Here is a 115343-nt window from a genome sequence, read left to right on the forward strand (position 1 = left end):
GATTTGGTTTTGAACCGAATGCTTATGATTTTGCAAAAGAAATAGATTATCTTCATAAAACTGTAAATCGCCCTTACGCCCCGTTGGATTCTAATCAGATATTTATAGGACATTTAAAAAGCAGATTAAATCTAAGAATTGATAAATAAAAATTTGCTCAGGGGTAAGTAAGTAGTAATGAGATATTAGATTTACGAAATAAATCGGCACTTAGAGTCGGTTCCTCAATCCGTTCTCTTCAAGAGCTGATCATATAAAAAGAAAATGGGATACTCTCGAAAAGTATCTTGGATATCCTTATCCAGCTTTTGAAAGGCAAAAACCGCCTCCTGCTTGCTGCCTAACAACACATTTATGCTGAAATGAAGGCTAGTATATTCGTTGAATGAATACAAATATTTAAAGTTGATTAGACATTCTATATCGGAATCATCGATATATTCGTTTTTTCTTTTGATAATTTGAATTTCATTAACTTTTACAATAGCTGCTTCGAAAGAATTGGGATCGCATGCCGGGCTAATATAATATTTACCTATAATATATTCTGCTAAGTCTAAAAAAGAATCATTAATTGTAATATCATAAGCCCTTATACAATTTAAATAAAACTGATTTGAAAAAGCTCGTGTGGCCTCACTTATAAAAGGATCACAATTATCGAAGGAGTCCTTAATCATTTGAAAGTTAAGATTAATTGAATAGGCAAGTGAATCTAAGCCTAATAATATATATAGGCTATTTGGATAAGATTTATTTGCTGATTCATCTTTAATAAATATTAATCCTTTTCCATTGAACGCTTCATCTGAGAAGACGTTAACAATTTTCTTCTCATTTCCTGGATTATAAAACAAAACAACCAATTTGTTACCTAATCTATAGTTAAAAACAGTGATAGGCTTTTTGTTAGGTATGTTTAATCTTTCAAGATTGTTATATAAATAAAATTCCACTAAATAAGCCAACTGCATGAATATATCTTTTTTCGGATCGATTTGCTTTATATAAGCATCTGCTGAGATATTTAGTTCCGTAAAGACTTTTTGTAGGTCAAGGATCAAATGTTCTCTAGCCTTAATATTATTCATGAACCGTGTTTTTTTAGGTGCATCTTCAAATTCTAGAGTCTCTTCATTCCAGGGCACAATAAGATTTGTAAGGACAGATTTCATGAAGTCTATTATTTTCAACTGTGAATTAAGTGTTCTGAAATTTGATAAGTTGAAACTCATTTTGTTCGTTCCGCGTCGATGTGTAATTTTTAATACGTCTTCAAAATCACGATAAACAAATTTACTGTCTTCCGTAGTCTTTATCTTAAAGGAATATGACTTGTTACCTATTATCATAATTTCTTGTTTTTCCTCTGCCAATTCTGTAAAACGTCCTACCTGTAAAGGAACCAAAATATCATATGTCTCATCTTTCCCATATACAAAAAAATCATGTTCAAACATATTATTTGTTGCCGTATTAATTGGATCATAAGTTAAACTACTCAGAATGTATTGGGAATATATAGATCCAGTATTTCTATTACTTTCTATAAGTGCAAGTGGTTGTTGTTTTTGTTCATAGAGGAACTTTGCACAAACAGTTTTCAGATCACTCTCCTCTAAAGAACGTAACAGTATGGATTTTGATTTTTTATTTTTAGGATCGTTCTTAATAAGAGTAAACAATTCTTGAGGAAGCAATTGTTTATAATAAATTTTAGAAGTGCATTTACCATTCAAATCCGTTATTAATTCAACTACAAAAAGAAGAACGCCACTTTGTTTGTAAAAATTTTTGTAATGCTTGAGTGGCAAAGAGAATGTGCGAGTATTACCGGAAAAATTCGATACTTCTTTTCCTTTCACTTGAACAGGGACCTTACCTGAAAATGCTTCTACACGTTCAGTGTGGTCTAAGAACACAGTTATTTCTCCATCAAAAGAAACTCCTTTGTCCCCTTCTTTAAGATCTGGAACTAGTCCTGAAAAAGGAAGATTAGCTTCGTCATTAACCGCTTTAATTGCAAATCTTTCAATTTGATTTGAATTTAATTTTCTCATACTGATCTCCCAGAAAAAGTATAATAGATTACCTAACGGATAAAAGTCGAGACGTGAAATCCATAGGTAGTACCGCTGGTAAATGAAGGGTTGGATACTATAACGTTATCATGATAATATAAATAAGAAATAATAAATATTAAGATGATTTGGAATTGGAGAGATTATTTTGACAGATATAAATAAAAGAGTGATGCTTGTTGATGGAATGGCTCTGCTTTTTAGAGCGTTTTATGCAACTGCATCTTCAGGATATATAAGAAAAACTAAGGCAGGATTGCCTACAAATGCGGTGTATGGATTTCTGCAATATTTTTTCGATGCAGTTAATACTTTTAATCCTACGCATGTTATTTGTTGCTGGGATATGGGCAGCAGCACTTTTCGAACTGAAAACTATAGCCAGTACAAACAAAATCGTTCGGAAGCTCCGCTTGAATTAAGACCACAATTCGATATAGTTAAAGAAGTGGTCAAAGAAATGGGAGTTCCTAATATTGGTCTAGTTGGGTATGAAGCTGATGATTGCATAGGGACACTATCTAATATACTTCAGAACGATTCGGAAGTGTATATATTGACTGGTGACCACGACATGCTTCAGCTGATTACTGAACAAGTTAAAGTTGTAATTATGAATAAAGGAAGATCCAATTACACGTTATATGATTTAGATACCCTGTTTGCAACTAAGCAATTGACTCCGTTACAAATTATTGATTTGAAAGCATTTATGGGGGACACCTCGGATAATTATCCTGGAGTTAAGGGTATTGGTGAAAAAACGGCACTTAAATTAATTGGTGAGTTCAAAACCATTGAGGGATGTCTCGAATGTCTTGAAATGCTGCCTAAAAGTATTAAAAAGAAAATTGAAGATAATTTAGATATGTTACACCTCTCAAGAGACTTAGCGCGAATTCGTTTGGATGTACCTATAGAGTGTAGGTTAGAAGAGTGCCTATGGGATTTACGCCATGAGGCAGCTACAAGGAAATTCGAAGAGCTGGAATTTGGCGGTCTTGTTAAATTACTAGGTGAAGCAGAAATTAAAAATGCTTTAAAAGCATAAAGAGTAGACAGTGATTTTAAAGTAGAGGATAGAGACACCGTCAGTGTATCTCTATCCTCTCTTTTTATTTTTAGCTGATTCTGAATCTCAGTTGTTTCTGCTCTGATACTCAACAGCTTTAATCCGCTGAATTAATCGTTGTTCTAAGTCATCTGCATTACTCCAAACGATTGTATTGATTTGAGCTACATCAAAATGTTTATTTCCAAAATCCTCCTCATTACAAGATAATATAACAGGTTTTTTTAGTCCCATTGCATATCCTGCTTCAAGATAAACCCCTGTTTTTTGTTGAGTAATGTCTGCTATAACCATAGTACTCTTCTGTAATTCAATAAATATTTCAGGAACAATAAAGTTGTTATGTTCTTTTATATCGATAAGTACAGGAATGTATTTACATTTATTTATTGCTCTAATAATAGCTTCTCTTGCACTTCTCATATCTTTATTAAATGACATAGCAATGAAGATGCTCTTTTGAATCTTGTTTTCAAGAATAATTTCATGGATATCTAACTGATCAGTAATAATTTCATTTAGTATATTCATATTCTTTTGTGAGTAATAATTAGGATTACCTTTTTGACTAACAGTAGCCATTGCAACTAGAAATTCAAAAGGAGATTGTTGTTTGAGAAAATCCCATATCTCGATGAATCTGTATGCATAATATGGCTCCTGAGCTTCATAACTGAACTGTTCAATTCTATCAAACTTGCTTATTTCAAGCCCAAGAGCATTCATAATTAAAACCATACTATGAACAGAAAACTCAAGAAAATCCCACCTGAAATCTTCTTGAGACTCGTCATCCAAATAATGATTTGCGAATTGTTTGTCTGTATCATATTTTGTATCAAAAGCATTAATAGTACAGATTTTAAAACTGTGTAACAATTCATCTTTGTCTCTATATGATTCTAACTGGTGCCTTAAATTCATTTACTAGTTCCCCCTTTTGTTCTTCTACTCTTGCTCTTTTATTATATTATATAGATAGTTAATAACCCAGGGAGATAATATGAGTAGTTGGCAAGAAATGAAGTGCAAAACTTATCTACGTATAAAGCCGTGCCAGTTATGGGCGGCCTGGAAACCATGCAGGAATTAAAGAAGCAAGGCTCTACAATACCGGTAATTATCCTCACGACTTACAACGAAGATGATCTAATGATAAGTGGACTGGCTATAGGAGCGAAAGGTTAATTATTAAAAGATACCAGCCGGGAGAATCTGGTTCGGAAATATTGAATCGGCAGTCCGAGGGGAAACCCTGCTTTCGGCAGATCTTATGAAACGCGTAATTGCAGCCAGAGTTCAGGAGAAAAGGGGAGCCCTTGCTCCTAATGAAGCTTCTTCCTTAACCGAAAAAGAGACACTTATTCTGCAGGCTGTTGCCCAGGGTTACAAAAGTAAAGCGATTGCTTCCGATATGAGCATCTCCGAGCGCACGGTAAAGGCCCATTTAACGACCATCTTAAAAAACTTGGAGTGGAATCACGGTCTCAGGCGGTGCTGTTGCATTGGAGAGAGGCATTCTTGAGATTTAATGAAGAAATATAACATTCTATTATGTTTACATAGACCAGTCACTTGTCAATTGATTAAAACCAGATGACTTATATAATACTGATAAGATGTCTTATTGAAGTTTAGTAAATGTTCCTAGCAGCATTAGCTATGCCGACAATTTCAAACTAAACCTCGGTTGCTCAAGGCTTGATACGTATTCGACCTTTACAAGTCACTATGGTCTATAGTTCGAATACGGTATTGAGCATCTGATGATTTTTAAATGTTAGAACATGGGGATCTGGCGGCCACCGTGAATTTACTCTTACAACTGGTAAATAATATATGGTAATATAATGTAATGAATACTAATTATTAATATTGATTTAAGGAGATTAGATGGTGAAACAATTTTCAGCTAAACAACATGTTATTCCTGCAAGTTACATTGGGAATTTTTCTGAAAATATTTATACTCCAACCCGGAAGAGTGTTGTACTAGTAAAAAGAGATGAAAAAGAATTATATAGTACTCAGGCAGAAAACATAGGAATGAAGAAAAATATATATACAATTAATTCTGAAGGACTTGGTCCAAAAGATTATATAGATAAAACATGGGAATATGTTGAGACAAATCTTCCTAAGGCAATTAGTCTTCTCGCTAAGCACACAGACTCTTACTATTTTGATGCAATAATTTGGAGTACAGTTATAGTACCATTTATCTCACAATTATTTATTAGAGAAATGGAGTACTCTGTTTATCTGGAAGAAAGAGCTCCTTGGTTAAAGGATATTCTAGAATTTGATAAATCCAAATTAAAAGACAATTCCAATATTAATAGGCTAATTGATTATCAAATTAATTGTGGCTTGTTGGTGGATGCAGAATGGAAACTGATTCATAATAGTACTAATATTCCTTTAATTACAAATGACCGGGGATATGGTGTATTTGATGCAAGACATAGTGGTGGACCCATGGGATATATTATTCCAATTAATAAAAAAATGTTGATAATGATTGCTAAAAAACGATTGGAAATCGAAACAACGAGTGTTTATGGAACGAAAGATACTCCGGAGGTAGTTTTCCCACAGGGAAAAATATTCGACGAGAGAATTGTTAGAGGCTTTAATGGCAGCATGGCAAGCTGTGCGAGAAGTGAGATCTATGGCGCAGAGGAACAAGTTATAATGGATGCTTGGAGCTCTAGAGAATTGAAATTCAAAATTAATATAGGGGGACCCACTCTTATACAACAAAAGCATTTGAGTGATATGGATATGATTACTTATTTTGGTGAATTCCTTGATTTGCTTCCGTTATCAGCTGAAATGAGAAAAGGGGCTTTTGGAGGAAAAGAAGTATATATCTTAGAAGGAAAAGACGGAAAAAAGATAAAAGCATTAGGTTTTAAAGATTTATAAAATCCATCTTTCTGTGTACTATGTTTTTGAACTCTGCTCTCCAACTGTAAATGGACAAGAACATAGTCCGTAAGAGTCCGCGCCAAGCGCGGATTTTCTGTACTATGGGGTTAAATGATTAATAAAAAAGGTTTCGTCGATCCTCAGACGAAACCTTTCTTATTACATGATTTTGATTTTAAAGTAACTTACTCATTGTGGAAAGAGCATATTCATTACCCGTTGTTTACGGACCTAAACAGCTGTCTGCAGCAGGGCCCGTAACCGGTTGCTCCAATGAAGGAAAGCAATGAGGCTTGGTTTCAGTGCAGATGACAAATGATGCATAGTTACGCACTTAACTGATTCCGTTTCTGAAGTTGAAAAAGTTTAATAAGAAGATTATATTGGTATTTACTCATTTACTTAACGGTAATTTGCAAATAAAAAATAATGGCTAAAGCTTGTGTCTATGCAGTTTTGGGAGTCCATTTATACGCTTAGTCTTGAATTAGAGCTAACAATGACATATAATTGGTTCTTTTTTAATTGGCTTAATTAGACTTAATTTATCCATTCCAATGGTATTAATTTTTCATTCTCTCCACGCCATTCACAGACTTCATGAACTCCCTCTATGCCTCCATAGATACTCTTATCTGCATGCTCTAATACAATTACCTGAAAAGCATTCTTTGAGTCTGAGAGAGCCTGTGACAAGGTCTTGAAGATTTTTTTAACCGCTATTTGGTCCTCATCATTATTAAGTTTAGGATCTAAATCCTTTTCATTTTCTTTGGCAGCCAATTTTTGAGGGAAATATACTTGACTGGGTTGGTCATACACGATGAAATTTGGAACAGGTGAATGGTTTTGTTTATTAAAGAAAAGTTGAAACGCGAGAGTAACTGATATATGGTATGCTAGCCAGTTAGAGCCGCTACCAATTTCCCATAAGTAATCATCACGTCCATCTGTACCGGTTACAATCACAGTTAAGTTTTCGTAATCGATTTTTACGGGATCATTTGGTCTTTCTGAGTCTAGGAGAGGGAGTAATTTAATTGTATATCCCTCTATTGTTCTTAATGCAGCTTTCACTCTCTGAATTATTGCATTTTCATTTACTTGAGCTCTCAGAACCCCAAGACGTTCGTTCAAATTAGCAATCGCTAACGAAAGCTGGCTGTCAGAACCGAGTGTTTCAAATGTTTCACTAGCGTATTGAACTTGGCCGAGAAATCTCGATATGTTTTCCATGGTATATTTTTCATCGGCTGAAGAATTTCTTATGCTACTTTGTATTCTTATTCGCTTTTGAACTGCTGTAAGTTGTTCTGAAAGTTTATCTATTTCTGTTTTTACACTTTCATATTCACGTTCAAAAGCAGCAGGGATTTTATTCGTATAGCCAGATTCTTCTTCAAGTTGAGTTAGACTATTATAAAACTTGCTGATTTGATCCTTAGGATGATTTTCTGAAAATCCAAAAATAGGACAACTATCTTCATCTTCAGTCAAGCTTCTAAGCCATTTTGAAATATTAAGCCGTTCAATTTGTATTGTTAAGGATTCTCTGTAATCTTCTATACTATCCATTAATTGACTCATTTCAGTATACCTATTTTTGAAGGAAGACAGTTTGAGGGAAATCTCACTTTCTTCTCTTCGTAATGCAACAATTTCTCGTGAAGAAGCTTGTATATTTCTATTCAATATTGAAGAGTCTGAAGCTTTCTTTTCTGAAATTGAAGAAAGGATCTCAAGTTGTTCATCGAAGCTTAACACTCCCAAATTATTTCTAACTTCTACAAGTCCAAGTTCCTCTGCTGCCGATAGCCAACCGCTGATTTCAATTTTCCATTTTTCTGCAACATCCTTTAACTTACTGAGATCTTTTTCTTTACGTCGTAGCTCTCTTAAGAGAACATTGATTTCTTGACGTTTTGCTAAAAGATCTGGAGTTACAGCTCCTAATATGTATGGGAAGATATTAATTAGTTTTGTTCTGTGATCTGTAGTGTCTGCCTTATAAAATAAGGTATCAGCATTTGCAACAATATTTTGCGGCTGAAAACAGAAGGCCATTAAATCTCTAAAGGATGGGCGTCCAAAATAATTGTTAGTTGTATCTGACTCAATTTCAAGAAATGAAAGTGATGCTTGCTCATCCAGATATTTTTTCACAGAATCTCTTGTAGTATTTTTATGTGGGGTAGGCGGAACAGTAACTTGTTCACCTTCTAAAACAAACATTTCATCTGTTGATTTATTAAGACCTGGTTCGCGTCGGGCAAGTAGGATTTGTTTATCATTCGTTTGAATGATTATACCAAACCAACTGCAAGCATTTCTTATCGTTTTAACAGGAATATGACAAGAACCAGAGGCAAGACAATAATCGATGATTGGAACTATTGCAGATTTACCTGTACGAGAGGCGCCGGTAATAATATTGATTTTTCCTAATTCGAATTCAATTTCTTTTGGCTTGAGGTCACTTTTTTTAGGCCAAAGAATTAACTTTTTTATTTGGAAATTCATTTTTTAAAACCTCACTTTCATTATCTGAGAGACTTCATGTAAGGTTAGTTGAGAACACCAATAACCTAGTTTTTCAGAGGCTTTTCCTAGCTTGAGAATATTTTTAGGCTCGTTTTTGCGCTCGGTTGTTGAAATTGGAAAGACAAGAGCATTTTCGTAATCCAAGGATATTAAAGAGGCATAGATACTTACTCTAATAGAAGTCAAAGTGAGGTTTTTCATATTTGAACTACTAACATGCACCTGAGATATAACATCATTTTTTAGTATTTTTGTGGAAAGAAATTTATTGGAAAACTGTCTTAATCCAGATGCTTTTTGAGTTCCGTTAATTTGTTCAACCAAATCCTCCCGGAAAATTATTGGAAGCACAACGAATAATAAAGGAAAAGGCACAAATGAAGAATTATTACTATAATAACCTCGTACAAAATTCCAGATAATATAGGCTCCGAAAGCGGGATTTTGAACATATTGAATTTCTTTATTCAGCTGACTCATTATTTTCACTTCCAGTCTTGAGTAATTGATTGTAGGTGGGATGCCAACCAATCTTCAAAATATCAGAAAGTGAATGATAACATCCCGGTGTGAAAAAACTAGGTGCAGCAAGATTATCAATACTAATTGAATCATCTTTACACTGCAAATAAAGTAATTTACCTTGACCTTCAGCTGTGAGGTTAGTTGATGTTAAATTTATAATGTTTTTTTTAGTTTTCCATTTCTTTATTAAATCTTCTTGGAAATTCAAAATGCTAACTTCGCTAATGTCTCCTCGTTTAGCCCACAGTGTCCTATTTGTAGATGCTCTTAAATAATCACTAATTGCTTCTAATTTTTCATCATAATCGCATTCAACCAGATTAAGTTGATCAATATATCTTCGGAATGCATTATATTCATGTTGAATTTGTTGATCAGTAGGGCGAGGTGCTAGTTCTCTGAGACTCAAATTTTGATTGAAATGTCTTGTGATGGCTACAAGTTGCGCCTTATATTCTTTGTATGTAATTGCCATTGCTTTGCCTGCTTCTATTTGCTCTGCAGTTTTTCTATCTATCCAACCGAGCATAGAATCGAATACATTCTCCATAATGTCATCATGAATGGTGGCCTTTTGACAAAAAGAGTTGAAAATAAAGGCTGTATGGGTGGTTTCAATTGTCTGTACTTTGAATTTCTCGATAATTTTTGTGGCAAATGATTTATTTTCAGCACTAAAAAAATGTCGAACATATAGTGAGTATTTGCTTCCAAGTTCTAATTCATTACCTTGAGCATCGTAGAACTCCCGTCTTGATGTTTCCCAAATATCCTCAGCGTCTTCTAAAGTATTAGCATCATGATACAAACTTGAGATATTTCCTTTTCTATTTGCAGCAACGAATAGTTTAAAGGTAGTATTCTCAGTTTGAAGCTCTTTATCTTTAACCGCAATTAGCCAATTAAAAAGCGTTTTCCAAAAGTCAGCAGAGCGATCTGTCAAAGGATTGTTTTTTGAGAGGACACTTTTTAATTGAATTGCATCGGTTGTACCATCCTCTCTTTCAATGGCTACGTCCTCCAATACCTCAATACTTACAACATCATTACCAGAACAACTTAATAACTCATAGAGCACATGTCTTACCTGAAGCGAATAAGCATATACTTTGTCTGGGACATGGGTATTTGATAGATTTATTTCTTTTTCTTCATTATTATTTTGACTGTTACTCACGGCCTTCCACTCCTTAAATAGGTAAATCGTAGTAAAGTAACTTACTAAGACATATTAGAAAATAATTCTTATGAACCTTGATTTTACCAATATGATTATATGGTATCATCTGGAATACAAAATCTCAATCTACATATGGTGAACAAAATAATTTAAAGATAGTGGAGGAGGTAAGAAGGGGATGAGGCGTATTTGATATTGGTTTCTTACTGTTGTAGAAAATAGGATGATGTCGAAAAAATTAATCAGGAGAATAATTGTAGAAATCTGTTTAAGTTATTTAAACGGGTTTTGTTAGTATGCCTAGAGTGGAAGTTATCCATTGTGATAGTGCTGAAAGAGGCTGGAGAGCGCCTACTATTAGCAAAGGCCGACAACGATAACCTGAGCAACTGCAGGATATGCTGAAGCTATAGAGATTCGTTGTATGTATAGTAAGAATATAGTTATAATCGTTTATTCTCACATCATAGAAGGCTCAAACCGTTTCTTTATATAGTATTTTCTATTAACCTGACATCATTGGTGTCACGTTCCTCTTACTAGTACATTAAATATAATCAGTCCATCTTTTAATGCTTAGTAAAACTACCAATAAAAAAGGAACTAATAGGAAATTGTCGAAATGAATACGTAGGCTTAGAATATGTATTCCAAAAGACACGGGGTTATTTGGTATTTAGAAAGCTATAATTTTGATTTTAAAAGGGAGAGAGTGCTATGCAGATTTCAATGCTACATTTAAAAAACTTTAGAAGTTTTGGAAATGACAGTAAACCTATACTTTTCAATAAGCTTTCGGGTTTTATTGGGGAAAACTCCGCAGGAAAAACTGCTTTAATTCATGGCCTGGTCAAACTATTTGGTGTAACTTCAAATGAGCGTAAATTAGAAAAGTCGGATTTCCATATCCCTAAACAAGTCAACCTTGAAAGCATAAAAGAACTTAGTTTAACAATTGAGGCCAAAATCGAATTCCCAGAACTGGCGGACAATAATAATGATCCATTGATTCGAGCTACAATTCCTCAATTTATTAATCAATTGGTTATTCGAAATATGGGGGATGCGCCCTATCTACGAGCTAGATTAGTGGGGAAGTGGATTGCTGATAATACACCTGAAGGAGAAATTGAACAAAAATTATACTTCATTACTGTAGCAGAGGGAATTGAAGAGACTGATGAAAATTTCGTGCCAGTCACACCACACCAACGCTCTACCATTCAAGTTATTTACGTTCCCGCTGTAAGAGAACCTTCTGCTCAACTACGAAATGCCTCGGGAACAATCTTATGGCGGATTTTAAATAACGTCTCATGGCCAGATAATATGAATGATTCAATTAAAACAAAAATGGAGCCTGTAAATAAATTATTTGATGATGTGGATGGCGTTGCGCAAATTAGAAGTGTAATCGGAGAGGAGTGGAAGAAATACCATAAAGATGCTAGGTACCAAGATGCAAAACTGCAATTTAGCAGCTCCACACTTGCTTCGATTCTCAAGAAGATTGAAGTATCATTTTCACCAACTCAAGATCAAGGTGAATATAGTGTTGAGAAACTTGGAGACGGTCTTAGATCTTTGTTTTATCTATCAATGGTATCCTCTTTACTTGAAGCAGAAATTAAGATTAATGGGAAATCCAGTGCATCTCTTACCCTTCTCGCAGTAGAAGAACCAGAGAATCATATTTCGCCGCACCTTTTAGGAAGAGTAATGGAAAATTTAAAAGATATTTCTTCTAAGCCTAATGCACAAGTTGTATTAACTTCGCATAGTGCTTCAATCGTTAAACGAGTCGATCCAGAGAACTTAGCACACCTGAGAATAGATCAGGCAAGTTTTACTACAGTAGTGAAAAGTGTGACTTTACCTAAAAAAACTTCGGAAGCCTTTACATACATAAAAGAAGCAGTCAGAGCCTATCCTGAAATTTATTTTTCTCGATTGGTAATTTTAGGCGAAGGAGATACTGAAGAGATTATAATTCCTAAGGTTCTTTCAGTTTATGGTATACATCCTGACGATTATGGAATCGCGATTGTTCCTCTTGGCGGAAGACATGTTAACCATATGTGGAAACTACTCAATGAATTAGATATTCCTCATGTTACTTTATTGGATTTGGATCGAGAACGGGGCGGTGGTGGTTGGAGTCGAATAAAATATGCCATTAAGCAATTACTACTAAATGGTCGAGATCGTAATGAATTGCTTAAAGTGACTACAGGAGTTCTAACGGATGATCAGCTTGAAGAAATGGATGAATACCTAATGACCCCGGATATGTTGAAAAATAGTATGGAGCCATGGCTAAACAGATTAATGGAAGATAAATATAATGTATTTTATTCAGCACCTCTGGACTTAGATTTTCTCATGCTTGAAACATTTCCTGAAGCTTATAAAAAAACGGTACCACGAGGACCGAATATTCCTGATCCTAAATCTCATCCTGAAAAGTATAGAGAGAAAATCAGTGAAGGTATTACTGCATCTTTAAAGAGCAAAGAAGCCATAGGGTTTACTTATACCCCGGAACAGCATGAGTTCATGGTATGGTATAATACCTTGTTTCTTGGACGAAGTAAGCCGAGTACACATATTGAAGCTTTATTAAATATTAATGACTCGGACCTAATGAGTTCTATGCCTAAAACGTTTGAATTGCTCGTTACAAGGATAAAAGATTTATTGCAAAGGAATGAATAAGCTATGGTTTATGTTAACCAAGATAACTGGACTACTTCTGCAGGCATTATTTTGGAACCCACTGCAGCCTTAGCAGTTAAATCTGAAAATAACTGTCTTATATTAGCCGGGCCAGGTGCGGGGAAAACAGAATTATTAGCTCAACGAGCCTGTTATTTACTACAAACAAATCTGTGCCCAGATCCACAAAAAATTTTGGCTATCAGTTTTAAAACGGACGCTGCTGAAAATTTGAAAAAAAGAGTCGAACTTCGTTGTGGTAAAGATCTTGCTTCGAGATTTGAATCTAGAACCTTTGATTCATTTGCTAAGCAAATATTAGATCGTTATAGACTGGGGCTGCCAGAAACTTATCAACCCCAAAAAAACTATAAAATTGTAACTTCTCAACGAGAAGTAAGGGAAATAGCCGTTGGCTATATAAATGAGCGTCATCCTAACCAGCCAAATTGGCAGCACGAAATCAATTTTAATGTCTTATTCAGACGGCTATCAGAAGAGGATATACCCATTTTAGATCTTGATCAAAATATATACACATGGATTTTAGCTAGATTGTGGGATGTAATGGTTCATGGGCGGGGTAGTCTCAATAGCACTTTAACTTTTCCCATGATTTCGAAGCTTGCTAACTATTTACTGAAACAAAATCCGCTGGTCAAAAAAGCATTTCAAATGACATATAGTCATGTTTTTTTGGATGAATTTCAGGATACAACCTATTTACAATATGAATTATTAAAAACTATTTTCTTAGATTCTTCAACAATCATAACAAGTGTGGGAGACGATAAGCAAAGAATTATGGGCTGGGCCGGTGCGCTTTCTAACTCATTTGAACAGTTCCAGTTTGATTTCAGGGCTGATGAGATTAAATTAACTCGTAACCACAGGTCTGCTCCTAAATTGGTAGAAATACAGAACGTTCTAGCTAAAATAATTAACGAAAATGCAACGAATGCTACCGTTTCAGATCAACATAGTGATTTAGAAGGAGTATGTGAAGTTTGGAGTTTTCAAACTCATCTGAATGAGGCATCTTTTGTAGCATCCAGTATTGCAAATAGAATTCAACAAGAGAAGGTGAATCCAAGAGATATTTGTATACTCGTGAAGCAACAAGAACATATATACGCTAAAGCTGTAATGGAGGAACTAGGACAACTAGGTATTCATGCAAGAATCGAAAAAGAATACCAGGAGTTGTTATCAGAAGAGTGCGTTCAGCTCGTTCTTGATTTTTTCAAACTAGCTATAGAAGAAAGAAATCATGGTTCGTGGGTAAAGCTTTCGGAACTGCTATGTTATATTCAAGGGTTAGATCAGGACTTGGATCAGACTAAGATATTAAGAATAGAGGTTGATCTCAGCGCACAAATTAGTCAAATGAAGATTCAAATTAATCAGATCGTAAACGAAGAAAATTCTTGTAAGCAATGCATATCAAATGTTGTTAAAGGTGTCTATTCCTTTATTGGGGAGGAATTGTTTTTCCGTCTTTATCCAAAGTATGCAAGAGGTGATTACTTTAATCGATTAATCGATAGTACTATTGAAAAGCTCTCTTCAGCATATATGAAACATTTAGACTGGAATAATGCCATCTCGGATTTTTTGGGATTACTTAGTGTACCTATAATGACAATTCATAAGAGCAAAGGGTTAGAATATGATACTGTCATATTTTTGGGATTAGAGGATGATGCATTTTGGAGTTTTCAAAGCCAGAGGGCTGCCGATATTTGTGCATTTTTTGTAGCCTTATCAAGAGCAAAAAAGCAATGTTTCTTTACATTTAGTGCTTCAAGAGAAATCTTACATTATGGAAGCATTCAAACAAAACCCCAATTTAGTGCGAATATTTCGACTCTTTATCAGATATTACTTAACGCGAATGTAGAAATAAGAAACATAACAGCTTAAATGTCATTCTCTTCAAAATAGCAAAAATAAGAGCTGCCGCAACTTTGGCAGCTCTTATTTTATAGTATGACACTTAGAAAGGCTTTTTGAAATTACAAACGTTAATGAGGTTCTTGAGTGAATAGAGGTAATAATTAGTAAAGGAGGGGATTGTTAAAGTGTCACTAAAGTTTGTATTTAGAGGAGTAGATGCGAAGCTACAAAGAGCTTAGTATAGCATGCTTATACATTTAAAGTTACCATTCTGAAAGATCAAGTTACCGATTACATATATCACAGTGTACTTTAATTACTAAACCAAGTCCTGTCGGAATAAATGTATATTGGAACTTTGCCCCAGCAACATCATTGGCAATACATTTATCCCATTTGCGTATTTTTTGCTGCAGCTTTTTGTAATTTCAAATATCATTGATACTATTCCTCCTTAAAGAAGCATTAAATCAACAAGATCAATTGCCAGAGATTTGGACCCACTCATTCCTTTTAAATATTTTAATGGGCCATCTGAAGACCAATTTATTGTCTGCAGTTTTTTTATATGTTTATTCATCGTATTGTAATCGACTCTTCCGCGTTCATTAATGCTCTTTGTTAGAAGTTTAGATCCTGCAATAGAAAGAGCATCTAAACAAACGATATGAGTGATACGATATTCTCCATAATCTATCCATTCTTTAGAAAATAGATCTTTAATAGAACGGTAATAATTTAAAGCGATCTGATATTTTTCTTCATTTTTTATTCCAATCATTTTTTGTTCTTTAAATAGTAAATGTATCGTCCGATAGAGGTTTTGAAGGGTGATATGGCGTCCGCGGCTACGCTTGCCAACGATACTCCCGATATTATGAAATGGGCTTTCTGGCCTTGTTATAAGCTCTGTAGCGACCCAACTATACTCATCCGAGTCCCGTCGTAAATATTTGCTGAGAGAAGTTCCAATTCCTTTGGCTTTAGTATTAATTGTATCAAATAACTGTATTTCTTCATCTTCATCAAGATGATGGAAAGCCAGAAAAGGGATGTTTAACTCAGAATGTGTTTCTTGGACGTATCGTTCAACTCCACCAAGACGATGCTGGCCATCCATAAGGGAAGCTTTCCCGTTACAAACAATTCTTCCGTAGTTCGTTCTTACATTATCATATGCAGAGAACTCCCAGTTTCCTGCAGCATTTAATAATACAGGCGTAAATAAAGCATCATCACCTTTAGATAAATAAATCGCAAAATCAGTACTCCGCTTTGTATCTATTGGTCTCTGATAACCTTTTCCTGCTGGGTGATCATAGTGTTTAACATAAGTAACGTTTAAGGCAGTGCTAGATGGTAGATAACTTTGATAGGCGACCTTGCCACGCATTTTGTACTGCAGGACATTTTCAATAACTATTGGTCTTGGTAAGTTACTCATAGATGTTAACTCCTTATAGAAATTTCTAGGGTATAGCACTCAATATAGACCTTAAATTATATAATTTCAATTAGAAATATATAACATGAGTATCTTTAATCTGGTGATCAACTTACCTACTCTAATAGAGAGGTGGTTGTTTTGAGGATAAGTATTGCTGAATATGTTGGAGATAGGATAAGAGTGCTTCGGAAGAGTAAGAATTATACTCAGGAACAATTAGGTGAAAAAGTGGGCTTGCCTCAGCCTTATATTGGTGCTCTCGAACGAGCAGAGAGGAACATTTCTTTAGAAACTCTCGAAAGAGTATTAGAGGCTGTTGATTGTCCTGCTAATGAGTTTTTTAGGCCTTACACTGGAGAGAACCTGTCAAATGACAATTGGGAAAAAGAAGTAATTTTTGACAGTGTATATGAAATGCTGATTGATAGACCAGTGCATGATGTGCAGATGATTCAACAACTTGTTCAAAACATTTTAATTACTATAGATTCACATAACGAAAAATAATTTAATGAGAATTCAAAGGAATTATAATACAAGACCGTGCCTATTGATACATAAGCACGGTCTTGTTAGTTTACAGAATAATATGAAATACATCGTTATAAAAAATATTTTTTGTAATGTATAATGTTTTGATTAGACGTAATAGAAAAGAAAATCAACAAAGTTTTATGAGAGGTGACTACATCTTGATTGAAATTATAAATTTAGAAAGCATTAAAATAGTTTTGTCTCAAGGCGAACAAAATTATAAAGAGATTTTTACTTCAATTGATAGAACAAGTCATTTGTATATAACAACCTTTAACTACTCTATGCCCGAGGAGTTGGAAGAGTCTTTACAAAAATCTATTGAGTTTGTGAATGATGTTAAGGTGATTTTTAATGTTTACAATTTTGATGGAACAGAAGAGGGGAAGATATACAGGTTATTAGTTAAAGCTTTAAATAAAAATCCGTATGTCCAATTTTTTTATAACAATAATAATCATTCGAAAATAATAAGCAATGGTAAAAAGATGTATATTGGAAGCTCGAATCTAACTGAAAACTCAATAAATAACTTTGAAGCTGGTGTCATTATTAAGGATTATGATGCTATAAGAGAAATTGAAGAGAGTGTTTTTGAATATACCTACATAAAGTATAAACCAATTATTACTGATCCAATTGCTCCACTAATAATACCCTTTCAATTTTTTATTGTAGAAGCTAAAAAACAATATGACGTGCTAAAGAGTATGATTGAATCAGCAAAAATACATAGCTTTGTTTTATTAGATGAAGAGTTGCTTAAAGAGGAACGTTACATATTATCTGATTTTTTAAGAAAATACTATAAAACTTTTAAATTAGCAAAAGAAGAGTTCATTAACTATCTCACTGAACATGAAAATGGATATAAGATGGTGAATCTATTAGAGGACATTGATCACGAAATTAAGTTGATTTATGAACATGCCCCACTGGGCTCACCTACAGTTAGATTTTTTGATTTTATGGAAGATTATAGTAACATGGGGGAAAAATATAGGGATCAGTATTGGAAAACACAGACTTTTAAAGCTGATACAGTAGTTCTTGAAGAGAAGCTATATTTAACCCGGTTAACTTCTTTGTTAGATATGTTTTTTCATTTAAGAAAAATTTGGATTGATTTGTATGGGGTAAAGAGGCATTTCTTCTTAGACAAACAAATACCAATTATTTTTTGGTATGAGGAACCGTCAATGGCCGAACCATATTGGAGATACTTTCTAAGATAACTTATTAACTTTTTGTTTACCGCACTAAAATTACTACTATAAATTGTTTTTTCTTCAAAAAGAAGGGGTTGATTGTAAACCGAATTTAAAATTTTAAATTAGCTCATATTTATCATTACTGAAATCTTAATGCGCATATAAATAGAAAAAAATTGAAATGAAGGTAAAACGATCCTTGAAGTCGAATCTTATTTATTACATGGTGGATGGATTTATTCTAGAGGAGGAATTTGCTTGGATAATCTCAAAGTTGAGATTGAAAATTGTTATGGGATAAATAAGCTAGTACATGAATTTGACTTTAGTACTGGCTTAGCTTATGTGATTTATGCTCCGAATGGTGTAATGAAGTCTTCCTTTGCGAATGTCTTTGATGATTACAGTAAGGATAAGGATTCATGCGATTTAGTCTATAAAAATCGTTTATCAACGCGGAAGATAACGGGTTCATTAGGGGTGGAAATAGAAAGGGAGTCTATTTTCGTTATTAGACCATATGAAAGAAATTATAAATCTAAAAGGGTTTCAAATTTACTGGTAAAAGAAGATTTAAAAAGAAAGTATATAGAGCTTCATGAAAAAATAGATAATTCCAAAGAATTACTTATAAGTGAACTGAAAAAAGTCACAAAGCTAAACAAAATTGAAGAGGAGATACTTGGTGTTTTTGGGACACGAGATTCAAAAATAGTCGATATTATTTCTAATCTAGAAGGAGTTGTTTCAGGTGAAGATTTAACGCAAAGGTTTTCAAACATCGCATATAAAATAGTATTTGATGAGAAAGTAGTTGATTTTCTTACTAAGGGTGACATTAAGTATCAAATAAAAAACTACATAGAGAAGTATAACGATCTTATACAAAAATCAGCTTTTTTACGAAAAGAATTTAATCATTACCATGCTACTACGGTTCATAAGAATTTATTGGATAACGGCTTTTTTAAAGCAGAGCATACAATAAATATGAATATGAAGGGTGTAAAGAAAGAGATAGGTTCAGCTGAGGAATTGTCGGATTTGATTCTTGAAGAGAAAACTAAAATTCTAGCTGATTCGGAACTTCAAAAAATATTTGATACTATTGATAAAAAAATATCAAATGCGCAATTAAGAGACCTAAGAGAGTACTTATTTGAACACCAAGAGTTATTAGTTGAATTGGAAAATATACATAATTTAAAAAGATGTGTTTGGATAGCTTATTTTCAGAAATGCTCAGTGGCATATTTTAACTTAGTTAAAGAATTTAAAGAGGCACAAGATGATTTAAAAAAAATTATAGAACAAGCAAATAGAGAAAAAACAGATTGGGAGAACGTAATTGATATATTTAACAGAAGGTTTTATGTGCCCTATACTCTGAAAATGAGTAATAAATCAGACAGTGTGTTAGAAGATGTTGCACCAAGCATTGAATATATCTTCAATGATCGAGATGAAGTTTCCGAAAATGTTAGTGAGGAGTTACTTCTATCAGTATTAAGTCAGGGTGAGACAAGAGCTCTCTACTTATTGAATATTATTTTTGAGCTAGAATGCAGGAGGGTGCAAAATTTAAAAACAATATTAGTGGTGGATGATATTGCAGATTCTTTTGATTATAAAAATAAGTATGCCATCATTGAGTATTTGAAAGAGATATCAGATTCAGATAATTTCAATATAATTATCTTGACCCATAACTTTGATTTTTACCGAACCGTACAAGATAGAATAAACACTAACAAACACACTCACTCTTATATGGCAGTCAAAAGCATTGATTCTATAAACTTGGTAGAACCAGGGTATAGATATATTAGCAATCCATTTAAAAATTGGAAAAAGCACTTGGATGACAAGGCTAAATTAATTGCTTCTATTTCATTTGCTAGAAATATTACAGAGCATTTAGGAGATAAGGTTAATACTAATTTGTTAACCTCAATGCTGCATATAAAAAATAACTCTTGGTCGCTTCGAATAAGTGATATTGAATGTTGTTATAAAGATATTTTTAAAGACATGAACGGTTTGGTATTAAATGATCCGAATAAATTAGTATTGGATTTAATTATTGAAGTTGCTGAGGAACTTTATAAGGAGCGTACGGAGATTGGTTTAAATCTAGAGAACAAAATTGTTTTATCCATTGCAACTAGAATCAATGCTGAAGTATACATGATTTCTAAAATTAATGATCCTTCATTTTTGTCAACGATAAAAGATAATCAAACAGGTAGATTATTCGGTCGCTTTAAAACTGATTTTTCAAATGAGAGGGACACAATACAAATTCTCGAAAGAGTTAATTTAATGACACCTGAAAACATCCATTTAAACTCTTTTATGTTTGAGCCAATATTGGATTTATCTGAACATCATTTAAAGGACTTATATGCAAGTGTAAAAGAACTAATTTTATTAGAAGAACAGGGGGCAAAATACGTCGCAGCAACAGAAGAGGCTAATAGTGATTCGATTTAATGAGACTAATTTGAAACTAGTGATATGCAGCTATAATCTAAACTAGTGGCTTGACTAAGCCGAATTTAAAGTTTTGCTTGAGCCGGTTGCTCGAAGCTATGCTGTCCGGTTTACAGAATGGGACTTAAATTTGATGCGGTCAAGGTGCTAGATACTTAATAAAACAAGTTAAGTGGGGGGAGAAACCTGGAAAGGTTTGTTATCCCCCTGCTATTGTACAAAGCGAGTTATGTTTGAATTGCCTGGCGGATTAAAGGTAAAATAAGATGAGGCTGTTATTTAGTACTGATGAAAAATTATAAATGTCCCAAGACTTTAATTGGTAGATAATAATCGAAAAACCAGCTGCTTTCTATAATGCTTGTTAGTCCCGCATATTCCCAGGGGCGAGACATTGTGTTAAGTAACGATTTTCTTCGTCTGTTTAGACTTTCTCTAACATGGTCAGCGTTACTTTCTTCTTCATAAAGCATCTTTATTTCTTCGAATTTAACAACAAATTCTGCTTCAAAATCAGAACGATAAAGATCCTCAATTTTGAGTTTATCGAAGTGGAATCTTACCCGCTCATAAAATAAGCCATCCCAAGTAGATAATTTATCTATGTAAAATTCAAAACCGATGCTTATATTCTCAATAATCCTACATTTTAGGAAATCAAAAACGCCCTCAATATTATCATAGTATGGATGGATTAACATTCTTGAAAATTCGGTATCATAGTAGTCTTCCTTAATATCATTACAATCTTTGCATATTGGAACAAGATTATTAGAGGTTACAGCAAAAGTAGGGAATTGGGATTTAGGTAAATAATGATCCAATTCTTTTACAGATCTTGTTGGAAAGTTACAATATGGACAACTACGCTGAGTTGATCTGATCTTCTCATAGTATTGGTATGAAGGTGAATTTTTTCGAGAAAATCTGTTTTTATAGGTGTCTTTCATGTATTTACTATAATCTATATTTGTTGTCATAAAAGATTTCTCATCTGCAAAAAACAATTTTACGTTAGAAAAATCTTGGTCATATGCCTTTGATTTAACTATAACCCGGTCTTGATATTTGAAATCATCAAAACATTTACAAATATCCTCTTGTTTTATATCAGGTTTATTAATTTTTTTCATGATCATCTCTTCTTTTTATTTAGTAAACTCTGCATCAATATTTGACCTAAAAATCCTACATTCTCATCAAAATTGCTATAACTTTCTTCAAAGTTTCTTCCTAATTCTTGTTCTATTAACTGGTAAAAACCTGTTTTAATAACCTCCAGACCAAAAACCTCTCTGGTCAGAGTATCTACACTTGTAGCAAACGTTTCTGTTTTTACTTCAGTGAATTGCATGTGTTTATCGTTTCGTTCGATTTTAGTAACGCATTTTTTGGGTACTTCTTGCAAGACAATAGGAGAATGTGTTGCAATAATTCCAACTGCATTTTTTTTGATTAACAGGTAAGACAAGGTTCTAATATAAGTCGATAGTAATGGTGGGTGTAAATGAGTTTCTGGCTCATCTATCAACACAATTGTTTTTTCAAATATTGAATCTGAAAGTAATGTTAAAGATAGAATTATTATCATATGTCCGGAACTTAATTTCTCAAAATACCTCTTAACTAATTTGTCTTTTTTTGAAGCATTAGATGAACTTTTGGAAAATTTATCTTTTGAAAAGTATCTTCTAAGAACTTCAATAAATTTATTATCACTAAACATAGGATCAGTATTTAAATTTTCACAGGTTTCTAAATATGTATCAATTTTATTCTTGTTTTTTTTGATGTTTTTAAGGGAATTTAGAAACTCTTTCCAAAGATCCTCTACTGATTTGATTCGAATTTCTCCATTTTCTTGCTTATCTATTAAGCCTATGTATTTATATTTTTTTCTGAAATCCTCAACTTTTTCACGTGGAAGTTCTTTTTCGTTCTTTATATCGATAGATAATGCATCATCGAATACGCTGAAGGAAAGACCAATGATTCCGGCAAAACTATTTTTTTTGCAATCTATGTAGAAATCTTTGCTGATTTTGTACTTCTTTGATTGTTCGAGTTCTACGAATATAGAACTATTATCAAGTAAATTAATTATCATATTTCGTAAAAGCCACGTTTTCCCCACACCATTTCTTCCAATCAATACATGTATATTACTAGGTGGAAGAGATTTTCTAACTACGTCAATATTAATTTTTTCTTCGTTTAAATATTTAAATGAAAAGCTATAGTCTGTTAGTTCTGAGTAGCCCTTAGAAACACGATGATATTGTTCAACTACAGAAATATGTAAATTTCTCAATAGGGAATTGACTACACATGGTTCTCCATTTTCATATAACTCATTAAATAATTTGAAATTGTAAGCTAAATCATTGAGATTGTTATAATAATCGGTATTTTCATCTGGAAATAATGCATTAACATTCTTGTAATAGCTTAAATCTTGCCCTAAAGAAAAGAAGTTTTCTCCTAACTCATTTAAACTATTAAATTGTATACCTAATGGAATCAAGTTTTTTATTGAATAAGACGTGAAATTATTTACAGAAGATCCTCGGATTCCCCGGCTAGCTAATGCCTTGCAACCAATTTTAACTACACCAATGTCCTCAATGTCCTCATTATGATAATATGCTGTAAAAGTCGTACAGTACCCATAATCATCCCAAGGATCATACATTAAATAAATAACATCATTTTTATTCGCAAATATTATGTTTTCAATTCTTTCGAATTTCATCAATAATCACTCACAATATGATATTTTTAGCTAATAATTTCATGTTTTATGATACCAGCTATTACTAAAAAAGTCTTGGAACATGAAGGAAATAGTATTATTTTTTATTTTTCAGACCGAACATTTATTGGTTTGGAAAAATAAATATACCTTAATCAAGGAGATTGGCTTTGTAATATAAATTAATTACTTCGTAAGTAATAGGAGCATCACTTTATTATTGAACGCGAAATAATGAAGGTTTCTACTTTTTTAATTAATACATAATAGTGTTACTGCGGAGATGTTCATATTATTGATCATAATAAGACTTAAAGATAACTTTATAAAATTCAGAAACGTATGTTTGGGTAGAGACACAAGATCAAAAACGTTCCTTTTTTAAGCGCTTATTATTTAAGGGTAAATTAGTCTATAAAAATCAAATCAGAATGTAACAGCCAATTAATCTAATGTACGTTACAATAGTTATAAATTTTTAATCAAGCAATTAAGGGGTTATTAAAATGAGATGCGTATATTGTGGGGAGCCTTTAAATGAAATTAACGTAAGTAAGGAACATGTCATTCATAATGCACTAGGGGGGTTACTAGAATCAAAGAAAATTTGTTGTAAAGGTTGTAACTCAAAACTTGGTGAGAAAGACGATTCAGAGTTTACAAAAATTTTTAGCGCCATTACGGAGAACTTGAATATTAAAAAATCGAGAGAATCTAATCCTTCAAAATACAATGCAATTGTTACTGATAAAAAAGGTCATGTATATAATGCGGTAATGAAAGGCAAGGAGGTATGGAGTGTATTTTCTCAAACAGGAGAGTACTTAAATCAAAATATTAACTTAAAAGAATTAGTCCCTGTTGAACTAATTTTTAAGGTTGATGATCAAGCGTTAAAAAAAGGATTCTCGAAAATTGCATTTAACTATGCCATACATATGGATCTATCGCCAGATTGTCTAGAAATGGTTTTTGACTCGGTAAATAAGAAACTATTATTTAATAAATCAGGTGTGATTCCTTTTGTACCTTTAAATTTTTTTGACAGATCCATTGAAGAAGAAGACCTCATTGATATTAAGCATGCAATTATATTATTTTCATATGGAAACCTATTGATTGCGTATATAGAGTTATTTAGTACTTTTCAGTTTTATGTTGTTTTATCTCAAAATTGGTCTGGGCAAGCTATACTTCATTCTTACTGTCAGTTAGTTGAAAAGAGAGATTTCGACGAAGAAAAAATTAGAAAGATGATACATATCCACGATTTAAAAGACATGGATATAATACTTAACCAATACCAACTAAAATTGCCCGATTTGTGTAATGAGGAAGAATGTGAGGAAGACGAATGTAAGGAGAATGGATGTAAAGAAAATAAAATTCCAAGGATTTTCGAGAAAATTGAAAATGACGCTTTTAATACTATTCGAAAAAAAGAGTACGAAGTAGATTTATGGAAGTATGTATATAATCAGACACTCAAATATAATTGTGCTGAGAAATTAATGTCCAATATAAACATGAAATATTATCATGAATATATGGGATATTTTATACCTGAATCTGAAGAATCTAGTGAAGCTATAAATCCTAATATGTTTAGAATATTTAATGCTTCAAACGGTGAAAACGAAATATATATTGAATCAATATTAAATGAAATCTCATTAGAAAATTTTAATGAAGTAGTTATACCCTATACCAATGGAAAAATGAACAGACTTTCTAAAATTATTACAGAGAATATTTTTGGTTAATTCTAAAAAATTAGTTTTTATACTCTAGATAAAGGGGTAAGGATTAATGAAGTTACGTGTAGAATATAAAGATTCTAGTGGACAAGTAATAAATCAAGAACATAAATTAACTCGAATTGCTTTTGCAAAGCACTTAGCCGTAGCAGGACAAGGATATGCTCCAAGACCTCAGAAGTTTATGAAAACAATTGGAATGTTCCTCCACTACAGTAACTACATACAGCGAAGAGCATTTAATGAGGATAGATTCTCAGAGCCTCCGATTCCACTTTCTGACCCAACCGAAAAAGGGCAATTCTCTAATCTTGCAGGCAAAGCAATTGCTGATTTTTTATCAAAACGAATTGACCAAAGTTCTTATACTGTTAATTATGAAGCGGCAATGCGAATGAGGGGAATGCCAATTGCAGGCAGTAGGCCTGACTTGTTTGCATTTAATTCTAATGGAATGTTTGCTCTTGAAGCAAAAGGGTTCTCTGGTGCTTGTGGGAATATGCAAACTCATAAGAAACAATCTCAATCAGGTGCTATTCCTGTTAACTTTACAGTTGCATGTGTTTCATACAATCTTTACTCTGAAGTTCACTGCAAATATTATGACCCAATAAACGACACCATTAAATTTGATGATGATCTATATCGTCAATTAACAATGATTTATTATAAAAGATTATCAGAATTTTTAGATATAGAATTCTTCCCATATAGTGAAATTGGCTATCAGGGAGAGACATTTTATGAAGTTGATTTGTTTAATCGTGGATTTCTGACACCGTTCTTGAGCGATACCCCGTTTATACGATTTTGGGGATATGAAGTAAAAAGACTTAAATTGATTCTACCAAAAAAAATTAAAGAATATGCGGAAAATGGGCTGGAAAGAGACACACCTCCTTTTATTTTTGACAGCAAAGAAAATAGTGACATATATATTGACAATGATAGAGTTGGATTACGAATGGAAAGATATTAAAGTTTTATATCTTGTTGGCGTGGTGCTGGTTACCAGAACACTTTTATTTGAATTGTCATGTGTTAAAGAAGAAATGAAAATAAAATTCTAGGATTTAGTATTTTTTAAAGTTTACTTCACAATTGGATATGATCTAGAGATGGATAAACGTTAAAAAATTCCTATGAATAATAAGGGGAACTCATCAAATTTTTATTACTTCATATGCTTATGAAACGTATGTTTGGGTGGAGACCAGTGATAACCGGATAGATGCGCCGCTGGAGCTGATTCCGCAGTTTGATCTGGTCAAGGAAGTAGTGGCCGAGCTGGGTGTACCGAATATCGGGCTTGTGGGCTATGAGGCGGATGACTGCATCGGCACACTGGCTGCCTGCTACGGCGGGGAGTCTGAGGTTTACATCCTCACCGGTGATCACGATATGCTGCAGCTGGTCAATGACAACGTCAAGGTCGTCATTATGAAAAAAGGCCGTTCCAACTATAAGGTGTACGATCCGGCGGAGCTGCTGGAGGAAAAAGGACTTACGCCCAGACAGGTCATTGACCTGAAGGGCTTCATGGGCGATACGAGCGACAATTATCCTGGCGTAAAAGGCATCGGCGAGAAGACAGCGCTGAAGCTGCTGACCGAATACGGCACCGTCGAAGGTGTAATTGAGAATCTGCATCTGCTGCCGAAGGGGGTACGCTCTAAGATTGAGGCAGATCTGGACATGCTGCATTTGTCGAGGGAGCTGGCTGAAATCCGCTGTGATGTGCCGGTTGTCTGCACCCTGGCTGAATGTATGTGGGAGCTGCAGCGTGAGACGGCGGCGCGCAAATTTCAGGAGCTGGAGTTCGGCAGCCTTATGCATCTGATCGGTGAGATGGGCGATGTGCGTGATGAGCGGGGCATCGTGCAGATTGAACTAGGGGATTTGGGTTAACGCTAAGGATGCCGGCCATAAAGCTTGCCGGAATCAGGCATGTCAGTCCCATAATATTGTTCTGACAAAAAAAGCGCTTTTGGACCGTTTAGGGTCCAAAAGCGCTTTTTTATTGTGGAGGACAGATACAAGCTATCGGTTAGCACACCAATAACAGCATACCAGACTCAAATTATGATCCCCTCGCAGTGATCGACCTCATGCTGAATGATCTGCGCGGTCATGCCGGTGAAAACCTGTTTCTGATGCTTGAAGTTACGGTCTAAGAACTCTATCTCAATGCTCTGGTAACGGATAGTCTGCCGTACGCCTTCCAGTGAGAGGCAACCTTCCTCTGCTTCATAGGGCCCGGTACGCTTGGTGATGACCGGATTGATCATGGGTATGTTCATTGGCCCGACGCTGAACACAATGATGCGCTTATTAACACCGATCATGTTGGCCGCCATACCGACACACCGGTCTGCATTTGCCCGGAGCGTATCCAGAAGGTCATCTACCACCTGCACATCCTCCCTGGTTGCCGGAGCGGACCGCTGGCTTAACATTATCTTATCTTTACAAATAGGTCTGATCATCATACTCTCCATATCTGCTTTATTTTGTTGTTAGCTGTCCCTGCCATAATATCATCTGATATTAGTCAGGACAATGAAATTAATCTTTCCGATATACTTGGGAGATGCGAACTTCACCGTTTCCCGGGCCCATGCATAACGTTCAGAGTGCTTAATATAAAGATTGACGGATACGAAGAATCCTGATTATAATATTAATATAACTGTTAAGTGATTAATATATTTATTAACTTTTAGAGGAGCGATTACTACATGGCTAACCGTATGGTACTGAACACGGACATCCGCAAAGGAACCATTAACCGCAACATCTACGGACATTTCGCTGAACATCTGGGACGCTGTATCTATGAAGGCATCTGGGTGGGCGAAGATTCGCCGATTGCCAATACAAAGGGTATCCGCAACGATGTTGTGGAAGCGCTTAAGGAAATCAAGATTCCGGTGCTGCGCTGGCCGGGCGGCTGCTTTGCGGATGAATACCACTGGAAGGACGGCATCGGTCCGCGCGAAGGCCGCAAACGGATGATCAATACACACTGGGGCGGCACAGTGGAGAATAACCATTTTGGCACCCATGAATTTATGGAATTATGCGCCATGCTGGAATGTGAACCTTACATTAACGGCAATGTAGGCAGTGGAACCGTTCAGGAAATGTCCGAATGGGTGGAATATTTGACGTTTAACGGAGTTTCACCGATGGCTGAGCTGCGCCAGGAGAACGGACGCGAGGAGCCTTGGAGTGTGACTTATTTTGGCGTGGGGAATGAGAACTGGGGCTGCGGCGGAAACATGCGTCCAGAATATTACGCCGATCTGTACCGCCGTTACCAGACGTATGTCCGCAATTATGGCGACAATAAGATTCACCGTATCGCCTGCGGTGCGAATGCAGATGACTATAACTGGACAGAAGTGCTCATGCGTGAAGCCACCCGGTTCATGGATTCGATCACACTGCATTATTACACGCTGCCAACAGGGGAATGGCATAACAAAGGCGCGGCTACCGGTTTTGAGACCAAGGAATGGTTCTCTACGCTGGAGAAGGCATTGCACATGGATGAGCTGGTTACCCGTCACAGTGTCATTATGGATAAATATGATCCGGAGAAGCGCGTTGGCCTGATCGTCGATGAATGGGGAACCTGGTATGATGTTGAGCCGGGAACCAATCCGGGCTTCCTCTATCAGCAGAACTCCATCCGCGATGCGCTGGTTGCGGGCTTGACTCTGAACATTTTCCACAAGCACAGTGACCGGGTGCGGATGGCTAACATTGCCCAGACGATCAACGTGCTGCAGGCTGTAATTCTTACCGAAGGGGAGAAAATGATTCTGACGCCTACCTACCATGTTTTCAACATGTTTAAGGTGCATCAGGATGCAGAGCTGCTGGATTTGGCGCTGGAGAGCGGAACCTACAGCTTCGAAGGACGCGAAATTCCGGAGGTGTCGGCATCGGCTTCTATTACCGCAGAAGGCGTGATTCATATCAGCTTGTGCAACCTGAACCATGCAGCAGCAGCTAAGCTTCCGCTGGAGCTGCGCGGACTTGCCGGGCAGGCGGCAGAAGTGACCGGAACGACGCTTGCCGGAACGGCGATCGATGCCCATAATACCTTCAGTGAGCCGGAAGCAGTAGCTCCACAGCCGTTTACCGCCTTCCAGCTGGAAGACGGCGTCCTCAGCCTGGAGCTGCCTCCGATGTCGGTTACCGTACTGGAAATTAAGACGAAGGCTTAAGGCGGAGATCTAAGATGAGTACAACAACTGCCTGCAAAGGCTGCCGGGATGATTACAAAGTGACAGAGGCACAGATTGCCCGGATTTTGGCTTCCTCCATGTTCACGCCCGACAATACTGCGCCGGAAGAAGTATACGCGGCCCGCTTCGCTCTGTGCTCTGCGTGTCCCAAGCTTCAAGACGGCGTGACCTGTACCGCCTGCGGCTGTATTATTCCGGTTGTCGCCCGGCTTAAAGCTCGCGGCTGCCCGTTGCCGGGAGGCGGGCTGTGGCAGCCTGTCGTTGATTAAACCGCTTGGATGAAGCCACGCGATGAATAAGCTTAACCTGTGCATAAGGATTTTCCGCTGCACGAGGGCATAATAGAACAGCGGCAGTCATGGACGATTGAAAATGTCCTTGGCTGCCGCTGTTTCTTTGTGCATTATTCGGCTGCTTCAGCCGGCTCTGCGGGGCTGGCGCTGTCGGTATAGAATAGCTCAACGACGAGATCGTCGTTGTAATTGCCGAATCCCTTACCGAACAGGGTGAGGCCGCCGATATGTTCAGCGTCTTCATCTACCGAGAGACGGAAGGTCCACTGCTTGTCCCTGATACCGACATGCTCAAGCGTAATGTCAGATAGCTTAAGGCCGTCCATGAATGTTCCTTTTGGTGTAACGCGCAGCTGCTTGAGCAGGCCGTATTGGTTGGTATAAGCAGGCCACCATAAGGGTGTGTATTTGCCCAGGCGGTCCCCGTAGTCACCCGGACTTGTCCAATAACCCAGCTTATGGCCATTCAGGGTGAAGGCGATGTCTGACGGCCAATTGTTATTGGTTGAAGGCGCTTCGGAGGCAATCTCCATCGTAATGACGAGCTCCTCCGGCTGCTGGCTGGTTAACAGGAAGTTCGGGATTTTGTATTCGACATATCCTTTTCCAAACCAGAGAATACCGGCATTAACCCTTTCCATATCCCAGAAATAACGCGGGTCGTCGAAGTTGCCGATCACCTGCTCCGTAGTGGCCAGCCCGCAGGTGGGTTCGATCTGAAAATCGGAGTAGTGGCCGACAGGGATCTCCTTGCGGTAAGCCTTGCGTTCGGCCTTGGCCTGTGCAGGGAAGATGATTTCTACATTCTCGGCAGCAAGTGAACAGATCTTCTGTAAACCGCTTCGTCCGGGAGCCATGTGGGTGCGGATTAGCCCGGCAGCCTCCAGTTTGCGCACATGCATCGTCATAATCGCGCTGCTGAGATTGACTGCTCCAGCCAGCTCCTTGACGTTCATGGGTTGAACAGCAAGCAACCGGAGCATATGAAGGCGTACGCTACTGGATAATGCTTCGTACACCGGTAAAGAGTCTTCGGTGAGATCTAGTTTCATGGAGAACCTCCGGTTCATGTTATATAGTTAATAATTATATTATTTAAATGTCTTCGGTACAAGTTAAAAGGCAAGAATGGCGCTTCACTTTTATCACAGACAAGGTCTGGCGGGGGCCTCTATAATGGATTGAATAAATTAGCGAAGAAACAAGGTGCCCTTGTCAGGCAAGGGGTAACAGGGAATCGGGTGAAACTCCCGAGCGGTCCCGCCACTGTAAGAAAGAGCTGAACTTCTGGATGTCACTCGGCCAGGCTGCCGGGGAAGACGAAGATTTGGCGTTTGTATTTCGAGCCAGGAGACCTACCTTGTTGGCGCACACCACGACTCTACGCGGATAAGAGCGGTGTACGAACGGGTTAATGAAATAGAGGCCGGGCAGCTTCCGCGGACGGGATTCCTGAGATTTGCTGCGGGTTCAGCCGGGACAAGCTGCAGCATTGCATTCCTGTGAAGGTTCAGGGCTGTAGCAGACCGACATCCTCTCTTGCATAACTGATGACGTACATAGGACTCCCACCCCTAAGGGCCGGGAGTTTTTGTTATTGACCAGAAAAATTGCGTTGGCGCATGTTCTGTCTGATCTACATATGAACGGGGGAAAAAGAATGGAGAAACAAGGAAAGCTGCTGATTATCGGCTTTGGCCCCGGTGCCCTGCAACAGATTACAGGCCGAGCACTCGCTGCAATTGAGGAGAGCGAAGCGGTCATCGGCTACAACACTTATGTCGAGCTTATTAAGCCGCTGCTGAAGCATCAGGAAATTGTCGGCACAGGGATGACCGAAGAAGTCAGCCGGGCTCAGGAAGCGGTGCGCCGGGCGGAGGCGGGCCAGACGATAGCCGTCATCTCCAGCGGCGATGCCGGCGTGTACGGAATGGCCGGACTGGTCTATGAGGTGCTGATGGAACGCGGCTGGAACCGTACAGAGGGTGTGGAGGTTGAGGTAATCCCCGGAATATCGGCGATTCAGTCCTGCTCGTCCCTCCTCGGAGCGCCGATTATGCATGATTCGTGCACGATTAGCCTAAGCGACCATCTGACGCCATGGGAGAGCATTGCCGCGCGGGTTGATGCAGCGGGTGCTGCGGATTTTGTGATTGCCTTTTATAATCCGCGCAGCGGCAAACGGACGCGCCAGATCGAGGAAGCGCGCAGTATTCTGCTCCGCTACCGTGATCCGGCCACGCCGGTTGGCATTGTCAAGAATGCCTACCGGGACCGCCAGCAGGTCATTGTAACGACGCTGCAGGCGATGCTGGAGCATGAAATCGGCATGCTCTCTACAGTCGTGGTAGGCAACTCTGCTACCACTGTGTATGACGGCCTGATGGTGACGCCGCGCGGTTATGAGCGCAAGTACAATCTTGGCGCGGAGACTCAGGCGCTGAAGCCGCATGAGCGGCTGCGGACCGCGGCTGAGCCCTGGTCGCTGGCGGCAGCAGCGCAGAGCACTTCCGGCAGCGGTGCGACCTGCAGCATAGCGGATAGCAGTGCCCCTTCTGTCCTGCAGAATATGCCCCGGGCGCATGCTTCTGCCGTATTATCGGCAGTTGCATTTGAATCTGACGGACTTGAGGTTTCGCCGGGGCTTGGCAGCCGGAGATACAGCAGTGCCCAGCTGCGTCTGCTGGCAGAGCTTGCGGGCGATGACGGTCAGCTCGCGTCTTTAAAGGACGGAGATTTTCTCTTGCGCAGCAGTCACTGCGGGCCGGAGGAGATTGCGGATAAACTGGCTGCTGCCGGGCTGAGCGTTAGCCGGCCGGGTGATTTTGTAAAAGTGAAAACCTGCGGGTTCTGTGAGCTCAAAAAAAATGAAGGTCTAGGAGCAGCTGTCCGCCTGCATGAGCGGCTTCATGGGCTGGCTGTCCCCCGCGGGCTCCAGATCAGTGTTGCCGGCTGCGGCATGGCCTGCAGCTCGGCGGTGCTGGAGGATATCGGCGTCGTGTACTCCAGAGGCAGCTATGAGCTTTACCTCGGAGGGAAGAAGACGGGCCGGGGGGCACATGCAGGCAGCCTGGTTCGTGAAGGCATGGACGAGGATGAAGCCGTTGCCGCGGTAACCGCTGTTGTTGAGCAATACCGGAATAAGGGGAAGGCAAACGAGCGGTTTTTTGCCTTTTTTGAGTCGATAGGCACTGTGGAGAGCGGAGTATGGGTAACTGGGCAAGCGAATAACACAAGCTGGAGCGGAGAGAAGAACAGGATGACCCGAAAAACAATACTGCTTGTAGGCCATGGCAGCCGGATTGAAGAGGGCAATGAGGAATTGCGGAATTTTACAGCCCAGCTTGCTGCCCGTAAGCCTGAGCTGAACATTGAGACCTGCTTCATCGAATTGGCTTCTCCTTCGATTGCCGGAGGGATTGAACGAAGTGTAGCCGGTGGTGCCGGGGTGGTGTATGTTGTGCCGATTATTTTATTTGCGGCAGGACATTCCAAGCTGGATATCCCCCTGGCGATTGACCAGGCCAAAAAGAAGTATCCCGCAGTGGAGTTTATCTACGGTCGTCCGGTTGGTGTGCAGGAGAGAGCGGTGGACATATTGCTGGACCGGATCACGGAGGCTGTGCCTCTAGGAATGCGGGATAAACCTGAGAGAGAGCCGGTAGCTGCCGAGGATACCATCGTGCTGGTCATGGGCCGCGGGGGCAGCGATCCCGATGCGAACAGTGACTTCTACAAGCTGGCAAGGCTGCTGTGGGAACACACTGCTTATAAAAGCGTTGAGAGCTGCTTTATCGCCATTGCCCGGCCATCGCTGAACGAGGGCCTGGAACGCTGTCTGGCACTGGGTGCGCGTAAAATTGTAGTGCTGCCGTATCTGCTCTTCACCGGAGTGCTGATGAAGCAGTTTACAGAGAGGGTCGCAGAGTTTGCCGCAGCGCATCCGGAGGTCGAGGTGGAGATCGGCAGCTATATCGGCAATCATCCGCTGCTGGCGGATATGCTCGCAGAGCGTATTGAGGAGACGCTGGAAGGCAAGTCCTTCGCCAACTGCGATAACTGCAGATACAGGGATGCAGCAGGTTTGCATCACCACCACCATCATCACCATCATGGTGAAGAAGGACACGGGCATGACCATGGACATGGACACAACCACGAGCCTCATCATGGTGATGAACATGAACCGCATCATGGTCACAATCATCATCACGGGCATTCCCATGCACATGATCATGGACATGATGATTCTGTTCCAGCGGCTGCTGCGGGCAGCCCGAAGGAGCTGTAGCACGATGATTCTGATGCTCTGCGGGACAGGCGACGCGCGGGAGCTGGCGCTGGACTTGTCACGCCGGGGGCTGTCCCTGCTGGCCTCGGTAGTGACTGCAAGCGCGGCGGAACGGCTGGAGGAGGCTGGAATCCGCACCAGGACCGGGCGGCTGGATATGCTGGGGATGATCACGCTTTTGCAGGAAGGTAATTATCGCGCTGTGGTGGACGGCAGCCATCCCTTTGCGCTTGAAGCGCATGCCAACGCTATCCGGGCTGCTGCAGCGCTGGGACTGCCATACTACCGCTATGAGCGGCGGAGTCTTGCGTTTGACAGTCATCCGAAGCTTATTCCTGTACATTCCTATGAGGAAGCCGCCCTTGCAGCGAAGGCGATAAAAGGCTCGGTGATGCTGACGACCGGAGGCAAGACACTGGAGGTCTTTGCGCAGGTGCTGCTGGGTGATCCGGAAGTGCGTCTGACGGTCCGGCTGCTGCCCTGCCTGGAGAATATAGAGAAATGCCTGAGACTGGGGGTTGAACAGCGGAATATCATTGCGCTTCAGGGGCCTTTTTCACGGAAAATGAATGAAGCCATGTTCCGGCATTACGGTACACAGGTCATGATTACCAAGGAAAGCGGCGCACAGGGAGCTGTGGATGAGAAGCTGCGTACAGCGCTGGATATGGGATTGTATGTCATCCTCATCACCCGGCCGCAGCTGTTGTTTGACGGGATTGGCGGGGTGTATGACTCCTTTGATGCGCTGGCAGAGTCGGTCCAGGCGGAGCTGGCGGAAAGGCCGGAGTACCGTGCGGTTAAACGCTGAACAGGAGCAGGAACGAAGAGAAAGGGGAATGGACGTGGATTTTGGGACGGAGTTTAAGCCGCTGACGGTACAGCCGCAGGAAATAGAAGGTCTGAGCTTCCAAATGATTACGGAGGAACTTGGCGGGCATGATTTCAGCGCCGAGCAGTATCCGGTGGTGCAGCGGATCATCCATGCTTCGGCCGATTTCGAGCTGGGGCGGAGTCTGGTGTTTCATCCCCAGGCGATTGAAGCGGGGATCACCGCGATACTGCAGGGAATGCCGGTTATCGCTGATGTGCGGATGGTGGAGGCGGGCATCGCCAAAGAGCGGATTCAGCGGTATGGCGGGGAAGTCCGTGTGCATATTTCGGATCCGGATGTTATCGAAGAAGCAAAAGCGCTGGGCCTGACCCGGGCGATTGTCGCCACGCGCAAAGCCTGTGCGGCTGCTCAGGGGGGAATCTATGTCATTGGCAATGCGCCAACGGCCCTCCTGGAATTGATACGTCTGATCAAAGAAGGAACAGCCCGGCCGGGGCTTGTCATCGGTATGCCGGTCGGCTTCGTATCCGCTGCTGAATCCAAGGATGAGCTGTGCAAGCTGGATATTCCTTATATAACGAATATCGGGCGCAAAGGCGGCAGCACTGTAGTTGTGGCAGCGGTGAATGCCCTTAGTCTGCTGGCCGTCCGTCAGGCTGAGGGGAAATAAGATCCTATTAATCAGCAAAGAAGGGAATGCCATGATCGGGGAGAACGGAATGGACGGGCAAGCGGCGGCTGGGAGTCCGGCTCCGATGCGCAGGGGCTATACGACGGGTGCCTGTGCTGCAGCAGCAGCCAAAGGGGCGGCACTCCTGCTTATAACCGGTGAAGCGCCGCATAGCGTAGAGCTGTATTTGCCTGCGGGATTCCACCACCGCTTCGAATTGACCGGCTGTGAGCGTCAGGGTGACAATAGCGCGACCTGCGCAACAATTAAGGATGCCGGGGATGATCCCGATGCGACACACGGGGCGTGGATTGAAGCTACGGTGAGCTGGCTGGATCACCCCTCCATCGAGATTGACGGCGGACGCGGCGTCGGACGGGTAACGAAACCGGGCCTGCCGGTGGCAGTCGGCGAAGCGGCAATCAATCCGGTACCGCGGCGGATGATTTTGGAGGCTGTCTCCGAGGTGCTCGAGGAACATGGTGCAGCGCGCGGGCTGCGGGTAGTTATCAGTGTACCTGAAGGCGAAGCGATTGCCCGAAAGACACTCAACCCGCGGCTCGGTATCCTTGGCGGCATCTCCATTCTTGGTACGCGGGGCGTAGTGACTCCGTTCTCTACCGAAGCTTATCAGGCGAGTATCGTGCAGGCGATTTCGGTCGCCGCTGCTACCGGGAACGGCCAGCTGGTATTGACCACCGGAGGCAGCAGTGAAAAACATGCGCAGGCGATGTTCAATGAGCTTCCGGAGGAAGCTTTTATCCAAATGGGTGAATATGTAGGGTTCTCACTCGGCCATGCCAAAGCTTACGGATTTCAGAAAGTGACGCTGGTGGGCATGGCCGGTAAATATTCCAAGGTGGCGCAAGGTGCGATGCTGATCCATTCCAAAAATGCGCCTGTAGACTTCGGTTTTCTCGCCGCCGTTGCCGCTGAGGCAGGGGCTGATAAACGGCTGGTACAGGAGGTTGCAGGCGCAAATACCGCCTCTCAGGTTGTGGATCTGATGACCGAGGCGGGGCATTTGGATTTTTTTAAACAGCTGTGCCGTCATGCCTGCATGCAATGTCTGAAGCAGGTGAATGGAGGCATGACGGTGGAGATGGTGCTGATTACGATGAAGGGCAGGCTGCTGGGGAGGGCGGAGATCCGTGGATAAAATAATATATGTCATCGGCATTGGCGAAGACGGCGCCGGCGGACTGACGCCGCAGAGCCTGAGCAGAGTGCAGGAGAGCGAAGTATTGTTCGGCGGGGAACGGCAGCTGTCGTTCTTCAGCCGCTACAGCGGGGAGAAAATCGTCCTGCAGGGCGGAATGGAGGCCTTTGCCGACAAGCTGGAGGGGCTCTATCGAGAGCGTCAGACGGTGGTGCTTGCCTCCGGAGATCCGCTGTTTTACGGAATTGCCGGCTTTCTGGTCCGGCGGTTCGGGCCGCAGCATGTTGAGGTGGTTCCGCATTACAGCAGTGTGCAGCTTGCTTTTGCCCGGCTTGGCGACAGCTGGCAGGATGCGGAGCTTGTCAGTCTGCACGGGCGGCCGATTACGGGACTGGCCCAACGGATTGACGGCAGACACAAGGTGGCGCTGCTGACCGATCCGGTCAATAATCCGGCGTTTATTGCCGCCTATTTGCTGGAGTTTGGCATGCTGGAATATGAAGCCTTTGTCTGTGAGCGGCTGGGCGGTCCCGAAGAAGTCTGCCGGTTCTGGGAGCTGGACAAAATGGCCCGGCATGACTTTGCACCGTTGAATGTAGTGATTCTGCGCCGGAAGCCGGAGAGCACTGCCGGTGTGCGGCGCGGGTTTGCTTATCCGGATGAAGCCTTTGAGCAGCGGAAGCCGGAAAAGGGACTGATCACGAAGCGCGAGGTGCGCGCTCTGGTGTTGTCCGAGCTGAATCTGGCGGAGAATGCGGTAGTCTGGGATATCGGCTCCGGTTCCGGGGCAATTGCTGTGGAGTGTGCGCGGATTGCCCGGTTCGGCAGGGTTTTTGCATTGGAAAAAGAACGGGTTAATCTGCCGACCATGGAAGCGAACCGGCGGAAATTCCGCGCCGATTATACGATTGTTCACAGCAAGGCGCCGGAGGGGCTGGACAAGCTGCCCGATCCGGATGCTGTATTCATCGGCGGCAGCGGCGGTGAGCTTGCCGATATTATTGCACAATCGGCTGGACGGCTGCGGCCGGGCGGAGTGATTGTCGTTGCTGCGATCACGATTGAGACGCTATATGGAAGCATGGAGGCGCTGAGGGAGGCCGGTCTGAATCCGGAGGTTACGCACCTTCAGGCTTCACGGGGCAAGCCGATTATAGGCATGACAAGGCTGGAAGGGATGAATCCGGTCTATGTGGTCAGCGGGACAAAAGCCGAATGCTAGGCTGCACCCGGCTGGAATTGGCGGAGTACAACACCAATCGATCATAACTGCTTGGGAGTAGTTCAATATAAGGAGGAGCGAGGATGAGCAAAATGGAGCAGGAGACACAGCCGCAGTTTGCAGGCGTGGACAATTCAGCTGGAACACAACGGGCCGAGGCAATGGAGCAGATGACAAGCGCAGGATATAGGCTTCTAGAGGAAGAGCTGCTTCCGGAGGATGAGCCTGCCCTGCTGGCAGTCGGCACGCTGTATGGAGTCGGTGTCGGCCCGGGCGATCCGGAGCTGATCACGGTCAAAGCTTGCCGTCTGCTCAAGGAATGTCCGGTTATCGCGTATCCCGCCGCCAAAAAAGGCGGCAAGTCCTACGCCCACGAAATCGTGGAAATGTATGTGGATGCAGAGCAAAAAACGATGCTGGGCCTCGTCTTCCCCATGACCAAGGATCCGGTGCAGCTGGAGAACGGGTGGCGCTGGACAGTCGAGCTGTGCTGGAATGAGCTGCGTCACGGGAATGATGTTGCTTTTGTGACCGAGGGTGATCCTAACCTGTACAGCACGTTTATCCATTTGGCCCGGCTGATGCAGGAGCTTCATCCCGGGGTGCCGGTTGTGTCCGTTCCGGGAATCTCCTCGGTGCTGGGTGCAGCCGCTGCGCTCGAACAGCCGCTTGCCGACGGCAACCAGCGGGTAGGCATTATTCCGGCAACCGAAGATCGTGAGGCGCTGAAGGAGGCGCTGCTCCATCACGACACCATCGTATTCCTAAAAGTAGCGAAGGTACTGGATACCGTGCTGGATGTCTTGGACGAATTAGGCCTGGGCGGCAAAGCCTCGGTTGTCACCAAAGTGACTTCACCGTATGAAACGGTATGGCGGGATGCGCGCAAGCTGCGCGGCACGGAGCTGGAGTATTTGAGCCTGATGGTGGTGAGCAAATGACAGACCTACTGCTGGAGCCAAAAGTATACATTGTCGGTGCCGGACCCGGCGACCCTGAGCTGATTACCGTCAAAGGCAGCCGGATTCTTCGTTCGGCGGATCTTGTGCTCTACGCGGATTCGCTGGTAAGCGAAGCGCTGATACACAGCGCTAAGGGCGGGGCTGAAGTGCTGCAAAGCTCGGGCATGGATCTGGAGCGGCAGGTGGAGCTGATGGTCCAGGCTGTCCAGGCCGGAAAAAGCGTCGCCCGCGTGCATACCGGTGATCCCTCTATGTACGGGGCGATCCTTGAACAGATGTCGCTGCTGAAGCTGTGCGGCGTCAGCTATGAGATCGTCCCGGGCGTCAGCTCTGTCTTCGCTTCGGCAGCGGCACTGGGTGCGGAGCTGACGGTGCCCGAAATAACGCAGACGGTGATCCTGACCCGTGCCGAAGGGCGCACACCCGTGCCGGAACGCGAGCAGCTGCGCCGGCTGGCCGAGCACCACTGCACGGTGGCACTGTTTCTCAGCGCATCGCTGGCCGGACATGTCGCCGGTGAATTTCTCGCAGCCGGCTGGAGCCCCGATACACCTGTGGCTGTCGTTAAGCGGGCTACCTGGCCGGATCAGCAGATTCTGCGTACGACGGTAGAACGGCTGGAAGGAGACCTGCAGGCAGCCGGGATTACGATGCATGCGATGATTCTGGCCGGACGGGCACTGGATCCGGAGCTGGTTAACCATGGTGCGCCCCGCTCGAAGCTTTACGATAAAACCTTCACCCATGGGTTCCGGGAGGGGACCGGCCTGCATGGTTAGGAAATATGCGGCTGTAGCCATTACGCGGAACGGAATCGGACTGGCCTTGAAGCTGGGCGGGCTGCTCGCAGATACTGAGGTGTATTGCTATGCGAAATACAGCGGGGGGCTGGAGGAGATTCCCGGCGAACGCCGGATTTTCACCGGTTCTGTCAAAGAGCTCCTGCCGAATCTCTTCCGCCGGTATGAGGCGGTTATTCTGTTCTTCTCGCTCGGCGCGGCCGTCCGGCTGATCGCACCGCTTCTGGAGAACAAAACATCCGATCCTGCGGTCATTGTCATTGATGAGGGTGGAGAACATGTCATCAGTGTGCTGTCCGGCCATCTGGGCGGGGCGAACAGGCTGACCCTGCAAATAGCTGAACTGCTGCAGAGCCGACCCGTTATTACTACAGCTTCCGATGTGCAGGGCACCTTCGCCGCAGATCTGCTGGGCCGTGAATTCGGCTGGTGTGCGGATAGCTTCGCCCCGATGAAAAGTATCAGCGCGGCTATCGTCAACGGTGAGCAGGTAGCCTTCCTGCAGGAGAGCGGAGAGCGGGACTGGCTTCCGGCAGGAGCAGTGCTGCCGGAGCATGTCCGGCTCTGCGGGGACATGCTAGAGCTGCTGCAGGCGCCCCGCAGCGCGGCGATTGTTGTAACCGACCGCCTGCTGAAGCCGGGGGAGGCTGCGGCGCTTGGGGAGCGGACCGCCTTGTACCGGCCCCGCAGTCTGGTGCTCGGCCTCGGCTGCAACCGCGGAACACCGGCTGCAGAGCTGGAAGCCGTGGTTATGGAAACCCTGGCTGAGCTGCGGTTGTCCCCTTTAAGCGTCCGGAATGCCGCAACCGCCGCTATTAAAGGCGATGAAGCAGGACTCCTGGAGCTGTGCGGGAAATACGGCTGGGAGCTCAGCCTGTATTCTCCGGAGCAGCTGAACTCCGTGCCGCTGGACTGTCCTTCGGAGATTGTTTTCAAGGCAACCGGTGCTTATGGCGTCTGTGAACCGGCAGCATTGCTGTCTTCCGGCAGCAGTCAACTGCTGTTGTCCAAGAAAAAAAGCGGCAATGTAACGATTGCCGTAGCCAGGGTGACTTATACCGGATAAGCCGGATATACCGGTAATGCGAATTTCGGGATCGGAGGGGGAAAGCGGATGGATGAAAAGGATGAGAGTAATAACCTGACGAAACAGCTAAGCCAGCTGCAGCACCGGCCGCGCCTCATCGTAGCCGGCACCGGCAGCGGCTCGGGCAAAACGACGGTGACACTGGGGCTGATGCGCGCTTTTGCCCGGCGCGGTCTGAAGGTGCAGGGCTACAAATGCGGCCCGGATTATATTGATCCGGCCTATCATGCTGCCGTAACTGGATATCCCGCCCGCAATCTCGATTCCTGGATGACCCCGGGCAGCTACCTGCTGGAATATTTCCTGCGTTCCTCCGAGAATGCTGAGCTCTCGGTGATTGAAGGAGTTATGGGGCTTTATGACGGTAAAGAAGCAGCAGCGCTGACCGGCTCTACGGCCGAGATTGCGCTTCTCACAGACAGCCCCGTTCTGCTTGTAGTGGATGTGCGCAGTATGGGCCGCAGTGCGGCGGCGGTAGTGCTTGGCTTTCAGCAGCTGGAGCCGCGTGTGCGGATTGCAGCGGTAATGGTGAACCGCTGCGGAAGCGCCAGCCATTTCGAAACGGTCAAAACGGCGATTGAAGCCGCCTGCGGAATTCCCGTTATCGGCGGGCTGCCGCGGAACGGCGGGCTGGACATTCCCGAGCGGCATCTGGGCCTGCTGCCCGCCGTGGAGCGCGGGGAGCTGGAGCCCTTGTTTAATCACGCCGCCGATCTGCTGGCAGAAGGTACAGATCTGGAGATGCTGCTGGGCATTGCACAGGCAGCTAATCCGCTGTCTCTTGGTGCAGCGGACAAGGACTGTTCCTGCATAGTAGCTTCATCCGCATCTGGGCGGTCAGCGGAGGAAATGCAGGCTGGCCCGGCTGCAGATGGCAGGAAGCTCCTGCACCCGGCTCCGGTCATCGCCGTCGCCCGGGATGCCGCGTTCAATTTCTACTACGCCGACAATCTGGAGCTGCTGGCCCGTGCCGGAGCGCGGCTGGTTGAATTCAGCCCGCTGCGCGGTGATGGCATCCCGCCGGAGGCGGACGGCATTTACCTTGGCGGCGGTTTCCCTGAGGAGTTCGCTGCTGAAATTGCCGGCAATGATAGCTTTCTTACAGGTCTTAGAGCTGCTGCAGGCCAGGGAATGCCGCTGTTTGCAGAATGCGGCGGATACATGGTGCTGGCCCGCACACTTACCGACCGTGCCGGAGCTGTGCATAAGATGGCGGGGGTAATACCAGCCCATGCAGTCATGCAGGAACGCCGTGCGGCACTCGGTTACCGTGAGGTTACAGCGCTGCAGGACAGCCTGCTGCTCAAGCAGGGAGAGCGCCTGCGCGGCCATGAATTTCATTACTCCGTGATGAGCTACGAAGCAGGGGAACCCCGGTCCTATCCCTATGAGACCAAGGGAAGGGGAGGCGTTCATCCTGAGGGGTATCACAAGGGGAATGTCATGGCCGCCTACACGCATGTTCATCTGGCCTCCTACCTGCCGGCGGCGGCGCGGCTGGTGGCAGCATGCCGCAGCTATTTGCACGGAAACAGACTTTAAGTGAAGGATGCAGCAGCCTGCCCGGGTATTCCGGGTAAGGGGCGGCATTTTTTTTTGCTTTTAAGAGATGTATGTCAACCGCTTGTCATATGAACAGCAGCCACGTATAATAATTTCAGTAGAGCGCTTTATTATCGGAATTATAACGGAGAAGCCGGTGATCCGGCTTGCCGCTCATAACGAAGGGAGACTGCTGCAGTGAGAATACTGGGAGCAATTGAAGCAGGGGGAACAAAGTTTGTATGTGGAGTCGGGCATGAAGACGGTACAATTATCGAGCGGGTAAGCTTTCCTACGACAACCCCGCAGGAGACAATGAGTCTGGTGCTGGACTATTTTACCGGCAAGAATGTAGAGGCGATCGGAATTGGTTCGTTCGGACCGATTGATCCGGTGCTTGGCAGTCCCACTTACGGACACATCACCACTACACCTAAACCCCACTGGGGAGGATATAATCTCGTTGGCGCAGTAGCCGGACAATTTCAGGTGCCGGTTGGTTTCGATACGGATGTGAACGGTGCTGCGCTGGGCGAATATACGTGGGGGGCTGCGCAAGGACTGGACAGTTGTCTATATATTACTGTCGGAACAGGCATCGGAGCCGGTGCGGTTGCCGGAGGAGAGCTGATTCACGGCTTGTCCCATCCGGAAATGGGGCATATTCTCGTTCCCCGGCATCCCGAGGATACCTACAACGGTTTCTGCCCTTATCACGGGGATTGCCTGGAAGGCCTGGCTGCGGGTCCGGCGATCGGCAGCCGCTGGGGCAAGCCTGCCGGCGAGCTCCCGGCGGATCATCCGGCCTGGGCGATGGAGGCTCACTATCTGGCCCATGCTCTGATGAACTATGTACTGATCCTGTCTCCGCAAAGAATCGTTATGGGCGGCGGTGTCATGAAGCAGAGCCAGCTGTTTCCCCTGATTCATACCAAGCTGCAGGAGCTGCTCAGCGGGTATGTCCAGCATCCTGCGCTGAATGCCGAAATTGGCAGCTATATCGTTCCTCCGCAGCTTGGCGACAATGCCGGGCTTTCCGGAGCACTGGGTCTTGCCAAGCTGGCACTCGCCAGAGCGTAGCATAAAAAGAGATTGACTGTACGGAAATTTATGGTATTGTAGGATTCAACAGTATAGCATTCAGAGGAAGCACCTCTTTCACGATAATCGTGAAGGAGGTGCTTTTTGTGCGTTCAGGAGATGGATTGGAGCTGCGGAGGCTCCGGTTACACCGGGGCCGCCGGCCGGCGCAGCAATCATGCTTGCTGTAAGACGAGGAAGGTAGGGATTCATATGCAGATTGTATTTATGAACCGGTTATCCAGAATATCTGGAGTAGAACAGGAAATTTTTGCCCAGCTTTGGATTGGCGAGGAGGAGGGAGTATGGCGCCTGGGCTGGAAGGATTTCGCGGGCAGTCTTGAAACGGATGAGCATATCTGGTATGAGGGCGGTTCGTGGAATGAAATGCTCTGCGTCTACAGGCATGAGCTGGCGGTGAAGATGGGTGCCGGCTACCGTCCGCTGATTGACGGAGTGTTTCACGACGAGGAGAACCTGGCCCAGCGCAGCCGTGAGCAGCTGCAACTGCAGTATTACAGTGAACATCACGGTAATGAGGCTGTCTATGAGGAGCTGTGCGCCTGGCGCCGGGGCAAGGCATCCAGCGAACGGAAAGCACCGTATATTCTTGCCAGTAACCGTCTGCTGCGTATGCTCAGCGCTTACCTGCCCCGCACGCCTGAGGAGCTGCTGCAAATTCCTGGTGTCGGGGAAGGAAAGGCTTCGCAGCATGGCGGGGAATGGCTGAATATCACCGCTGGTGTACCCAGGGAGCATAATTATCCGCTGAACTGGGTGTTTGAAGCAGTGGATGATGAGGAATTCTCCTCCTGGCTCTTTAAGCAGAAAGAGATCAAATATAAGAAGCAGCTGGAACGTTTGCGTTTGCGGCGGATCCTGCTTCAGGGCATTGAGAACGGCCTGGACATGGAGCAGCTGAAGGCGTCCAGCGGAGTCAGCCGCCGTGAAGTGCTCGAATCTGTTGAAGAGCTGGAGAAGGAGGGATATTCGGTGGAGAAGCTGATCGAGCTTGAGTTGCGGGGAGTTACGGCGGATGAACAGAACCGCATTTGGACTGCCTATGAGCTGATGGGTGATTCCTATCTGAAGCCAGCGCTTTATAAAGCTTACGGTGAGAATTTCTCGCCGGCAGAGGGGCTGGATCTGTATTATGAACGCCTGCGGCTGATCCGCATCCGTTTCCGGCGGATACAGGATACGGGAATAGGCATGGCGACGAGTTTTTAATCAGAGAATGATGTATTATTGCCCCTTTAGGAATCAGTACTTATTTGCGTTATGATACTGGTAAGCGCGATTACAAAAGGAGCGATTCATATGATTGTGACGTTGACAGTTAATCCTAGTGTGGATGCCAGCACGAGCATTGAAAGGGTAGTTCCGGACCATAAACTCCGCTGCCGGGAAGCCTCATATAAACCGGGAGGGGGCGGGATCAATGTGTCCCGGGCGATCCGCAGATTAGGTGGAGAATCTCTGGCTCTTTATGCTTCGGGCGGTCTGCATGGACAATTGCTGCAGCATATGCTTGAGCAAGAGGGCGTGCGCCAACAGGAAATCCGGATTTCTGGGCAGACGCGCGAAAATCTGATCGTTGTTGAGGAATCAACGGGCCAGCAGTTCCGCTTCGACATGCCGGGCCCGCATTTTATTGAAGGGGACTGGATACAGTGCCTGGAGCAGCTAAAAGCCTTAACGGAGAAGCCAACCTATATTGTCGCCAGCGGCAGCCTGCCGCCGGGGTGTCCGGTGGATTTCTATGGGCGCGTCGTAGAAACTGCGAAGCAGTGGAACGCCCGGGTGATTGTCGATACATCAGGAGAAGCGCTGCAATACGCTGCCGATGCCGGTGTCTACCTGCTGAAACCGAATGCGCGTGAATTGGAAGAGCTTGTAGGGCACGGCATCGCTGGTGATGAAGAATTAAAGGCAGCTGCGCTGGAGCTGATTGAACAGGGACGGACCGAAGTGGTGGTGGTCTCTTTAGGCGGACAAGGCGCACTGCTGATTACCAGGGAAGGCTGTGAGCATCTGAATGCTCCTGAAGTTCAGGTGCTTAGCGTCGTTGGTGCAGGAGACAGTCTGGTAGCAGGGACCGTATATAGTCTGGAGCGCGGGTGGCCTCTGCGCGAAGCCGTCCAGTTCGGAATCGCTTCCGGCAGCGCGGCCGTGATGAACCCGGAGCGGGAGCTGTGCAAGCGCGAGGATACAGAACGTTTATTTGCTGAGATGAAGGAAGCGGATAAGGCTTGACGCTGATCAGCGTCATGCCGGAAATGTGCTATTTGTGTTTGTGACCTAACCAAAAAGGCGAAGGTTTCCTCCTACCTTGCGGTAGCGGTAACCTTCGCCTTAGCGTATTCGTCCGTTAGTGCTCATAGCCAATCCTTTTTGCGGAAAATAAACAGCATTCCACAGCCGAGCGTTACCATTACGGCAATTACGCCATAGTAGCCATATTGTGAATGGGTCTCGGGTATATTGTCAAAGTTCATTCCGTAGATCCCGGTAATTACGGTCAGCGGCATGAATATTGTAGTAATTGCGGTAAAAACTCTCATGATTTCATTGGCGCGGTTGGCGATACTGGATTGGTAGGCTTCGCGCAAGTTGCCCATGAGGTCGCGGTAGGTCTCGAATGTTTCAGAGATTTTAACCGCATTCTCATAAATATCGCTGAAGTACTTCTGCAGCTGATCATCGATCAGTCGGAGGTCTTTTTTGTTTAGTGTGTTGATAACTTCCTTCTGCGGCCCCAACATCTTCTTCAGCCACAGGATTTCACTGCGCAGACCGATGATTTCGCTTAAGTGCGATTTCTTGGTGTGCATGAGGATATCCTCTTCGAGCTTTTCGATCCGTGCTTCAATCCGGTCGCCGACCGAGAAGTAATTATCTACGACCGTGTCGATCAGATGGTAAAGGAACCGGTCAGGTTCGCTGACCTCCTGTTCCCACAGAATGGGCTTCAGGACACGCAGCTCATGAATTTTTTGCTTGGTGACGGTAATGATGAAATGTCTGCCCAGAAAAACGTTAAGCGCCCGGAGGAAAATCTCCTCATCATCAAAACGGATGCTGTTGACTACAATAAAATAATGGCTCTCATAAATTTCAATCTTCGGCCGCTGTTCCTCCTCGCTGAGGCAATCCTCAACGGCCAGATCATGCAGATTATACAGAGGCTGAAGCAGCTCCAAATCCTCGTCATCGGCATCGATCCAGTAGAACCCTTCTAAAGGGGCGGTAAGTGTTTCCTCAATATCATCGATCGGTGTAAAAACCCCTGCATTCACCAGCCGGATTTTCATCTGATTCACTCCTTCTGTCCCCGTTCTTCTCCAGGGGTATGCTAATTAAAGCACACGGAAAAAATCAGCTTGGCCGGTGGTACAATCAATGAATCGGCCAGAATGACGTTTCGAGGACATAAAGAAGAAATGCTCCCGCCGCCGGCAAGCTGATGTTAATCCTGTGTGGTTGCTCACTTTGTACGCTTAACTGCGCACCCGGGTCGCCTTCCATTCTTTACTCACCTCTTCTTTTCGTCAATTGTGCTGTGAAACACTTGTCTAGTATAACGCCGGGATATGCCTCTTACAAGCTAAATTCTTTACAGTTTAGGGGCTCTTCAGCATTGTATGGACTTGACGAAAAGCAGGTTCATGATTTAAAGTGAATTTTAAGAAAATAATTGAATACAGCTAAATCTTATCAAGAGCAGGTGGAGGGACTGGCCCGATGAAACCCGGCAACCGGCGTGTAAACGCACGGTGCTAATTCTTGCGGAAGCTATGCAGGGGAAGTATATATCCCGGCATCGTTCTCTGGCAGATGAGAGAGGCACATATGACTACAGCTATATGACCTTTCTCGTGCGAGAAAGGTCTTTTTTGCATGCTTTTCAGCCAATGGAAGGACACTAATTCGATTAAGGAGTGGACACTGCAATGCCAATCAAAATTCCCGACAGCTTACCGGCCAAAGAAATATTATCCGGAGAAAATATCTTTGTAATGGATGAGAGCCAGGCTTTTCATCAGGACATCCGTCCCTTACGGATTGCTATCCTGAATTTAATGCCTACCAAGGAAACAACAGAAACGCAGCTGCTGCGCCTGATCGGGAATTCCCCGCTCCAGGTGGATGTGATCCTTTTGCATCCCAGCTCGCATACTTCCAAAAATACTTCGCCGGAGCATTTGAAGAGTTTCTATAAAACGTTTGATGAAATCAGTGACCGCCGTCTGGACGGACTGATTGTCACCGGTGCCCCCGTAGAGCAAATGGAATTTGAGGATGTGAATTACTGGGAAGAGCTGAAAGAAATATTTGAATGGAGCAAGCACAATGTCACCTCGACTATGCATATCTGTTGGGCGGCACAGGCTGGATTATATCACCACTTCGGCGTGCGCAAGGTTAGTCTCCCCGAGAAATGCTTCGGCGTCTTCCCGCACACCTTGAGCCATAATAACTTCAAGCTGCTGCGCGGTTTTGACGAGGTGTTCCATGTTCCGCATTCCCGCCACACTGACGTTTCCCGGGAAGATATCGAAGCGAATCCCGATCTGCAGATTCTTGCTGAATCCGAAGAAGCCGGAGTCTATCTTGTGTCAACGCATGACGGCAGGCAGATTTTTGTCACTGGTCACTCCGAGTATGACCCATTCTCCCTGAAATGGGAGTATGACCGCGATATCGCCAAGGGAATGGATATTGCACTGCCGAAGCATTACTATCCAAAGGATGACCCGCAGCGCACCCCGCCGGCCGTATGGCGTGCCCATGCTAACTTATTGTTCGCCAATTGGCTCAATTACTATGTATACCAAGAGACCCCTTACGATATTGGTCCAATCATTTAATCATAGATGAGAAGAGAATGCTCAACACCACATTTAGGAGGCTTACCCATGGACGAGAAACTAAGGATTGAAAGCAGACTGGCGCAGATTGGCTCACAGGAGGATCCTGCTACCGGTGCAGTGAATTATCCGATTTATAATGCAACGGCATTCCGTCACCCGAGACTTGGACAAAGCACAGGGTTCGATTACATCCGTACCAAAAACCCGACCCGCTCGGTGCTGGAAACGGCTGCGGCCGAGCTGGAATCCGGTGATGCCGGCTTTGCCTGCAGCTCCGGTATGGCTGCGTTGACCACCGTGTTTGCTTTGTTCGGCCAAGGCGACCATCTGGTTGTTTCGCTGGATCTGTATGGCGGCACCTACCGCCTGCTGGAACGGATTCTCTCGAAGTACGGCATCAGCGCCTCCTATGTGGATACTAATGACCTGGATGGCCTTGAAGCGGCCCGCCGTCCGAATACGAAGGCTGTATTCATTGAGACTCCGACCAACCCGCTGATGATGATAACCGATATATCGGCTGTTTGTACGTGGGCCCGCCGGCATGGGCTGCTCACGATTGTAGACAATACGCTGCTCACTCCGTTCTTCCAGCGTCCGCTGGAGCTGGGCGCAGATATTATTGTCCACAGCGCGACCAAATATCTGGGCGGCCACAATGATGTTCTGGCGGGTCTGATCGTGACCAAAGGCGCCGAGCTGTCGGCAGAAATGGCCGTCCTGCATAACTCTCTTGGTGCCGTGCTTGCACCGAACGACAGCTATCAGCTGATGAAGGGGATGAAGACTTTGGCCCTGCGTATGGAGCGGCATGAGAGTAACGCGCTAGCTATTGCCCGTTATCTGCTGGAGCATCCGGCAATCGGAGAGGTATTCCATCCGGGGCTGCCGGATCATCCGGGCTACGAGATTCAGAACCGCCAGTCCTCCGGCAATACCGGAATCTTCTCCTTCAAAGTAAAAGACGCCAGATATGTGGAGCCGCTCTTGCGCCATATCCGTCTGATCGCTTTCGCTGAGAGCCTGGGCGGTGTGGAATCGCTGATGACCTATCCGGCAGTGCAGACCCATGCTGACATTCCGGTGGAAATCCGCGATGCGGTTGGTGTGGATGACCGGCTGCTGCGCTTCTCCGTCGGCATCGAGCATGTGAACGATCTGATTGCCGATCTTGCCCAGGCGCTGGAAGCGGCACGGATCGAGCTGGAGCAAGCGGTGACAGCTGAGTAACTATTTAAGGAAGACGGCAGCGCGATTCATGCGCTGCCGTTTTTTTACGGGGAGCCGGGGCGGGCGGCAGTAAAAGATTTTTCAACCCGCCGGGATTTATGTTACGATGGGAGAACGAATGCAATTATAAGATTTCTATCAACAACTAGAATTTATCAACCATATTGTATGGACTTTAAAGGAGGCTGCGAACGATGAGTGCGATAGATCTTATTCTGGATAAGACGCTGAAAGGCGAACGTCTCGGGCTGGAAGACACTATCCGGTTGTTCGAGAGCAACGAAATTGAGAAAATGGGCGCTGCCGCAGATGTCATTATGAAACGCTGGCACCCCGATCCGATCGCTACATTTGTAATTGGACGCAATATTAACTATACCAACGTATGTGATGTGTATTGCCGATTCTGCGCGTTCTACCGCAGACCTGGTTCGGAGGAAGGGTATGTGCTTCCAGACGAAACGATCTATCAAAAAATCGCCGAGACGATTGCTGTGAACGGCACGGAAATCCTCATGCAAGGCGGAACGAACCCGAATTTGCCGTTCAGCTACTATACGGATATTCTCCGCGGCATTAAACAGCGTTTCCCGGAAATCACCATGCATTCTTTCTCTCCGGCAGAGATTATGAAGATGGTCGAAGTGTCCGGCTTACCGCTGGAGCAAGTGGTCCGCGAGATTCATGCCGCAGGCTTGGATTCCCTTCCGGGCGGCGGAGCCGAGATTCTGGATGACCGTACCCGCCGCAAAATCAGCCGGCTCAAAGGCTCCTGGCGCGAGTGGATGGATGTCATGCAGACTGCGCACAAAATCGGCATGAACACTACGGCAACTATGGTTATCGGTCTTGGTGAGAGCATGGAGGAGCGCGCACTGCATCTGTTGCGTGTTCGCGAAGCCCAAGATGAATGCATTGCGAATAAATATGATTCCGAGGGCTTCCTGGCATTTATCTCATGGACCTTCCAGCCGGATAACACCAACCTGAAGCTGGACAGACAGACTCCGGAAGAATACCTGAAGACGGTGGCTATCAGCCGCCTTGTCCTGGACAATATCAAAAACTTCCAGTCCTCTTGGGTAACGATGGGACCGGAGGTCGGCAAGCTGTCACTCCAATACGGCTGTAATGATTTTGGCAGCACCATGATTGAAGAAAACGTGGTCTCATCGGCCGGTGCCACCTACAAGGTCAACATCGAATCGATCACCCAGCTGATCCGTGAAGCAGGCAAAATTCCGGCACAGCGCAACACACGCTACGACATTCTGCGTACCTTCGAGGACGGGAACACGAAGATCGACAATGATTTTGTAATGCAGAACTAATATATACAAATGCGCATAGACCCCGCCAAGCAGTGATCCACTGTTTGGCGGGGTTTTATTATGCACGGTTTGTCGAATTGTGACGTAAGGCGACACAATGGATGTATAGGACATTAATTCCAACCCTTGGTGTTTTATTGAAATAAAATCCACACTCTTATATATTATCTAACATCCTATGAAGGGCGTAGGTTATTTTTGATTAAAGTTTCACTAAAATATACTATATTTAAATCCGTGAGTAATTATATTTGTATACATGTGTAATGTTATATTACTTAATGAGTTATAAAAATTACCTTTTGAATTAAAGTTAGGATGCACCTTTTGCCATTTGTTTACTTTTAAATGAGGCATCATAACTAAATTCAATGCTAAAAATGTGATATTTTACACAACTATTGAACTTAGTTTATGATTTTCGCTAGATTCATATATTCCCATATGATACAATCTTCCTCGGTCACTATAAAGAAAAAACTGGGAGGATTAATCGCTTATGGGAGAAAGACGATGGAACAAGCCGGTAGCTTCTATACTGGCAACCACGGTTCTGACTGCGCAAGTTTTGGGAGGGGTATTCGCAGGTTCAGTTTTGGGAGCAGATACAGCACAAGCTGCCGCGGTAGAAGCCTCTCCGGTGACAGTCGATCTGCGTCTGATGAGCACTACGGATGTGCACACCAATGTATACGGCTGGGATTATTACAAGAATGCTGAATCCTTGACGGTAGGCCTTGACCGCACGGCAACACTGGTTAAAGCAGCCAGAGAACAGAACAGCAATAATCTTTTGCTCGACAACGGAGATTTGATTCAAGGAACTCCGCTGGGAACATATATGGCAATCAAGTCGGATCTACTTACTAACGATGAACGGATTCATCCTCTCATTGCGGCTATGAACGTTATGGGCTACGATGCAGCAACCTTCGGCAATCATGAGTTTAACTACGGGTTGACGTATTTGGACCGTACCATTAATGGCAGCGGCAAAGATAATACAGGTGCAAATTTTGATTATGTAAATGCCAATATCTATAACACGAATGGTTCAAATAAGTATCAGCCTTATGAAATTATCGATAAAGTAGTTAAGGGTTCAGACGGTCAAAACCATACCGTAAAGGTGGGTCTGCTTGGTCTGGTAACTCCGCAAATCATGGAGTGGGACAAAGCGAATCTGGATGGCCAAGTGATAGTTAAAGATATCAGTGAAACAGCTGAGAAGTTTGTTCCTGAGATGAAAGCTAAGGGTGCTGATGTTATCATCGCCATGGCTCACACAGGCTTTGATGCTTTGGCGACTGGAGAAGGTGCCGAGAATGACATCAACCAGTTGAGTAAAGTAGCAGACATCGACGCTATTACTTTCTCTCATACACACAAGGTGTTCCCGACTGGAAATGACACCACGCTGGATGCTTCCTTCAAAGATCCTGCGACTAAGGCTCCTTATAATAATGATGTTGCCAAAATTGACAATGTTAACGGTCATATCAACGGGACTCCAGCGGTACAAGCCGGTTACGGCGGCGGATATCTGGGTCTGATCGACCTTAAGATTGTTCAAAACGGTAGTGCGTGGAAAGTGGATAAAGAAAGCTCTAAGGCATCCACAGTTTCCATCGCTGGTGTAAAAGCCGATCCGGCGATTGATGCCGTAACTTCTGCAGACCATGAAGCGACCAAAGCTTATGTGAATCAGCCGCTGGGTAAAACCACTGCTCCGATGAACAGCTACTTCGCCATGGTACAGGATGATCCTACAGTTCAGATCGTAACCTACGCCCAGCAGCGTTATGTTTCGAATCTGATCAATTCGGATCCGGAATTGTCTAAATACAAGGATTATCCTATTCTTAGTGTGGGTGCTCCGTTTAAGGCTGGACGCAACGGTCCGTCGGAATACACTGAGATTAATGAAGGAAATCTGACTATCGCCAGTGCAAGTGACTTGTACTTGTACGACAATACGCTGAAGGCGATTGTTGTTAGCGGCGCTACGGTAAAAGAGTGGATCGAAATGAGTGCAGGTGCGTTTAACCGGATTAAACCGGCTATTTCTACACCGCAATCTTTGCTGAATTCCGCCTTTGCAGTGTACAACTTCGACGTAATTGACGGTGTTCAATACACTATCGATGTAACAAAGAACGCGAAATACAAACCGGACGGTACGATCAACGATGCATCCTCCAGCCGGGTAACCAGCGTAACTTACGGTGGAAAGCCGCTTGATTTAAATCAGCCGTTTGTAGTTGTTACTAACAACTACCGAGCAAGCGGCGGCGGTAATTTCCCTGGCGTTAAAGGTTCGCCGATGATTATCGATTCCCAAATGGAAAACCGCCAGGTGCTGATGGACTACATCAGAGAAGCGGGTACGGTTGACCCGACTGCGGACGGCAACTGGTCGATTGCACCAATCAAGGGGAATGTGAATGTTACCTTCATTTCTTCTCCGAAAGCTTCTGCGGTACTGCCGGGCAATATGACGGATACTGGTGTTAAAGATGTGAAGGGCTTTGAAGTTTACGGCCTTAATCTGAAAGAAACACCGGTGAAACCAACCCAGGATGTTGAGGTTCACTTGCTGGGGATCAATGACTTCCACGGTCAATTGGATACGACTTCGATTATGGACGGCAAAAATGCGGGTACGGCTGCGATTCTCGCAACTTACCTGAAAGAAGCACGTGCTAAATATACGAATTCGCTGCTGTTCCACAACGGGGATTCCGTTGGTGCATCCGCTCCAGTGTCCTCACTTGAACGTGATGAGCCAACACATGTGTGGATGAACATGATGGGATTTGATGTCGGAACACTGGGTAACCATGAGTTTGACCAAGGTGTTCCAGCACTGAAAACACAGATTTTCGGTGGTGTTGATCCTAAGAACAGTAAAATAACCCATGCTGGTGCTGATTTTGATTACATCAATGCCAATGTGGTAGACAGTACTTACAAACAACCGATCATCAATCCTTACGTCATTAAAGAAGTAGGCGGCGTAAAAATCGGATTTATCGGCGTTGTAACAAAGGCGACACCTAGCAAGGTAGCCCCTTCCGGCCTGGTAGGTGTAAACTTCCTGTCTGCTTCGGAAGAAGTGGCAGCAATTGAGAAATATGCAAAAGAGCTTAAGCAAAAAGGTGTAGAGACGATCATTGTGCTTGCCCATGATCCTGCTACAACTAAAGGCGATGCAACTACAGGCTTTGTAACAACAGGTGAAGCGGCTGATCTGGCCAAAGCCCTGCCGGCTAACTCGCCGGTTGATGTGATCGTGGCCGGAGATAATCACGGTTATGCTAACGATACTGTGAACGGTAAGCTGGTAGTTCAGGCTTACTCTTACGGTTCGGCATTTGAAGATATTAAGCTGATTATTGACCACAACACAGGTGATGTTAAAGCGAAGTCTGCAACTGTTACTAAAACTTTCCAAGAGGGTGTAACACCAGATCCTGAGACGGTAGCGCTGGTGAACAAGTACTTGGCTCTGCATCCTGAGCTGACGCTTCCTGTGGGTACAACTGACGGCACAATCACCCGTACCGATGCTTACACCAATGAGGCTGCCCTGGGTAACCTGATTGCGGACGCTATGCGGCAGGCAGATTTCGGCGATGGAGTCCCTACTGCTGATTTCGCCTTTATGAATCCGGGCGGTATCCGTGCCGATCTTCCGAAGGGAAATGTATCTTTCGGCGATCTGGCCAAAATCCAGCCGTTCGGCAACACACTCGTGAAGCTGAAGCTTACCGGTGAGCAGATCAAAACCCTGCTGCAGCAGCAATGGGCTGTGAAGGCTGACGGAACGCCGGATACGAAAACCCTGCAAATTTCCGGCCTGAAGTATACAGCTAATATGTATCTGCCGGTTGATCAGCGGATTGCCAGCCTGACCAAAGCTGACGGCACACCAATCAGCATGACGCAGACCTACACCGCAGTCGTCAACAACTTTATGGCTGCCGGTGGAGACAACTACACCGTGCTGACTCAAGACAAAAACCCGCTGGCCGGTCCGATCGATCTGGATGTATTCTATGATTACATCGTAGACACATTCAAAGGCGGCGCCATTACAGCCAAAATCGAAGGCCGTATTACGAATAATGTGAAGCCTCCTGTAGCCATCCCAGGCGGAACAGTAACACCAACTGCAACACCGGCACCAACAACAAGCCCTGCACCTTCGGCAACACCGGCACCAACAGTGAAGCCGGTTCCTTCGGCAGTACCGTTCAAGGATCTGAGCAAGGTGGTATGGGCTCAAGAAGCCATCACCTCCCTGGCTGCAAAAGGGATCTTGAAGGGACTTGAGGACGGTAACTTCGCACCAATGAAGAACGTTACCCGTGCTGAATTTGTTACGATGCTCGTTCGTGCTCTGAACCTGAGCAACTCCGGTGCATCCGCAAGCTTCAAGGATGTGAAGCAGGGAGCATGGTATACCGACTCTATCGCTGCTGCTGTCCAAGCGGGCCTTGTCAAAGGCTCCGGAAACGGCAAATTCGAACCGGGACGTGAAATTACCCGCGAAGAAATGGCAATTATGATTGTCAATGCTCTTGCAGGAGATTTGCCTAAGATTGACACTTCTGCAGCCCTTGGACAATTTGCTGACAAGTCCTCCATTGCCTCTTATGCTCAGGAAGCTGTTGCACAGCTGACTCAGCTGGGAATTGTAAATGGTGTCGACGGCGGTAAATTCGCACCGAAAGCGATCGCGAATCGTGCGCAAGCTGCAGTAATTATTTATCGTATGCTGGAGAACAAAGCTTCCTAATCTTTCATTTCACAAAAGGTGTTTCGTCAGTCATCTCCGGATGGCTGGCGGAGCATCTTTTTTATTTTCTTCATTAAATGCAGTTTGTTGCACATGCAAAAAAGCCCGGTGCGTATTACGCCGGGCCTTTCACATTTCTTACCTGTAAGCCATTTTATTTTACAGCTGCTTCCCATTTGCAGCGGACCGGAGAAACAATTGCATTTTCCTTTTTAAGCTCAGTAAAAGCTTTGTCGATGGCTTTACGTTCCAGTCCGGAGAGCTTTTCTACTTCGCCTGCGCTGAGCGGATTCGCTGAAGTTTTGAGGATATCCAGTACCTGATCTTTTACACTCATGTGTACACTTCCTATTCACTATAATTTTAATTGAAAGAATGACTTCTTAGATTTGTAGTATAGAAGAGAGCTGGTGGAAATGCAGTGATGTTTGTGGGAATGAGCACAAAAAATATCACAGAACCCATTTACATATAAATCCAAAAGTGATATCATAATTATATCAAATACATATCTTATGGAGGTGCCATTATGAAAGAAAAAGTATTGCGTCCGGTTAGCGGTTTCTGGGTGATTGCACTGATCGCCATTTGTATCGGGGGCGGGGTTTACGGGGCAGTTCAGGAGTATATTACGGTGCCGGTTATTCTTTTTGTCCTTGCTTCGGTGTTGTGCACCAGTATTAGTGTGGTACAGCCCAATAAGTCGGTTGTGGTAACATTCTTCGGGCAATATGTCGGAACCATTGTGCACAGCGGTTTATGGGCAGTTATTCCTTTTAGTATCCGTAAGACAGTATCCCTTCGGGTACGCAACTTCAACAGTGTTAAGCTTAAGGTTAATGATGTAGAGGGAAATCCGATTGAGATTGCAGCAGTAATTGTTTTCAAAGTCATTAACTCGGCTAAGGCGCTGTTCGATGTCGATAAATATATGGCCTTTGTGGAAATCCAGAGTGAGACAGCGCTGCGTCATGTAGCTAGTAAATATCCGTATGACAACTTTAACGAGTCCGGGATGTCGCTGCGGGCTAACGCTGACGAAATTGCCAAAGAGCTGGCAACGGAACTGCAGGAACGCCTCTCCTTGTCCGGGGTAGAAGTGATTGAAGCGCGTCTGACCCATTTAGCGTATTCAACTGAAATTGCCAGCACAATGCTGCAGCGTCAGCAGGCTTCTGCGATTCTCTCTGCACGGCAGATTATTGTGGAAGGTGCAGTCGGCATGGTAGATATGGCTATCCGCCAGCTTAAAGAGAGCGGTGTTGTGGAGCTCGACGAAGAACGTAAAGCGGCAATGATCAACAATCTGATGGTGGCGATTGTGTCGGAGCGCGGAGCGAGTCCGGTCATTAACGCCGGCTCGTTGTACTAGAGGGCGATCCATTATGGCGGCCAAAAAAAGCTTTCCGCTGCGGATCGATCCTGAGCTGCACGAAGCGTTGGAACGCTGGGCGGGAGAGGAATTTCGCAGCGTTAACGGACATATTGAATACTTGCTGCGTGAGTCTTTGAAGCGGGCGGGCCGCTTGCCGGGCAAAAGAAGCCGGGAAGAAGAGTGACTGGTACAGGAAACTTCACCTGCACTAAGCTGCTTGACTGTCATATTTTGAATGTCGACCGCTGGCAGGCTTGACGGAAGCTGGCGACAGATTTATAATTACTCCATAATTCACGTTAACAGCTTCGACAAAGATATGGATCGTTGATTCAGGACCGCTTCAGAGAGAGGGAACAAGGCTGCAATTTCCTCCGGTATCCGGCATTCGATCTACCCCTTTATAGCTGCGGTTATGAACTCCCGGTACGTTTACTGCCCGGGATTGTAAGAACCGCCGGTTCATGGCCGTTATTCTATGCTGACGAAGGATTCTGTTTCTGGAATCGAATTTGGGTGGAACCACGGGTGCAATCACTCGTCCCTTTGCGGGACGGGTGTTTTTTGTATGCGTGGATTCTTCCGTTCCGCAGAATTCGCCGCCCCACGCGGGCTCAACAAATGAAGTTTTCGCCACCGGTAATTAGTGATGGCTAACCAATCCCTTAGGAGGAACAACAATGTCAGTAAGTATTAAACTGCCGGACGGATCGGTCCGGGAATATGAGAACGGAAGCAGCATTGAGGATGTAGCCGCTTCGATCAGCAGCGGACTTCGCAAGAATGCAGCTGCAGGCAAGCTCAATGGAGTCGTTGTAGATTTGTCGACGCCTCTGGAGGAAGGCGCACTGGTGGAGATCGTAACCTTGGATTCCCCGGAAGGCCTTGAGGTTATGCGCCACAGTACAGCTCACTTGATGGCTCAGGCAGTTAGACGCCTGTTCGGTGCGAAGGAAGTTAAGCTAGGGGTAGGTCCGGTTATCGAGGACGGCTTCTATTATGATATGGACCTGGAGCACCCGCTTAATCCGGAGGATCTGCTGAAGATCGAGAAGGAAATGGAGCGCATTGTTAACGAGAATCTGCCGATTGTGCGCAAAGAAGTCAGCCGTAAGGAAGCGCTTGAGATTTTTGGTGAACTGGGCGATCCGTATAAGCTGGAACTGATTGAGGCTCTGCCGGAAGACAGTGTGATCTCTATCTACGAACAAGGCGAATTCTTCGATCTCTGCCGCGGTCCGCATGTACCTTCGACTTCGAAGATCAAAGTGTTCAAGCTGATGAATGTGGCCGGTGCTTACTGGCGCGGAGACAGCAAGAATAAAATGCTCCAGCGTGTATACGGTACTGCCTGGATCAAAAAAGCACAGCTGGACGAGCATCTGCACCTGCTGGAGGAAGCGAAAAAACGTGACCACCGTAAGCTGGGCAAAGAACTGGAAATCTTTACATTCAACCAGCTGGTGGGACAAGGCCTGCCGATCTGGCTGCCAAAAGGCGCGAAGCTGCGCAGTATTCTTGAGCGCTATATTGTGGATCTGGAAGCAAGCCTTGGTTACCAGCATGTATACACTCCTGTACTAGGTAACGTAGAGCTGTATAAGACTTCCGGACACTGGGAGCACTACCAGGAGGACATGTTCCCTAAAATGGTCATCGACACTGAGGAGTTCGTCCTTCGTCCGATGAACTGCCCGCATCACATGATGATTTATAAGAGTTCGATGCACAGCTACCGTGATCTGCCGATCCGTATCGCTGAGCTGGGCACTATGCACCGCTATGAAATGTCCGGCGCGTTGACCGGTCTGCACCGTGTACGCTCCATGACGCTGAATGACTCGCATATTTTCTGCCGTCTGGATCAGATCAAGAGTGAATTCAAACGCGTGTTGGAGCTGATCAAACAGGTATACAGCGATTTCGGCATTCATGATTACCGCTTCCGCTTGTCCTACCGTGATCCGCAGGATACAGAGAAGTATTTCCAGAACGACGAAATGTGGGAAACTGCACAGCGTATGCTGCGCGAGGTAGCCGAAGAAGCGGGTCTGCCGTTCTTCGAAGCGGAAGGCGAAGCTGCCTTCTACGGACCGAAGCTGGATGTGCAAATCCGCACAGCGCTGGGTAAGGAAGAAACTTTATCCACTGTACAAATCGACTTCCTGCTCCCTGAGCGCTTTGAACTGGAATATGTCGGCGATGATGGTAACAAGCACCGTCCGGTCGTATTGCACCGCGGAATTCTCGGTACCATGGAACGTTTCGTAGCCTTCCTGCTGGAGAACTTTGCGGGTTCCCTGCCACTGTGGCTGTCACCGCAGCAGGTTAAGATTATACCTGTATCTTCAGCCTTTGATGACTATGCCAAGGAAGTTGAAGCGAAGCTGCTCAAGAGCGGTATCCGGGCTGAGGTCGATCTGCGCAACGAGAAGATGGGCTATAAGATCCGTGAAGCCCAGCTGGAGAAGCTTCCATATATGTTCGTAGTGGGCGAGAATGAGATGAATGCCGGTTCTGTATCGATCCGCAAACGCGGAGAAGGCGATCTCGGAGCGAAACCGCTCGATGAAGTTATCGAATCGCTTAATGCGGAAATTTCCGGTCGCGTAATTTAATTTTGCCGGGAGCTCTGCCGCAATCCGGCTTATAATCATCCAACAATAACCTCTGTCATCAGCCTCGTGAAGCCGAAGAATCGTGCTTCATGTATAAAATTTTGTGAAACGGGAAACCTTCGCTAATAGGGGGAGGTTTAACAAATGAACAAAATGGGCTTATGCCAGAGGTTTTGGTGTCTGATTGTCACGATTGTGCTTGTATTGACTGCAGCCGGTATCTATCCGGATTATGGAAGCAAGTCAGTAGAGGCCAGCGGGATGGCAGACACTGCAGGTCAGCTAAGCGTCAGCACAATGAAGCCAGGTAATTTCCAAAATACACAGGGTTCACAGGAGGCCATTCTTACAGAAGCTTCCCAGCTCGGGGGCACTTCCAGAGCAAAGCAACCGTCGGCAACAAATGCACCCAAAGCGACTTCGGCACCTTCCGGCAAGAAGACGGATACAACTGCCAAGCAGCCTGCATCAGTTACGGTAGCTGCACCCGCACCGGAACAGATCATTACTTCGCTGAAGGTTACGGCAACGGGATATACGGCAGGCTATGAGTCAACCGGCAAAACAGCCAAACATCCACAATACGGCATTACCTACTCAGGTGTCAAAGTACGCCGGGATAAAAATGCAGTTTCTACCATAGCTGCCGATCCCAAGGTTCTGCCGCTGGGCAGTATCCTTTATATCCCGGGTTACGGATACGCTGTGGTGGCGGATACCGGTTCAGCGATCAAGGGACGGAAGATCGACTTATATTTTGCCACTACCAAACAGGTGTATAAGGAATGGGGCAAAAAAACAGTGGTTGTTCAGCTGATCAAACGCGGTAACGGGAAATGTACGGAGAGCATGCTGAAGAACTTAGGCAAAGCGATTCAAACTTATAATACAGTTCCGCAAAACCTGCTGGAAGAGATTATCTAGGCTAGCCATATCCAAGCTGACAGCTTGAAATTTATTTCACTTAGGGATGCATAATACGGCCCTGAGCTTCCCATAATACGGACTGGGGCAAAGCAAGTGCCTCTTCCGAGAACGCACAGGGAGGTGAAATTCAGTGGCTAAAAAACCAAAGGTACAAGAAAACTATAAAACACCGAATGAAAAATACAATGCGGAGTTTGCTGTTGAAAACGACGGCGCAACGAAGCAAGGTACGTTTGCCAAACCAGTGCAAAAACCGCAGCAGTAATGCTGTGAACGTTTAATCTTACACCGATATGCTACAATTGGACTGTTCCGCTATACGCTCATGTTTTTGAGCGGCGGAGCAGTCTTTTTTTGTTACGTCAGGTATTCCTTCCTTACATTCATCCGGGTGACAGCTCGGTCCCGAGACTGAGGCAAGTTTACTTCTCACGCCGCTGTTCGCAACGCAGCTGATGCTGTAGACTAAGGCTATAAGTAACAGATAAACGTGGACATCACAATTAAAGGAGAAATGACAGATGAAAAGAAGGTTCACCAGCCAGATTCTCGGCGGCTTGATCCTGATAGGACTCGGCGGGATGTTTCTTCTGAGACAGATGGGATATACCGATTTCAGTATAGGTTCTCTGATTTCAGATTATTGGCCGCTCATTCTTATATGGATGGGTTTACAAAATTTTCTCTCTACAGGCGATCGCGGCTCGAAAGGTTCATCCGCATTTTGGGGGTTTTTCTTCATGGCGCTCGGAGTTTATTTTCTGGGCCGCAATTTGGAGTGGTTTGATGTATCGGCCGGTGATTTTTTCAAAATGCTGATTCCGGTGATGCTGATCGGCGGCGGTCTGTTTGTGATCTTTAAGCCGCGTGACCATACACCGCCTGTACCTCCGGCACCGCCAGCGCCACCTAACTTTTATCCGCCCGGACCCGGAACTCCTGATGCTGAGCCTCCGAAACCGCTGGAATCCACACTGGATGAGCAGTTTGAACAGAAATTCGGCAAACCTGCCGGTGAGCGCGATTGGAATCAGTATCTGCATAAAGAAGATTCGGATGAGAATGAGCAGAATCAGGGAAATAAGGGGTATTTTCAGTCGGCATCGGAAGCCCGCTGGCAGGATAACCGGGAACGGCATGAACGCAGACGGCAGGAGCGCCAGGAACGTCATGCCCGCAGACACGGCGAATGGCATGAGGAATTTCATGAAGCAGGTAACCATAAGGAAACAACGAACCGTTCTGCGTTTATCGGTGATGTGCATATGGGTAAGGAGCATTTTCAACTGAAGCATACCAATATCTCGCAGTTTATCGGGGACACTGTGCTGGACCTGACGAACGCGCAAATTCCTTACGGCGAGACCAAAATTAATATCTCTGCATTTGTCGGCGACATTAAAGTCTATATCCCGGATGATATGAACCTCGGGGTTTCGGTGAACAGCAGCTCCTTTATCGGTGATATGCAGGTGCTGGAGGAATCGCGCAGCGGTTTTATGAGCAGCGTACAGTGCAAGACGCCATATTATAAGGAAGCAGGCAAAAAAGTCCGGATTAACGTGAGTGCTTTTATCGGTGATATAAAGGTTAAAACGGTGGGTTAACGGATGGGGACGATCTTCAGCAATACCAAATGGCTGCTGCTGCTCTATTTCCTGCTTAGTGGAGGCGTCGCTGCCGGGCTCGTGTATGCCGGGACATGCCTTAACTACATCGAAGTTGTGGATTACCGGATGTGGCTGTACCTGAGCATTGGCATTGTGCTGTTCAACGTCGTGGTCGGCTACATGGCCGGACAGCGGATTCAGCGCCGGATCGACCATCTCGATCTGAACATGCTGCAGGTGGCCAAGGGTAATCTTTCCGTCCGGATGCCAGAGAGTGATGACCAGTCTTTTGCCCGGGTGTATCACGAGTTCAATATCATGATGGATACGGTTGAGAACAAGATGCAGATTTTGCAGCGGCTGGGTGAGCAAGAGGTAATTGAGAAAGAAAAGGCAGCGGAGAGCGCGGTACTGGAAGAGCGGAGGCGGATGGCCCGTGATTTGCATGATACGGTGAGCCAGCAGCTGTTCGCGATCCATATGTCCGCTTCTTCGCTGCCTAAAGTGCTGGAACGGAATGAAGAGCATGGGATGACGGTAATGAACCAGCTCATAACGATGTCGCAAATGGCGCAGAAACAGATGAGAGCTCTGATTGCCCAGCTGCGCCCGGTAGAACTGGAAGGCCGCAATCTGTTTGAGGCGCTGGAGAAATGGTTTCCGGACTACTGCCGGCAAAATGGGCTTAAGGGTGTCAAGGAGCTAGAGCTGCAAGGGGAGCTCTCGGAGGCGATTGAGCATCAGCTATTTCTGATTATCCAGGAGTCCATGGCGAATATCGTTAAGCATGCCGGAGCCCGGGTAGTCAGTCTGTCTCTGCGTGAAGCGCCAAGGCAGGTGGTGCTCAGCATCAGCGATGACGGCCAGGGGTTTGAGCATGTGCAGCATAAGCAGGGCTCTTATGGTCTGACTACGATGCGCGAGCGTGCGGAAAAGCTGGGCGGACAAGTAGAGATTATCAGCCGCAAAGGAGCAGGAACGACGATCCGCGTACATATTCCTAAGTTTGTGCAAGGCAATCAGGAACAGGAGGAATAGAACATGAGTGTCATAAAAGTATTGCTGGTGGATGATCATGACATGGTGCGGATGGGGCTCAAAACCTATCTGATGCTGGATCCGAAGTTCGAGGTTATTGGCGAAGCAGGGAATGGGGCGGAAGCGCTGAATATACTGCGCGGATGGGGACAGGAAGGCCTGCCGGATCTGGTGCTGATGGATCTGATGATGCCGGTCATGAACGGAGCCGAGACGACCCGGGCCGTGCTGGCTGAATTTCCTGGACTCAAAATTGTCATTCTCACCAGCTTCCTGGAAGATGATCTTGTAGTGGATGCAATTGAAGCAGGAGCGGTCAGCTATGTGCTCAAAACGGTTTCCGCTGAAGAGCTGATCTACGCGCTGCAAGGCGCTTACCGCGGCATGCCGGTAATGACTGGTGATGTCTCTCAGGCATTGACCCGCGGCATCCGCCAGCGTACCGTCCAGGGCGACTCCTCCGGTTTAACCGAACGGGAAAAAGAAGTTCTGCTCCTTATTGCCGAAGGCAAGACCAATAAGGATATCGGTGAGGAGCTGCATATCAGCATTAAAACGGTAAAGACGCATGTCAGCAATCTGCTGATGAAATGCGAGCTGGACGACCGTACACAGCTGGCTATATACGCCCACCGCAAAGGCTGGGCACAGCAAGGATAAGCTAGCCGAAATGCTATTGATGCATTACGTGGAGATAATGTTCCTAATAAACTTTCAAATTATAAATCTGTCCTAGTTAAGTACATATATTTGATCTTGCCCTTGTTCCGGCCCGGCGCGTATTAAGCGTTTGGGCTTTTTTTCGCTATCATTCACGGATTTTTGCTAGCCTCACCCTAGGACTCCCCAGTTTTTATCTCCGCTTAAATTGTTTTTAATGTGAACTTAAGGTTTAAAGTACAAAATAAGATCAAGAAGAAAACATTACTCCTTGTCAGACAGACAAGGCACGGGAGGAACGTAAACAATGGACGATAACAAAAACAATTTCAATCGTGATCATGAACCCACCACGGATCGGGAATGGGATAACTCCAATAGCAGCAGTAATGACACTAACAACAGCAGCAATAATAACCAGTCTTCTGAGTCAAGCTCTTCCTACTATTATTCCTATGGACCTTTTAAATCGCTTAAAAATGATGAAGTGAATCCGGAGAACGGACAGCACTATAGCCGGCTTGAGCCTGAGCGTGTTGAGGTTACGCCTCCGCAGCCGGTCAAACAGCTTCCTTACAGTACTTCGCTGCGCACTACCGGTAATGACGGAAATGGCGGACGAGGCGGTAACGGTCCAGAAGGAAGCAACGGCTGGCAATATAACCGTAAGCCTAAGAAACCGGTAAAAGCAGTGCTGATCTCGTTCCTTGCCGGGATGGTCGTATTGTCCGGTTCGATGTTCATGGCAGACCGGGGCAACTGGTTCACAGGGGATCCGGTGACAACGGCAGCAGTAGCAAGCAACACAGCGAAGACAGCGGTTGGCAGTGCTAATGTTACACCTTCAACCTCCACTACGAACCTGTTTACAGGAACAACGGATGTCTCAAGCGTAGTAGATGCGGTAGGGCCTGCTGTCGTTAAAATTGAAACTCTAGTAAATACCAACTCCAGCAGAAGCTCCTCCAATCCGAATATGAGTGATCCATTCTCGCAATTCTTTTTCGGTGACCAGTTCGGAGGCAGCAACTCTTCCGGCACGGATGAGAATTCACAGTCGGAATCGGGTTCCAATTCGTCTACACAGCTTACTCCATATGGAATCGGAACAGGCTTCATCTATGATTCCTCCGGCTATATTTTAACAAACCAACACGTAGTCGAAAATGCTGATGTCATCCAGGTTACTGTGGACGGCACTACGAAGCCATATGAAGCGAAATTGCTTGGCGCAAGCAAAGATTTGGATCTCGCGGTGCTGAAGATTGAAGGTGCGGATTTCCCTACAGTAGCGCTTGGTGATTCCGACAGCATCAAGGTTGGCTCCGAGGTTGTAGCGATTGGTAATCCGCAGGGCTTCGATCATACCGTTACAGCCGGTGTGCTCAGTGCGAAGGACCGCAGTATTGATATCAATGAAGAAGACGGCAGCGGCACACGCAATTACAAAAATCTGCTGCAGACCGATGCTTCGATCAATCCGGGGAACTCCGGCGGACCGCTGCTTAACCTGAACGGTCAGGTAATCGGGATGAACGTGGCAGTCAGCACGGATTCGCAGGGTATCGGTTTTGCGATCGCCGTCAATACCATTAAAGAGGTTGTCGACAAGCTGGAAGCCAACCAGGAAATTCCGAAGGAACCGGTACCGTTCATTGGCGCATCGTTGATGACCATTACGGATGAAGTTGCCAAACAAATGGGTACTGACATAAATGAGGGATCTGTAGTTGCTGAGATTGTCTTCAAGTCGCCGGCTTATACTGCTGACCTGCGCCCTTACGATATTATTACAGGTGTAAATGGTACCAAATACGCTACCAGCCAGGATCTGATTACTTACATTCAGTCCCTAAAGGTCGGCGATAAAGTAACCCTGAATGTTGTACGTGACGGCAAAACACTGGAGCTTCCGGTTACAATCGGAAATAAAAATGATTTTGACACCACCCAGACGAATTCCCAGGGGAAATAAACACACCGGACGGTAAAGGACAAACGGAAGGGGAGACCCTTCCGTTTGTGCTGCTACTAGACGTGAAACCTTACATTCATGCTACAATAGATTTAAATGATTTAGACAATGGGGGCTGCTTGATGCGACCGAATATTTTAATTATTGATGACGATGAGAAGATAATTTCCATGCTGCGGCGTGGCCTGGCCTTTGAAGGCTATGACGTAAAAACGGCCTCTAACGGCGCTGACGGATTGCGTGCCATCCTGACCAGCGATCCTGATGTGGTTGTTCTTGATGTCATGATGCCGCAGGTGGACGGCTTTGAAGTGTGCCGGCGTCTGCGCGAGGGCGGGAGCACTGTGCCTGTGCTGATGCTGACGGCCAAGGACGAAATTGAACATCGTGTAAAGGGACTTGACCTGGGAGCGGACGATTATCTGGTCAAGCCATTCGCACTGGAAGAACTGCTGGCCCGTGTGCGGGCGCTGCTGCGCCGCAAGAGTGAACAAGGGGGAAATCCGGACCAGTCGGTTTCCTATGAGGATATCACACTGGATGTGGATTCCCGTGAAGTCACCCGTGCCGGCAAACGGCTGGAGCTGACGGCGAAGGAATTTGAGCTGCTGCATCTGTTTATGCAGAATCCGAAGCGTGTATTATCCCGTGATCTGATCATGGACAAAATTTGGGGTTATGACTATAGCGGGGAATCCAATGTACTTGAGGTATACATTGCCATGCTGCGGCAGAAGACGGAGGAGCATGGCGGTAAACGTTTGATTCAGACGATCCGGGGAGCCGGTTACATTCTAAGAGGTGACAATTAACATGTCTATTAAATTGCGGCTGACAGCTTGGTATTCAGGGATTTTGGCCGTTATGCTGCTGGCCTTATCAGCCGCAATTTACGGTTTTGTCTATATTAATACGTATGGGGATTTGAAGGAGCGGCTGATTAAACAGGCGCAGCAAGTAGATCTTAAGGTAGGCATAGACTATAACGACGGTACTTTGAAACAAATCCTCGGCGGTCCCGCCGGACAAAGCCTATTTGCCCAAATGTACATTTATGATCTCGAAAAATTGATTCCCAGCCAGAATATGGCTGAGATCAATCTGGAGTTCAAGGTCCCTGCAAAGGATGCTGTCTCCAAACAGCAAGGATTCTTACAGGCAACTTACGGCGGCAATCCGTTTCTGATCTACCAGAAGTCTATTGAAGTAGTCAGCACGAATGAAACTCATTCGGCTGTGCTTCAGGTGGCCGTCTATACCGGGGAGCAGGTGACACTGCTGGCCAGGCTAAAGAACATTCTGCTGGTCGGTTCCTTTGCGACACTGATAGCAGCGTTTACATTTGGCCTGTTCCTGGCCCGGAAGTCGATGAGCCCGATCGGCAAGGTCATTGAGGCGGCTAACGGTATACAGACCGGCACGGACCTGAGCTCCCGGATTGTCTATGACGGTCCGCCGGATGAAATTGGACGGCTGATTGAGACGGTCAACAGCATGCTTGGGCGGATGGAAGGGTTCTATAAAGAGCTGGAAGATTCATATGCTACCCAGCGCCGGTTTGTCTCCGATGCTTCACATGAGCTGCGCACCCCGCTTACAACGATCCGCGGGAATATCGATCTGCTGCAAAAAATCTGGGAGATGGAGCCGGAACAGAGCAGAATGAGCGAGGCGGAAATCCGCCAGCTGTCCATCGAATCCGTGAAGGATATCGCCGATGAATCGAAACGCATGAGCCGTCTCGTAGCCGATATGCTCTCGCTGGCGCGTGCCGATACCGGCCGCACCTTTGATAAGGAGCCGGTGGCGCTGGAGCCGCTGATGACTGAGGTGGCCCGCAGGGCTTCGTTCCTGCCGCGCCAGTCTGAATGGTCTATCGGCGACCTGAGCCATATGAACGGCAAATATATTGTGGGGAATAAGGATTATCTGCAGCAGATGCTGTTCATTTTCATCGATAATGCTTTTAAATATACGCCGTCCGGTGAAGTTACAATGGATGCAGTATTTTATCAGAACCAGGTAGGGATCCGCATCAAGGATACCGGAATCGGGATGGACAAGGACGAGGTGCCGCATATCTTTGACCGCTTCTACCGGGCGGATGAATCACGTGGCATTACGGAAGGCATCGGGCTCGGGCTCTCGATTGCCAAATGGATTATCGATGAACATGGCGGCTCTGTAGAAGTGGTAACCCGTCAAGGAGAGGGCACTACATTCATCATCTGGCTGCCGCTTCTCTTTGCTCCGCCGCTGGAATAGGTTATAATAGATCAGGTCCTATTACAGCTGTCATTGACTGCAGAAAGCCGGTGAAAATACATGGAAGTCCTCAAAATTTCTCCCCGGGGCTATTGCTACGGTGTCGTCGATGCCATGGTTATGGCACGGCAGGCCGCACAAAATCTTGATCTGCCCCGGCCGATTTATATACTTGGCATGATTGTGCATAACACTCATGTTACGAATTCATTTGAAGACGACGGAATCATCACACTGGACGGTCATAACCGTCTGGATATTCTCGATAAAGTGGATAGCGGCACCGTCATCTTTACCGCACACGGCGTATCGCCGGAAGTCCGTAAGATGGCCCGCGCCAAGGGGCTTACTACCGTTGACGCCACTTGTCCGGATGTGACGAAGACACATGACCTTATCCAGGAGAAAGTAGCAGAAGGCTACGAGATCATTTATATCGGCAAAAAAGGCCATCCGGAGCCCGAAGGCGCCGTTGGTATTGCTCCAGAGCATGTCCACCTCATCGAAAAGGAAGAAGAGATTGCCGGATTGTCCATTCCTTCCTCGCGGATCGTTATCACGAACCAGACCACGATGAGCCAGTGGGATATTAAGCATATTATGAAAAAGCTGCTGGAGACCTTCCCCGGTGCAGAGGTCCATAATGAGATCTGCATGGCTACCCAGGTGCGGCAGGAAGCGGTAGCAGAGCAAGCCGGCCAATGTGACCTGGTGATTGTTGTCGGCGATCCCCGCAGCAACAACTCCAACCGTCTGGCTCAGGTCTCTGAGGAAATTGCCGGTGTGCCCGCTCACCGGATCTCTGATGTATCCGAGCTGAACACGGCATGGCTGCAGGGAATTTCCAAGGTGGGAGTAACCTCCGGTGCCTCGACGCCAACCCCGATCACGAAGGAAGTCATCAGCTATTTGGAGCAATACGATCCGGAACTGCCTGAGACTTGGGAGATTAAGCGTACGGTAAATATGGCGAAGCTCCTGCCTCCTGTGAAGAACAAGACGACAAGTGCAACTTAATGATTTTGGAGTTATGAACTAATTTTTATTATATAAGCTGCACCTGGTTCCTGTTTGGGGCCGGGTGCATTTTTCTTATGTTAAATACTTTAGGATGGAAAGTGTTGGTAGATCTAACGTGTATTTCGGGAAAAAAAGTTGACGTAAGATGCAATATGCGGTAAAATCACTTTAGCGCTTAAAAGCACACACGCGTCGTAGCGAAATAGTATTTTATCATCAGCTGGACAATATTTGAGAATAAATGCCTAAAAGGGGAGCTATAATATGATCGTTATTACATCCAATCAAACACCGCAGGACCAGGTAAATGATATTATTGCAGTTATTGAAAAAGAAGGTCTGCAGGTTCATCTTTCGCGGGGTGCGGATCATACGGTAATCGGTTTGGTTGGCGGAGTGACGCCGAAGCTTGCGGAGCATCTGCGGCAGATGAAGGGCGTAGAGAATGTCGTGAAAATCACCAAATCCTACAAGCTGGCCAGCCGTGACTTCCATCCCGAGGATACTATTATTGATATCCGCGGTGTTAAGATCGGCGGAGAGAACCTCGTCATTATGGGCGGCCCTTGCGCCGTTGAGTCCCCTGAACAGATCGATGAAATTGCCCGGCTGGTCAAGGCTTCCGGCGGCCAGGTGCTGCGCGGCGGCGCATTCAAGCCGCGGACGGGTCCTTACAGCTTCCAGGGTGTAGGTGTAGAAGGCCTGACTATGATGGCGGAGGCCGGCAGAAAACATGGCCTGCTTACCATCACTGAGGTAATGACTCCCGAGTATGTTGATATTTGTGCGGAACACGCTGATATTCTGCAGGTAGGCACGCGTAATATGCAGAATTTCGATCTGCTGCGCAAGCTGGGAACCTGCGGCCGCCCGGTGCTGCTCAAACGCGGTTTCAGTGCAACCTATGATGAACTGCTCAATGCGGCGGAGTACATTTTGGCCGGAGGTAACCGGGATGTTATGCTGTGCGAACGCGGCATCCGGACCTTTGAAACCTACACACGCAATACGCTAGATCTGTCTGCTATACCTGTGCTCCAGAACCTGAGCCATCTGCCGGTTATTTCCGATCCGAGCCACGGCACAGGCCGCCGCGAATTAGTGGAGCCTATGGCAAAAGCCTCAGTTGCTGCCGGGGCCAATGGTCTGATTATCGAAATGCATACCGATCCGGACAATTCCATGACAGGTGACGGAGTTCAATCCCTGTTCCCTGAGCAGTTTGATAAGCTGCTGAGAGATCTGGAGAAGCTTGCGCCGATCGTGGGACGTAAGTTCTCAGATTCGCTTGAAGCTGCTCCTATCGCCTAATTCAACCAGAAGAAATCGGTCTGTCTTATGGTCCTCTTTGCCGCTCACGGGCGGAGGAAGAGGGCCTATTTCAGTTACAGCAGAAAGCATATGTCACTATTTAGGACAGGCTAAGCGTTTTTCACGAAAGCGTCAGAATATCTTACATTGTCGTCAGAAATACCTGACATAAGCATTGACGATGTTAGGTTTGAGTTTTATAATGACGACAGTAAAAAAATTAAAACAAGAACATTTGATACTGTGAGCGGCCTAATGTTCGGAACTTGGGGAGGAATTAATTCATGTCGGTTGAAAAAGTGTTGCAGACGATCAAGGAAAACAATATCGAGTGGGTGGATTTTCGGTTTGTAGATTTAGGTGGACGTGCTCACCATATCTCATTGCCAGCATCCGCAGTGGAAGAAGAGACATTTGTAAATGGTGTAGCTTTTGACGGTTCTTCCATCAAAGGGTTCCGCGGTATCGAAGAATCGGACATGGTTATGATGCCTGATCCAAGTACTACATACATCGATCCTTTTACAGCTCACCCGACGCTGAATGTTATGTGTGACATTTTCACACCTGACGGCGAACGTTATGAGCGCGACCCGCGCGGTATCGCAGTAAAAGCAGAAGAGTTCCTGCAAGCAAGCGGTGTGGGTACAGCAGCTTTCTTCGCACCTGAGTCCGAGTTCTTTATCTTTGACGATGTGCGCTACGAAAGCGGAATGAACAGTTCTTCCTTCTTCGTAGATTCCGAAGAAGCAGCATGGAACACAAACCGTAAAGACGAAGGCGGCAATCTTGCATTCAAAGTTGGCGTTAAAGGCGGATATGTTCCGGTAGCTCCAGTGGATTCCCAACAGGATATCCGCAGTGAAATGTGCCGTTTGCTTAGCGAAGCGGGTCTTGAAATCGAACGCCATCACCATGAAGTGGCGACTGCAGGCCAAGCGGAAATCAACTTCCGTTTTGACACCCTGAAGAAAACAGCTGACAATCTCCTTACTTACAAATATATTGTTCAAAACACAGCACGCCAATATGGCAAAGTAGCAACTTTCATGCCTAAACCACTGTTCGGCGATAACGGTAGCGGCATGCACGTTCACCAATCCATCTTCAACGGCAGCGAGCCTTTGTTCTACGAAAAAGGCGCATACGCAAACCTGAGTGAAATGGCATTGAACTACATCGGCGGTATCCTGTATCATGCTCCGGCACTGATCGCACTGACTAACCCAAGCACCAACTCATTCAAACGTCTGGTTCCTGGTTATGAAGCACCAGTTAACCTGGTTTACTCCAAAGGTAACCGCTCCGCTGCTGTCCGTATCCCGGTAGCTGCTGTAACACCTAAGGGCTGTCGTATTGAATTCCGTACTCCTGACTCCACTGCTAACCCTTACCTGGCTTTCTCGGCTATGCTGATGGCGGGTCTGGACGGAATCAAGAAGAAGATCAACCCTGAAGAAATGGGTTACGGTCCACTGGACAAGAACATCTACGAATTGTCTGATGCTGACAAAGGGAAGATCCGCAGCGTTCCAGGCAGCCTGAACGAAGCGCTTGACGCTTTGGAAGCTGACTATGAATTCCTGACTGAAGGTGGCGTCTTCACTAAAGACTTCATCGACAACTATATCGCTCTGAAACGTGGAGAAGCACAAGAGGTTGCTATCCGTGTTCATCCGCACGAATACTCCCTGTACTTTGATGTATAAGATTGATTAAATCTTAAATAAGCTTTGCTTTAGAAGCCCCCGGGTCCCCCGGGGGCTTCTTTATGTGCCTTTATTTGAACGCTAAAGGACTCTGTAATGCCCTTGGTTCGATTCAGTGCGTCACAGTGGTGTTTTGGTGCAGCGGGAGAGTCCGGGCCTTAGAATTAGCCTCAGAGGCTTCTATGGCATCAGCAGTTTTACTAATAAAAGTCGTTAGCCTTTGCATGGCATACACTTTCGAAAGTTTTCGTAAATCTGGTTTTTTGCATATGTATTTAATAGAAAAATTAGTAATGGAAGCATTTATTATAATGAGAATGTAATTATTTATTCAATTATTAATCCATGATTTGATTTTGAATTCGTAATTTTGGATGCAGTTAAGGGCTGTTTCGGAAATACTTTCGGTAATTCCATACCATATTTACAATAGAAATATTTGATATAGATCGATTGCGAGCGTTGATTTATCAGTGTTTTACTCTGAGTATTCTATCTGATCTAAAGCGGGAGTAAGAATTATCTTTACAATGATAAATAACGATGTAATAATAATACCGAAATCGGTTTCGGTATTATTGAGTACGCCACATTAGCCTCAGCAATAGAAAGGATGAATACAGTGAATCAAAAGAGCACGCCTAACTGGCAGTTCACCGGGAACAACGGAGAGTTCAGCCTTGAGCACCCTGACCGGAGCAGCTTTTTATATTTTCCCTTGGTAAATGAAGGAGGAATGATGTCTTCAATCAGCCCGCAGCTTCACGGTCAGGTGACTACAGGGCATAATACCTTCCTGACACCGCCAATATCAGTGGAGGATTTACATAACTCCAGAGGGTCGCGTAATTTCTGGGTCTATGTAGAGGGTAAAGGAGCCTGGTCGGCGGCAGGGAATTCTGCACGCCAGCATGCACAGGCCTACTCGGATTCCGCAGATGAGTCCCTGCTGGAGGCAGGATTACTGTGGCACCGGATATCCCGGGAGAATAGAGAGCTGGGAATTAAAGCGGATGTGACCAGCTTTGTTCCTTGCGGCACAGATCAAGTAGAACTGATGAAGATTGTACTGACGAACACAGGAACAGAGGAAATCAGAATCACCCCGACTGCAGCAATTCCGTTGTATGCACGTTCGGCAGATGATCTGCGGGATCACCGCCACGTTACTTCTCTGCTGAACCGGATATATACCTCAGCGTATGGTGTCGAAGTACAGCCGGCGCTTTCCTTCGACGAACGGGGCCATCGGGTTAATCATACGTCTTACGGTGTATTTGGAGCTGAGGAGGAGGGAGGACAGCCAGCCGGTTTCTTCCCTGTGCAGGAGGATTTTATCGGCGAGGGAGGCAGTCTGGATTGGCCGGAAGCGGTCGTCCTTAATGCGGAACCGCAAATCGGGCATGGCGGCGGCATACATAAAGAGGGCTATGAAGCGCTGGGCGGATTAAGATTTGCCTCGGCAGCACTGCTGCCGGGCCAGAGCCGTTCGTATGTGGTTGTGCTGGCGATAGAGAGCGACCGGATCAACATCTCCAGGCTGATGTCCAAGTACGGCTCTTCCGCTGCTTTTGAGGCGCATCTGGAGGAGAATAAGCTCTTCTGGGCCGGTAAAGTGAATACGGTGGAATTTCACACCGCGGATGACACCGCTGACCAATGGATGAAATGGGTAACGCTGCAGCCGGTGCTCCGCAGACTGTACGGAAACTCTTTTCTGCCATACCATGATTATGGAAGAGGCGGCCGCGGCTGGCGCGATCTGTGGCAGGATTGTCTGGCTCTGCTCATTATGGAGCCGGGCGATGTGCGCAGCCTGCTGCTGAATAATTATGCGGGTGTAAGAATCGACGGCAGTAATGCAACTATAATTGGCCAGCAGCCTGGCGAATTCATCGCCGACCGCAACAACATTCCGCGCGTCTGGATGGACCACGGAGCCTGGCCGCTGATGACCACGATGCTCTACTTGAATCAGAGCGGTGATCTGGACTTCCTGCTGCAGGAGCAGACCTATTTCCGGGATTCCTTCATGAGCCGCTGCCGTGAGCGTGACAGCTCCTGGGAGGCAGCCGCAGGCAGCAGTCTGCGGACAGCAGCCGGGGACATTTATAAAGGGACCATCCTGGAGCATATTCTGCTGCAGAATCTGGTGCCATTCTTCAATGTGGGCGAGCATAACAATATTCTGCTGGAAGGTGCAGACTGGAATGACGGGCTGGATATGGCGGCCCAGCGCGGGGAAAGTGTTACTTTTACCGCCTTCTATGCCAGCAATCTGTATGAACTCTCTATGCTGCTGCGTACTCTGAAAGAACGCACGGGGCAGAAGACGCTGGAATTGGCTGAAGAAATGGTACTGCTGCTGGATTCAATTGGGGATGCAGTGGATTACACTTCTGTATCCGCGAAGCTGGAACGGCTGAACCGCTTCTATGCCGCTGCGCCGAACGTGGTAAGCGGAATCCGTGCTAAACTCGACATTGAGCAGGTGGCAGGCGACCTGGCTCAAAAAGCAGAGTGGATCTTTGCCCATCTGCGCAAGAATGAGTGGGTGGCAAGCGAACATGGCGATGGCTGGTTCAACGGCTACTACAACAATGATGGAGAACGGGTGGAAGGGGAAACGGCTGAAGGTGTCCGCATGACGCTAACAGGCCAGGTATTCCCGCTACTTGGCCATGCTGCGGCACCGGAGCAGATCCCGCACATCATCGCAGCTGTGGAACGCAACCTGTATGACGAGAAAATCGGCTACCGGCTGAATTCCAATTTTGGCGGTATCCAGCAGAATTTGGGGCGGGCATTCGGATTTGCTTTTGGACATAAGGAGAACGGGGCAATGTTCAGTCATATGACCGTAATGTACGGAAATGCGCTTTATAAACGCGGATATGTGCGGGAAGGACGCAAGGTGCTGGATTCGCTGTATAACTTGAGTGCGAATTTTGAGCTTAGCCGGATATATCCCGGGGTTCCAGAGTATATCAATGAACAGGGCAGGGGCATGTATACCTATTTGACCGGCTCAGCCAGCTGGCTTCTGCTGACAATGGTAACCGAGGTGTTTGGTGTGAAAGGGCAGCTCGGCGACTTGCGGCTTGAGCCGAAGCTCGCCAAAGAGCAGTTTGATCAGGAGGGCAAAGCGTCGATCAAGACCCTTTTTGCGGACCGCCAGCTGGAAGTCGTCTACACGTCCACAGGCAGCGCCGGATACGGAGAGTATCAAATACACTCGGTAACACTGAACGGCGCTGAGGTGACGCTTCAGCGCGTCTCAGAAGGTGTTGTGATCCCGCGCGATGTATTGAGTGCCCTGCCGGAAGGGCAGGTTCATCAGCTGCAAGTCGGGCTGGCTTAAGTATACAAGTTAACAGGAGCGCCTGTTCCGCCGGATATGGCGCTGCAGGCGCTTTTTGAATCTGATGAAATAGTGTTATAGATATTAATCAGCTATAGAGAAAGGAAGGAGAACAACAAATGTCTAACATTCTCTCGAACGGCATTCTAACTGTAGAGATTGCAGAACCCGGAGCCTATAACGGTACCCGGTTCGACTGGACCGGATTTATAACCCAAATCACTCTGGAGGAGGGCAAACATACCTTTTGTGTTCCCGAGAGCCTGGTACCCGGGCACGGCAGCAACGGGGTTGGACTATGCAACGAGTTCGGCATTTCCCGGGCAATTGGGTATGACGAAGCAGCTGCCGGAGAATGGTTTCCTAAGCCAGGCGTAGGCCTGCTGCAAAAGCCGGATGAGGAAGCTTATGATTTTAGCCGAACCTATCCTTTAACTCCCTTCAAGATAAGCGTGGAAAGCAGCGGGCAAGAGATAACGTATACGGTTCTTCCCGAGGAGTGCCGGGGGTACAGCATGCTATTGACCAAGCGTATATCCCTGGAAGGTGACCGGCTAAATATTGACTACAGGCTGGAGAATAAAGGAACAAAGCCGCTGCATACGGAGGAATATATTCATAACTTTATAGGAATTAACGGCAGGCTCACCGGGGAAGGCTATGAACTAAGGCTGCCTGGAACAGCCGTCGTTGAGGCGCCCGAGTCCTCCTTTACGGCTGAGCTGCTGCATACATCCGGAGACAGACTGGGCTGGAATACAGAGCCGGGACGTCCCTTCTACTGCAGGCTGGCAGGGTGGGAGAATCCGGATGCCGAATTTTTTTGGGAACTGATTCATCATCCTAGCGGAGTTGGCATCCGTGAGAGCGGGAATTTCCGTCCGGAGCGGATGGCGCTCTGGGGTGAGCGGCATGTAATTTCACCCGAAGTTTTTGCGGATCTCAGCATTTTACCGCGTCACAGCAAGGATTGGCGCCGCAGCTATCAATTTTTCTCGTTCTGAGATGCAGTGATCTTACGTTCTATGTGAATAATTATACTTGCTGGCGTGTTAGAATGCTGCTATCATATCGATATCCATATTCGTAGGAGAGAAAGGGTGGGGAGCAATTTGAGCAAGAGAGCATACAATTTTAATGCAGGTCCGGCGGCGCTGCCGCTTGAAGTATTGGAACGCGCACAAACGGAGTTTGTAGAATTCCGCGAAAGCGGAATGTCCATTATGGAGATGTCGCACCGCGGGGCAATATACGAATCCGTGCATAATGAAGCACAGGAGCGTCTGTTGTCACTGCTCGGTAATCCGGAGGGCTATAAGGTATTGTTCGTTCAAGGCGGAGCAAGCACGCAGTTCGCTATGATCCCGATGAACCTCATCTCCAGCGGCCAGGTCGGCAGCTATGTTATGACAGGAAGCTGGGCGGATAAAGCGCTCAAGGAAGCCAAACTGCTGGGTGGCGGACATGTTGCCGCATCCTCAGAGGACAAGAAGTTCCTGGCGATTCCGGAGCTCAGCAGCATCAAGCCGGCCGACAATGCGGCATACCTGCACATCACATCCAATGAGACGATTGAAGGAACACAATATGCAGAGTATCCGGATACGGGTTCCATTCCGCTGATCGCGGACATGTCGAGCGATATTCTGAGCCGTTCGTTTGATGTCAGCAAATTCGGACTGATCTATGCCGGTGCTCAAAAAAATCTCGGGCCTTCGGGGGTAACTGTTGTAATCGCCAAGGAAGAGCTGATTGCCAAATCACCTTCGAACATTCCGACGATTCTGCGGTATGACACGCATTACAAAAACAACTCTCTGTACAATACGCCGCCATCCTTTTCTGTATATATGGTTAATGAAGTGTTAAAATGGATCGAGGAGCAGGGCGGGCTTGCCGGCATCGAATCCAAAAACCGTGACAAAGCCGGTCTGCTGTATGACCATATCGACGGCAGCGACGGTTTCTACCGCGGGGTTGCGGAAGCAGGCAGCCGTTCAATTATGAACGTTACCTTCCGGATGCAGTCGGAAGAGCTGGAGAAGCAATTCGTTAAGGCTGCTGAGCAAGAAGGTTTTGTCGGTCTGAAGGGCCACCGCAGCGTTGGAGGCTTGCGTGCTTCCATCTATAATGCTGTTCCTTATGAGAGCGTCAAGGCACTTGCTGATTTCATGAATCATTTCCGGCAAACTCAAGGCTAATGAATGAAATTCCCGGACCTTCCGCCAGCAGGCGGGAGGTTTTCTGCTTGTACGGGCCTGCCCCTCAGCTTAGAATGAAAGGTACTTTACACCACATCAAAGGGCTGGTAAGCCTACAGAGAGGAACATTCCAATATGGCATTACACATTGTGCTGGTTGAACCGGAAATTCCGGCAAATACAGGTAATATTGCCCGTACCTGTGCAGCCACAGGCACCCATCTCCACCTGGTCCGCCCGCTGGGCTTCCGGACCGACGACGCAACCTTGAAACGGGCAGGGCTTGATTACTGGCATGCCGTCACAATCGAATATCATGATTCGTTTGCGGAAGTGCAGGAAAAGTATAGCGGGGGACGCTTTTTCTATGCCACGACAAAGGCGCAGAAGCGCTACACGGATTTTGCTTTCCGGGACGGGGATTTTTTCGTATTCGGGAAGGAAACCAAGGGGTTGCCGCCCGAAATTATCGAAGCCGGCAAGGAAACCGCTATGCGGATGCCGATGGGAGAAGCTGTGAGATCGTTGAATTTATCCAATTCCGCAGCGATTATTGTTTACGAAGCCCTGCGTCAAATGGATTTTCCGCAACTTTTCTAAAAGTAGACATGTTTTTTTGTTTTTTTCAGCAGGATTCGACAATAAAATAACGAAATAGAAGAATACTGCCGAAATAAGTAGTGACTACTAATTATTTGTTGAACAGGAGAGGTGTACGTTAGATATGAAACCTGCTGGCGTAGTTCGTAAAGTAGATCAGCTGGGTAGAATTGTTCTGCCTAAGTCCCTGCGTAAAAGGTACCAAATGAATGAAGGCGACCCGGTAGAAATTCTGGTACAGGGCGACCATATCATTCTGGAGCGCTACCGTCCCAAGTGTGTATTTTGCGGATCTATGGAAGGTGTAAGCGAGTATAAAGATCGTTATATTTGCGCCGCATGCCTTGCAGAAATGACGCAATTGCCAAGACACGCCTAGTAATACCGCTTTCTCCTGGAGAAAACGGGCAAGGAAAATAATTACATAGTATGGTGCTGCGTGATTTCCGTCGCGGACCAGTGCTGAAAAAACGCCGCACAATGTGCGGCGTTTTTTTTAGAATATAAGAATATTCCGGCAGCTGTTACAGGCCCTTGGTTTTATCGTCGTTGTAGGATGAGGTTAAAATACCGGTCAGAAAAAGCAGGAATACCAGGGTGACAATCCAAAAGGTCAGGGAAAACGACATGCTGGACACCTCCATAAAGGACTGTAGTAGTTACATAGATTATAACCACCGCATGCTGAAATTAAAAGCTCAAAAGTGAGATTCAGCATTGACACCGATTTTTATTTAAAGAACAGGAAGTTGGTTGGCACCTGCCGGAGATTTCCGTCAGACGGGTCGTTAATCACTTTGCCTCTGAAAATGAGGGATGAGGAACCGCCGCCATCGAGATTATAGGCATCGGTCACCCCCATACTCCATAGCTTGTTCTGAATTTCTTCCAGGGTAGCCCCGGAGTTTCCGTTCTCGTTATATCCGTCTGCAACCAGAACCAGCAGCTGATCATCTTTATATTTGCCGATAACGGTGCGGGGGGCACGTTTGGGACTGGTCATCCATTTATATGGAATCGCCTGCCGTACACTGTTCTTAAGGAGAACCGGCACAAAGGTTGCCCCAAACACTGGTTCCAGCTGGTCAAGCTGCGATTTGCTGGTGAATTTACCCCCTATGAGCCGGCCCGATTTATTCAGACCCACGAAGCTGAGATCCTTGTAGGTCGGCTCAAAACCGTATACATATTTGCCGCCCACGATTGTAGTGGACAAGGGGTACCGTCTTCCTCCCTGATCGGCGAAACCTCCGGCGTTGATCCCCGCAACCGCACCATAACGGGCCACGGCATGCATCGTGGTCTCGGCTTGACCGGTGCCGTCTCCGGCCAGGCTCATTTTCATTGCTGTAGCATCCTTCAGCCTGATCTTAAGGGCGTAAGCTTTATAGTTGCCGGGGTTCAGCCGGTATAATTCAATCGTAATCCGGTCACTGCTGACGACGTCGGCAGGTATGCCAAGCCGGGCCGTGATCCGCCGGTTATAGATATGTTCCGGGCGGGAAGCCTGGGCTGCAGCTGTTGAGACCAGTGCATTCATAGCGTTAGTAGTCTTCTTATAGAGCTGGGCGCTGGCACCGATGGCGTCAATCGTGTAGGACGCTGAATTCTGTGCCTGCAGAAGATCCTTTTTGAGCGCTGCTGTCAGTTCGAGCGGCCCCGGCTCTGCGGCATACTGATCAGTGTTCAGGTTAAGGGTCAGTGGCGGCTGGTACCATAAAAGACCAATAAATAAGCCAAGAAAAGGCGCCGTCAGCAGCATGAAGAAGCGGTTGACTCTTTTTACAGGCGTCATCATTTGAGCAGATCCATTTCTTTCTTCAAGGCTTCAAGCTGCTTCTTGACTTCACTCAGCTGCGTATACAGCTTGTTGCTGTTATCTGTCTTGTTGCTTGCATTATCCTTGGTAAACGTCAGCAGTTCATTAAAGGTCTGCACCGTATTCTGTAATTCCTTCACTTCTTCGGAGAGAACGGCGATTCTCGATTCATAATCTGTCTTCAAAACGGTAAGCTGCTGCTGGCTTTGGGCGCTAAGCTCGCTAAGCACCTGCTGCTTCAGATGGTTGGTGTAGCTGTACACGGCATAGACGCCGACTCCGATCATCAAAATCCAGAACAGTAAAAACCATTTTACGGAAGGGCCGTTTCTCGCGGCAGTGCGGCGCGAGTGTACTGGGGTCGATTCCGCTAGCGGTTGCATTTCAACATCACCTCAAGCTATTTTTTTCAAGTCCCCATTCTATCAGACTTTTACAAGTTTCGCAAAAATGAAAGGAAGTTTGAAAGCGTGAAAAAGTAATTGCATCCTATTAAACTACTGCGATACAATTTCTATAGATTGGAATATCTGAGTGGCGTATTCAAGGTAAAAGAAGGAAGAAACTAACAATAAGTCATCAACCATCCTTGCTTCCGTGGTAGCCGGAAACGTAAAGTGCTTTCCACTCTGGGTAAATATATAGATAGCAGGAGGTCTGGGCGTTAATGATGAAGGTTTGGCGGGTGGTCATCGTGGGTTGTCATCCCACAAGTATGCTGGGTACAAAGCTGATATTGGAGGAGGGGGGAGGACTTATCGTTCAGGGGATGTATTCCACCTGGAGCGAGGCCGTTAGAGAAGTGCTGGAAATGAAGCCGGATCTGGTACTGGCAGATTATCAAATGCCTGAGGGCAATGTGGAAACCGTGCTGCCGGAGATGAAAAATAGTTCAGAGCATTCACATTTCATCATCATGACCGAAGAGGATGACAAGGAATTATTCCAGCCCCTGCTGGAGCTCGGAGCCAGCGGTGTCCTGTCCAAAGGAGCTTCCTCCAACCAGCTGCTCTTAATGATCGAAAGTCTGCGCGAAGGTTTCCTGTCGGTTCCGCTGAAGTGGATTCAAAGGGGATACCGTCCGGTGACCTCGACACGGAGTCTGGAAGGTGTTATGCAGCTGACTCAGACTGAAATGTTCATAATGGAGCGGATTGTACAAGGAATTACTTACGACAAGATCGCTCTGGAGATAGAGGTAAGCCGTCGTTCCATCGATAACTACCTTCGGAAAATCTATGTAAAGCTTGACGTTACGACTCGGGCCCAGGCTATCGAGAAGTATGCGCTTTTCTCAAGGCAAAATAAGCAAATCTACGCGTAGTCCCTGCCTTTGCGACATATTGCCGTCCGGGCTGGAATATTCTTGGTACCAGGGAAGGGGGGGACATATGAAATATGAATTTTCTGCCCGCGCGCATACATTGCTATCTTCACCTCTGCTTAGTATCCGGACACAGACGCGGCGCAGCACATTAATCTCTCTGGCAGAAGAACTGCCTGCTGAAGAATTGTTCCCATTATCGCTGCTTGCGGAAACGGCCTCTACCGTAATATCGGCGGATGCCAGTGCGCTGCAATATGGCGATCCTGAGGGCTATGGTCCGCTGCGGGACTGGCTAACCGGGGACTGGCTGAAGGGAAAAGGAGTGGCTGCCCCGGAGGGCGGAGTTCTTCTGACAACGGGAAGTCAACAAGCTATCGATTTGCTGTCCCGGGTCTATATCGATCCCGGCGACCGTGTACTGGTGGAGAATCCGACTTCTCCGGGCTTTCTGCAGGCACTCCGCATGCAGGGGGCTGTCATTATTCCGGTACAGGGAGACCGGGATGGGCTGCTGCCTGATCATCTTCGCACCCAGATCCGCCAGCACCGGCCCAAAATGCTGTTCGCAACCCCGAGCTACACGAACCCGAGCGGGATCCTCTGGAGTCTGGATCGGCGCAAGGAAGTGCTCGAGCTGTGCATCCGGAATAACGTGCTGATCGTAGAGGATGATTCCTATGGCGATTTGCATTTCCAGCGGGCCGGTACCGGCGGATCTCCTGCCGTGCGGTATCCGTCATTGTATGCGCTGGAGAATGTCAGCCAAGGCGGGCATGTGCTCTACATCGGCTCATTCAGCAAGACGGTCGCGCCGGCCCTGCGGACAGGCTGGGCAGCCGGCAGCCGGGAGCTGGTCGGGATGATGACTGCTGCCAAGCAGATGGCTGACTGGCAGTCCAGCTTGCTGAACCAGCGGCTGCTGCATCATCTGCTGGATGTAACGGCATTTGATCTGCGTGAGCATATCGCTCTGTTGAACCGTGAATACAACACCCGCCTGAAACTAATGGCGGAGCTGCTGAAGCGTCCGGCTTGGAAGCATAGTGATTATGCGCTTCCCGAGGGCGGCATGTTCCTGTGGGTCTCCCTGCCGGAAGGGCTTGATGCAATGACACTGCTCAAAGCGTCGCTGGCCAAGGGGGTCGCGTTCCTGCCGGGCCAGCTATGCAGTGTAAATGGCGGCGGCAACCGCATCCGTCTTAACTTCAGCCATCCCGGCCGGGATGAGCTGCTGCTGGGGATGAACCTGATGAGTGAGGCGGTCACGGAGTTTACAGCGCGGAGCTGAGGGGCTTGCAGCCTAGGGTTGCTGCATGCTTGCGATAATAAGGCTGCGGCAGGGAAGCGGGGAGCAGGAAGACGAATGGAAGGTAAAAAAATGCAGAGGGAAAGGCGATACGGGGAGAGGAAATTCGTATGAGGGAATTCGTAAATGCCTATCTGTAAAATGACATGGCTGGCTTTGGCGACTCCCATCTGCTGTATTCTATGCAACAGATTCGCCAGTTCCGGCTTCACAAATAGTTTCTATTGCACTTTGTACAGCAGATTTCCGGAAAACCGCAGATGAGGGCTGGATTTGTGGGATTTAATTGCACAAAATACAATAGAATCGAATTTCTCCCTCTTTAAGCCGGATTCTGTTGTACGAAATACAGTAGAACTCAAAAAACAGACTCCCGGAATGAGATTGAAGTGAATTACGATTGCTTAGCAAGCCCTTGGTAATACGAGGGCTTGCTTTTTGTTTCAAAGCAAATGAATTACCGCGACATTGGTTGATGATTCTGATGTGCAGATACAACTTACGTGCTGCTATTACTTATGGTACTGATGGATGTTGTCATTATGGTTGCTGGGGCTGAAGCTTCTAGACCTTGCCCGCACTGGCCTCAGTGATCGCAGCATATTCCAGCAGCGCCGCCGTTCCCGCCGGCGTCAGCGCGTAGCGGCCGCGGTTCACCCGGGTGAACCAGCCGTAGTAGTTGCGCTGCAGCATCGCCGCAGCGCCGGGCACACCGCTCCGCCGGCGCAGCTCGGCGGGCGTGATGCCGGCCCGGGCCTGCGCAGCCGCCGGGCCTTCTGCAGGCGCTGCTGCGCCTGCCTTAGGCGCGCGGCTCCGCTTAGCGCGCCCATCCAAGAGGCCGAGCGCGGCTTCGGCCTCAGCAGCCTGCAGCGCGAGCGCGACGCGCAGCGCCTTCTCACGGTAGGCAGTCACGAGCTTGACGCGCGTGCTGCCGCCGGTGTTGTAGTCCCCGCTGCGCTCGCGGAACTCATAGAGCAGCTTCTCGCGCCGCCGCGCGCCGCTGCGGACCTGGGGCGGCGCGTCGCCCGGCTCCGCGAGCACCTCGACCAGCGGGGCCTTCGTCTTGTAGAAGACGATAGTGATCAGCCCGAGGCCGAGGCGGCGGCACAGCCCGCTGAGCTCGCCCCAGCGCTGGTTCACCGCGCCTTTTTTGTCACGGACGCGTTCCACGGCGAGGTAGACATTGGGGCTGAGGCGCAGTCGTTCAACTCCCTGCAGCAGCAGGGCGAGGTTGAACGTTTTTTTCATCTCGACAATAAGCGGCAGCTCCTCCCCCTCCCGCAGGCCGACCAGATCGCAGGTCCGTACCTCGCCTTTGACCGAATAGCCCTGACGCTCAAAAAAAGCCTTCAAAGGAGCGTAAAGCTCCGTTTCATGTTTTACTGCCATCGTACTCACTCCTGCGCCTAATTTAACATTATATGTGAAGTTCTAGTTTTTTTTAATGATTCTCTATTATAGCACAGCAAAAAAGAGGTCAACTATTCCGGGCTCGCCGCATAGGTATGTAATACACTTTTAAAGCCAATCGAGCAAGTAGGAGCGCAAGAGGAGGCAGCGAGCAATGGATATTTTTGAGCGTATAGCTTCGTATCGGGCTGAGAACGACCGTTTGGCGTGGAGCGGCACCTTCAAGGACTATATAGAACTATTGAAAAAAGACCCCTCTCCCGCTAAAACGGCTCATTCCCGCGTATACGACATGATCAAGTCACACGGCGTAGAAGACATCAACGGACGCAAACGGTATAAGTTTTTTGAACAGGAGATTTTTGGGCTCGACCGTGCGGTAGAGAAGCTGGTGGAGGAGTATTTCCATTCTGCCGCCCGCCGTCTCGACGTCCGCAAACGGATCCTGCTGCTCATGGGACCGGTCAGCGGCGGTAAATCGACACTGGTAACTCTGCTGAAACGGGGTCTGGAGCAATATTCACGGACGGATGCAGGAGCGGTGTATGCGATTGAAGGCTGCCCGATGCATGAAGATCCGCTGCACCTGATTCCGCTGGAGCTGCGCCCGGAGATTGAGCGGGAACTCGGGGTACGCATTGAGGGCAATCTGTGCCCCTCCTGCCAAATGCGGCTCAAAAATGAATACCGCGGCGACATTGAACAGGTCAAAGTCGTGCGTGTGATTCTCTCGGAAGAAGAGCGCATCGGCATCGGGACCTTCAGTCCGTCTGATCCGAAGTCGCAGGATATCGCCGATCTAACCGGCAGCATCGACTTTTCCACCATTACCGAATACGGCTCGGAATCCGATCCGCGGGCCTACCGCTTCGACGGGGAGCTGAATAAGGCCAACCGCGGGGTGATGGAGTTCCAGGAAATGCTGAAGTGCGACGAGAAATTCCTCTGGAACCTGCTCTCGCTGACCCAGGAAGGCAACTTCAAGGCGGGCCGGTTCGCACTGATTTCGGCGGATGAAATGATCATCGCCCATACGAATGAAACGGAGTACAAATCCTTCATCTCCAACAAAAAGAATGAGGCGCTCCAGTCCCGTATGATCGTCATGCCGGTGCCTTACAACCTTAGAGTGTCGGAAGAGGAAAAAATCTACGCCAAGCTGATCGCCCAGAGTGACATGAAGCATGTGCATATTGCCCCGCACGCCTTGCGGGCCGCTGCGATTTTCTCCATCCTGACGCGCCTGAAGGACAGCAAAAAGCAGGGGATGGACCTGATCAAAAAGCTGCGGATGTACGACGGGGAAGAGGTAGAGGGCTACAAAGAAGCCGATCTTAAGGAAATGCAGTCGGAATACCTGGATGAAGGCATGTCCGGCATTGACCCGCGGTATGTGATCAACCGGATTTCCAGTGCTCTTATCAAAGGCGACCTGCAGTGCATGAACGCGCTGGATGTGCTGCGGGCCATCAAAGACGGGCTGGATCAGCATCCTTCGATCACGAAGGAGGAACGCGAGCGGTACCTGAACTTTATTTCCATCGCCCGCAAGGAATATGATATTCTGGCCAAAAGCGAAGTGCAGAAGGCCTTCGTCTACTCTTTTGAAGAATCGGCCAAAACGCTGTTTGAGAACTATCTCGACAACATTGAAGCGTTCTGCAACTGGAGTAAAATCCGCGATCCGCTGACCGATGAGGAGATGGAACCGGATGAGCGGCTGATGCGCTCGATTGAGGAGCAGATCGGAATTTCCGAAAATGCCAAAAAGGCGTTCCGCGAAGAAATCCTGATCCGCATTTCGGCATATTCCCGCAAAGGCAAAAAGTTCGAATACAATAACCACGACCGGCTGCGTGAGGCGATTGAGAAAAAGCTGTTCACCGACCTGAAGGATATTGTCAAGATCACCACCTCCTCCAAAACGCCGGATGAAAGCCAGCTCAAACGCATCAATGAGGTAAGTAGACGACTGATTGACGAGCATAACTACTGCCCGATCTGCGCGAATGAGCTGCTGAAATATGTCGGAAGCCTGCTGAACCGCTAAGGATTCATAGATCTGGATGAATACAAAAAGCGTACCTCCCGTCCATAGGGGTACGCTTTTTTCGCGTTGCGTAGTTTCAAACCATATTTTTAATCCTTGGTATTCTATTTACTTGGAGAGATGCCGAAATGAATAAAAAATTAATTGCCATCCCCATTACTTTGGCAGCGGCTGCTGCTATTATCCTTGGAGTGCAGAATGCAGAGGTTGATACCTATCCAATGAGTAGTGCACCTCAAGTTCAAAATACTTACAAATTAAACTCAGACCAAGCCAAACTGGTTTATTATGAAAATGTGGATGAGATCACGAATAAGGCCACGAAGGAGACCAAATTCTCGTATCTGAAGATGGTGCTCTTATTAATAATGTATATGAAACCTTAGAAGGATACGTAAAGATGAATAATGCAGATTCATACCTTTTATTTCTAAGAGAAGTTGAACCAGGGAAGTTCGCTATTTGTGGCTCTTACCAAGGGAAATTTAATGTCGACAAACTATCCAATGATACCTCATTTGAAGAGCGTCAAATTACGCAAAGTCAATTAAATGACTTAGACTACTTCGGCGAAAATTCAGAGCATTTCAAAAATTTAATGGAGCAGGCACTAGAAAAATTCCTTGAAAGTAATTGAAATTTCATAACATCGAAGTCTCTGCAACTGGAGTGAAATCCGCGAACTGCTAGGTGACCTAGGCATGTGAAAGGGAATATCCCGAAGCCGCTGTTTCTGGCTTTGAGATATTCCCTTTATTGATGATGTGTTCAGTGAGTGTGTTATTCCTTCCCGTGGCTGGAATCCTTCTCCTTAGATCCGCCGACGGTGAACCCCAGGCCGCCGTTATAGCTGCCTAATTGTCCGGTAACTCCGAGGCCTGCGCCTTGACCGCCTCCGAGCTGTGCCTGAGCCTGGGCTCCGAGTCCATTCTGTCCGCCGAGCTGCAGTCCGGCATTGAAGCCTGCACCTTGGCTGATACCTAAGTGACCTTCCGCATCCGCTTGAAGCCCGTACGCTCCTCCCACATTGGCCCCGGTATGAAAGCCAGCCCCCTGGCCGCCGCCGATCTGTGTTTTAGCCTGTGCAGAAACTCCGTATTTGCCGAAGGCCGCAGCTCCCGTATCGATTCCAAGCCCTTTTTGCGTGTCGAGATGGGCGTTGCCCTGCGCTTGAATTCCATAGGAGGCGCCGCCAAGATGCCCATTCGCGTAGAGCTCCGCGCCGTCTTTTGCTACATGTCCGCCTGTATTCAGGCCTACTCCATGCTTGCCGCCGACTTCGCCGCCGGTTTTCAGGTGGATCCCCTGCCCGCTGCCTGCACTTGCATTTAAATACCCGTCGGCCAGCTGCTTGGCGGTTGTGCCTGAATTTTCTGCTGCAGGCAGGTCTGCCGGGCCGCTGTCTGAGCGGTAGTGATGAAAGTAGTGGGCGTAGGGAAAAGATGCCTGACTGGCAGTCCGGAGATAGCTGTACTGGTAATTTGACGAGACCGGGTTTTCGTTCTCAAGGGTCATCCAAGATTCCTCCATTGTTATCAATAGGTTTAAAGTAGCCTATTCATCAAGGGGATGAAATGATACCTTGTTTTCAGCAGGGACATCCTTTTTATATACAGCAAAATAGGAACAGTTCTCCCGTGATGCAGTTGCTATAATAAAATTACCGTACGGGAAAGGCTGGGTTGCTCAGTGAATTACAGTAAGGATATAGAGAAATGCATTGAATATATTGAGGAGAATATTAAGGAAAATCTGACTGCAGGACAAATTGCCGCGGTGGCCGGATATTCGCCGTATCATTTCTGCCGTGTGTTCAGCCTGTGCAGGGAGATGTCAGTGATGGAATACGTGCGAAGCCGGAAGCTGTCTTTGGCGGCGGTGGATTTGTTCAAAGGGCGGAGCGTGACCGATATTGCGCTGGATTATGGTTTCGAGACTCATGGCGGGTTTACGAAGGCATTCCGCAAAGCGTATGGTTACCCCCCCTCACAATATGCGGCGCGGATGGCCGGTTATCTTCAAGATGTCCCAAAGTTTAAAATGGGAGGTTATATCATGAATCCTGTAATAGTGAGTAAGCCGGCTTTTAAGGTCGCAGGCTATGGTATTGAAACGAATGTGGCCGGAGGCAATTATACGAAGGATATTGCGTCCTTCTGGATCCATTATGAAGGCGAGAATCTGGAGTCGAAAATGTACGACATTCTCGATCCCCCGAGGCATGGCGAAGTGGGGCTGTGTGTTCCGTCTTTTGACAGCGGCAATGCCACTTACCTGCTGGGTGTGATTGTGGACGATTTCTCCAGGGTCACGCCGGATATGCTGACAGCTGAAGTGCCGGAGGCCGAATATGCGGTGTTCACCACGCCGCCAGTTGATACCTCGGGGGGTTCGAAGCAGGAAGATTTTGTACAGGTGATCAAGAGCACCTGGAAGTACATTTTTGAAGAGTGGTTTAAGGACAGCGGTTATGTCTACGACGAGGGCAAGCTGAATTTTGAGTTCTACGATGAACGCTGCCATTCGCGGATCGATACGGTGATGGAGATTTATATTCCGGTGAGGGGGCGGGCGGGAAAATAGGAATTTAACTGCACGGCTGCAAATGCTGCCCGGGTGTATAAGCTACACTGCGGGAATGTTTGGACTTCCGGCCGCTGTTAAGGTTGGATTTCTTGATTTGAGCCGCTGTGCAGCGGTGGAAATCCAACCTTAGCCTATGCTTCCGATGCGAGCTTTCCTACGGAAAGCTTTCAGGCGGACGCTATCGCTCCTACAGTTCCAAAATTCCCTCCGTTACGCTCACTGGGCAGCATTTGCCTTGTATTATTCCTATTTTACCGGCTGCCGGGGGTGGCAGCCGTAGTTAGGCCCGCAGCGCACGTAACCGTGCTGGCGGGCCTATTGCAGCTTTTTCTTTTTCAAATGACATTCGTAAGATCATCTAATACCAATCATTTCCGGCTGGCACTATAATAGGTTAGGAAAAATTATTTGGGAAATAACCCATGCCGAAAGGAATGTTCGTAAATGCCATTAGTTGATATGCCGCTTGAACAGTTGAAGAAGTATGAGGGAAGGAATCCGCGGCCGGCAGATTTCGATGCTTACTGGGAGCGGGCTTTGGAAGAGCTTGAAGCTGTAGAGGCCAATCTTGAGTTGATTCCAAGCGCTTTTCAGACCCCTCAGGCTGAATGCTTCGATCTCTATTTTACGGGAGTGCGGGGGGCTCGCATTCATGCCAAATACATTCGCCCCAAAAAGGTGGACACGCCGCAGCCGGCGATTCTGCAATTCCACGGATACACCGGTGACTCCGGCGACTGGCAGGACAAGCTGGCGTATGCTTCGCTGGGCTTCTCGGTCTTGGCGCTCGACTGCCGGGGGCAGGGCGGTTCTTCAGAGGATACAGGAGGCGTGAAGGGCAACACCCATAATGGTCATATTATCCGCGGCTTGGATGATCATCCTGATAACCTGCTGTTCCGCCATATTTATCTGGATACCGTCCAGTTAGCCAGAATTGCTTTTGACCTGCCGGGGGTTGATCCGCAGCGTGTATATGCAACAGGCGGCTCCCAAGGAGGCGCGCTTACGATTGCCTGTGCTGCCCTGGAGCCCCGGGTAACAAAACTCGCACCTACCTATCCGTTTCTGTGCGATTACAAGCGTGTATGGGAAATGGACCTGGACAAGGATGCCTATCAGGAGCTAAATATCTTTTTCCGTAAATTTGATCCGCTGCATGAACGCGAGGATGAGATTTTCGAGAAGCTGGGTTATATTGATCTGCAGTATTTGGCCCCCCGTATCCAAGGGGAGGTTTTATTTTTCACCGGCCTGATGGATACCATCTGTCCGCCTTCCACCCAGTTTGCAGCGTATAACAAAATCATTTCACCGAAGCAGCTGGTCGTCTATCCGGATTTTGGACATGAATGGCTTCCCGGCAGTGCCGACCGTGTCATGCAGTTTTTCCTGGAAGAGTAGCTTCAAAGAATGATAATCGGCGGACCTTACACAAATTAGGGCAATCAGTTAAAGCCCGCTGAGTGTTTCAAATGCTCTAAATAACGGGCACGGATCAGCAGGAAATACAGGATTTGCGCGGCAAGGAAAACGATAAAGATCGTAATGGCCGAATGAATCACAGGTGAATGAAACAGGTTATGGAGAGCGTAGAGCGCAACGGAGCTGTGGATGAGCGCGACCGCGAGCGGTACGAAAAACAACAGCGCCAGCTGTAGAGTTGCCACCTTCTCAAGCTCCTTGCCGGTCAACCCAATCTTCGATAGGGAAAGGTACTTCTGCTTGTCATCATTGAGGTCGGTAAACAGCCGGAAATATAGAAAGCTTCCCGATGCAACAAAAAATACGCAACTGACAAACAACCCGACGAAAAGCATCAGATTATAGGTTCGCTTCATCTGTTCCTCCAAATAGGCAGAAGATGCGAACCAAAAACCGGAGGGTTCTGCATATCCGAGCTGCCCGGCGATGGCCTCACCCGTGTCTGCCGTTGAATCGGCGCTGTCCGTATTGTAACTGGTTAAAAGCTGTTCTTTTCTGGGATAGCCCAACGAGTCAAACATCCGATCCGAAACGATCAACAGCGGTTCATCGATCATGGGAGGCGTGACCGCCTTTCCGACGGTTTGTTTCATGTGGAATGTGATGGATGTTCCCTTTACTGACCACTCGTGTTCCGGAAAAGGCCGGTTTTTCATGGTCCAGATGGTCGCGGCTTCATTTCCCTGCAGCGACAGTACCGGGTAATCCAAGGCTTTGGCAAGCTTGGTATACTCGGACAGGCGGATGATGTTCAGGGATTGTCCATTTATCGAATCGAAGCTCGCTACATGGACAGACAATTTATCATAACGAATTTGCCGTTCTTTGAGCACTTGTTCGATTATTTTCGTGTGATAGGCTGCCTGCCCGGCATCGCCGGTGGTTTGGATGTAATTATAGGCGAACGGGTACGCAGCCGAGATTTGTTTGTGGATGGTTTCCAGAAATCCCATCAAGCCGCCCATAGCGCAAATGGCGACTGTCGAAACGACCGTCACGAGAAAGAACATACGGGCGTTGTCCTTCATGCGGTAAGCCATGTCAGATAAAACGAGCACATTCGTTTTGCGCAAAAAGATTGAGCGGTTGCTTCTTAACGTGCGGATCACAAACACGCTTAATTGTGTGTACAAAAAGTAAGTGCCGATGATGATTAGGACCGTCACCGGCACAAGAGCGAAAACGACAGTGGGACCTTTAACCTGGAACGATATGATATATCCGCCAAGAAGAAGGCAGAACGCTATAATTGAAAGAAAAACGGATGATTTAGGCTCAGGCTTCGGTTTGGCGCTGCTTTTCAGCAGATCGATCGGCTTGCTGGCCCTTACGAATACAGCTGTGAACGCGGAGATGACGAGAAACAACAGCACGAATGCGGAAAGAGTGAGCAGAATGGCTGTGCCAGGCATGTAGTATGGCAGCGGGCTCATGTGCATCACATCGGCTCCAATCATCATGAATAGCTTGGCGAACAGCATACCGGCGGTAAGACCTGCCACAATGGAAGCGAAACCGATCACCATGTTTTCGATAAAGACGATCTGTCGCAGCTGATTGTAGGTCATGCCGTGCATGATGAGCACTCCAAATTCCCGTTTGCGGGATTTCAGGAAGGCACTGCCGGAATAGAGTACGAAGAAGATGGAGAACACATATACGATATATTCCGCAACCGTCATTGCCTCAACCGCCGCCCCATTGAAACCGGAATTTTTAATGGCAGGGTGAAAAATAAAAACAGCATACATGAAAAAGATCATCACCGAAAACGTGCTGCTCAGAAAAAAAGCGGCATATGTCCGTTTGTTCCGGCTAACATTCCGGAGGGCAAATTGTCGCAACGTCATTTATTGCCCCTCCCGACTTATTAGCGGAATGGTCATCATGGACAGGATACGCCGTGAACTCCTCTTAATGAACGCGAAGCGGTGAAAGGTCATGTGCATTCCCTCCCATTAGCGAAAGCATATCGATAATCTGCTGGAAGAAGGTCTGGCGGTTGTTCCCCCTGTAAAATTCATTATAGAGCCGGCCGTCCTTAATGAATACGACCCGGTGGCAGTAGCTGGCAGCTAGAGCGTCATGGGTGACCAGCAACATGGTCGTTTGATCGGTATCGTTGATAGCCTCCATCATTTCCATTACATCCCGTGAAGATTTGGAATCGAGATTTCCCGTCGGCTCATCGGCCAGCAGCAGCGAAGGGGAATGAATGATGGCCCTTGCAATGGCAGCCCTCTGCCGTTGCCCTCCCGACACTTCATAGGTTCGTTTATTCAGAATTTCGGTGATGCCCAGTTTTTCGGCCACCGGTTGAAGCCTGGCGTCCATTTCTTTCACACTTTTCCCGTCCAGCGTAAGAGGGAGGATGATATTTTCCCCGATGGTCAGCGTATCCAGCAAATTAAAATCCTGAAAGACAAAGCCCAGCTTCCGTCTGCGGAACAGGGCCAGATCATGTTTGGATAACAAGTGGGGGTTTTCCCCATTAATCAACACTTCTCCGGAGGTAGGCGTGTCGATTGTGGATACTGCGTTCAGCAGTGTTGTTTTGCCGCTGCCGGAAGGACCCATAATGCCGACAAATTCGCCTTTCCCGACAACCAGGTTCATATCGCTCATCGCCCTATACGCGATGCTGCCATCATAAACTTTTCCCAGATTGCGCACGATTAACATATCCATATCAAGCATTCTTCCTTTCATACGGCCGGAATTTCGAATCCCCAAGCCCTCCCGCATAATCATAACCGCTCCTCAGCCAATATCCCATCGATTATTCTTAAACAAAACTTACAATGCTGTAATAAAAAACACGCATGTTCATGAAGCTTGAACATGCGTGATTCCCATCCATATACGTACTGCAGTCCCTTGTCCCTGCTCGGATTCAATTTCGACGTGATGATCAAGCCGCGAGGCGATTTCCCGAACCAGGTAGAGACCCATCCCGGTGGATTCACCGAAGCGTCTTCCGTTTTCCCCTGTAAAATAGGCATCGAACACCCGCTTGATATCCTGTTTCGGGATTCCCGCGCCATTGTCCCGAATCTCAAGAGCGGCTTGCTGTCCGCGTATATCAGAGCTAATCAGGATGCGGCTGCTTACGCCTGCCGAATACCGCACCGCATTGGTGATTAATTGGCCGAGTGCGAATGCAAGCCACTTGTCATCGGACATGACCATCAGCCGGTCATCGACCTGGATTTCCGGGAAGACCTTGTTGCGGATAAATAAATTTTTGTGTTCAGCCACCACTTTCCCGACCAGCTGATGAAGATGCACCGGCTCCACCACGAAATCCTGCTCGAACGCATCCAAGCGTGAGGTATACAGCACTGTGTCAAGCCCCTTCTCCAGCTTATCTATTTCCTCTCGAATGCTGTCAAAGAAGGGGTCGGTTTCATTCTGAACCGCAAGGTGCATAACGGATAGCGGGGTTTTCATCTGGTGCACCCACTGATTGATAAAGGTGATGTGATCGTTTAGCTTTTTACGGTATTGTTGGATATCGTTCTGATACAGACGATACTTTCCCTGGAGCAGATGCCCAAGTGCATCCGCGAGCGGTGCGTTCCCGACAAATTCGGCCGATTCGTCAATGGACAGAAGCGGACGAGTCAGCCTCCGGTAAAACCGGTAATGGCGGATATAACGGTATATCAAGTAAAACGCGAATAAGGCCGTATTTACCATACAGATGTATATAAGATCGTTGGTATTCCGGAAACCGGATAAGCGGCACATATAAACAGTCAGCAGGAGCTGTCCGGCATACATAAAGATTAACGGAGCCTGCTCTCTCCAAAACAGCCTCATGACTCCTCCCTCCAAAAAGGCCGCAGTTTATATCCGGCTCCCCGCACGGTTTCCAGCGCTTCTTCAACGCCGAGCTCGGATAATTTTTTGCGGATCCGTGTGATATTGACATTAAGCGTGTTGTCGTCAACTAACTGTTGACTGTTCCACAGTTTGTCCAGAAGATAGTCGCGGCTGACCACCTTGGAGCTGTTTTCCATCAGTGTTTCGATCAGCAACGATTCTTTATGACTGAGATCTACGGTTTTGCCGGATAAGGTCAGCTCAAGCCTTTCGGGATAGAGCACGAGTCCTGCGCATTCCACGGTCCGTTCCCTCTTGCTCAGGGCGTATGAGCCGTAAGCACGGCGAAGCTGGCTCTTAATCTTGGCCATGACCACTTCATAATCGAAGGGCTTGGCGATATAATCGTCCGCCCCGTTCTCCAGCGCCATAACCTGCTCCATCTTGCCGTCGCGGGCGGAGATGAACAGAATCGGGCAGGTAGAGACCGTCCGGATTTGCCTGCACCAGTAGTAGCCGTCGTAACGGGGCAGATTGACGTCCAGCAGCACGAGATCCGGACGAATGCTCTGGAACACCTCCATAACCCGGTCGAACTCCTGGACCGCTTCAGCCCGATACCCGTATTTCTCCACATAGGATTGAAGCAGCTGCGCCAGCTTGAGATCGTCTTCTACAATCAGGATACTAAACATAGATTTGGCTCCTTTTCTGATTTGAAAAAACACCAGCATGCCGTCTCCGAGGAGCGATTGGAACTTACTGTGTTTCTATGGTTTGAATAGGCTGGATTAGGTTCAGCTGTAAACAATTATAACCTTAAGCGGCACTCTTTCAAGCTGATGAGATACCATTTTACGGGTCCTCCCATCCCGCAAGCAAATTTCATACTTGTAAGATTAATGTAAGGTAAATCGATAGCTTAGGCCGATCTCTGAGGATAAGATTGGAACAAATAAAAATAGAGAGTTTAAAAAGGAGAATCGGGATGAGACTGTTTGAACTGTTGCTTTTTTTATCAAACATCGGCTTGTTTGCATTAACAGTCCTATTAACAAAAGGGCGGCGTAGAATTCCAGTATTCGTTGCAAGCGGGATCGCTACACTTTTACTGTTCATTCATTGGACGGTGGAAGGATACAGAGTTCAGCTATTGTTCCCATATTGTATAACGCTCCTTTTTTTAGCGGTTTCAGGTTATAGCTTTTTTAAGAAAAACGGCCCCAGAAAAATTCCGCGATTCATGTTGGGTGCAGCTTATACCGCTATTGCGGTAATGCTGGCCGTAACAGCGGTTCTCATGTATGCTTTTCCTGTATTTAAACTACCTGAACCGACAGGCGAATTTAAGGTAGGAACGCATACTTTTCATTTCGTGGATACCCATAGGAAAGAGACTTTCGGCGAAAACAGTGAGGATCATAGAGAATTAATGGTTCAGGTATGGTATCCGGCTCAAGCCGGCACCGCCAAGTATGCTCCCTTTATTCCTGAACCCCGGATTTTACGTTATATGGCCGCGGACTATGGACTTCCCGGGTTTACTTTTGGGCACCTGAGGTACGTATCCAGTCATACTTATTCAGAGGCCGAAGCCTCTTCAGCACAGACTTCATACCCGCTGATCCTTGCGAATCCGGGCAATGGCTCCTCCAGGTTCCTCCACACGTCGCAAGCCGAATATCTCGCAAGTCACGGATATATCGTGGCAGTCATCGACCACACCTACAATACATTTGCCACCGAGTTTCCGGACGGGCGAATCACGACCAGCACAACCAACGACTTATTCTCCCCCGACGATGATTACCGGACAGGAAGAGAAATTCGCGACAAGCTGGGAAAAGTCTTAACCGGGGATGTGGCGTTTGCACTGGACCAATTCGGGCTCATCCAATCGGGGCAGATTCCAAGTCATTTGCAAGGGAAGATTGATCTCGGTCATGTCGGGGTGTTCGGTCATTCCATCGGCGGAGCGACGGCTTATGACGCTGCTTACGATCCGCGGATCGCGGTTGGCATAGACCTTGATGGAGGGCTTTACCGGCTGCGTGACAGAGAGGGTCTGCGAAAGCCATTTTTGTTCATTAACTCGGAAAGCTATTCCGAAAAATTAATAAGGGTGATGGATAACCGGGTCTACACGGATGCAGAGCTTAAGCATATGGGCTCAACTAGAGAGTGGGAGGACCAAGTCACGGAAGATAAAAAGCTGGAGCTTGAACGGATGCGTGAAACAGTTGACGCAGGGGGGCAAGTCCTATATATCGAAAATACGGAGCATTTAAATTTTACTAACGTACAGTTCATTTCACCGGTTTTCAAAATGCTGGGCATTACAGGAAAGATTGAGCCCGAAAGAGCGGACTCCGTTATTAATGCCTATATGCTGGATTTCTTCGACATGTATCTGAAAAATCAAGGCGGAATCTTAATGAAGGGACCGGATAGCCGCTTCCCGGAGGTGAAGTTCGTAAATTCACTATATTAAAAAGAAAAGGGCACGGTTCTGCGCATTTTCCGCTAAGGAAACGTGCTGATCGTGCCCATAATTCTGCTACAAAAACTTCCGCTGCACCTTTTTGCCGTCATAGGTAAAAAGGGCTTTTTTGTCTTCGACAACGGTTTGCAGGTGGACGGTGCGGCCCCAGAGGGCATAAATGTGCGGGAGGGTACGCTCCAGGTATTTCAGATCCAGCTCAATGCTCTCGTAGCGGTGGGCGATCATCAGCTCGCCATTGCGCTCGTAGTCGGCATCCTGGACAACCAGGTAGGGAGAGCCGCCGTTGACCCGGGCCAGCACGAGCTGGTCGCGCACATTTTCCCAGGCTTTGTCGGTGATTTTCCATTCCGGGCCTTTTTTCTCGAACACATAGAGGTCAAGGTCGTTAACCAGTTGTTTGGACAGGTAGCTGCGGATAAACGAGATGTCGGAGTCGAGCTCGCGGACCTCGAAGATTTTGTCACGGTCCCAGCGGCGTTCGATGTCCTCGAAGATTTTGAGGCCCAGGTAGTAAGGGTTCAGACTCTGGCGTGAAGGCTGCACCACCGACGAATTTAGCTTCGAGTACTCAATCGTCTCCTCAGGAGTCAGGTCCAGCTCGCGCATGATGCGCTGATGCCAGTAGGAGGCCCAGCCTTCGTTCATGATCTTCGTCTCCATCTGCGGCCAGAAATAGAGCATTTCGTCCCGCAGCATGGTCATAATGTCGCGCTGCCAATCCTCCAGCGTCGTCGAATACTGCTGGATGAACCAGACAATATCCTTCTCCGGCTCTGGCGGGAAGGTGCGTTTTCCGGCTGCATCGGGCGCTGCAGGTCCGGCTTGGGCCTGATCCAGCTTCCAGAGCTCGCTGTAGGCATTCTCCTCAGCGGCTCCGCCTGCCGGGGCATCCTTGTGCTCCTTCATTTTGGCTTCCAGCAGGTGGGTTTTGCCCAGCTTGCGCGGCTGGATCAGGCTGGGGTCGATATGCTCCTGAATTGCCAGCACCGAGTCGATGAAGCTCTCCACGGTATCAATCCCGTAGGTCACCGAATATCCGGCTATCCGGTCGGCTGTGGCAGACATGCTCTCAACCATATCACGGTTGGACATGGAGAAGCGCATATTGTTTTTGAAGAAATCGCAGTGCGCCAGGACGTGGGCGACGATCAGCTTATTCTGGATCAGTGAGTTGCCGTCCAGCAGAAAGGCATAGCAGGGATTGGAGTTAATGACGAGCTCGTAAATTTTGCTGAGTCCGAAGTCATATTGCGACTTCATCTTATGAAAGGTTTTACCAAAGCTCCAGTGTCCGAACCGGGTCGGCATCCCGTAGGCACCGAAGGTATAAATAATATCGGCGGGGCATATTTCATAACGCATCGGGTAGAAATCGAGCCCGAACCCGGTAGCGATCTCCGTGATCTCGGCAATCGCCCGCTCCAGTGCTTTTATCTCATCTTCTTGAGGCATGCATCCTTCTCTCCCTCCAGCTTGCTGTGTTTGCTGCAACTTATTCTTACTGCGCCGCAGAAGTTCCGCAGCTGCGTCCGGAACTGTTCTTATACAAGTATATGGGGGGTGGGGGGAGAGTATGATGCCCAGCACCTCATTGCCGATTTTCCCGCTTTAATCTATATCACCTACACTTTCTATTGCATTTGCTACAGCAGATTGCACCCGAATTAGCCTGAATATAGATTCTATTGCACTTTGTGCAGGAGATTTCCCGGAGAGAGGCTTTTGAACCCGGAAATCCAACAATCAATTGTATGAAATACAGCAGAATACGATTTTACCTCAGGCATAGGAGTAATCTATTGCAGAAAGTGCAATCACCTGCTGTTTATCATTCAATAAACATGGACAGTCAGCAGAAATAAGCTCCCCGGCTAACGATAACCATCGTAGCCTGAGAGCTTATTATTACATTCAGTACACAAACTTCCGCTGTGCCCAGTAACTGAACAGGAAGATCGAAATTTCGGTAAGGATCTTAGCCGCGACCAGCGGGATGATCAGCTGCTCATTATAGAAGTAGAGCAGCCCGTAATTGAACAGCAGCACGAGGATTACGAGAGAGAAGTATTTAGGCAAAGATTGGAGCCTTGACTTCTTGCCGCCGGTGAAGACATATTTACGGTTGACGGAGTAGTTGAAGACCGAGCTGCATAATCTCGCAGCGGCTACGGACAGGAACAGGTTATGGGTGAGACTCTGGAACAGGAACAGCAGCGTGAAGTCGAGCAGGCCGGACAGCAGCGAAGAGGTGCTGAACATCAGAATCGGCAGATAGATCCGGAAAGAGTCGACAAGCGGCCGGAAATGGGACGATTTATTGTGGTCAAGATACACGGTATCAATGAACTCTTCAGTGATTTTATAGCCCTCCTTGTGGGCGGTCAGCAGCATATTCATTTCGTACTCGAACCGGTCCCCCGGAATCTGGCAGAGCCAACCCAGCATGGAGGGGGAGAAGCCGCGCAGGCCGGTCTGGGTATCATAGATTTTCGTGCCTGTGGTGAGGGAGAAAACCCCTCTTGTCACCGAGTTTCCAAAGCGGCTGCGCAGCGGAATCTTTCCGCTGAAGCGGCGGCTGCCCAGCACAATCCCGGGGGTGGGCTGGTTCAGCAGGATATCAGCAATCCGCTTGATGTCATGGGGCAGATGCTGCCCGTCGCTGTCTGCGCAGACTACATAGCCGGGCAGTCTGGCCTCCTGAATATACTTGAAGCCGGTCTTTAGAGCCTGTCCTTTTCCGAGATTGACCGAATGAGTCAGGACATCGCAGCCAAAGGCTTCAGCAGTCTGGAAGAGTCCGCGGTAAGCCGGGCCGCTGCCGTCATCCACAATGACAATGGAGCCGAGCTGATAATCTTGCAGCTTGATAATCAAATCCAGCAGCCGTTCGTCTGGTTCATACGCAGGAATTAGTATAGTTATCATATTGGTCACTCCTTAATATAAAGTATGTCGCTGACACCGCGTTCCTGGTTTTTGCCCTGCGGGTTGTTGACGACCCGTCCCATGAAATACATGGTGGATGAACCGCCGCCGTCGAGGTTGTAGGCTTCTGTGGCACCGAGATCCTGCATCAGATCTGCAAGCTCGGTGAGTGTCATTCCGCGGCTGTAGCCTTCGTTGCGCCCGTCAACCACAACAAATACATAATGGTTCGGGGCGATCATCCCGATCGCCGTCCGCGGATTCGCATTTTGGATCGAGCGGTTGCCGAAGTTGGTGTCGATTTTGACATTGCTGAAATCACTGGTAATCTGGCCGTCCTGAATCAGAATCGGACCGAACGAGAGTGTATTGGTAACCCCTTGCGCCAGCAGCTCGGACGAAGAAATCTCTTCCTCGTTATAGGTCTGCATCGTCCCGTCCTCGAACAGCGCCATCGCGTCCCGCACCGGATCATCCCGGTACACCGTGCCGTTACGGATAATCACGCCGTCTTCACGGAAGCCGTAGTAATCGCCGTTGATCGCGAACAGCGCATCGTTGCTGGCGGCAATCTCCGAGGTCACCTCTGTGATGTTCGTGCCAAAGCTGTTGTCGGCAAAAGCGGAACGCAGGCTGCTGGAATTCTTAAGCACGACATCAGCGACAAAGTAAGTGATCTGGTCGGATCCGGATCCGGTCTGCACCTCGTCGATCTTGATCTGGATATCGTCGCTACTGTAGCTCCAGTCATCTGAAGTGGCATTAACCTCAGCGGCAGTCGTGGCAGTTGTGGCAGTCGTGGTAGTAGTGGCATTGGTGCCGGCTGTACCGCTTGTACTGTCTGACGAAGCTGCTTCATCAGCTACAACGACTTCTACATGCTCGATTAAGTAACGGTCTGCCAGCTTATATACCACTCCGCCAACCACCAGCAGAAATACTAAAATACCAATCCCTATTTTTTGTTTGAAGCTCAGGGTTTTCTTTTTGCCCATTTGTGTCATTACAGGATCACCTCTACATTTAAGTTCTTAAGAAGCATGATACGCGCGATACCTTTAATGAACCTGAAATTACTTAGAGCAGCTATTTACGGTGCAGCGTGCCCGCTCCCCAGCATTTATAAGTGTTGATCTATAGTAGAAAGAACCGCGAACGGTTGGTATACTTTAACAACGAACCATTCCTTTCCAGTATTCTGAAGGAGGACCGGCATCCATGCGCATGTCACGAATCAGCTCAAGGGGACGATTGCCGAAGATCAGGAAGATTTCAGAAATTCGCTTGGCTCTGTTGACTGTTCTGACCGGGCTGCTGCTGATGCTCGCCTTATCAGGCTGTTCCCTGCTCCATCAGGAAAAGGCGGGTGGTCCTCTCAGCCATGAGATCAACGAACAAGAGGATGTTGTCTACTCTCACGGCTATAAGATTAAGAATCTGGACCGGCTGGATGACTTCATGGAGCGGCGAAGCGGAAGCCTGCGGGTGATACAGTACACCATGGAGGGTGGCCCGATTTTTCAGGAACTGCGGTATAAGGGCGGCAAGCTGGTTATTGCCTATGACACGACGGAAGACGATTTTGGCCCTAAAGAGACAGGGACATTTGTTTGTACAGCACTTAACCGCGAGGATGAGAGTACAGTGCTGAAATACACGCTGACGGGCTGCGAGGGGGAATACCCGGAAACGGCGCTGCTATGGATTGGGTTCGAGCTGTCAGAGATGGATGATTTCGGATTTGTGCTGAAGTACGGGGTGAACCTCAGAAACGAGATCAATACCATTCAGGAGAAGCTGGTAAAAGATCTCCAGGACGGCACTGTTGCTGAGGCGGATCACTTAAAGCTGTCTCATGAGCAGCTGCAGAAGATTTTCCGGGAGCTTGTGCTGGCCAATTATATGCAGGACAAAACATTAACCGGATCCTGCAACATCAAGCCGTCTGTGAGCTATGAGCTGCAAATAGACATTAATAATCATGAGCAGCAGTTTGCGTGGAGCGAATGTGACCAGAGCGCAGACGGTAAGGAAATGACAGCACTGGCGCGGTACATCATCGGCATGGTGCAGGAGGAGAAGCTCTATAAAGAGCTGCCGGACATCAGAGGCTATTATGAATGACCATAATATTGCTATACTTTAACAAAAGATAGAGTTCTGGGAGGTACTGCCGTGCAACAGCGTGTGCTGCTAATCGAAGATGATGAAGATATAAGCAGAATGGTAAGCTCGTATTTGGCAAAAGAAGGCTATGAAGTAGATACGGCATTCGACGGGGAAGCGGCAGAACGGAAGATTCTCGGCGGCACAGCCTATGCTCTAGTGCTGCTGGATCTGATGCTGCCGAAGCGCAGCGGTATGGATGTGCTTCAGACGATCCGTGCCGGAAGTCTGGTGCCGGTGCTGATAATGTCGGCTAAGGACAGTGATGTGGACAAGGCACTCGGACTTGGTTTTGGTGCGGATGATTATATCACCAAGCCGTTCTCGATGATTGAGCTGGCGGCCCGGGTAAAGGCGGCAATCCGCCGGGCGGGTTATGCAGCAGCCGGTGCCAAAGCAGATGAAGCTGTGACGTCCAATGAACAGGGAAAGGTCATTCTGCTGCGCGGCCTGACGGTGAACCTGGACACGTTCTCAGCGCTGAAGGATGGGGATGAGGTCAAGCTGACCGCCAAGGAGTTTCATATCCTGAAGCTATTCGCCGCGAATCCGGGCAGAGTGTTCACGAAGGCGCAGATTTACAGCCTGGTCTGGGAAGATGATTACTATGGGGATGAGAATGTCATTAACGTACATATGCGCAGACTGCGGGAGAAGATCGAGGATGATCCTTCCCATCCGGAGTACATCAAAACGCTATGGGGCATCGGTTATAAGCTGGGGGATGTGCTGTTATGATTATTCTGTTTAGCGGGGGGCTTGTGCTGCTCCTGCTTGTCATCCTGTGGCAATATTTGCGGCTGCGGGAGCACGGACGCCAGCTGGAGTACATTCATTCCAAGCTGGAGAGTATCATGGACCGGGGCTCGCACGAGAGGCTGCTTCTGTTCAACAGTGATCCTGCGCTGCAAAAGTTGCTTGCGAGTCTCAACTCGCTGCTGGATGTCAATCACAAGGGTGCGGTGGAGATGGCCAAGCAGGAGCAATCCATGCGCCATATGCTGGCCAACATTTCCCATGATCTCAAGACCCCGCTGACAGTAGTGCTCGGCTATATTGAGACGCTGCTTCAGGATGATTCCATGCCTGCTGAGGAGCGGGAGAGGATGCTGCGGACGATTCATGCCAAAGCGGAAGAAGTGATTACGCTGATGAACCGTTTTTTTGATCTGGCTAAGCTGGAGTCAGGTGACAAGGACATTCCGCTGACCAAGGTGGAGATCGGTGAATTGTGCCGCCGCAATATTCTGTCTTTCTATGAACTTCTCAGCGCTAAAGGCAGCGAAGTGCAAATCGATATTCCGGATGAGCCCCTGTACATCATGGGTAATGAAGAGGCGCTGGACCGGGTGCTCGGCAATCTGTTGTCCAATGCTATTTCCTACGGCGACGCCGGCGGGGTGCTCGGTCTGCGCCTGTACAGTCAAGCGGACAAGGTCTGCATAGAAGTATGGGACAAGGGGAAGGGCATTGCGGAAGACCATCAGGATAAAATCTTCGAGCGGCTGTACACCCTGGAGGACTCGCGTAACCGGACATATCAGGGCAGCGGGCTAGGCCTCACGATCACCAAAAGACTGACCGAGCAGATGAACGGCACCATCAAACTGACCAGCAAACCCTACATTAGAACATCTTTTACCCTGTCTTTCCGCCGACTGGATTTTTAACTGTTCACCACAGCTTAAGAATTTCGTAAGAATCAGGTAATAAAAAAGAAAATTCCGCCCTGTAATATAAGAAACAAGGAAAACAATGAAGCAAAGGGGATAACGGAAATGACAACCATACTACGGACATGGGACTTAACCAAGGTTTACGAGGGCAAGGAAGCCGTGAATAACGTGAATATGAACATTAAGCAGGGTGAGATTTACGGCTTTTTGGGACCGAACGGGGCCGGCAAAACAACCGTGATGAAAATGATGACCAATCTGGTCAAACCGACTGCGGGCGAGATTGAATTTTTCGGCGAAAAGATGACTGAGCGTTCTTACGAGATGCTCAAGCGTATGGGCTGTATTATAGAATATCCGGTGTTCTATGATAAGCTGACGGCCAAAGAAAACCTGGAGCTGCACGGAGAGTATATGGGCTACTATGACCCCAAAGCGATGAAGGAAGCGTTGGAGCTGGTGAAGCTTACAGGCATCGACAAAAAGCCAGTCAAGCAGTTCTCTCTGGGAATGAAGCAGCGTCTGGGCATTGCTAGAGCCGTGATGACGAAGCCGGAGCTGCTGATCCTGGATGAGCCGATCAACGGGCTGGACCCGCTGGGGATTAAGGAGCTGCGCGAGGTATTCCGCATGCTGAGCCGTGAATACGGGATGACACTGCTGATCTCCAGCCACATCCTGGGTGAAATTGAACAGATCGCCGATACGATCGGCCTCATCCGCGATGGGGTGTTACTGGAAGAAGTCGCAATGGATACGATCCGCAGCCGGGATACCGACTATATTGAGCTGGTTACAGATGAGAGCACGAAGGCGGTATATGTGCTGACACACACGCTGGGCCTGGGCAACATCAAAGTGATAGGTCCCCGCACGGTCCGGATCTACGACCCGATCCCGCAGCTTGAGCTGAGCAAGGCACTCACAGCGGCTAATGTGGAGCTGGAAAGTCTGAACAAGAAACATCATTCGCTGGAAGATTATTTTGTAGAACTGATGGGGGGTGAAGTCGTTGCTTAAACTAATCCGGCTTGAAATGCGCAAAAATAAAATCAACCTGCTCCGGGCTGTGCTGATCACCGATCTGGTGATTCTGTTCTTTATGATTCTTATTGCATTCACAGGAATAGACGATACCGGCGAATTCATTACCTATGCCGATGTATTTGATGGTGTGCATATATTTGTAAAAATTACGTTTCTGATTTTCGGTTCTGTTCTGATCAGCAAGCTGGTCATTGATGAGTATAAAAATAACACGGTGACTTTACTCTTTATGTACCCTATCCCTCGCAAAAAGCTGATGGCAGCCAAACTAATTATCGTGTCGTTATTCATCCTGATTACCGTCTTCGTCTCCAATGTGCTGATAAGTGCTGCTCTCGTCGGCTTCAATCACTACATCAAGGATGCTATCACGGGAGAAGTGACACTGAAGCTGATTACGTCGCAGATTACTATGGCTGCTTCGGATGCGGTATATTCAGCAGGGATAGGGCTGATTCCGTTGTTCTTCGGACTACGCAAAAAGTCAGTACCGGCCACTATCGTGTCCGCCATCCTGATCGCAAGCGCCTTATCCTCCGACTTCGGTCAGTTCCGGCTGGGCAACCAGGTAGGCGTCTCCTTATTTCTCGGACTGGTTGGTGTGGCTGTTGCTTATCTGTCCATCCGCAAAATTGAGCATCAGGACATTGCATGATCTGAAGGGATAGTCCGAAATACCCGTAAAAACCGCTTGGCGCCTGTGTTTTCTTGGCGACCACAAGCGGTTTTTTTGCTATAATAGATTTTAATTCAGGAATTTCTACAATTACAGAGAATTTCCGCATTTACGGAATAACAATAGCAGGTTCAGAGCAGTGAAGGAGTTGGGCTATGCAAAAAGACTGGGCTGCCATTTTGGGCAGGGTGCTTTCTGAGGAAAGCGCTTATAAAGCGTTATACGATCATCATCCTGATTTGATTATTGTGCTAGACAGGCAGGGAAACTACGTTGACAGTAACCGTACTTTGAGCGCTGTAGGCGCTGGCGGACTGGGGCGAATTCGTGCATACGGAGAAGAGTTCCCCCAGATACTCCCCGGTGAAACGCATTTTGCAGCAGCCCTCGAAGGGATGACCTCCAGCTTTGAACTTGGGGACGAAGATATCCAAGGTGAATCCGTTCCCTGCACTATCTCCTACGTTCCATTGAAATCTGCGGAAGGCATCCCTGGTGTATTCGCAATTATTCATCATGACCGTTCCGATCTGCTCCCCGGAGTGCTGCTGGACTGGCTCAGTGAGTTGGCGGCAGCCGGATGTGAAACCGGGAGGGAAGAGCAGACCGGGCTTGAATCAGGAGATCCTAAACTGCCGGAGCTAATGCTTGAAATGGCAGAAGATAAGCGGCTGAGTCTGATTCTGAATTCCGTATCAGCTGGGATATTCGGCCTCGATACAGAGGGGCGTACCATTTTTATTAACCGTGAAGGTGCGGATATGCTGGGCTATGACTCCTCGGAGCTGGCCGGAGTTCATCTAATGGATCAGATTCAGCATATCCGCAGCAGCGTTTCCCCCTACTCCCTGATAGAAAGTCCGCTCCGGAAAACGCTGGAAGACGGGATTACCCGCGTGAAGAACGATGGGATTTTCTGGCGTAAGGACGGCACGAGTTTTTTCGTTAATTACCGGATTGCACCGCTGTTGGACAACGGTAACATCTGCGGGGTAGTGGTTTCCTTCAGTGATATTACGAACGAGCGGGAGATTCTTCAGGCGAAGGAATCGGCAGAGCAGGCAGCACAGGCCAAATCAGATTTCCTGGCGATGATGAGCCATGAAATCCGGACCCCGATGAACGGAATGATCGGAATGGCTGATCTACTGCTGGAGACAGAGCTTGAGGAGGAGCAGCGCAGCTATGCGGAAATTCTGCGGAGCAGCAGCTACAGTCTGCTGCAAATCCTGAACGATATTCTCGATTTCAGCAAGATGGAAGCAGGGAAGATGCCGCTGCAGTCTGAGACCTTCGAGCTGCGCGAAATGCTGGAGAATGTTATTGACCTGTTCACGCCCAAGGCAGAGGAGAAGAAGCTGGCCCTGCGCTGGTGGGCGGATACCAGTGTCCCTGAAGCAGTGACCACCGATCCCAGCCGGCTGCGGCAGATCATTGTAAACCTGGTCGGGAATGCCCTGAAATTCACCGAGCGGGGGAGTGTAACCTTGTCGGTGAAGAATATTCCGCTGCCGGGTTCTCAGGAATATCTGCTGGAGTTTTCGGTTCGTGATACGGGTGTAGGCATTGCAGACAGCAAGCTGAACCTGCTGTTTCAGTCCTTTTCGCAGCTGCATCCGTTTATTAACCGCAAATATGGGGGGACGGGTCTGGGCCTCGCCATCTGCAAGCAGCTTGTAGAGCTGATGGGCGGAACCATCTTTGTGGAGAGTGAAGAGGGTCGTGGCTCCATTTTCCGCTTTATGCTGCCCTTCGTGAAGGAAGAGATGGAAGCGGAGACAACGTCATATTGAGCGCCGAAAGGCTGTCCAGGCTGCCGCCGGGACAGCCTTTTTCGGTGTGCGGAGGTTACCGGGTGCAGATAAAAACGAGCAGGCTGCGGAAGATCCCGCAGCCTGCTCGTTTGGGCAGACCTAAGTAAGTAACAATACACTAATGCATGTACATGAGTCCTACAGTAGCCGGGCCACAATGGCTGCCGATAACACATCCGGCATGGATGACTGCAATTTCTTCTACGTCAGTCTGCTCCCGCAGCGCCTTCTCTAGAAATTTGGCATCCTCTTCGGCAAGAGTATGGGCCACAATCAGCAGCTCTTTATCCATCGATTTAGCATTCGAAAGCGCATGCTGCAGCATTTGTTCCACGGCCTTTTCCTTCTTGCCGCGGACTCTGCTTACCGGCACGATGGCACCGTCAATCAGCCGTAATACGGGCCGGATCTTCAGCAGGCTGCCGATAAAATTCTGCATCCCCGAGCAGCGGCCGCCCATATATAAGTAGTCCAGTGTATCCACGACGAATTCCGTCTCTACCCGGCTGCGGCACTGTTCCAGCATGGCGGCGATTTCGGCGCTGCTGTGGCCTTTAGCGGCTGCCCGGGCAGCCTTCATGACGAGCAGCGCGATGCCCCCGCATAACGTTTCGGAGTCTACGACCCGGACGCGTCCTTCCGGAAATTCGCCTGCAGCCAGCAGGGCATTCTGATATGTAGAGGATAAAGCAGAGGAGAGGCCGACGTATACAGCATCTCCGCCGCTGGCAATGACCGGCTCGAAAGCCGCAATAAAATCAGCCGGTGACGGTGCAGCAGTCTTCGGCAAAGCTCCGCCCGCAGCAACCCTTTGATAGACTTCCTCTGGTGTAATGTCCACACCATCCTTGAAGGTGCCGTCTTGAAACACTACATACAGCGGAATGATGCCGATATCATACGTTTCCTTCCAGCCTTGCGGCAAATCGGAAGTGCTGTCTGAAAAGATTTTTACGATAGACATGAGTTTCTCCTTCACCGAATCTCAGATGACAATATGCATTTATAAGCCATATAATCTGTTTATTATACCAAGCCTATGGCGAATCTCAAAATAAAAAATAATGATCTGATAGAAAAAAGACTACCCGGAGCGGATAGTCTTTGACCGTATACTGCATTGCCGTTAAGGCATGCTGCTTATTTCTTAACGACAGGAATCCACACTTCGCATACATAATCATCAGCCTGCGGATCACCGGGAGGATAAAGCTCGAGCTCCGGCCCGCCAGCATGCTCATAACCAGTGCCCGGGAACCATTCCTGAAAAATCCGCTCCCAGACGTTCTGGATGGCATGCGGCATCGGGCCTGTTGAAGTGAATACCGCCCAGTTAGCCGCTGGAACAACGGCAGTTTCAAAGCCCTGCGGGTCAGTGGCAGCATCTGCTTCCACTCCGATCCAGTAGGACAGCAGTTCCTTCTCCATGTCCATGCTCATACAGATGCCGAGCCAATTTTTGTCCGCTGCGAGCTGAATCAGCTGGTCCGAAGTACCGTCTGTGTTGCATTCCGTCCAGAACTGCGGGATTCTGCGGAGGTTCTCCCCGTCCCGGGTGGTAACCTCCATTGATTTGCCGATAACGGTAAAAGCCGGTTTCTCCACGATCTTGTAGTCCATTTCCTGATCTCCCTTCAATGATAGATGGAAAGAGAGGCGGGGGAACGCCTTTAGCTGCACCCCGGGTTCGCGTGCGGCGGAAGGTGACAATCCGTGTGCCTTGCGGAACGCCTTGGCGAACGACTCCGGAGAATCATATCCGTATTTCAGCGCCACATCCAGCACTCTGATCTTTGAGCTGGCCAGCTCCTGGGCGGCCAGGGTCAATCTGCGCCTGCGGATATAGTCTGCCACCGTAAAGCCGGTCAGCATGCTGAACATGCGCTGGAAATGGAAAGGAGACACAAGAGCAATCTTTGCTATGTCCTCGATGCGCAGCGTCTCTGTCATTTTCCTCTCCATATAATCCAGGGCTTCCTTCATTCGGATCAGCCATTCCAAGTGTGCCATCTCCCTTTGACTTCATCCTATCATGCCATGAGTGACCAGTCCTGTTATTCTGTGCTCATTAATGACAGGTTCGTTTCCAAAGTATAACCGATTAGAGGACAGGCTGTCAGTTCCCTAAACGGTAGACTCTGGCTTCATAAGGACGCAGCGTACCCCGTTCTCCGGCTGCCGGTTCGTCAGGATAATTGCCGATAATGGTTTCCTTTACGGCGGCCAGCTCTGGAAGCTCTACCGTCTGTGGAGTCTCGCTGAAATTCAGCAATACCAGCCATTGTTCATCCTCCAGTGTACGGGTGTAGGCATAGATATCCTCATGGTCAGGCAGCAGCAGCCGGTAATCGCCGTAAGCCATAACGAGATGCTTTTTGCGCAGGGCGATCAGCTTCTGATAGTAATAAAAGACTGAATCCGAATCGGCCAGCGCCTGTTCAACATTGATCTCTGTGTAGCGCGGATTAACCTTCAGCCAAGGGGTCCCTTCGGTGAAGCCGGCATTCTCCGTAGCATCCCACTGCATCGGTGTACGCGCATTGTCACGGCCTTTGATATGGATCGCCTGCAGAATCGAATCATGATCAGCGCCGCCTTCGGTGACCTTTTCCCGGTACATGTTCAGAATTTCGATATCTTTGTAATCTTCCAGCAGCGGGAATTTGACGTTCGTCATCCCGATTTCTTCACCCTGGTAAATGTACGGTGTACCCTTCAGCGTGTGCAGCAGGGTAGCGAGCATTTTAGCAGAGACGACCCGGTATTCCCCGTCATTCCCGAACCGGGAGACCATCCGGGGTTGGTCATGGTTGTTCAGGTAGAGGCTGTTCCAGCCGCGGTCAGCGAGTCCGACCTGCCATTTGTGCAGAATCTCGCGCAGGCCCTTCAGCGTCCAAGGGATCACATTCCATTTGCCGCCCGGGCCGGAATCGACGTCCATATGCTCGAACTGGAACACCATCTGCAGCTCGTGGCGCTCTTCGTCCGTATATAGAATAGCGTCTTCCACACTGGCTCCGGGGGTTTCCCCAACCGTCATGACATCGTATTTAGACAGCACTTCACGGTTCATTTCCTGTAAAAACTCATGGACCCGCGGGCCGTTCATGTAATATTCGCCGCCGCCGGCCAGCTCGCCGGGAGCCAGCCCTTCGTGATGAGCCGAAGGCAGGCCTTCTACTTTGGAGATCATATTGATAACGTCCATGCGCAGCCCGTCTACTCCTTTGTCGAGCCAGAAAGCGATCATCTTATGCAGCGCCCCGCGCAGCTGCGGATTCTCCCAGTTGAGGTCAGGCTGCTTGCGGGAGAACAGATGGAGATAGTATTCACCGGTAGCCTCATCCAGCTCCCAGGCCGGTCCGCTGAAGATCGAGCTCCAGTTGTTCGGCAGCTCGCCATTTGGACCGCCTGGACGCCAAATATAGTAATCACGGTAAGGGTTGTCCTTGGAGGAACGGGATTCCGCGAACCAGGCATGCTCATCGGAGGAGTGGTTGATGACAAGATCCATCATGAGCTTGATACCGCGTTCATGCAAACCGGCCAGCAGCTCCTCCCAGTCGCGCAAGGTGCCGAATTCATCCATAATATCCTCGTAATCACTGATGTCGTACCCGTTATCGTCATTCGGCGATTTGTAGACCGGGGACAGCCAGACTACATCCACGCCTAGCTTCTGCAGGTAATCCAGCCGGAAGATAATGCCCTGCAGATCTCCAATTCCGTCTCCGTTGCTGTCCTGGAAGCTCCGGGGATAGATCTGGTAGACAACGGCTTCTTTCCAAAAGGCTCTGTTCATTTCAACGACTCCTTTGAGTTTGGTTGGTTATACCCACACAAATAATCTAAGCTGAACTTTTTTAGATATTTCATAAGGGGCAGCAGTGACGGAGGGGAAGCTTGGAACTGTAGGAGCGATAGCGTTAGTCTTTTGTCACCGGATTTCTAGCACCTATATAGAATGATCTTAAAAATACATATTGAAGGAAAGTGGCGGAAGGGAATTTTGGAACTGTAGGAGCGTTAGCGTCCGCCTTTGTCTGCGGATTTCCACCGCGAACAGCGGTACAAATCAAGAAATCTGCAGACAACAGCGGCCGGAAGTCCAAACATTCTCTGGAGTCACGTCAACCCTAAAATATAAAATCACAAGATCAATCTATATAGTGTTTCTATCAAGAAATCTGGAGACAACAGCGGCCGGAACTCCAAGCATTCCCCGCAGTCAAGGCATAAGCCCATGCTCTAAATCGTTCAGCTTACATAAAAAGCCCCGAAAGCGCAGAAGCCTCCGGGGCATTATGAATTATGCCGTTACCGGGGTGCCCTCAGCAGTAACGCTGCTTAGCCCGTTCACAGTATACTCCTTGCCGTGAATCGTAAGTGCCGCCGGAACATCGGTTTCATTGACAACCGTAACCTGTAGATCAGTAACGATAACCTTCAGCCGTGAGCCGCGGAACATGATTTTGAACGAATACGAAGTCCAGTGTCCCGGATTGGAAGGTTTTAGGATCAGCCGGTCTGCTTGAACACGCAGTCCGCCGAAGCCGTGTACAATCGACATCCACGTTCCTGCCATGCTAGTGGTGTGGCAGCCGTCTTCCGTATCATTATTGTAGTTGTCGAGATCCAGTCTCGAAGTACGCAGGTACATTTCATAAGCCTTTTCCTTGTAGCCCAGCTCACAAGCCAGAATGGCGTGGATGCAAGGGGAGAGGGAGGACTCATGAACGGTAATCGGCTCGTAGAAGTCGAAATTCCGTTTTTTGGTGTCCAGATCATAGCGGTCGCCAAGGAAATACAATCCCTGAAGCACATCGGCCTGTTTAATGAAGCAGGAACGCAGGATGCGGTCCCAGGACCATTTTTGGTTAAGCGGCAGGTTCTCCGGCAAAACATCCTTTACCTGAATGATTTCCTTGTCGAGGAAACCGTCCTGCTGCAGGAAGATACCCAGCTCTTCATCGGACGGATAATACATTTTGCTGATAATTTCATTCCACTGGGCAGTTTCGCTATCGGCCAGCTCCAGTTTGTCGGCCAGCTCGGCATAACGGGTGCTTTCATTTTCCTGCAGGTACGCCAGCGCTTCCAGTGTATATTCCATGGTCCACGCAGCGATCCGGTTCGTGTACCAGTTGTTATTGACGTTGTTCTCGTATTCGTTCGGGCCGGTTACGCCGAGCATTACATACTGATCCTTGCGCGGCACATAATGTACACGTTCTTCCCAGAAGCGGGAGATCTCCACCAGTACCTCAAGGCCGTATTGGCCCAGGTAAGCCTTGTCGCCGGTGTAGTTCACATAGTTGTAGATAGCATAGGCAATGGCACCGTTACGGTGAATTTCCTCGAAGGTAATCTCCCACTCGTTGTGGCATTCCTCGCCGTTCATTGTCACCATCGGATAAAGCGCACCTTTTTTGAAGCCGAGCTTGCGGGCATTTTCTTTGGCTTTTTCCAGATGCTTGTAGCGGTAGATGAGCAGATTGCGGGCAATGGTGGAATCCGCAGTACTTAAATAGAATGGCACACAATACGCTTCGGTATCCCAATAAGTGCTGCCGCCGTATTTTTCACCCGTGAAGCCCTTAGGCCCGATATTCAACCGGTCATCTTCGCCGGTGTAGGTCTGATTAAGCTGGAAAATATTAAAGCGGATCGCCTGCTGTGCTGACACATCCCCTTCAATAATAATGTCGCTTTCCTTCCATTTGTCGCCCCATGCTGCAGCCTGTTCAGTCAAAAGCGTCACAAATCCGGCTTCCCGGGCGCTATTCAGCGCGGTATGGGCCGCATCTACAAGCTGGCCGAGGCCGTAATTACGGGAGGTCACATTGGCAGCATATTTATAGATAACCACCTGATCGCCTGCCTGTACCGCGAGGCTGACTTTACTTGCCACATATTTCTCCTGTTCAATTGCTTCAGGTGTTGTTGTAAGCTTTTCACCATTGACCAGAATGTCGAACGCAAACGCCGAAGTCACGTGGAAATCGAGTTTTTTCGTTTTGAGGGTCAGGTATCCGCCTTCCGCTTCGCTTTTCTTCTCCACTTCGTTCCAGAACTTCTCATCATAGTTGGAGTCCTTGTTCTTGATGTCGCCGTCGAGGTAAGGAGTGACCGTAAGCTGTCCGGCAAAATTCACCGGAATGATGGAATAGCGGATGGCGCCGATCTCGTGGCGGGCCATGCTGACGATGCGGATGCTCTCCACCTGAACCTCTTTGCCGTCTTCAAGGGTGGCAGTGAAGCTGCGGGACAGCGTGCCTTCCTTCATATTAAGCACACGGCGGAACTGGCTTACAGTGCAGGTCGCCAGATCGAGCGGAGTACCGTCCAGGTCAATATTGATGCCGATCCAGTTGGTGCTGTTCAGCACTTTGGCAAAATACTCCGGATAGCCGTTTTTCCACCAGCCGACCCGTGTTTTGTCCGGATAGTACACACCCGCCATATAACTGCCCTGCAGGCTGTGGCCGCTGTACTGTTCTTCAAAGTTCGCTCTGCCGCCCATATAGCCGTTCCCGATGCTGAATACGCTCTCGGAAATTTCCTGGGTCTGCGGATCGAAGGATTCTTCAATAATGGACCATTCATCAATTTTCAAATATTGTTTCATTGTTTTTTGGCTCCTTTTAAATGAGGGATGATATAAATGGAACTATGGGTTCGACGGTACGGTCTACGTGGGGCCGCTGCGAATGCAAAAGGATGTTACGATCGCTGTTGTCCCCGGATGCTCAGATGAAAGCTATAAGGTAAGCATCCGGGGACAAAGGCGAACGCTGGCGCTTCTGCACATTCCTTTTGCCTTCTCCGCTGATCACGTATCTCCGGTTCTCTCACAGATAGTTCTTTTATAAAGAGAGTAGTGCATGAACAAATAACTTACAGTTAGCTGTTACTATTCATCAAACTGCTGCGAATAATTCCTGCAGCTTGGCGACGCTGATCTGGGCGAGGGAAGGCACGACGAAGTTCGCTTCAGACAGCGTTTCGGGTGAACCGATGCCGATGCTGCTCATGCCGGCACGGGTTGCAGCAAGGATTCCTGCCTCTGCATCCTCGAAGACGACACATTGCTCCGCCGGAACGGACACCGCCTGGGCACCCAGCAGGAACACCTCGGGATCAGGTTTGGCTGCGCTGGTATGTGTACCATCGATAATCGCATCGAAGTAGGGAGTCAGGCCGGTGTTGTTCAGGATGGTCATCGCATTTTTGCTGGCTGACCCGAGGGCAACCTTGATGCCGGCTTCACGGCATTCCTGGAGGAAGGATAACGCGCCCGGCAGAATTTCGGAGCTGTCCATTTTGGCGATGTATTCCACATAGCGGTTGTTTTTCTGCTCGGCAAGCCGTGCTTTTTCCGCTTCGTCTAACTCAAGTCCGCCGATTTCCAGCAGGATGTTCAGGGAAGCGGCCCGGCTGACGCCCTTAAGGCGCTCATTGTCCTGCTCAGTGAACACAAAACCGAGTTCTTCGGCAAGCTCTCTCCAGGCGATAAAATGATATTTGGCGGTGTCGACGAGTACGCCGTCCAAATCGAACAAACAAGCTTTAATTGCTGACATGTTGAACCTCCTAAAAGTTTTGTGAGCTTAACTTCCCGAATGGCTACGTACAAAACTCGCTCCGGAAGCATAAGCCTAAGTTTTGTGAGCTTAACTTCCCGAATGGCTACGTACAAAACTCGCTCCGGAAGCATAAGCCTAAGTTTTGTGAGCTTAACTTCCCGAATGGCTACGTACAAAACTCGCTCCGGAAGCATAAGCCTAAGTTTTGTGAGCATAGCTTCCTGAATGACTTCGTACAAAACTCGTTCCGGAAGCGTGCAGCTAAGTACTTATGAATGAAGGCTGTTTTAACGCTGCAGGTTTAGCGCAAACGTTTGTACAACATTCGAAAAAATAAATGAAGCAAGGGACTGCTTCATTTATTCTTGAATCTTGGTCATTTCTTCCCTGGAGCATACATAGATGATTCTCTTACGATCAAACGGTGGGGAATGACGAAACGGTTTGTATATCCTGCATCATTATCCGGCTTCTGGATGCTTTGGATCAGCACCTGGGAGGCCGTATAACCAAGATGATAAATACCGATGTCAATACTGCTGATCGGCGGGCTGGACAATTCCGAGAGCGGGATATTGTTAAAGCTGACAATCGCCAGATCCTCGGGTACCTTGTATTTCAGTTCGTTCAGACCGCGCAGTACTCCGAAAGAGACCATATCATCGACGGCAACGAGTGCTGTCGGGCGGTTCGGGAGATTCATAAAAAATGACATGGCCCGGTAGCCGCTATCCTGCAGAAATTCGCCCTCCACAATCCATTCCGTCCGCATCTCCAGACCGCTGTTCAGCATAGCTTTGCGGTATCCTTCAAGACGGTCGCGTGAAACGATGAGATTAGGCGGCCCGCTGACAAAGCCGATGCGCTCATGTCCCATAGAAATCAGATGGTTCGTAGCGTCAAA

At 47.4% G+C, this 115343-nt stretch carries 90 protein-coding genes, 2 pseudogenes and 2 riboswitches (2 of these 94 cut by a window edge); of the genes and pseudogenes, 63 read left to right on the plus strand and 29 right to left on the minus strand.

All coding sequences use genetic code 11. From position 1 onward, the window contains the following. Positions 1 to 149, plus strand: the 3' portion of a protein-coding gene (locus tag QU597_RS08850; protein ID WP_310832305.1) for a hypothetical protein. 136 nt of this gene lie to the left of the window's left edge; only the last 149 of its 285 coding nucleotides appear in the window; its start codon lies off the left edge, out of view; it ends in the stop codon at positions 147 to 149. Between the two features lie 75 nt (positions 150 to 224). On the opposite strand, the gene QU597_RS08855 is transcribed toward QU597_RS08850, so the two are convergent. Beyond that, positions 225 to 2060, minus strand: coding sequence for a hypothetical protein (locus QU597_RS08855; RefSeq protein ID WP_310832306.1), 1836 nt, complete (start codon positions 2058 to 2060; stop codon positions 225 to 227). A 169-nt stretch (positions 2061 to 2229) separates the two neighbouring features. Between QU597_RS08855 and QU597_RS08860 the strand changes: the two genes are divergently transcribed. Continuing rightward, a complete protein-coding gene (locus tag QU597_RS08860) occupies positions 2230 to 3132 on the plus strand; it encodes a 5'-3' exonuclease (protein ID WP_310832307.1) in 903 nt (300 codons plus the stop codon). A gap of 87 nt (positions 3133 to 3219) precedes the next feature. Here QU597_RS08860 and QU597_RS08865 read toward each other — a convergent pair whose 3' ends face one another. Further along, positions 3220 to 4077, minus strand: coding sequence for a hypothetical protein (locus QU597_RS08865; RefSeq protein WP_310832308.1), 858 nt, complete (start codon positions 4075 to 4077; stop codon positions 3220 to 3222). 129 nt (positions 4078 to 4206) lie between these two features. Here QU597_RS08865 and QU597_RS28825 point away from each other — a divergent pair. Continuing rightward, a pseudogene (locus tag QU597_RS28825) lies at positions 4207 to 4685 on the plus strand (LuxR C-terminal-related transcriptional regulator); the annotation flags it as partial. 361 nt (positions 4686 to 5046) lie between these two features. After that, positions 5047 to 6081 carry a DUF4238 domain-containing protein gene (locus QU597_RS08880; protein ID WP_310832311.1) on the plus strand — a complete coding sequence of 345 codons (1035 nt, stop codon included), beginning with the start codon at positions 5047 to 5049 and terminating at the stop codon, positions 6079 to 6081. A 543-nt stretch (positions 6082 to 6624) separates the two neighbouring features. Here QU597_RS08880 and QU597_RS08885 read toward each other — a convergent pair. The 3 genes from QU597_RS08885 to QU597_RS08895 are packed head-to-tail and all read right to left on the minus strand — an operon-like array spanning position 6625 to position 10327. Then, the gene (locus tag QU597_RS08885; protein WP_310832312.1) at positions 6625 to 8604 is read right to left on the minus strand and encodes a DUF3732 domain-containing protein; all 1980 of its coding nucleotides are present in this window, start codon (positions 8602 to 8604) and stop codon (positions 6625 to 6627) included. A 3-nt stretch (positions 8605 to 8607) separates the two neighbouring features. Next, positions 8608 to 9105, minus strand: a complete 498-nt coding sequence (locus QU597_RS08890) for a three component ABC system middle component (protein ID WP_310832313.1) — start codon at positions 9103 to 9105, stop codon at positions 8608 to 8610. Next, complete coding sequence (locus QU597_RS08895; protein ID WP_310832314.1) at positions 9089 to 10327, minus strand: ABC-three component system protein; 1239 nt, start codon at positions 10325 to 10327, stop codon at positions 9089 to 9091. Before QU597_RS08895 ends, QU597_RS08890 begins: the two co-directional genes overlap by 17 nt. 720 nt (positions 10328 to 11047) lie before the next feature. Between QU597_RS08895 and QU597_RS08900 the strand changes: the two genes are divergently transcribed. Together QU597_RS08900 and QU597_RS08905 are read left to right on the plus strand one after the other, a co-directional pair. After that, positions 11048 to 13045 carry an ATP-dependent nuclease gene (locus QU597_RS08900; protein ID WP_310832315.1) on the plus strand — a complete coding sequence of 666 codons (1998 nt, stop codon included), beginning with the start codon at positions 11048 to 11050 and terminating at the stop codon, positions 13043 to 13045. A 3-nt stretch (positions 13046 to 13048) separates the two neighbouring features. Further along, entirely contained in the window at positions 13049 to 14968 is a 1920-nt protein-coding gene (locus tag QU597_RS08905; protein WP_310832316.1) for a UvrD-helicase domain-containing protein, read from the plus strand. A 427-nt stretch (positions 14969 to 15395) separates the two neighbouring features. Here the strand turns inward: QU597_RS08905 and QU597_RS08910 are convergent, their stop codons facing one another. Further along, positions 15396 to 16385 carry a DGQHR domain-containing protein gene (locus tag QU597_RS08910; RefSeq protein ID WP_310832317.1) on the minus strand — a complete coding sequence of 330 codons (990 nt, stop codon included), beginning with the start codon at positions 16383 to 16385 and terminating at the stop codon, positions 15396 to 15398. 141 nt (positions 16386 to 16526) lie between these two features. On the opposite strand from QU597_RS08910, the gene QU597_RS08915 reads away from it, so the two are divergent. From QU597_RS08915 to QU597_RS08925, 3 genes are all read left to right on the plus strand, one after another. Beyond that, positions 16527 to 16895 carry a helix-turn-helix domain-containing protein gene (locus tag QU597_RS08915; protein WP_310832318.1) on the plus strand — a complete coding sequence of 123 codons (369 nt, stop codon included), beginning with the start codon at positions 16527 to 16529 and terminating at the stop codon, positions 16893 to 16895. Positions 16896 to 17080: 185 nt separating this feature from the next. Beyond that, positions 17081 to 18157 (plus strand): phospholipase D-like domain-containing protein, encoded by a 1077-nt coding sequence (locus QU597_RS08920; protein WP_310832319.1) that lies wholly within the window; start codon positions 17081 to 17083, stop codon positions 18155 to 18157. A gap of 234 nt (positions 18158 to 18391) precedes the next feature. Then, positions 18392 to 20626, plus strand: coding sequence for an AAA family ATPase (locus tag QU597_RS08925; protein ID WP_310832320.1), 2235 nt, complete (start codon positions 18392 to 18394; stop codon positions 20624 to 20626). A gap of 296 nt (positions 20627 to 20922) precedes the next feature. On the opposite strand, the gene QU597_RS08930 is transcribed toward QU597_RS08925, so the two are convergent. Both QU597_RS08930 and QU597_RS08935 read right to left on the minus strand, forming a co-directional pair. Then, positions 20923 to 21759, minus strand: coding sequence for an HNH endonuclease (locus tag QU597_RS08930; RefSeq protein WP_310832321.1), 837 nt, complete (start codon positions 21757 to 21759; stop codon positions 20923 to 20925). Positions 21760 to 21761: 2 nt separating this feature from the next. Then, a complete protein-coding gene (locus QU597_RS08935) occupies positions 21762 to 23378 on the minus strand; it encodes an AAA family ATPase (protein WP_310832322.1) in 1617 nt (538 codons plus the stop codon). A gap of 506 nt (positions 23379 to 23884) precedes the next feature. Between QU597_RS08935 and QU597_RS08940 the strand changes: the two genes are divergently transcribed. The 3 genes and pseudogenes from QU597_RS08940 to QU597_RS08950 form a co-directional block, all read left to right on the plus strand. After that, a complete protein-coding gene (locus QU597_RS08940) occupies positions 23885 to 25141 on the plus strand; it encodes an HNH endonuclease (protein WP_310832323.1) in 1257 nt (418 codons plus the stop codon). A 46-nt stretch (positions 25142 to 25187) separates the two neighbouring features. Beyond that, the gene (locus QU597_RS08945) at positions 25188 to 26114 is read left to right on the plus strand and encodes a hypothetical protein (protein WP_310832324.1); all 927 of its coding nucleotides are present in this window, start codon (positions 25188 to 25190) and stop codon (positions 26112 to 26114) included. 242 nt (positions 26115 to 26356) lie between these two features. After that, a pseudogene (locus QU597_RS08950) lies at positions 26357 to 27043 on the plus strand (5'-3' exonuclease); the annotation flags it as partial. Between the two features lie 167 nt (positions 27044 to 27210). On the opposite strand, the gene QU597_RS08955 reads toward QU597_RS08950, so the two are convergent. Next, complete coding sequence (locus tag QU597_RS08955; protein ID WP_310832325.1) at positions 27211 to 27633, minus strand: peptide deformylase; 423 nt, start codon at positions 27631 to 27633, stop codon at positions 27211 to 27213. 240 nt (positions 27634 to 27873) lie between these two features. On the opposite strand from QU597_RS08955, the gene QU597_RS08960 reads away from it, so the two are divergent. Together QU597_RS08960 and QU597_RS08965 are read left to right on the plus strand one after the other, a co-directional pair. Then, positions 27874 to 29370, plus strand: a complete 1497-nt coding sequence (locus QU597_RS08960; RefSeq protein ID WP_310832326.1) for an alpha-N-arabinofuranosidase — start codon at positions 27874 to 27876, stop codon at positions 29368 to 29370. Between the two features lie 14 nt (positions 29371 to 29384). Next, a complete protein-coding gene (locus QU597_RS08965; RefSeq protein ID WP_236333761.1) occupies positions 29385 to 29660 on the plus strand; it encodes a DUF6171 family protein in 276 nt (91 codons plus the stop codon). A gap of 134 nt (positions 29661 to 29794) precedes the next feature. Here QU597_RS08965 and QU597_RS08970 read toward each other — a convergent pair whose 3' ends face one another. Then, complete coding sequence (locus QU597_RS08970; RefSeq protein WP_310832327.1) at positions 29795 to 30736, minus strand: ArsR/SmtB family transcription factor; 942 nt, start codon at positions 30734 to 30736, stop codon at positions 29795 to 29797. 135 nt (positions 30737 to 30871) lie between these two features. Then, positions 30872 to 31061: riboswitch (cobalamin riboswitch) on the plus strand. A 283-nt stretch (positions 31062 to 31344) separates the two neighbouring features. On the opposite strand from QU597_RS08970, the gene cobJ reads away from it, so the two are divergent. The 12 genes from cobJ (at position 31345) to QU597_RS09030 (ending at position 45588) form a co-directional block, all read left to right on the plus strand. Further along, positions 31345 to 33975 carry a precorrin-3B C(17)-methyltransferase gene (gene cobJ / locus QU597_RS08975; protein WP_310832328.1) on the plus strand — a complete coding sequence of 877 codons (2631 nt, stop codon included), beginning with the start codon at positions 31345 to 31347 and terminating at the stop codon, positions 33973 to 33975. A gap of 4 nt (positions 33976 to 33979) precedes the next feature. Then, complete coding sequence (gene cobK / locus QU597_RS08980) at positions 33980 to 34786, plus strand: precorrin-6A reductase (RefSeq protein ID WP_310832329.1); 807 nt, start codon at positions 33980 to 33982, stop codon at positions 34784 to 34786. 34 nt (positions 34787 to 34820) lie between these two features. Beyond that, the gene (locus QU597_RS08985; RefSeq protein WP_310833266.1) at positions 34821 to 35480 is read left to right on the plus strand and encodes a precorrin-8X methylmutase; all 660 of its coding nucleotides are present in this window, start codon (positions 34821 to 34823) and stop codon (positions 35478 to 35480) included. 10 nt (positions 35481 to 35490) lie between these two features. Beyond that, complete coding sequence (locus QU597_RS08990) at positions 35491 to 36639, plus strand: cobalt-precorrin-5B (C(1))-methyltransferase (RefSeq protein ID WP_370656257.1); 1149 nt, start codon at positions 35491 to 35493, stop codon at positions 36637 to 36639. Further along, positions 36632 to 37861 carry a precorrin-6y C5,15-methyltransferase (decarboxylating) subunit CbiE gene (gene cbiE / locus QU597_RS08995; RefSeq protein WP_310832331.1) on the plus strand — a complete coding sequence of 410 codons (1230 nt, stop codon included), beginning with the start codon at positions 36632 to 36634 and terminating at the stop codon, positions 37859 to 37861. Before QU597_RS08990 ends, cbiE begins: the two co-directional genes overlap by 8 nt. A gap of 230 nt (positions 37862 to 38091) precedes the next feature. Continuing rightward, positions 38092 to 38802 (plus strand): precorrin-2 C(20)-methyltransferase, encoded by a 711-nt coding sequence (cobI, locus tag QU597_RS09000; protein ID WP_232381171.1) that lies wholly within the window; start codon positions 38092 to 38094, stop codon positions 38800 to 38802. Beyond that, a complete protein-coding gene (cobM, locus tag QU597_RS09005) occupies positions 38799 to 39602 on the plus strand; it encodes a precorrin-4 C(11)-methyltransferase (protein ID WP_310832332.1) in 804 nt (267 codons plus the stop codon). Before cobI ends, cobM begins: the two co-directional genes overlap by 4 nt. Beyond that, positions 39595 to 40689: a cobalt-precorrin 5A hydrolase gene (locus QU597_RS09010; protein WP_310832333.1), complete on the plus strand. Its 1095-nt coding sequence runs from the start codon at positions 39595 to 39597 to the stop codon at positions 40687 to 40689. Before cobM ends, QU597_RS09010 begins: the two co-directional genes overlap by 8 nt. Before the next feature lie 48 nt (positions 40690 to 40737). After that, the gene (locus QU597_RS09015; protein ID WP_310832334.1) at positions 40738 to 42252 is read left to right on the plus strand and encodes a cobyrinic acid a,c-diamide synthase CobB; all 1515 of its coding nucleotides are present in this window, start codon (positions 40738 to 40740) and stop codon (positions 42250 to 42252) included. 198 nt (positions 42253 to 42450) lie between these two features. Continuing rightward, positions 42451 to 43332 (plus strand): ROK family protein, encoded by an 882-nt coding sequence (locus tag QU597_RS09020; RefSeq protein WP_310832335.1) that lies wholly within the window; start codon positions 42451 to 42453, stop codon positions 43330 to 43332. A 105-nt stretch (positions 43333 to 43437) separates the two neighbouring features. Beyond that, positions 43438 to 44562, plus strand: coding sequence for an HRDC domain-containing protein (locus tag QU597_RS09025; RefSeq protein ID WP_310832336.1), 1125 nt, complete (start codon positions 43438 to 43440; stop codon positions 44560 to 44562). Positions 44563 to 44652: 90 nt separating this feature from the next. After that, entirely contained in the window at positions 44653 to 45588 is a 936-nt protein-coding gene (locus tag QU597_RS09030; protein WP_310832337.1) for a 1-phosphofructokinase family hexose kinase, read from the plus strand. Between the two features lie 122 nt (positions 45589 to 45710). Here QU597_RS09030 and corA read toward each other — a convergent pair whose 3' ends face one another. Continuing rightward, a complete protein-coding gene (corA, locus tag QU597_RS09035) occupies positions 45711 to 46646 on the minus strand; it encodes a magnesium/cobalt transporter CorA (RefSeq protein WP_310832338.1) in 936 nt (311 codons plus the stop codon). Between the two features lie 397 nt (positions 46647 to 47043). Further along, positions 47044 to 47176, plus strand: a riboswitch (SAM riboswitch). 109 nt (positions 47177 to 47285) lie between these two features. Here corA and metA point away from each other — a divergent pair. The 4 genes from metA (at position 47286) to QU597_RS09055 (ending at position 55568) form a co-directional block, all read left to right on the plus strand. Next, positions 47286 to 48203, plus strand: coding sequence for a homoserine O-acetyltransferase MetA (gene metA, locus QU597_RS09040; protein WP_310832339.1), 918 nt, complete (start codon positions 47286 to 47288; stop codon positions 48201 to 48203). A gap of 48 nt (positions 48204 to 48251) precedes the next feature. Beyond that, positions 48252 to 49436 carry an aminotransferase class I/II-fold pyridoxal phosphate-dependent enzyme gene (locus QU597_RS09045; RefSeq protein WP_310832341.1) on the plus strand — a complete coding sequence of 395 codons (1185 nt, stop codon included), beginning with the start codon at positions 48252 to 48254 and terminating at the stop codon, positions 49434 to 49436. Between the two features lie 194 nt (positions 49437 to 49630). Further along, positions 49631 to 50767: a cyclic dehypoxanthinyl futalosine synthase gene (gene mqnC / locus QU597_RS09050; RefSeq protein ID WP_236333732.1), complete on the plus strand. Its 1137-nt coding sequence runs from the start codon at positions 49631 to 49633 to the stop codon at positions 50765 to 50767. Positions 50768 to 51266: 499 nt separating this feature from the next. Beyond that, a complete protein-coding gene (locus tag QU597_RS09055) occupies positions 51267 to 55568 on the plus strand; it encodes a bifunctional 2',3'-cyclic-nucleotide 2'-phosphodiesterase/3'-nucleotidase (protein WP_310832342.1) in 4302 nt (1433 codons plus the stop codon). A 154-nt stretch (positions 55569 to 55722) separates the two neighbouring features. On the opposite strand, the gene QU597_RS09060 is transcribed toward QU597_RS09055, so the two are convergent. Beyond that, a complete protein-coding gene (locus tag QU597_RS09060) occupies positions 55723 to 55905 on the minus strand; it encodes a transcriptional regulator (protein WP_310832343.1) in 183 nt (60 codons plus the stop codon). Between the two features lie 192 nt (positions 55906 to 56097). Here QU597_RS09060 and QU597_RS09065 point away from each other — a divergent pair, with 192 nt between their 5' ends. The 19 genes from QU597_RS09065 to QU597_RS09155 all read left to right on the plus strand — a co-directional run bounded on the left by QU597_RS09065 (position 56098) and on the right by QU597_RS09155 (position 78617). Then, the gene (locus QU597_RS09065) at positions 56098 to 56940 is read left to right on the plus strand and encodes an SPFH domain-containing protein (RefSeq protein ID WP_310832344.1); all 843 of its coding nucleotides are present in this window, start codon (positions 56098 to 56100) and stop codon (positions 56938 to 56940) included. A gap of 13 nt (positions 56941 to 56953) precedes the next feature. Then, the gene (locus QU597_RS09070) at positions 56954 to 57127 is read left to right on the plus strand and encodes a type II toxin-antitoxin system antitoxin (RefSeq protein ID WP_206103967.1); all 174 of its coding nucleotides are present in this window, start codon (positions 56954 to 56956) and stop codon (positions 57125 to 57127) included. A 496-nt stretch (positions 57128 to 57623) separates the two neighbouring features. Beyond that, positions 57624 to 59561, plus strand: a complete 1938-nt coding sequence (thrS, locus tag QU597_RS09075; protein ID WP_236333721.1) for a threonine--tRNA ligase — start codon at positions 57624 to 57626, stop codon at positions 59559 to 59561. Between the two features lie 144 nt (positions 59562 to 59705). Then, the gene (locus QU597_RS09080; protein ID WP_310832345.1) at positions 59706 to 60485 is read left to right on the plus strand and encodes a 3D domain-containing protein; all 780 of its coding nucleotides are present in this window, start codon (positions 59706 to 59708) and stop codon (positions 60483 to 60485) included. A gap of 133 nt (positions 60486 to 60618) precedes the next feature. Beyond that, on the plus strand, positions 60619 to 60753 hold the full coding sequence (locus tag QU597_RS09085) for a hypothetical protein (protein WP_310832346.1): 135 nt from the start codon (positions 60619 to 60621) through the stop codon (positions 60751 to 60753). Between the two features lie 256 nt (positions 60754 to 61009). Further along, positions 61010 to 62095 (plus strand): cell wall-active antibiotics response protein LiaF, encoded by a 1086-nt coding sequence (gene liaF, locus QU597_RS09090; RefSeq protein ID WP_310832347.1) that lies wholly within the window; start codon positions 61010 to 61012, stop codon positions 62093 to 62095. Positions 62096 to 62098: 3 nt separating this feature from the next. Further along, entirely contained in the window at positions 62099 to 63136 is a 1038-nt protein-coding gene (locus tag QU597_RS09095; RefSeq protein ID WP_206103971.1) for a HAMP domain-containing sensor histidine kinase, read from the plus strand. A gap of 3 nt (positions 63137 to 63139) precedes the next feature. Then, positions 63140 to 63796 (plus strand): response regulator, encoded by a 657-nt coding sequence (locus QU597_RS09100; RefSeq protein ID WP_310832348.1) that lies wholly within the window; start codon positions 63140 to 63142, stop codon positions 63794 to 63796. 307 nt (positions 63797 to 64103) lie between these two features. Continuing rightward, complete coding sequence (locus QU597_RS09105) at positions 64104 to 65771, plus strand: S1C family serine protease (protein ID WP_310832349.1); 1668 nt, start codon at positions 64104 to 64106, stop codon at positions 65769 to 65771. Between the two features lie 122 nt (positions 65772 to 65893). Then, entirely contained in the window at positions 65894 to 66583 is a 690-nt protein-coding gene (locus tag QU597_RS09110; protein ID WP_310832350.1) for a response regulator transcription factor, read from the plus strand. Between the two features lies 1 nt (position 66584). Further along, positions 66585 to 68036 carry a sensor histidine kinase gene (locus QU597_RS09115; RefSeq protein ID WP_310832351.1) on the plus strand — a complete coding sequence of 484 codons (1452 nt, stop codon included), beginning with the start codon at positions 66585 to 66587 and terminating at the stop codon, positions 68034 to 68036. Positions 68037 to 68096: 60 nt separating this feature from the next. Then, positions 68097 to 69053: a 4-hydroxy-3-methylbut-2-enyl diphosphate reductase gene (locus tag QU597_RS09120; RefSeq protein ID WP_310832352.1), complete on the plus strand. Its 957-nt coding sequence runs from the start codon at positions 68097 to 68099 to the stop codon at positions 69051 to 69053. A 267-nt stretch (positions 69054 to 69320) separates the two neighbouring features. Beyond that, positions 69321 to 70367 carry a 3-deoxy-7-phosphoheptulonate synthase gene (gene aroF, locus QU597_RS09125; RefSeq protein WP_310832353.1) on the plus strand — a complete coding sequence of 349 codons (1047 nt, stop codon included), beginning with the start codon at positions 69321 to 69323 and terminating at the stop codon, positions 70365 to 70367. 284 nt (positions 70368 to 70651) lie between these two features. Then, a complete protein-coding gene (glnA, locus tag QU597_RS09130; RefSeq protein ID WP_206103978.1) occupies positions 70652 to 72076 on the plus strand; it encodes a type I glutamate--ammonia ligase in 1425 nt (474 codons plus the stop codon). 622 nt (positions 72077 to 72698) lie between these two features. Continuing rightward, positions 72699 to 75437: a GH36-type glycosyl hydrolase domain-containing protein gene (locus QU597_RS09135; RefSeq protein WP_310832354.1), complete on the plus strand. Its 2739-nt coding sequence runs from the start codon at positions 72699 to 72701 to the stop codon at positions 75435 to 75437. 119 nt (positions 75438 to 75556) lie between these two features. Continuing rightward, complete coding sequence (locus QU597_RS09140; RefSeq protein WP_310832355.1) at positions 75557 to 76441, plus strand: hypothetical protein; 885 nt, start codon at positions 75557 to 75559, stop codon at positions 76439 to 76441. Positions 76442 to 76549: 108 nt separating this feature from the next. Beyond that, positions 76550 to 77638 carry a 3-phosphoserine/phosphohydroxythreonine transaminase gene (gene serC / locus QU597_RS09145; protein WP_236333701.1) on the plus strand — a complete coding sequence of 363 codons (1089 nt, stop codon included), beginning with the start codon at positions 76550 to 76552 and terminating at the stop codon, positions 77636 to 77638. A gap of 135 nt (positions 77639 to 77773) precedes the next feature. Next, positions 77774 to 78238: a tRNA (uridine(34)/cytosine(34)/5-carboxymethylaminomethyluridine(34)-2'-O)-methyltransferase TrmL gene (gene trmL, locus QU597_RS09150; RefSeq protein WP_206103983.1), complete on the plus strand. Its 465-nt coding sequence runs from the start codon at positions 77774 to 77776 to the stop codon at positions 78236 to 78238. Between the two features lie 124 nt (positions 78239 to 78362). Continuing rightward, positions 78363 to 78617 (plus strand): AbrB/MazE/SpoVT family DNA-binding domain-containing protein, encoded by a 255-nt coding sequence (locus QU597_RS09155; RefSeq protein WP_054939706.1) that lies wholly within the window; start codon positions 78363 to 78365, stop codon positions 78615 to 78617. Positions 78618 to 78968: 351 nt separating this feature from the next. Here the strand turns inward: QU597_RS09155 and QU597_RS09160 are convergent, their stop codons facing one another. Together QU597_RS09160 and QU597_RS09165 are read right to left on the minus strand one after the other, a co-directional pair. Next, positions 78969 to 80036 carry a phosphodiester glycosidase family protein gene (locus QU597_RS09160; RefSeq protein WP_310832356.1) on the minus strand — a complete coding sequence of 356 codons (1068 nt, stop codon included), beginning with the start codon at positions 80034 to 80036 and terminating at the stop codon, positions 78969 to 78971. Further along, positions 80033 to 80440 (minus strand): hypothetical protein, encoded by a 408-nt coding sequence (locus QU597_RS09165; RefSeq protein WP_054939708.1) that lies wholly within the window; start codon positions 80438 to 80440, stop codon positions 80033 to 80035. Before QU597_RS09165 ends, QU597_RS09160 begins: the two co-directional genes overlap by 4 nt. A gap of 284 nt (positions 80441 to 80724) precedes the next feature. Here QU597_RS09165 and QU597_RS09170 point away from each other — a divergent pair, with 284 nt between their 5' ends. Both QU597_RS09170 and QU597_RS09175 read left to right on the plus strand, forming a co-directional pair. Then, entirely contained in the window at positions 80725 to 81381 is a 657-nt protein-coding gene (locus tag QU597_RS09170; protein ID WP_310832357.1) for a response regulator transcription factor, read from the plus strand. A gap of 67 nt (positions 81382 to 81448) precedes the next feature. Continuing rightward, on the plus strand, positions 81449 to 82672 hold the full coding sequence (locus QU597_RS09175) for an aminotransferase-like domain-containing protein (RefSeq protein ID WP_310832358.1): 1224 nt from the start codon (positions 81449 to 81451) through the stop codon (positions 82670 to 82672). Between the two features lie 582 nt (positions 82673 to 83254). On the opposite strand, the gene QU597_RS09180 is transcribed toward QU597_RS09175, so the two are convergent. Beyond that, the gene (locus tag QU597_RS09180; protein ID WP_310832359.1) at positions 83255 to 84079 is read right to left on the minus strand and encodes a DUF2161 family putative PD-(D/E)XK-type phosphodiesterase; all 825 of its coding nucleotides are present in this window, start codon (positions 84077 to 84079) and stop codon (positions 83255 to 83257) included. Positions 84080 to 84254: 175 nt separating this feature from the next. Between QU597_RS09180 and QU597_RS09185 the strand changes: the two genes are divergently transcribed. The 3 genes from QU597_RS09185 (at position 84255) to QU597_RS09195 (ending at position 86787) form a co-directional block, all read left to right on the plus strand. Continuing rightward, positions 84255 to 86150 (plus strand): PrkA family serine protein kinase, encoded by a 1896-nt coding sequence (locus QU597_RS09185; protein WP_236333691.1) that lies wholly within the window; start codon positions 84255 to 84257, stop codon positions 86148 to 86150. 128 nt (positions 86151 to 86278) lie between these two features. Beyond that, entirely contained in the window at positions 86279 to 86536 is a 258-nt protein-coding gene (locus QU597_RS09190) for a hypothetical protein (protein WP_310832360.1), read from the plus strand. A 14-nt stretch (positions 86537 to 86550) separates the two neighbouring features. After that, the gene (locus tag QU597_RS09195; protein WP_310832361.1) at positions 86551 to 86787 is read left to right on the plus strand and encodes a hypothetical protein; all 237 of its coding nucleotides are present in this window, start codon (positions 86551 to 86553) and stop codon (positions 86785 to 86787) included. Between the two features lie 143 nt (positions 86788 to 86930). Here QU597_RS09195 and QU597_RS09200 read toward each other — a convergent pair whose 3' ends face one another. Beyond that, entirely contained in the window at positions 86931 to 87665 is a 735-nt protein-coding gene (locus QU597_RS09200; RefSeq protein WP_310832362.1) for a hypothetical protein, read from the minus strand. Positions 87666 to 87839: 174 nt separating this feature from the next. Here QU597_RS09200 and QU597_RS09205 point away from each other — a divergent pair, with 174 nt between their 5' ends. After that, positions 87840 to 88733 carry an AraC family transcriptional regulator gene (locus QU597_RS09205; protein WP_310832363.1) on the plus strand — a complete coding sequence of 298 codons (894 nt, stop codon included), beginning with the start codon at positions 87840 to 87842 and terminating at the stop codon, positions 88731 to 88733. Positions 88734 to 89180: 447 nt separating this feature from the next. Continuing rightward, positions 89181 to 90140 carry an alpha/beta fold hydrolase gene (locus tag QU597_RS09210; RefSeq protein ID WP_310832364.1) on the plus strand — a complete coding sequence of 320 codons (960 nt, stop codon included), beginning with the start codon at positions 89181 to 89183 and terminating at the stop codon, positions 90138 to 90140. A 44-nt stretch (positions 90141 to 90184) separates the two neighbouring features. Here the strand turns inward: QU597_RS09210 and QU597_RS09215 are convergent, their stop codons facing one another. The 4 genes from QU597_RS09215 to QU597_RS09230 all read right to left on the minus strand — a co-directional run bounded on the left by QU597_RS09215 (position 90185) and on the right by QU597_RS09230 (position 94741). Continuing rightward, on the minus strand, positions 90185 to 92071 hold the full coding sequence (locus tag QU597_RS09215) for an FtsX-like permease family protein (protein ID WP_310832365.1): 1887 nt from the start codon (positions 92069 to 92071) through the stop codon (positions 90185 to 90187). Between the two features lie 64 nt (positions 92072 to 92135). After that, positions 92136 to 92909, minus strand: a complete 774-nt coding sequence (locus QU597_RS09220) for an ABC transporter ATP-binding protein (RefSeq protein WP_310832366.1) — start codon at positions 92907 to 92909, stop codon at positions 92136 to 92138. A 138-nt stretch (positions 92910 to 93047) separates the two neighbouring features. Continuing rightward, positions 93048 to 94043: a sensor histidine kinase gene (locus QU597_RS09225; RefSeq protein WP_310832367.1), complete on the minus strand. Its 996-nt coding sequence runs from the start codon at positions 94041 to 94043 to the stop codon at positions 93048 to 93050. Beyond that, the gene (locus QU597_RS09230; RefSeq protein ID WP_310832368.1) at positions 94040 to 94741 is read right to left on the minus strand and encodes a response regulator transcription factor; all 702 of its coding nucleotides are present in this window, start codon (positions 94739 to 94741) and stop codon (positions 94040 to 94042) included. Before QU597_RS09230 ends, QU597_RS09225 begins: the two co-directional genes overlap by 4 nt. A 293-nt stretch (positions 94742 to 95034) precedes the next feature. Here QU597_RS09230 and QU597_RS09235 point away from each other — a divergent pair, with 293 nt between their 5' ends. Then, the gene (locus QU597_RS09235) at positions 95035 to 96537 is read left to right on the plus strand and encodes an alpha/beta hydrolase family protein (protein ID WP_310832369.1); all 1503 of its coding nucleotides are present in this window, start codon (positions 95035 to 95037) and stop codon (positions 96535 to 96537) included. Between the two features lie 66 nt (positions 96538 to 96603). Here the strand turns inward: QU597_RS09235 and QU597_RS09240 are convergent, their stop codons facing one another. The 3 genes from QU597_RS09240 to QU597_RS09250 all read right to left on the minus strand — a co-directional run bounded on the left by QU597_RS09240 (position 96604) and on the right by QU597_RS09250 (position 100478). Next, positions 96604 to 98001 (minus strand): SpoVR family protein, encoded by a 1398-nt coding sequence (locus tag QU597_RS09240; RefSeq protein ID WP_310832370.1) that lies wholly within the window; start codon positions 97999 to 98001, stop codon positions 96604 to 96606. 459 nt (positions 98002 to 98460) lie between these two features. Next, positions 98461 to 99474, minus strand: a complete 1014-nt coding sequence (locus tag QU597_RS09245) for a GtrA family protein (RefSeq protein WP_310832371.1) — start codon at positions 99472 to 99474, stop codon at positions 98461 to 98463. Between the two features lie 5 nt (positions 99475 to 99479). Continuing rightward, a complete protein-coding gene (locus QU597_RS09250; RefSeq protein ID WP_310832372.1) occupies positions 99480 to 100478 on the minus strand; it encodes a phosphodiester glycosidase family protein in 999 nt (332 codons plus the stop codon). A gap of 214 nt (positions 100479 to 100692) precedes the next feature. Here QU597_RS09250 and QU597_RS09255 point away from each other — a divergent pair, with 214 nt between their 5' ends. The 6 genes from QU597_RS09255 to QU597_RS09280 all read left to right on the plus strand — a co-directional run bounded on the left by QU597_RS09255 (position 100693) and on the right by QU597_RS09280 (position 106832). Continuing rightward, complete coding sequence (locus QU597_RS09255) at positions 100693 to 101598, plus strand: DUF4362 domain-containing protein (RefSeq protein ID WP_310832373.1); 906 nt, start codon at positions 100693 to 100695, stop codon at positions 101596 to 101598. Between the two features lie 51 nt (positions 101599 to 101649). Beyond that, on the plus strand, positions 101650 to 102378 hold the full coding sequence (locus QU597_RS09260) for a response regulator transcription factor (protein ID WP_310832374.1): 729 nt from the start codon (positions 101650 to 101652) through the stop codon (positions 102376 to 102378). Beyond that, positions 102375 to 103310, plus strand: coding sequence for a sensor histidine kinase (locus tag QU597_RS09265; protein ID WP_310832375.1), 936 nt, complete (start codon positions 102375 to 102377; stop codon positions 103308 to 103310). The genes QU597_RS09260 and QU597_RS09265 overlap by 4 nt, the downstream gene beginning before the upstream one ends. Before the next feature lie 108 nt (positions 103311 to 103418). Beyond that, positions 103419 to 104336, plus strand: coding sequence for an ABC transporter ATP-binding protein (locus QU597_RS09270; protein ID WP_310832376.1), 918 nt, complete (start codon positions 103419 to 103421; stop codon positions 104334 to 104336). Beyond that, the gene (locus QU597_RS09275; protein ID WP_310832378.1) at positions 104320 to 105018 is read left to right on the plus strand and encodes an ABC transporter permease; all 699 of its coding nucleotides are present in this window, start codon (positions 104320 to 104322) and stop codon (positions 105016 to 105018) included. The genes QU597_RS09270 and QU597_RS09275 overlap by 17 nt, the downstream gene beginning before the upstream one ends. Before the next feature lie 176 nt (positions 105019 to 105194). Continuing rightward, positions 105195 to 106832 (plus strand): ATP-binding protein, encoded by a 1638-nt coding sequence (locus tag QU597_RS09280; protein WP_310832379.1) that lies wholly within the window; start codon positions 105195 to 105197, stop codon positions 106830 to 106832. 139 nt (positions 106833 to 106971) lie between these two features. On the opposite strand, the gene QU597_RS09285 is transcribed toward QU597_RS09280, so the two are convergent. The 6 genes from QU597_RS09285 to QU597_RS09310 form a co-directional block, all read right to left on the minus strand. Beyond that, complete coding sequence (locus QU597_RS09285; protein WP_310832380.1) at positions 106972 to 107817, minus strand: DegV family protein; 846 nt, start codon at positions 107815 to 107817, stop codon at positions 106972 to 106974. 176 nt (positions 107818 to 107993) lie between these two features. Beyond that, on the minus strand, positions 107994 to 108854 hold the full coding sequence (locus QU597_RS09290) for an AraC family transcriptional regulator (protein ID WP_310832381.1): 861 nt from the start codon (positions 108852 to 108854) through the stop codon (positions 107994 to 107996). 115 nt (positions 108855 to 108969) lie between these two features. After that, a complete protein-coding gene (locus QU597_RS09295; RefSeq protein WP_310832382.1) occupies positions 108970 to 110655 on the minus strand; it encodes a glycoside hydrolase family 13 protein in 1686 nt (561 codons plus the stop codon). 507 nt (positions 110656 to 111162) lie between these two features. After that, positions 111163 to 113481: a glycoside hydrolase family 65 protein gene (locus QU597_RS09300; protein ID WP_310832383.1), complete on the minus strand. Its 2319-nt coding sequence runs from the start codon at positions 113479 to 113481 to the stop codon at positions 111163 to 111165. Between the two features lie 292 nt (positions 113482 to 113773). Next, positions 113774 to 114436, minus strand: coding sequence for a beta-phosphoglucomutase (gene pgmB, locus QU597_RS09305; RefSeq protein WP_310832384.1), 663 nt, complete (start codon positions 114434 to 114436; stop codon positions 113774 to 113776). 379 nt (positions 114437 to 114815) lie between these two features. Continuing rightward, positions 114816 to 115343 carry the 3' portion of a LacI family DNA-binding transcriptional regulator gene (locus QU597_RS09310; RefSeq protein WP_236333646.1) on the minus strand. It continues 510 nt past the right edge of the window, so 528 of the gene's 1038 nt are visible here — the last part of the coding sequence; its start codon lies off the right edge, out of view; the stop codon is at positions 114816 to 114818.

The sequence above is a fragment of the Paenibacillus pedocola genome (genome assembly GCF_031599675.1).
In the GTDB taxonomy this organism is placed as follows: Bacteria; Bacillota; Bacilli; order Paenibacillales; family Paenibacillaceae; genus Paenibacillus_AQ; species Paenibacillus_AQ pedocola.

Coding starts and splice junctions, on each gene's coding strand:
- QU597_RS08885 (WP_310832312.1), bottom strand. CDS start 8,604: ATGAATTTCCAAATAAAAAAGTTAATTCTTTGGCCTAAAAAAAGTGAC.
- QU597_RS09240 (WP_310832370.1), bottom strand. CDS start 98,001: ATGCCTCAAGAAGATGAGATAAAAGCACTGGAGCGGGCGATTGCCGAG.
- QU597_RS09180 (WP_310832359.1), bottom strand. CDS start 84,079: ATGGCAGTAAAACATGAAACGGAGCTTTACGCTCCTTTGAAGGCTTTT.
- QU597_RS09280 (WP_310832379.1), top strand. CDS start 105,195: ATGCAAAAAGACTGGGCTGCCATTTTGGGCAGGGTGCTTTCTGAGGAA.
- QU597_RS09115 (WP_310832351.1), top strand. CDS start 66,585: ATGTCTATTAAATTGCGGCTGACAGCTTGGTATTCAGGGATTTTGGCC.
- QU597_RS08955 (WP_310832325.1), bottom strand. CDS start 27,633: ATGGAGAGTATGATGATCAGACCTATTTGTAAAGATAAGATAATGTTA.
- trmL (WP_206103983.1), top strand. CDS start 77,774: ATGGCATTACACATTGTGCTGGTTGAACCGGAAATTCCGGCAAATACA.
- QU597_RS09165 (WP_054939708.1), bottom strand. CDS start 80,440: ATGCAACCGCTAGCGGAATCGACCCCAGTACACTCGCGCCGCACTGCC.
- QU597_RS09095 (WP_206103971.1), top strand. CDS start 62,099: ATGGGGACGATCTTCAGCAATACCAAATGGCTGCTGCTGCTCTATTTC.
- QU597_RS09235 (WP_310832369.1), top strand. CDS start 95,035: ATGAGACTGTTTGAACTGTTGCTTTTTTTATCAAACATCGGCTTGTTT.
- QU597_RS09225 (WP_310832367.1), bottom strand. CDS start 94,043: ATGAGGCTGTTTTGGAGAGAGCAGGCTCCGTTAATCTTTATGTATGCC.
- QU597_RS09200 (WP_310832362.1), bottom strand. CDS start 87,665: ATGACCCTTGAGAACGAAAACCCGGTCTCGTCAAATTACCAGTACAGC.
- QU597_RS09055 (WP_310832342.1), top strand. CDS start 51,267: ATGGGAGAAAGACGATGGAACAAGCCGGTAGCTTCTATACTGGCAACC.
- QU597_RS09110 (WP_310832350.1), top strand. CDS start 65,894: ATGCGACCGAATATTTTAATTATTGATGACGATGAGAAGATAATTTCC.
- QU597_RS09070 (WP_206103967.1), top strand. CDS start 56,954: ATGGCGGCCAAAAAAAGCTTTCCGCTGCGGATCGATCCTGAGCTGCAC.
- corA (WP_310832338.1), bottom strand. CDS start 46,646: ATGAAAATCCGGCTGGTGAATGCAGGGGTTTTTACACCGATCGATGAT.
- cobM (WP_310832332.1), top strand. CDS start 38,799: ATGACAGACCTACTGCTGGAGCCAAAAGTATACATTGTCGGTGCCGGA.
- QU597_RS09250 (WP_310832372.1), bottom strand. CDS start 100,478: ATGACACAAATGGGCAAAAAGAAAACCCTGAGCTTCAAACAAAAAATA.
- QU597_RS08960 (WP_310832326.1), top strand. CDS start 27,874: ATGGCTAACCGTATGGTACTGAACACGGACATCCGCAAAGGAACCATT.
- pgmB (WP_310832384.1), bottom strand. CDS start 114,436: ATGTCAGCAATTAAAGCTTGTTTGTTCGATTTGGACGGCGTACTCGTC.
- liaF (WP_310832347.1), top strand. CDS start 61,010: ATGAAAAGAAGGTTCACCAGCCAGATTCTCGGCGGCTTGATCCTGATA.
- QU597_RS09105 (WP_310832349.1), top strand. CDS start 64,104: ATGGACGATAACAAAAACAATTTCAATCGTGATCATGAACCCACCACG.
- QU597_RS09160 (WP_310832356.1), bottom strand. CDS start 80,036: ATGATGACGCCTGTAAAAAGAGTCAACCGCTTCTTCATGCTGCTGACG.
- QU597_RS09220 (WP_310832366.1), bottom strand. CDS start 92,909: ATGGATATGTTAATCGTGCGCAATCTGGGAAAAGTTTATGATGGCAGC.
- QU597_RS09300 (WP_310832383.1), bottom strand. CDS start 113,481: ATGAAACAATATTTGAAAATTGATGAATGGTCCATTATTGAAGAATCC.
- QU597_RS08900 (WP_310832315.1), top strand. CDS start 11,048: ATGCAGATTTCAATGCTACATTTAAAAAACTTTAGAAGTTTTGGAAAT.
- QU597_RS09295 (WP_310832382.1), bottom strand. CDS start 110,655: ATGAACAGAGCCTTTTGGAAAGAAGCCGTTGTCTACCAGATCTATCCC.
- aroF (WP_310832353.1), top strand. CDS start 69,321: ATGATCGTTATTACATCCAATCAAACACCGCAGGACCAGGTAAATGAT.
- QU597_RS09195 (WP_310832361.1), top strand. CDS start 86,551: ATGAATAATGCAGATTCATACCTTTTATTTCTAAGAGAAGTTGAACCA.
- glnA (WP_206103978.1), top strand. CDS start 70,652: ATGTCGGTTGAAAAAGTGTTGCAGACGATCAAGGAAAACAATATCGAG.
- QU597_RS09265 (WP_310832375.1), top strand. CDS start 102,375: ATGATTATTCTGTTTAGCGGGGGGCTTGTGCTGCTCCTGCTTGTCATC.
- QU597_RS08945 (WP_310832324.1), top strand. CDS start 25,188: ATGAAGTTACGTGTAGAATATAAAGATTCTAGTGGACAAGTAATAAAT.
- QU597_RS08935 (WP_310832322.1), bottom strand. CDS start 23,378: ATGAAATTCGAAAGAATTGAAAACATAATATTTGCGAATAAAAATGAT.
- QU597_RS09185 (WP_236333691.1), top strand. CDS start 84,255: ATGGATATTTTTGAGCGTATAGCTTCGTATCGGGCTGAGAACGACCGT.
- QU597_RS08930 (WP_310832321.1), bottom strand. CDS start 21,759: ATGAAAAAAATTAATAAACCTGATATAAAACAAGAGGATATTTGTAAA.
- QU597_RS09270 (WP_310832376.1), top strand. CDS start 103,419: ATGACAACCATACTACGGACATGGGACTTAACCAAGGTTTACGAGGGC.
- QU597_RS09045 (WP_310832341.1), top strand. CDS start 48,252: ATGGACGAGAAACTAAGGATTGAAAGCAGACTGGCGCAGATTGGCTCA.
- QU597_RS09190 (WP_310832360.1), top strand. CDS start 86,279: ATGAATAAAAAATTAATTGCCATCCCCATTACTTTGGCAGCGGCTGCT.
- QU597_RS09175 (WP_310832358.1), top strand. CDS start 81,449: ATGAAATATGAATTTTCTGCCCGCGCGCATACATTGCTATCTTCACCT.
- QU597_RS09255 (WP_310832373.1), top strand. CDS start 100,693: ATGCGCATGTCACGAATCAGCTCAAGGGGACGATTGCCGAAGATCAGG.
- QU597_RS09210 (WP_310832364.1), top strand. CDS start 89,181: ATGCCATTAGTTGATATGCCGCTTGAACAGTTGAAGAAGTATGAGGGA.
- QU597_RS08865 (WP_310832308.1), bottom strand. CDS start 4,077: ATGAATTTAAGGCACCAGTTAGAATCATATAGAGACAAAGATGAATTG.
- QU597_RS09215 (WP_310832365.1), bottom strand. CDS start 92,071: ATGACGTTGCGACAATTTGCCCTCCGGAATGTTAGCCGGAACAAACGG.
- QU597_RS09015 (WP_310832334.1), top strand. CDS start 40,738: ATGGATGAAAAGGATGAGAGTAATAACCTGACGAAACAGCTAAGCCAG.
- QU597_RS08880 (WP_310832311.1), top strand. CDS start 5,047: ATGGTGAAACAATTTTCAGCTAAACAACATGTTATTCCTGCAAGTTAC.
- QU597_RS08910 (WP_310832317.1), bottom strand. CDS start 16,385: ATGAGTAACTTACCAAGACCAATAGTTATTGAAAATGTCCTGCAGTAC.
- QU597_RS08940 (WP_310832323.1), top strand. CDS start 23,885: ATGAGATGCGTATATTGTGGGGAGCCTTTAAATGAAATTAACGTAAGT.
- QU597_RS09080 (WP_310832345.1), top strand. CDS start 59,706: ATGAACAAAATGGGCTTATGCCAGAGGTTTTGGTGTCTGATTGTCACG.
- QU597_RS09230 (WP_310832368.1), bottom strand. CDS start 94,741: ATGTTTAGTATCCTGATTGTAGAAGACGATCTCAAGCTGGCGCAGCTG.
- cobK (WP_310832329.1), top strand. CDS start 33,980: ATGATTCTGATGCTCTGCGGGACAGGCGACGCGCGGGAGCTGGCGCTG.
- thrS (WP_236333721.1), top strand. CDS start 57,624: ATGTCAGTAAGTATTAAACTGCCGGACGGATCGGTCCGGGAATATGAG.
- metA (WP_310832339.1), top strand. CDS start 47,286: ATGCCAATCAAAATTCCCGACAGCTTACCGGCCAAAGAAATATTATCC.
- QU597_RS08905 (WP_310832316.1), top strand. CDS start 13,049: ATGGTTTATGTTAACCAAGATAACTGGACTACTTCTGCAGGCATTATT.
- QU597_RS09120 (WP_310832352.1), top strand. CDS start 68,097: ATGGAAGTCCTCAAAATTTCTCCCCGGGGCTATTGCTACGGTGTCGTC.
- QU597_RS09155 (WP_054939706.1), top strand. CDS start 78,363: ATGAAACCTGCTGGCGTAGTTCGTAAAGTAGATCAGCTGGGTAGAATT.
- cobJ (WP_310832328.1), top strand. CDS start 31,345: ATGGAGAAACAAGGAAAGCTGCTGATTATCGGCTTTGGCCCCGGTGCC.
- QU597_RS09060 (WP_310832343.1), bottom strand. CDS start 55,905: ATGAGTGTAAAAGATCAGGTACTGGATATCCTCAAAACTTCAGCGAAT.
- QU597_RS09140 (WP_310832355.1), top strand. CDS start 75,557: ATGTCTAACATTCTCTCGAACGGCATTCTAACTGTAGAGATTGCAGAA.
- QU597_RS09010 (WP_310832333.1), top strand. CDS start 39,595: ATGGTTAGGAAATATGCGGCTGTAGCCATTACGCGGAACGGAATCGGA.
- QU597_RS09285 (WP_310832380.1), bottom strand. CDS start 107,817: ATGTCTATCGTAAAAATCTTTTCAGACAGCACTTCCGATTTGCCGCAA.
- mqnC (WP_236333732.1), top strand. CDS start 49,631: ATGAGTGCGATAGATCTTATTCTGGATAAGACGCTGAAAGGCGAACGT.
- QU597_RS09065 (WP_310832344.1), top strand. CDS start 56,098: ATGAAAGAAAAAGTATTGCGTCCGGTTAGCGGTTTCTGGGTGATTGCA.
- QU597_RS08855 (WP_310832306.1), bottom strand. CDS start 2,060: ATGAGAAAATTAAATTCAAATCAAATTGAAAGATTTGCAATTAAAGCG.
- QU597_RS09245 (WP_310832371.1), bottom strand. CDS start 99,474: ATGATAACTATACTAATTCCTGCGTATGAACCAGACGAACGGCTGCTG.
- QU597_RS08890 (WP_310832313.1), bottom strand. CDS start 9,105: ATGAGTCAGCTGAATAAAGAAATTCAATATGTTCAAAATCCCGCTTTC.
- QU597_RS08970 (WP_310832327.1), bottom strand. CDS start 30,736: ATGAAACTAGATCTCACCGAAGACTCTTTACCGGTGTACGAAGCATTA.
- QU597_RS08965 (WP_236333761.1), top strand. CDS start 29,385: ATGAGTACAACAACTGCCTGCAAAGGCTGCCGGGATGATTACAAAGTG.
- QU597_RS09100 (WP_310832348.1), top strand. CDS start 63,140: ATGAGTGTCATAAAAGTATTGCTGGTGGATGATCATGACATGGTGCGG.
- QU597_RS09170 (WP_310832357.1), top strand. CDS start 80,725: ATGATGAAGGTTTGGCGGGTGGTCATCGTGGGTTGTCATCCCACAAGT.
- QU597_RS09030 (WP_310832337.1), top strand. CDS start 44,653: ATGATTGTGACGTTGACAGTTAATCCTAGTGTGGATGCCAGCACGAGC.